Consider the following 115343-nt stretch of genomic DNA (forward strand, 5'->3'; position numbering starts at 1 on the left):
GTAGGCGGACCTGTTCCAGTTGATCCTTGAGCACCTGACGTAGATGCGGGTGCGCGTCGAGTTGTTCGCTGGAGGCCAGGCTCAACAACACAGCCAACGGGGTTTTCAGGGCATGGCCGAGGTTGCCCAGGGCATTGCGTGAACGCTTGAGGCTGTCTTCGGTGTGGGCCAGCAAGTGGTTGATCTGGGTCACCAGCGGTTCCAGTTCGATCGGCACCTGGTCGTCGAGTTGCGAGCGCTGGCCCTGTTGCAGTTGCGCGATCTGCTCACGGGCTTTTTCCAGCGGACGCAAGGCGCGCCGCACTGTGATCCGTTGCAGCAGCAGGATCAGCAGCAGGCCCGCCAGTCCCAACCCGAGGCCGATCTGCTGCATGCGCTGAAAGCTTTCGCGCACCGGGGTGTAGTCCTGCGCCACGCTGATGGAAATCGACTGGCCCAAGCGCCGATAGTCCGAACGCAGCACCAGCAACTGCTGGCCTTCCGGGCCCAGTTGCAGGTTGCTCTCAAGGCCCGGGCGGTCGAGGTGTGGCAGTTCCTGATCCCAGAGCGAGCGGGAACGCCAATGACTGTCGGCGAAATCGATGCGGAAATAGTGCCCGGAAAACGGTCGCTGATAAGCTGGTGATAACAGCCGCTCGTCCAGTTGCAAGCCCTGGGGGCCGCGCACCAGCGCTATCAACAGGTTTTCGCTGTCGTTGCGCAACCCGGCTTCGAGGTAGCGCTGCAAACCCACTTCGAACAGCCACAGGCTGGTTTGCGCCAACACCAGGCCGACGATCACCATCACACTGATCAGGCCCAGGCTCAAACGGCGCTGGATCGACCTCACCGGGCTTGCCCACCCAACAGGTAACCCTGACCGCGACGGGTTTCGATCACGCTGCGCCCGAGTTTGCGCCGCAGGTGATTGACGTGGACTTCCAGCACATTCGAATCGCGCTCGGTTTCACCGTCGTAGAGGTGTTCGGCCAGGTGGCTTTTGGAAAGGATCTGTTCCGGGTGCAGCATGAAGTAACGCAACAGGCGAAACTCGGCGGCGGTGAGCTGGATGTCGGCGCCATCGCGGGTCACGCACTGGCGCCCCTCATCCAGTTGCAGCCCGGCCGCCTTTAGGGTCGGTTGGTTGACCTGGCCATGGGAGCGGCGCAACAGCGCCTGGATGCGCAGGTGCAGTTCTTCAGGGTGGAAAGGCTTGGTCAGGTAATCGTCGGCGCCGGCCTTTAGGCCTTCGATGCGCTCGGCCCAGGAGCCGCGGGCAGTGAGGATCAGCACCGGCGTCGCCAGGCCACCAGCACGCCACTGGGTCAACACCTCAAGTCCTGGCAACCCCGGCAGGCCGAGGTCGAGGATGATCAGGTCATAGGGTTCGGTGCTGCCCTGGTACACCGCGTCGCGACCGTCGGCCAGCCAGTCCACGGCATACCCTTGGCGATTGAGGCCGGCCACCAGTTCGTCGGCCAGCGGCACGTGGTCTTCCACCAGGAGCAAACGCATCGGTCAATCTTCCTTGTCTTTGAGTAAATGGCCTGTGGTGGCATCGATGTCCAGTTCGCGGACCACGCCTTCGGTGGTCAGCAATTCGACTTCATAAATGTAGACGTCGTGCTTCTCTTCGAGCTCGGCTTCCAGCAGTTTGGCCCCCGGATAACGATCCAGCGCTTTTTGCAGAAGCTGCTCGAGCGGCAGGATCACACCCTGTTGGCGCAGGCGTAGGGCTTCGTCCTGGTCGAGGTCGCGGGCCACGACCACCGAGCAAAAAACCAGCAGCGCCAGCGCCAGGCGGCCGCTGACGCGTCGATGGGAAAAGGATTGCAGCGTCATTACGTGTCCTGATGATCCTTGAGAATCTGCCCGCTGACTGCGTCCATTTCCAGGTCCCACTCGACGCCCTGCGGGTCGCGCAGTTCAACCTGGTAGATGTACTTGCCGTACTCTTCTTCCAGTTCGGTTTCGGTGACGGTGGAACCGGGGTGCTTGGCCAGCGCGGTGGCATTGAGCTTCTCGAAAGACACAATGGTACCAGCGTCGCGCAGTCTCAGGGCTTCGTCGGGGCCGAGGTCGCGCGCATGGGCGAGGCTGGCGGTCAGGCCGATGAGGGATGCGACGGACAGGGCAGTGAAGGATTTCATGGGGTGTCTCCGTATCTTTTATGTGTTGCCTACGGAGGTCACCTTAGCGAAACGAACTTAATTGAAACTGAATTGCCATCATGCACAACTATTGCGCCAGCACCTCATCCGCCCTGCCGCCCTCGCGCTGGATCACCAGGTGGATGAAGTGCAGTTTGGCGATCACCGCTGGCGGCAGCACGAAGGGGTAGAAATCCGGCTGGCCCATGCTGCGCGACAGTTCATTGAGCATGCCGGCCAGTTCGATCCACGCATTGACGAATGACAGGAACGCGGTGCCGCCGGGGTGCTGTGGATCGTAAAGGGTGCTGGGAGCAAAGGGCTGATAGTCCAGGTCCATTTCCCGTGCGCTCATGCCAAAACCGAGCGCGGTGTCGACGGCGTCCATCATGTGCAGGTAGTGAGCCCAGGTTTCGGCCCAGTCTTCCCAGGGGTGCATGGTGGCGTAGGCGCTGACGTACTGCTGCTGCCAGTCGAGCGGCGCACCTTGCTGATAATGCCGATCCAGGGCCTCGGCGTAGCTGGCGCGTTCATCGCCGAACAGCCCGCGAAAGGGCTCCAGCCAGTCGCTGTTGGCGATCAAGCGGTCCCAATAGTAATGCCCGACTTCGTGACGAAAATGCCCGAGCAAGGTGCGATAGGGTTCGTGCATTTGCACCCGCACCTGTTCGCGGTGGGCGTCGTCGGCTTCCTTGATGTCGAGGGTGATCAGGCCGTTGGCGTGGCCGGTGGTCGGTGCCTTGCCTTCGAGATCGACGCCGATGAAATCGAAGGCCAGGCCGGTTTCTTCGTCCAGGGTCTTGGGGATGACCGGCAACCCGAGGCTGAGCAACTGCGCGATCAGTCGGCGCTTGGCGGTTTCCATCTTGCGCCAGCGCTCGTGGTTTTCGGCGATGGATAAATCGGGGATGGTGCGGTTCAGGCTGCAGGCGATGCACAAGGCATCGTGGTCGTTGGCGGGCAGCAACCAGTTGCATGCGGCCGGGGAATCGAGGTTGGCGCAGCGACGGAACACGCCGGCAGATGGATCGACATCGAGCAGCCAGGTGTCGGGCTGCTCGCCCGGTTGCAGCGAGGACAAGCGACTCTGCTGCGGTTGATAACCCAAGGCCGCCGAACAGGCCAGGCACTGGCTGTTGCGGAAGAACAGCGACTGCCCGCAACGACAGGACCAGATCTTGCTGTTGCGCGAGCTTTCGCCGATGAAGGGGGCAGCGATGCGCGAAGTGAGCTGTTCGAAGAAGCGGTACATGAGCGATCTCTCCCTGAGGCTTGCCAAGACTAGATCATCCTCCGGAGAAGATCGTTCCCACGCTCTGCGTGGGAATGTCTCAAGGGACGCTCCGCGTTCCAGCTCTCGAATGGGACGCGGAGCGTCCCGGGCTGCATTCCCACGCAGAGCGTGGGAACGATCAACTAAACCGCAATACCGTGCGTATTCAGGAACTCGACGAACGCTTCTTCATCCAGCACCTTCAACCCCAGCTCATTGGCCTTGGTCAATTTCGACCCCGCTCCCGGCCCCGCGACCACGCAGTGGGTCTTGGCCGATACGGAGCCGGCTACTTTGGCGCCGAGGCTTTCGAGTTTGTCCTTGGCTATGTCGCGGCTCATCAGTTCCAGCGAACCGGTGAGCACCCAGGTCTGGCCGGCCAGCGGCAGGCCTTCGACGACTTTCTTCTCGCTGTGCCAGTGCATGCCGAAATCGGCCAGTTGCTTCTCGGCTGCCTCGGCCAGTTGGCGATTGGCCTCGACGGCAAAAAACTCGCGAACCGAGTTGGCCTGCTTCTCCGGCAGCGCCTGGCGCATGTCCAGCCAGTCGGCGCTGATCACCGCTTGCAGTGAGCCGAACTTGTCGGCCAGTTTCTGCGCCCCGCCCGGCCCTACCGAAGGGATGTGCAGCTTGTCGAGAAAACCGCCCAAGGTGGTGCTGGCGGTAAACTCGGCGCCCAGCCCGCCCTGATCCTGTATCTGCAAGCCGTGGTTGAGCAGCTCGGTAATCACCTGCTGGTTGTGCGCGTCTTCGAAGAAGCTGTGGATTTCGTGGGCCACTTCCAGGCCGACGTCCGGCAGGTAGGTCAGTACTTGCGGCAAGGCCTGTTGGACCCGCTCCAGCGAACCCAGGGAGCGCGCCAGTACCTTGGCCGTCTCTTCGCCGACATCGGGAATTCCCAGGGCGTAGATGAAGCGTGCCAGGCCCGGCTTCTTGCTGTCGGCGATGGCACTGAGCAGCTTGTTGCTCGACAGCTCGGCAAAGCCTTCCAGGTCGACAATGTCCTCGAACTTCAGGGCGTACAGGTCGGCCGGCGAACTCACCAGCCCTTCATCTACCAGCTGTTCTACGCTCTTGTCGCCCAGGCCTTCGATGTCCATGGCGCGGCGGGAGACGAAGTGAATGATCGCCTGTTTGAGTTGTGCGCCGCAGGCCAGGCGACCGACACAGCGATACACCGCGCCTTCGCTGACGGTCTCGCGACCCTTGCTGCGCTTGACCAGTTGCGTGCGTTCGACGTGGGAGCCGCACACCGGGCACTGCTCCGGGATCTGCACCGGCCGGGCGTTTTCCGGGCGACGCTCGGTGACCACCTGCACCACTTGCGGAATCACGTCGCCAGCGCGGCGAATGATCACCGTGTCGCCGATCATCAGGCCCAGGCGCGCTACTTCGTCCATGTTGTGCAGCGTCGCGTTGGCCACGGTGACCCCGGCGACCTTGACCGGCTTCAGACGCGCCACCGGCGTCACCGCGCCGGTGCGACCGACCTGGAATTCCACGTCGAGCAGCTCGGTGAGTTCTTCCATGGCCGGGAATTTATGGGCGATGGCCCAGCGCGGTTCGCGGGCGCGGAAGCCCAGTTCACGCTGCGACGCGATGCTGTTGACCTTGAACACCACACCGTCGATTTCATAGGGCAACGCATTGCGGCGTTCGCCGATGTCACGGTAGTAATCCAGGCACTCATCGATGCCGTTCGCTAGCTTCAGTTCATGGCTGATCGGCATGCCCCAGGCCTTGAGCTGCTGCAGATTGCCAATGTGCGTATCGGCGATGTCCGCAGACACCTGGCCGATGCCATAGCAGCAGAACTCCAGCGGACGGTTGGCGGTAATCTTCGAATCCAGCTGGCGCAAGCTGCCTGCCGCGGCGTTGCGCGGGTTGGCGAAGGTCTTGCCGCCGACTTCCAGTTGCGTGGCGTTGAGCCGTTCGAAGCCGGCCTTGGACATGAACACTTCGCCGCGCACTTCCAGGGTCGCCGGCCAGCCGGTGCCGTGCAGCTTGAGCGGGATGTTGCGCACCGTGCGCACGTTGACGCTGATGTCTTCACCGGTGGTGCCGTCGCCACGTGTGGCACCGCGCACCAGCATGCCGTCCTGATAGAGCAGGCTGACCGCCAGGCCATCGAGCTTGGGTTCGCAGCTGTATTCCACCGCCACGCCAGCGCCGAACAGATCACCGGCCGGCAGGTCCAGGCCTTCGGTCACCCGACGGTCGAACTCGCGCATGTCGGTTTCCTCGAAGGCGTTGCCCAGGCTGAGCATCGGCACTTCGTGGCGCACCTGAGTGAACGCCGACAGCGCCGCGCTACCGACCCGCTGGGTTGGCGAATCGCTGGTGACCAGTTCGGGATGGGCCGCTTCGAGGGCCTTGAGCTCGTTGAACAACCGGTCGTACTCGGCGTCCGGGATGCTCGGCTCGTCCAGCACGTGGTAGCGATAGTTGTGCAGATCCAGCTCGGCACGTAGCTCTAGAATGCGGTCTTGGGCGGCAGTCATGGGTGGTCTCTCATAAAGCAAAAGAGCAGCCGAGGCTGCTCTATCTCATTTCATCAAGATCAAGAGATCGCAGCCTCGTTGCACTCGACAGCTCCTACAGAGTGAAACGATGCTGCGATCTTTTGACTTTAGCGCTTCTGGGTCAGTGCGCGACGTTCGAATTCGACGATGCGTTGACGATAGTGCTCGATTGTCTGGGCGGTCAGTACGCTGCGCTGGTCGTCCTTCAGTTCGCCGTTCAGCTCTTGCGACAATTTGCGCGCCGCCGCCACCATCACGTCGAAAGCCTGCTTGGGATGACGCGGGCCAGGCAAGCCGAGGAAGAAGCTCACCGCCGGGGTGCTGAAGTGGTCGATGTCGTCCAGGTCGAAAACGCCAGGCTTGACCGCGTTGGCCATGGAGAACAGCACTTCGCCATTGCCCGCCATGCTTTCATGACGGTGGAAGATGTCCATTTCGCCAAAACGCAGGCCGCTTTCGAGAATGTTCTGCAGCAGCGCCGGACCTTTGAAGCCGGCAGGGTCGCGGCAAATCACGCTGATGACCAGCACTTCTTCGGCTTGCGGCTGTTCCTTTTCGCTGGCCGATGGCGCTGCCTTGGTGTCATCCGGGAAATCGTCGTCACGGCTGCTGAAGCTCGGGCCGTCCAGATCCAGGCTGAGGTTCATGTCGCCTTGGGAAGGCTCGCCATGCCCACGCTTGCCGCGCTTGGAACCCGATTCGCGGGCCGGCATGCTCACCGACGGCAGGTCGTGCTCGTCCAGTTGCGGTTCCTTGTGCGTATCCAGGACGCGAGACGGGCCCAACAGCTCGGGGCTGGTGTCCTCTTCCGGCAGGTTGGACAGGCTCCGGTCAAGACGGAATTTCAGTTTTCCCTTGCCGCCGCGCATACGGCGCCAGCCATCAAAAAGAATACCGGCAATGACAATAATGCCGATGACGATCAGCCACTCGCGCAGACCGATTTCCATGTAATCCCGTGCCTCTATAAAAAATGCTGAAAAATAAGGGGCTTACAATCTGTAAACCGCTTTAAAACGTGGCGCCAACTCTATGTTCTGACAGGCGTTTTACCCACGTATACGAAAAATTGACATTAAACTAGCACGACCAAAGGCAACTTTACACCGTCTGGCACCTTGGTCCCGCGAATATGTCGATTGGCCAGCAAGTCGGCATGGCTAATTGTGCCCCACAATTAAAAAATCCCCCCTGAAAGCCACGCCTCAGGCGTCCACCATCGCCATGGCCTCCTCGACATCCACCGCCACCAGACGCGAGCAACCCGGCTCGTGCATCGTCACCCCCATCAGTTGATCGGCCATTTCCATGGCGATCTTGTTGTGGGTGATATAGATGAACTGCACCGTCTGCGACATCTCCTTGACCAGTCGCGCATAGCGTCCAACGTTAGCGTCATCCAATGGCGCGTCCACTTCATCGAGCATGCAGAACGGCGCCGGGTTCAACTTGAAGATCGCAAAAACCAGGGCCAATGCCGTCAGGGCCTTTTCGCCACCGGAGAGCAAATGGATGGTGCTGTTCTTCTTTCCGGGCGGCTGCGCCATGATCGTCACCCCTGTATCGAGTAAATCTTCGCCCGTCAGTTCCAAATACGCGCGGCCGCCACCGAAAACTTTTGGGAAAAGTGCCTGTAAACCGCCATTGATCTGATCAAAGGTATCTTTGAAACGGTTACGGGTTTCCTTGTCGATCTTGCGAATCACGTTCTCGAGCGTATCGAGCGCCTCGACCAGATCGTCGTTCTGGGCGTCCAGATAACGTTTACGCTCCGATTGTTGCTGGTATTCATCGATGGCCGCGAGGTTGATCGCGCCCAGGCGCTGGATTCGCGCGGCAATTCGCTCGAGTTCTTCCTCGGCGGCTTTCTCGCTGGCCTCGGCGGTCAGCGTGGCCAGCACACCGTGCAGGTCGTAACCGTCTTCGAGCAACTGGTCCTGCAACGCCTTGCGCCGCACGGTCAGGGCTTGCCATTCCATGCGCTGGGTTTCGAGCTGACTGCGAATCAGCTGCGACTGTTGTTCGGCCTGGTTGCGGCGCTTCTCGGCCTCACGCAGTTCGCGGTCGGCGTCTTCCAGGGCGATCTGCGCGGTCTTGAGTTCTTCGTCGACGGTCATGCGCTTGTCGAGCAGTTCTTCGAGTTTCAGGCGCAACTCTTCCAGCGGCGCCTCGCCCTCTTCCAGGTTGAGGCTTAGTTGCCCGCTTTTTTCCGTCAGGCGCTCAGCCTGCATTTCCAAGCGCTCCAGGGCCTGGCGCGTCGAATCATGCTGGGCCCGCAGCGAACCCAGGCGCACCGCCAGTTGATGGGCGTGATCCTTGTGCTGGCGGGCTTCCTGACGCACCCGGTCAAGCCGTTCGCGCAAGCTGTCGCGCTGGGCCAGCAGCAGCTCGCGCTGCTCGGTGTCCAGCGCCATGCTGTCGAGCGCTTCCTGCAATTGCAGGCGTGCTTCGCCGATGTGTTCATGTTCCAGGGCACGCTGTTCGGCCAACTCCTGGAGTTCTTCATCGAGGCGCGTGCGCCGCAGGTTCAACTGCTCGGCCTTGGCTTTGCCGGCCGACAATTGAGCTTTCAACTCACCTTGCTGCCGGGCTTCGTCTTGCAGCAGACGGCGCAAATGTTCGCGGCCGTTTTCCTGCTGGCGCTGTTGCGCCCGCAGGTTTTGCAATTCGGTTTCCAGGGTTTCGACGGCCGCTTCACGTTCTTCGCGTTCAAGGCCCAGTTGCTGGATTTCCTGACCACGGGCGAGCATCCCGCTTTCCGCTTCGCTGGCGCGGCGCACGCGTAAAAAGTGCCGACCAACCCAATAGCCGTCGCGGCTGATCAGGCTCTGGCCCGCTGCCAACTGTCCGCGCAACGCCAGCGCTTGTTCGAGGCTTTCGACGGGTTTGACCTGCCCCAGCCATGGCGACAGATCGATCTGCGCCTCGACTTTGTCGAGCAGACTGCCGGGCACGCGCGCGCCGTCGGTAGCGGGGCTGAGCAAGCGCAAATCGCCTTGGGTAAACCCGGATAAATCGAAATCGCTGAAATCATCCACCAGCACCGCTTGCAGATCGGCGCCCAATACGGTTTCTACCGCCAGTTCCCAACCGGCTTCGACTTTCAGGCCTTCGGCCAGACGCGGGCGGTCCGCAAGGTGCTGCTCGCGCAGCCATTGAGCGGTGCCGGTGCCCGGGTCGAGCGCGGCTTGCTGCAACGCTTCAAGCGAAGCCAAGCGACCATTGAGCCGCTGCAGATCGCCCTGGGCCTGTTGTTGCGCCGACAGTGCGTGCTGCAATTGCTGGCGCAGTTGCTCGAGCTTTTCGACCTGAGCTTCTTCACTGGTCTGCAAATCCTCGAGGGTCGCCTCGGATTCAGCGAGCTGCTCGTTGAGCGCCATGATCGCCGCATCTTCCGGGTCCGCCGACAACAGCGCGCGCTCTTCACCCAGGCGTCTGTGCCGATCGGCCAGGCGCTCCAGGCTGGTTTCCAGCTGCTGGATCCGTGATTGCTGAACTTCCGACTGACGCCGTGGTTCGGCAGCGCTGAGGTTGAACGTGTCCCACTGCTCCTGCCAGCCGTGCATGGTGGTTTCGGACTCTTCCAGCGCGGCGGCGGCCTCTTCGGCGGCGGCGCTGGTGACTTCCTGCTCCGGCGTGAGCATGTCCAGTTCTTCGCCGAGGGTCAGCAGCAGCGTGCGGTCGTGGCCCAGGTGCGACTCGGTTTCCAGGCGCGCACGCTCGGCTTCCTTCAGATCATCCTGCAACTGGCGCAACCGCTGTTGCCCGTGCTGGATGCTCTGTTCGACTCGGGCGATGTCGCCGCCGACCGAATAGAAGCGCCCCTGCACCAGATTGAAGCGCTCGGACAGGTCGTGATGACCATCGCGCAAGCGTTCGATGCTGGCGTCGGCGTTGCGCTGTTCGGCCACCAGGGCTTCGAAACTGATTTCCTGGGTGCCGATGATCGCTTCGCGCTGGCCGACCTGTTCGTTCAGGTCCTGCCAGCGCAGGGCCGACAGTTGTGCCTTGAGCTGACGCTCCTCGCCCTTGTATTCCTGATACTTCTTAGCCGCTTCGGCCTGGCGGTGCAAGCGTTCGAGCTGACGTTCGAGCTCTTCGCGCAGGTCGGTCAGACGCTCGAGGTTTTCGTGGGTGCGGCGGATGCGGTTTTCGGTTTCGCGCCGACGCTCCTTGTACTTGGAGATCCCCGCCGCTTCTTCAATGAAGTTGCGCAAGTCTTCAGGCTTGGACTCGATCAGCTTGGAGATCATCCCCTGTTCGATGATCGAGTAGCTGCGCGGGCCGAGGCCGGTGCCGAGAAAGATATCGGTGATATCGCGGCGACGGCATTTAGTGCCATTGAGGTAATAAGTGGTCTGGCTGTCGCGGGTCACTTTGCGGCGAATGGAAATTTCCGCATAAGCGGCGTACTCACCGAGCAGTGTGCCGTCGGAGTTATCGAACACCAGCTCGATGCTCGCCTGGCTCACCGGTTTGCGGCTGGTCGAACCGTTGAAGATGACGTCGGTCATCGACTCGCCGCGCAGGTTCTTGGCCGAGCTCTCGCCCATCACCCAGCGCACGGCGTCGATGATGTTCGACTTGCCGCAACCATTGGGCCCGACCACCGCCGCCATGTTGCTGGGGAAGTTCACCGTGGTCGGGTCGACGAAGGATTTGAACCCCGCCAGCTTGATGCACTTTAGCCGCACGCTTATGCGTCCGTCAGGGCAGAGATCACCAGATCGCAGCTGCGCTGGCCGTAAGCGGTCAGCACTTCGCGGATCTGTGGAAAGTCACGGGCAATCACGGCGGCGAGCAGGCGCTCGAACAACGCCAGGTATTCGCTCATCGAGGCCTTGCGCTGGTCCAGGGCGAGGAAATACGCACGGCTCATGGCCGGCTGCAAGTTCTCCACCGTTTCCTGCAAGTACGGGTTATCGGCGAACGGATACGTGGCGCGCATCACATTGAAGCTGTCGTCGACGAAGGTATGGATGTCCTGACGCTCGTAGCTGGCCGTGAGGCGCTGCTGAATCTGCAGGAACGGCGCCAGGTCGGCCTGGACTTTCCAGCCGCTGGCCACGGCGTTGGCGAGCAGGATGTACATCTCGCCCATCAGCGTGCACAGGCTCTTGACCTTGTGCGCGGTGAGTTCGGTGACGTGGGCACCACGTCGCGGCAGGATGGCGATCAGGTGCCGGCGCTCGAGAATCAGTAAGGCCTCGCGGACCGAGCCGCGGCTGACGTCGAGAGCCTGCGTGACCTTCTGTTCCTGGATGCGCTCCCCGGGCTTCATTTCGCCGCGAATGATACGTTCGGCGAGGTGATGCGCGATTTGCTCGGCGAGGCTGTCCGGCGCCTTGAACGTCATGGTTGTCCTTCAAACTCTTCGATTTGCACAAGCGGCGCAGTGTAGCGCAATTGATACGTCATGGCGCAGGGCCTGCCCGGTGGTTTTTGGCACGATTCAAGCAAAAAGCAGGCTGTCCCGCGAGGGTCAATACTGTAGGAACGTGGCGTTAATCGACAAAATGCACTTTCCTGACCTTTAGGTCAGAAAATCATTGACCGAAAAGTCAGACCTGCTAAATTCGGTTCATGGCGGTTAACAACAATAATGAGTCTGCGAGGCCTTCCGTGATCCAGTTTTTACTAAACCAGGAACTCCGTAGCGAGCACGCCCTGGACCCGAACCTGACCGTGCTCAATTATCTGCGCGACCATGTGGGCAAACCCGGCACCAAAGAAGGCTGCGCCAGCGGTGACTGTGGCGCGTGCACCGTGGTCGTCGGCGAGTTGCAGACCGATGACAAAGGCCGCGAACACATTCGCTATCGCAGCCTCAACTCGTGCCTGACGTTTGTCTCGTCCTTGCACGGCAAGCAACTGATCAGCGTTGAAGACCTTAAGCACAAGGGCGAGCTGCATAGCGTGCAGAAGGCCATGGTCGAGTGCCACGGCTCGCAATGCGGGTTCTGCACCCCTGGTTTCGTGATGTCGTTGTTTGCCCTGCAAAAGAACAGCGACGCACCGGATCAGCACAAGGCCCACGAAGCCCTGGCCGGCAACCTCTGCCGCTGCACCGGCTATCGGCCGATCCTCGAAGCCGCCGAGCAGTCCTGCTGCGCTAAAAAACCGGATCAGTTCGATGCCAATGAAGCCCAGACCATTGCCCGGCTCAAAGCCATCGCGCCGACTGATATCGGCGAACTCAACAGCGGCGACAAGCGCTGCCTGGTGCCCTTGACCGTGGCCGACCTGGCCGACCTGTACGACGCCTATCCACAGGCCCGCCTGCTGGCCGGCGGCACCGACCTGGCGCTGGAAGTGACCCAGTTCCACCGCACCCTGCCGGTGATGATCTATGTCGGCAACGTCGCCGAGATGAAGCGCATCGAACGCTTCGACGACCGCCTGGAAATCGGCGCGGCCACCGCCCTCTCCGATTGCTACGAGGCGCTGAAGGCCGAGTACCCTGACTTCGGCGAACTGCTGCAGCGTTTCGCCTCCTTGCAGATTCGCAACCAGGGCACCCTGGGCGGCAACATCGGCAACGCCTCGCCCATCGGTGACTCACCGCCCCTGCTGATTGCCTTGGGCGCACAGATTGTCCTGTGCAAGGGCGATACCCGCCGCACCCTGGCCCTGGAAGATTACTTCATCGATTACCGCGTCACGGCGCGCCAGGAAAGCGAGTTCATCGAGAAGATCATCGTGCCTCGCGCCAGTGTCGAACAGCTGTTCCGCGCCTACAAGGTGTCCAAGCGTCTGGACGATGACATTTCCGCCGTGTGCGCAGCGTTCAACCTGCGCCTGGAAAACGGTGTGATCGCCGATGCCCGCGTGGCGTTCGGTGGCATGGCGGCCATTCCAAAACGCGCCAACAGTTGCGAAACCGCGTTGCTCGGTTCGCCCTTCAACAGCGCCACCGTTGAACGCGCCTGCGCCGCCTTGGCCGAAGATTTCACGCCGCTGTCGGACTTCCGCGCCAGCAAGGAATATCGCCTGCTCAGCGCGCAGAATCTGCTGCGCAAATACTTCATCGAACTGCAAACGCCGCACATCGAGACTCGGGTGACCGCTTATGTCTAATCATCACGCCGTAGAGAAGACCCAGGCCGAACTGGCTGAACTGTTCGCCAAGGACCTGACCACCGGTGTCGGCCGCAGCGTCAAGCACGACAGCGCCGCCAAGCATGTGTCCGGTGAAGCGCAGTACATCGACGATCGCCTGGAGTTTCCGAACCAGCTGCACGTGTACGCCCGCTTGTCCGACCGCGCCCACGCCAGGATCATCAGCATCGATACCAAGCCGTGCTACGCCTTCGAGGGCGTGCGCATCGCCATCACCCACGAAGACGTGCCGGGGCTGAAGGACATCGGCCCGCTGATGCCCGGTGATCCGTTGCTGGCCATCGACACGGTGCAGTTCGTCGGTCAGGTGGTGCTGGCCGTGGCCGCCCGTGACCTGGAGACCGCACGTAAAGCCGCCATGGCCGCGGTGATCGAATACGAAGACCTGGAACCGGTGCTGGACGTGGTCGAGGCCTTTCGCAAAAAGCATTTCGTGCTGGACAGCCACACCCATGAACGCGGTGATTCGGTGGGTGCATTGGCGACAGCGAAAAATCGTATCCAGGGCACGCTGCACATCGGCGGCCAGGAGCACTTCTACCTCGAAACCCAGATTTCTTCGGTAATGCCCACCGAAGATGGCGGCATGATCGTGTACTGCTCGACGCAGAATCCCACCGAAGTGCAGAAACTGGTGGCGGAAGTACTGGACGTGTCGATGAACAAGATCGTCGTCGACATGCGTCGCATGGGCGGTGGTTTCGGCGGCAAGGAAACCCAGGCCGCGAGCCCGGCCTGCCTGTGTGCAGTGATCGCGCGCCTGACCGGCCAACCGACCAAGATGCGCCTGCCACGGGTCGAAGACATGTTGATGACCGGCAAGCGCCACCCCTTCTATATCGAATACGACGTAGGCTTTGACGACAGCGGGCGTCTGCACGGCATCCAGCTGGAACTGGCGGGTAACTGCGGCTGCTCGCCGGACCTGTCGAACTCGATCGTCGACCGGGCAATGTTCCACTCCGACAACTCGTACTACCTGGGCGACGCGACCATCAATGGTCATCGCTGCAAGACCAACACCGCCTCGAACACCGCTTACCGCGGGTTCGGCGGCCCGCAGGGCATGGTCGCCATCGAAGAAGTGATGGACGCGATCGCCCGGCATCTGGCCCTCGACCCGCTGGCGGTGCGCAAGGCCAACTACTATGGCAAGACCGAGCGCAACGTCACCCATTACTACCAGACCGTCGAGCACAACATGCTCGAGGAAATGACCGCCGAACTGGAAGAAAGCAGCCAGTACGCCGAGCGCCGCGAAGCGATCCGTCGCTACAACGCCAACAGCCCAATCCTGAAAAAAGGCCTGGCGCTGACCCCGGTGAAATTCGGTATTTCCTTCACCGCCAGCTTCCTCAACCAGGCCGGTGCCCTGGTGCACGTCTACACCGACGGCAGCATCCACCTGAACCATGGCGGCACCGAGATGGGCCAGGGCCTGAACACCAAGGTCGCGCAAGTCGTGGCCGAGGTGTTCCAGGTAGAAATGGACCGCGTGCAGATCACTGCGACCAACACCGACAAGGTGCCAAACACCTCGCCGACCGCCGCCTCCAGCGGTGCCGACCTGAACGGTAAAGCCGCGCAGAACGCCGCGGAGATCATCAAGAAGCGCCTGGTGGAATTTGCTGCGCGCCAGTACAAGGTCAGCGAAGAAGACGTGGAATTCCACAACGGCCACGTTCGGGTCCGCGATCACATCCTGACCTTCGAAGCGCTGATCCAGCAGGCGTATTTCGCCCAGGTTTCTCTGTCGAGCACCGGCTTCTACAAGACCCCGAAAATCTTCTACGACCGCAGCCAGGCCCGGGGACGTCCGTTCTATTACTTCGCCTTCGGTGCAGCCTGCTGCGAGGTGATCATCGACACCCTGACCGGCGAGTACAAAATGCTGCGCACCGACATCCTCCACGACGTCGGCGCCTCGCTGAACCCGGCCATCGACATCGGCCAGGTCGAGGGTGGTTTCATCCAGGGCATGGGCTGGCTGACCATGGAAGAGCTGGTGTGGAACAACAAGGGCAAGCTGATGACCAACGGCCCGGCCAGCTACAAGATCCCGGCCGTGGCGGACATGCCGCTGGACCTGCGGGTCAAGCTGGTGGAAAACCGCAAGAACCCGGAAGACACGGTGTTTCATTCCAAGGCCGTGGGCGAGCCGCCGTTCATGCTCGGCATCGCCGCCTGGTGTGCGATCAAGGACGCCGTGGCGAGCCTGGGCGACTACAGGCATCAACCGAAAATCGACGCACCGGCGACGCCGGAGCGGGTGTTGTGGGGCTGTGAGCAGATGCGCCAGTTGAAGGTGGCGAAGGCCGTTGAGACCGAAACCGAGTTGGCTTCGCTCTAAGACCGAGGCGCTGCCTTCGCGAGCAGGCTCGCTCCCACAGGGGAATGCATTCCAAATGTGGGAGCGAGCCTGCTCGCGAAGAGGCCCGAACAGACAACAGAGATGTTGAGGTGAGACATGTACAACTGGATCGACGCCCTCGCCGACCTGCAAAACCAGGGTGAACCCTGCGTGTTGGTGACCATCATCGAAGAGCTCGGCTCGACGCCGCGCAATGCCGGCTCGAAGATGGTTATCAGTGCCCACCAGACCTTCGACACCATCGGTGGCGGACACCTGGAATACAAAGCCATGCAGATCGCCCGCGAGATGCTCGCCAGCGGCAAGCAGGATACCCATCTTGAGCGCTTCAGCCTCGGCGCCAGTCTGGGCCAGTGCTGCGGCGGCGCGACCGTGCTGCTGTTCGAACCGATGGGTCAAGTCCAGGCGCAGATCGCCGTATTTGGCGCCGGCCACGTCGGCCGTGCGCTGGTGCCGCTGCTGGCCAGCCTGCCCTGCCGGGTACGCTGGATCGATTCGCGGGAAGACGAATTCCCGGAGCAGATTCCCCATGGCGTGCGCAAGATCGTCAGCGAAGAACCGGTGGACGAAATCGACGACCTGCCCGCCGGCAGCTACTGCATCGTCATGACTCACAATCATCAGCTCGATCTCGAACTTACCGCCGCGATTCTCAAGCGCAACGACTTCGCCTACTTCGGCCTGATCGGTTCGAAGACCAAACGGGTGAAGTTCGAACACCGCCTGCGCGACCGCGGCTTCGACAGCAGCGTCGTGCAACGCATGCGCTGCCCGATGGGCATCGGCGAAGTCAAAGGCAAGCTACCTGTGGAAATCGCCATCTCCATCGCCGGTGAGATCATCGCCACCTATAACGCCAATTTCGGCCAGCAAACGTCCAGCGCCGAACCGATTGCCAAACTGCTGCCCGTTTCACGCCGCAGCCAGGCCGCAAACCTGAAAGCCTCGAACTGAGAACGACCATGCCTCTGACTCGCAAAGCCTACCGTGCCGCCATCCTGCACAGCATCGCCGACCCTGCCGAAGTCGGCATCGAAGCCTCCTACGAATACTTTGAAGACGGCTTGCTGGTGGTCGACAACGGCCAGATCAGCGCCTTGGGTCATGCCAGCGAACTGCTGCCAACCCTGCCGGCCGATATCGAGATCACCCATTACCAGGATGCGCTGATCACCCCCGGCTTCATCGACACCCACATCCACCTGCCGCAAACCGGCATGGTCGGCGCCTACGGCGAGCAACTGCTGGACTGGCTCAACACCTACACCTTCCCCTGTGAAAGCCAGTTCGCCGACAAGGCCCACGCTGACCAGGTGGCGGACATTTTCATCAAGGAACTGCTGCGCAACGGCACCACCACCGCGCTGGTGTTCGGCAGCGTGCATCCGCAATCGGTGAACTCGTTCTTCGAAGCCGCCGAGCAGCTGGATCTGCGCATGATCGCCGGCAAGGTGATGATGGACCGCAACGCCCCGGACTACCTGACCGACACCGCCGAATCCAGCTACGTGGAAAGCAAGGCGCTGATCGAGCGATGGCACGGCAAGGGTCGCCTGCACTATGCCGTCACCCCGCGCTTTGCACCGACCAGCACGCCGGAACAGCTGACCCTGGCCGGCCAATTGCTGACCGAATACCCGGATCTGTACATGCAGACCCACATCAGCGAAAACCTCAAGGAAATCGAGTGGGTCAAGGAGTTGTTCCCGGAGCGCAAGGGCTACCTGGACGTCTACGACCACTACCAGTTGCTCGGCGAGCGCTCGGTCTTCGCCCACGGTGTGCACCTGTGCGATGACGAGTGCGCGCGACTGGCAGAAACCGGTTCGGCCATCTCGTTCTGCCCGACTTCGAACTTCTTCCTTGGTAGCGGCCTGTTCAACCTGCCGATGGCCGAGAAGCACAAACTCAATGTCGGCATCGGCACCGATGTGGGCGGCGGCACCAGTTTCTCGCTGCTGCAAACGCTGAACGAAGCGTACAAGGTGATGCAACTGCAAGGCGCGCGCCTGAGCCCGTTCAAATCGCTGTACCTGGCAACCCTCGGTGGCGCCCGTGCGCTGCGCCTGGAAGACAAGATCGGCAACCTGCAGCCGGGCACCGATGCCGACTTCCTGGTGCTGGACTACAACGCCACGCCGTTGCTGGGCTATCGCCTGCAGCAGGCCAATAACATTGCCGAGACGTTGTTTGTATTGATGACCCTGGGGGATGACCGGACTGTGTTGCAGACCTATGCGGCGGGGAATCTGGTGCATCAGCGGTAAACTTCTCCGGACATAAAAAATCCCCCGTCGCTGTACAGCCCGGGGGATTTTTATTGCCTGTCCGTCCGTCATCGCGAGCAAGCTCGCTCCCACAGGTTTTGGGTCGGGTTCCGATCCTGCGAGCACCACAGATCACTGTGGGAGCGAGCTTGCTCGCGATGGGCGCGACTCGGTCTTATTTAGAGCTTGGCGGTCGGCCGCCCTGGCTTCTTGGTCTGCAGCAAATGCGAGAACACCGCATGCAAATCATCCGACGCACTTTCTTCATCGAGATTCAGTTTGCTGTCGATGTGATCCATGTGATGCATCATCAGGTTCACCGCCAGTTCAGCGTCGCGCTTTTCAATGGCGTCGATCAACTGGGTGTGCTCGTCGTAGGAGCAGTGGGAACGGTTACCGCTTTCGTACTGGGCGATGATCAGCGAAGTCTGGGACACCAGGCTGCGCTGGAAGCTGATCAGCGGGGCGTTTTTCGCCGCTTCGGCCAGTTTCAGGTGAAACTCGCCCGACAGGCGGATGCCGGCACCGCGGTCGCCACGGGAGAAACTGTCGCGCTCGTCGTTGACCATTTGCCGCAATTCGGCAATCTGTTCGGCGGTGGCGTGCTGAACCGCAAGCTCAGTGATCGCACGTTCCACCAGACGCCGGGCCATGAACACCTGGCGCGCCTCTTCGACACTCGGGCTGGCAACCACGGCGCCGCGATTCGGACGCAGCAATACCACGCCTTCATGGGCCAGGCGCGACAGCGCGCGGCGAATGATGGTGCGGCTGACCCCGAAAATTTCCCCCAGCGCTTCTTCGCTCAACTTGGTGCCGGGCGCCAGGCGCTGTTCGAGGATGGCCTCGAAGATATGCGCGTAGACAATATCGTCCTGGGTTCCGCTGCGGCCGGCTTTGCCTGCTCGCGGCTGTTTCTTTAGGGGTTGCAACTGTTCGTTCATGGGCACTCGAGTCGGGAGAACTGCGGCGAATTGACGGTGACTGTAATACGGCACAGTGGGTCGCTGGCAAGTATCGCTTAAAAAACAGGACGATTGTACACAATGCTCAGTGGCAACACGACTGTACGGCTGTTTGTCACATCCGCTGTATCGCAACGATCCATTACGTTTGAGTTTAGGCTTTAAAGCAGAATCCGCCGCCTGAACAAGGAACACCACTGTCATGACAGACGCCACGCACACGCAGCTCCGCCCTCTGGCCGACACGTCGCCTTCGGCCATCGTCGCCGGGTTCATCGCCATGATGACCGGCTACACCAGTTCCCTGGTGCTGATGTTCCAGGCCGGGCAAGCGGCCGGGCTGACCAGCGGGCAGATTTCGTCGTGGATCTGGGCGATCTCCATCGGCATGGCGGTGTGCTCGATCGGCCTGTCCTTGCGCTATCGCACGCCCATCACCATTGCCTGGTCCACCCCGGGCGCGGCCTTGCTGATCACAAGCCTTGGTGGCGTGACCTACGGCGAAGCCATCGGTGCCTATATTACCTGCGCGGTGCTGGTGACGATCTGCGGGCTGACCGGCAGTTTCGAACGCCTGGTGAAAAAGATTCCAGCATCACTGGCGGCGGCATTGCTGGCGGGGATTCTGTTCAAGATCGGCAGCGAGATTTTCGTCGCGGCCCAGCATCGCACAGCGCTGGTGCTGGGTATGTTCTTTACCTACCTGGTGGTCAAGCGCCTGTCGCCGCGCTATGCCGTGCTGGGCGCATTGCTGATCGGCACGGCCTTGTCCGGCCTGATGGGCCTGCTGGACTTCAGCGCGTTCCACCTGGAAGTGGCCACGCCTGTGTGGACAACACCGCATTTCTCCCTCGCCGCGACCATCAGTATCGGCATCCCGTTGTTCGTGGTCGCGATGACCTCGCAAAACATGCCGGGCATCGCCGTGCTACGAGCCGACGGCTACAACGTGCCGGCTTCGCCGCTGATCACCACCACGGGCATCGCCTCGTTGCTGCTGGCGCCATTCGGTTCCCACGGGATCAACCTGGCAGCCATCAGCGCGGCGATCTGCACCGGGCCGCATGCCCATGAGGATCGCAACAAACGCTACACGGCGGCGGTCTGGTGCGGGATTTTCTATGGCATCGCCGGTGTGTTCGGCGCGACGCTGGCAGCGTTGTTTGCCGCGCTGCCCAAGGAGCTGGTGCTGTCGATTGCCGCACTGGCGTTGTTCGGCTCGATCATAAACGGCTTGAGCATCGCCATGAGCGAAGCGAAGGAGCGTGAAGCGGCGCTGATCACCTTCATGGTCACGGCATCGGGGCTGACGCTGTTTTCCATCGGTTCGGCGTTCTGGGGGATTGTGGCGGGGGTGGTGACGCTGGTGATTCTGAACTGTGGGAGCGAGCCTGCTCGCGATGGTCGTCAACGATAACGCTGGAAACCTGACACCCCGCGGAGCCCTCAGGTTCATCGTCGGAACGCCGCCCGGAGCCGGGCTCGCTCCTATAAAAAAAACGGCGACCCTCGGGTCGCCGTTTTTTAGAACATCATGCTACCGGATTGATCGGCTTTTCCGGGTACCAGACGTCCAGCAGCGGGCTGACTTCAACGCTGGTCAGCTCGGTGCGGCCTTTGAGCCAGGCTTCAACGGCAGCGCGTTGTTCAGCGCTGACCGAACCACGCTTGATCAGGCACACCAGACCGTAGTCATCACCGCCGACATAGCCCAGACCGTTGGCTTCCATGGCATCTTTGAGGAACGCCTCGAGGAAGGCATCAATGGCTTCTTCGGACAGATCTTCCTTGAAATCCAGGTTCAGTTCGAAACCCAGCTCTTGAAATTCATCGACGCACAGTTTTTTGCGCAGACGCTGGGAACGGTTAGTCGCCATTGGAACAATCCTCTTAAGTAATAACGGGCCGCACTTTAGCAGTTTAAGCCGCCAATTGCCCGACTCTCTGGGCCGCGACGCCTACCGTCGGTAAAAAATAGCCCATTAGTAGGCCCCGGCACGGCACAAGCCGTTACACCTTGGGGCATAATGCCGACACTTTCATGACCACTGAGGGAATTTATCTTCATGCCCTCGTCTTTTTCCCCTCGGCTGTAGGGTTTTATTTACATGATCAAATCGTTGCGTCCATTGCTGCTGGCCGGCCTCCTCCTTCCGCTGGCCCTCCCCGTTTCCGCTGACCCGATCAATACCAGCCTGTCGCCCAATGTCGAAAAAGCCCTCAAGGCCAGCAAGTTGCAGGACAACGCCCTGTCGCTGGTGATGATTCCACTGAACGGCCCCGGCACCCCGACCATTTTCAACGCCGACGTCTCGGTCAACCCGGCGTCGACCATGAAGCTGGTCACCACTTACGCGGCCCTGGAAATGCTCGGCCCCAATCACCAGTGGAAAACCGAGTTCTATACCGATGGCACCCTGAGCGGCGGCATCCTCAACGGTAACCTCTACCTCAAGGGTGGCGGCGATCCGAAGCTGAACATGGAAAAACTCTGGCTGCTAATGCGCGACCTGCGCGCCAACGGCGTGACCCAGGTGACCGGCGACCTGGTCCTGGACAAGAACTTCTTCGTGCAACCGCAACTGCCCGTGTTCAACGACGACGGCAACGACGACAACAAGCCCTTCCTGGTCAAGCCCGATGCGTTGCTGGTCAACCTCAAGGCCCTGCGTTTCGTCGCGCGCAATGACTCAGGCAGAGTGCTGGTCTCGGTGGAACCGCCGATCGCCAGCATCCGCATCGAAAACCAGGTCAAGGCCATCAATTCCAAGCAATGCACCGGTGGCGTGCGCTACAACCCGGTGCCCCAGGCCGATGGTAGCGTGACCGTTACAGTCGGCGGCCAGTTGGGTGAAGGCTGCAGCTCGCAGACTTACCTGTCGTTGCTGGACCACGCCACCTACACCGCCGGCGCCGTACGCGCGATCTGGAAAGAACTGGGCGGCAGCATCCAGGGCAAGGATGTGCTGGCGCCAACGCCCAAGGACGCCAAGGTACTGGCGCGGGCGTTCTCGCCGGATCTGGCGGAAATCATCCGCGACATCAACAAATACAGTAACAACACCATGGCCCAACAGCTGTTCCTGAGCCTGGGCCAGAAATTCCGCACCGATGCCGACGCCGACGACGCCAAGGCCGCCCAGCGCGTGGTGCGTCAGTGGCTGGCGAAGAAAGGCATCACCGCGCCGCACCTGGTGATGGAGAACGGCTCCGGCCTGTCCCGTGCCGAACGCGTCAGCGCCCGGGAAATGGCCTCGATGCTGCAGGCCGCCTGGCGCAGCCCTTACGCCGCCGAGTACATCAGCTCGATGCCGATTGCAGGCACCGACGGCACCATGCGCAAACGCCTGAAGACTACGGCAATGCGCGGTGAAGCCCACGTCAAGACCGGCACCTTGAACACCGTGCGAGCGATTGCCGGCTTCAGCCGCGACGTCAACGGCAACACCTGGGCGGTGGTGGCGATCCTCAACGACAAGGCACCGTTTGGCGCGTCGTCGGTGCTCGACCAGGTGCTGCTGGACCTGTATCGCCAGCCGAAACTGGCGCAGACGGCTTCGGTCCTCTAAGCACACCTCAATCAACTGTGGGAGCGAGCCTGCTCGCGAAGACGGCAGCACATTCAACATCGATGTGACTGGTAGACCGCTTTCGCGAGCAGGCTCGCTCCCACAGTGATCGTGTTCAGACCTGGATCAATTCATCTCCCCCTGCACCCGATCCCTGCCCTCCTGCTTCGCCACATAAACCCCCGAGTCCGCCCGCAACAACAGCGCATCCGCGCCCTCGTCGGGCCGCCAGCTGGCAATGCCAAAACTGGCGGTGACGACGCCTACTTCGTCGATCGGTGCACTGCGCAAGCTTTGCCACAACTCCACCGCCAGCAGATGGGCCTGCTCGCCGCCGATGTCCGGGCAGAGGACCATGAACTCCTCGCCACCCAGGCGGCAGAACACATCCGTGCGCCGCAGCCGAAGGCCGATGCGCTCGCACACTGCCTGCAACACCCGATCGCCCACGGCATGACCGTACTGGTCATTGATGCGTTTGAAGTGGTCGATGTCGAGCATGATCACCGACAGTTCGCCACCACCGCGCTCCACTCGGGCCATTTCGGTGGTCAGGCGCTCCTGGAAATAGCGGCGGTTGTGGATGCCGGTCAGGGAGTCGGTGACCGACTGCGCCCGCAGTTCTTCTTCCACCCGCTTGGTTTCGGTAATGTCGGAGATGTAGCCATGCCAGAGCACGCCGCCACCGGGCAGCTCTTCCGGGGTCGCCTCGCCGCGGACCCAGCGCAGGCCGCGCTGGGGCAATTGCACGCGGTATTCCTCGCGCCAGTGGCAGAGCGTGTCGGCCGAGGCACGGATCGAGGCGCGCACCCGGGTGGTGTCCTGAGGATGAATCCGGGTGAAAATCGCTTCGGCGTTGAGCAGCAGCACGTCCGGCTCCAGCTCATAGATTTCGCGAATGCCGTCGCTGGCGTAGATCACGCTGAAGCGCCCGTCGAACTCCATCTTGAATTGGTAGATCCCGCCGGGCACATGGGCACTGAGTTTCTTCAACAGCAGGTCCCGTGCGGCCAGGGCCTCATGCACGCGCTTGCGTTCGGTGATGTCGATGCAGATCGCCAGGTGCCCGACCCACAGGCCCTGCTCGTCGAGGACCGGGGTCGCCAGCATGTTGACGATCAGGTGACTGCCATCGCCACGCACCAGCGTCCATTCGCGCGCCTCATGGCCGCCCTCCACGCCGCCCTCGACCAGCATCGCATGACAGGCCGGTACCGGCTTGCCGTAACGCGCACTCAACTCTGCCGAGCGTGCCGCGAGCTCGCGGGGCAAGTGCAGGTTTTCCAGGGTCATGCGCCCGACCACTTCGGCGACGGTATAACCGAGCATCTGCTCGGCACCGGCATTGAAGGTACTGATCACCCCGCGCAGGTCCGTGGCAATGATCGCAACCTGGGTCGCGGCATTCAGCACCCCGCGCAACTGGCCATGGGTGCCGCGCAATTCCTGTTCGCGGGCGCGTAGTTCCTCGGTCCTTTGCTCGACCATTTTCAGCGCCCGTTGCCGCTGACTGACCAGTACATAGAGCAAAGCGCTGAGCAACACACTGAGCAAGCCGCCGAGCACGACCAGCGTGGTCACTGAAGAGTGGTTGGCCTTGAGGAAAGCCTCGCTGGGCTGGATGTCGACCTGATATTCGTGGTCGGCAAGACGTAACAACCGCGTCGCCGACAAGTCACTGAGCGCCGCCGCGTTGGGCGATTGAAACAGCACTTCATGCTGCTCATCGGTGGACAGGTCGAGGATGCGTACCGAGAGATAATCACGACCCGCCTCCGGCAACCCGTCCGCCAGCAACTGGCGCATGCTGATCACCGCCATGACATAACCGAACGGTTTGCTGGTTGCACCACCGACGTTGCTGCGCAGCATGACCGGCGCGACCAACAGTACGCCTCGCGCATAAGCCGGCTCGATATTGACCAGGTGCATCGGTTGCGACACGGCCATGCCCTGGTGCTGGTCGGCCCGTTCCAGCGTCGCGCGACGCAAGGGCTGAGCCAGCAAGTCATAGCCCAGTGGCGCACCGAGCTTGCTTTGCGTCTGGCTATACAGCACCGCCACGTACTCATCCCGCTCGCCGGCCAATTGCAGTTGGCCGTCGGCATTCAGCTCGCGCAGGGTGAACTCGCTCAGGCCCTCCTCGCGCGCCCGGCGCTCGAAGGCTGGCCGCTGCTCCCGTGTGACCCGTTCGGCGAACGAATAGGCCTGGGTCCGGTGCAACAGGGGTTGGGTGTAGCCGTTGAATTCCGCGCGGGAGACCGTATCGGAGTTGGCAAAGAACCGGCGCAAGCCATCGAGGCGCTGCTCCTGATCCTGGAAACGTTCTTCGATACGGCTGTAGCGTTCGCTGGCCAGCAACTGGAAGCGCTGGCGCAATTGATGTTGAAACAGGTTCAGCGTCGACCAGGCGAGCAATGCCGTGAGAATCCCGCCGACGAGCAAGACCATGAGCGCGACCAGCCCGGCCGAGACATCTTCGCTGATAAAACCCAGGATCTTGGGGCGCACGGCGTACAACGACATAGACGCAACTCAAAACGCCATGTGCGGGAAAGCCCATTGGCCATGAGTTGAGTTATAGCTATTAGCCACTAATTTGACCAGTACTGCCTGTTGGAGCGAGCGGTGCGGCGATCCGACTTGCCCGCGAAGAACGATGACGCGGTGCGGCAGGTACACCGCAGCGTCTGGTTCGCCTGTAGGAGCGAGGCTTGCCCACGAAGAACGGTGACGCGGTGCGGCAGGTACACCGCGGCGTCTGGTTCGCCGGCAGCCTGGCTCCTACAAAGCGAAGAACGATGAGGCGGTGCAACAGATGCCCCGCAGCGTCCGCTTCGCCTGTAGGAGCGAGGCTTGCCCGCGAAGAACGGTGACGCGGTGCGGCAGGTACACCGCGGCGTCTGGTTCGCCGGCAAGCCTGGCTCCTACAAAGCGAAGAACGATGACGCAGTGCAACAGATGCCCCGCAGCGTCCGGTTCGCCTATCAGCGAGCGGTGATTTTCCACGCGCGATGGATCTTGGCGTTACGGGAAAAATCCGCATCGATGGTCTGGGCGGTGATCTCTTCGATCGCGTAGCGCTCGCTGAGGTTGGGCTCGAGCTCGAACTTGCGGAAGTTGTTGGAGAAGTACAACACCCCACCCGGTGCCAGCCGCGCCATGGCCAGGTCGATCAGTTGCACCTGGTCACGTTGCACGTCGAAGATCCCTTCCATGCGCTTGGAGTTGGAGAAAGTCGGCGGGTCGATGAAGATCAGGTCGTACTCTTCACGGCAGGCTTCCAGCCAGACCATCACATCACTCTGCTCCAGGCGGTTCTTGTCGGAGAAACCGTTCAGCGACAGGTTGCGACGCGCCCAGTCCAGGTAGGTTTTCGACAGGTCGACGCTGGTGGTACTGCGCGCGCCGCCCTTGGCCGCGTGGACACTGGCGGTGGCGGTGTAGCAATACAGATTGAGGAAGCGCTTGCCGGCGGCCTCTTTCTGGATGCGCATGCGCATCGGCCGGTGGTCGAGGAACAACCCGGTGTCGAGGTAATCGGTGAGGTTGACCAGCAGCTTCACCCCGCCTTCGTTGACCTCGACGAACTTACCCTGGGCTGCCTGGCGCTCGTACTGCTTGGTTCCGCTCTGACGCTCACGGCGCTTGACCACCACGCGGTTCTTGTCGATGTTCAGGGCCTGCGGGATCGCCGCCAAAGCGTCGAACATGCGCTCCGAAGCCTTCTGCGGATCAATGGATTTCGGTGCGGCGTATTCCTGGACGTGGACCCAATCGTGGTACAGGTCGATAGCCATGGAGTATTCCGGCATGTCGGCATCGTAGACGCGATAGCAGTCGATGCCTTCACGCTTGACCCACTTGCCCAGCGCCTTGAGGTTTTTCTGCAGGCGGTTGGCAAACATCTGCCCGCCTTCGCTCAGGCGCGGCTGCTCGATCACCGGTGCCGGTGCTGGCGTCGGTTTGATCGGGTTGCCGTTCTTGTTGTACTGGCGCTCTTGCGGCTCGCTCGGCGCCTGATCGTAGACCGCCTGTTCACGCTCGGCCTGACGCTGCTCTGGGGTACGACGCTCGCCGGTGACGAACTGATCTGGCAACACCTTGATCAGCAACAGCTTGCACGGCAAGGCGCCGTTCCAGAACGAATACTGCTTGTGGCTGCGGATACCCATGCGCTTGCCCAGGTCCGGGGCGCCGGTAAACACCGCGGCTTCCCAGTTGAGGCAAGCCTGACGCAGGCGTTCGCCAAGGTTCTGATAGAGGTAGAGCAGGCTCGCCTCGTCGCCCAGACGCTCGCCGTACGGTGGGTTGCAGATCACCAGGCCTTTCTGGTTCTGGTCCGGACGCGGCTCGAAGGTCGCGACTTCGCCCTGGTAGATCTTGATCCACTCGCTCAGGCCGGCACGTTCGACGTTGTTGCGCCCTGGTTGAATCAGGCGCGGATCAGCTTCGTAACCGCGAATCCACAACGGTGGCTTGGCCATACCGGCTGCGGCGCGCTCGCTGGCTTCTTCATGGAGTTTTTTCCACAGCGCCGGTACGTGACCGAGCCAGGCGGTGAAACCCCATTGCTCGCGGCGCAGGTTCGGCGCGATGTCGGCAGCGATCATCGCCGCTTCGACCAGGAAGGTGCCGACACCGCACATTGGGTCAGCCAGAGCTCCGCCTTCAGCCGCAATGCGTGGCCAGCCGGAGCGGATCAGGATCGCCGCCGCGAGGTTTTCCTTCAGCGGCGCCGCGCCTTGCTGCAGGCGATAGCCGCGCTGGTGCAGGCTATGGCCGGACAGATCGAGCGAGAGGATCGCTTCACCGCGATCCAGGCGCAGATGGATGCGCAGGTCCGGGTTGAGCTTGTCGATGGACGGACGGTCACCCTGCGGGGTGCGCAGTTTGTCGACGATGGCGTCCTTGACCTTCAAGGCGCCGAAGTGGGTGTTGTCGATGCCCGAGCCGTGACCGCTGAATTCGACGGCCAGGGTGCCGTCATTGAGCATGTGGTCTTGCCACTCGATGTCCAGCACACCGTGGTAGAGGTCTTCGGCGTCTTTCATCGGGAAACGCTTGAGCACCAGCAGCACCCGGTTGGCCAGGCGCGACCACAGGCACAGGCGATAAGCGGTTTCCATGGTAGCCATGCCACGCACGGCAGAAGTGTGCTCACGTGCTTCCTCAAGGCCAAGCCCGACGGCTTCCTCGATGAGCAGGCCTTCAAGGCCTTTAGGGCAAGTGAGGAAGAGTTCGAAACGATCGGACATGAGGATTCGGAGCCTTTGCTGAGTGGACCGGCAACGCATTGCCGGCCCGGTTTTCAATCAGGCGCTTTTCTCGAAGAGCGCCCGCGTGGCACGAAGGTGTGCCGTTCCACCCTTGCTGCCCGGGTTAAATGAGCTTAGATGCAAGGACAGATAAAAAAGTTGATGCAACAAAATGACATAAGTCGACCCTTCGTCGAATAGTCCGTCCTGGCAACGGGAGGCATTCTCAGCAAGGGATGAACCTGATCATCTAACGCAGGGCCGATCATACCGGGGTTTGATCAATAAATTCGCCACAAACATCATGTTACTTAGTGCCATAGCACATTAACGGTTACGTCCTTATGACAAAACGATCATTCCCTCGATGTGACGCATTGGTTAGAACTCAATACAGGTTGGCGGCGCAATGACGCCAACACCTTGGCTCGTCACGCCGGCAACGAGCCCCCAACGGCAGAGTTTTTCTGCCAGACCTCGATTGAGGTCGACGCGATACATACAGTCAACAAGTGAGGGCAACACCCTATGAGAAGACTTAAGCGTGATCCGTTGGAAAGAGCATTTTTGCGCGGATATCAATATGGCGTTGGTGGCAAATCCCGTGAGCTTTGCCCATTTACTCTACCGTCGGTACGCCAAGCCTGGATTAACGGCTGGCGCGAAGGACGCGGCGACAATTGGGACGGTATGACCGGCACTGCGGGAATCCACAGACTCAACGAACTTCACGCCGTCGGCTAACACAGGGCACACACTCCGACACACAATCTGATTATGTAGCGAATTAACCACGCACGTCCCATCCGGACGGCGGGCTACGGCCCAAGGGCTCCTTTGAAGGGGCCCTTTTTTATGCCTACTGTATGGCCAGACACGATCCCTGTAGGAGCACGGCTTGCCGGCGATGGCGTCCTTGAGACCGCTATCGCCGGCAAGCCGTGCTCCTACAAGGGATCAGCGCAAGGCTGCTATGGCGTCTACGGACTCACGGATGAGCGCCGGGCCCTTGTAGATGAAGCCCGAGTAGATCTGCACCAGGCTCGCGCCCGCGCTGATTTTCTCCGCCGCGTGCCGGCCTTCGGTGATGCCGCCCGCCGCGATGATCGGCAAGCGACCGCCCAGTTCCGAGGCCAGCACCTTCACGGTGTTCGTGCTCTTGTCACGCACCGGCGCGCCGGACAGACCGCCTGCCTCGTCACCATGCTCCATGCCTTCGACACCCACGCGGCTCAAGGTGGTGTTGGTGGCGATGACAGCGTCCATTCCGGTTTCGATCAACGCCTGCGCGACCTGCGCGGTTTCTTCGTCGGTCATGTCCGGCGCGATCTTGATCGCCAGCGGCACGTGTCTGCCGTGACGCAGCGCCAGTTCTGCTCGACGCGTGGCGAGGTCGGCCAGCAGCTGCTTGAGCGAGTCACCGAATTGCAGGCTGCGCAGGCCCGGGGTATTGGGCGAGCTGACGTTGACCGTCACATAGCTGGCGTGGGCGTAGACCTTGTCCAGGCAGATCAGGTAGTCGTCCACCGCGCGTTCGACCGGGGTGTCGAAGTTCTTGCCGATATTGATGCCCAGCACGCCCTTGTACTTGGCGGCCGCCACGCGGGCCAGCAGGTGATCGACGCCAAGGTTGTTGAACCCCATGCGGTTGATGATCGCCTCGGCCTCCGGCAGACGGAACAACCGGGGTTTCGGATTGCCCGGTTGCGCACGCGGGGTAATGGTGCCGATTTCGACAAAACCAAAACCCAGTTGCGCAAAGCCGTCGATGGCGGCGCCGTTCTTGTCCAGGCCGGCGGCCAGGCCCACCGGGTTCGGGAAGTCCAGGCCCATGACATTCACCGGCAGTTTTGCCGGGGCCTTGCACAGCAAACCGTTGAGCCCCAGACGTCCGCCCGCGCCGATCAGGTCCAAGGACAGATCGTGGGAGGTTTCCGGGGAAAGTTTGAACAACAGCTGACGGGCCAGGGTGTACATGGGCGGGTTTGACTCGATTGGCGGCGAAATGAGGCGGCGATTATACCCGCGCATCGGGGTCGCAAGCGAGGCGCGCGGCAAAATCAGCGGGCGATGGCATATGCCTTGCACCAGCATAGGCATCAGCACGCAGGCCAAAGGCGGAATGCGTGCCAGGACAATGGCGTCGTCAGCCGGCCCTGCTTATACGGGGTCAGGGACGACGTTTTTTTTGGAAGGTGCGAAATCGATGAACGAACCCTCAACCGGCCCCTTGGCCTGGGTCAATGGCAGCGATGCCCCGGAAAAGACCGAAATCAACCTCGGCTTCATGGCACTGAGCGACTGCGCTTCGGTGGTGGTCGCCGCCACCCAGGGCTTCGCCCAGCCCTACGGACTGACCTTGAACCTAAAGCGCCAGTCGTCCTGGGCCAACCTGCGGGACAAACTGGTCAGCGGCGAACTCGACGCTGCCCACAGCCTGTACGGCTTGATCTACGCCGTGCACCTGGGCATCGGCGGTGTGGCTCCCACCGACATGGCGGTGCTCATGGGCCTGAACCAGAACGGCCAGAGCATCAATCTCTCCCACGGCTTGCAGGCCGTCGGCGTGACCAGTCCTGAAGCACTGGACCGTCACGTGCACCAAACTCGCCCAAAACTGACCTTCGCCCAGACCTTTCCCACCGGCACCCATGCCATGTGGTTGTACTACTGGCTGGCGAGCCAGGGCATTCATCCGCTGCACGACGTCGACAGCGTTGTGGTGCCGCCACCGCAAATGGTGGCGCACCTGCAAGCCGGGCGTATCGACGGCTTTTGCGTCGGCGAGCCCTGGGCCGACAGCGCGGTGAAGCAAGACCTCGGTTTTACCCTGGCCACGTCCCAGGCCATCTGGCCCGATCACCCGGAAAAAGTCCTCGGCTGTACGCGCGCCTTCGTCGAGCAATACCCCAACACCGCCCGTGCGCTGGTGATGGCGATCCTCGAAGCCAGCCGCTTCATCGACGACAGCAGCGAGAATCGCCGCAGTACCGCGCAATTGCTCAGCGCACCGCAGTACCTCGATGCGCCGCTGTCGTGCATCGAACCGCGGCTGCTGGGTGAATACGCCGACGGCCTTGGTAACGAATGGCAAGACCCGCACCCGCTGCGCTTCCATGGGCAAGGGGCGGTCAACCTGCCCTACCTGTCCGATGGCATGTGGTTCATGACCCAGTTTCGTCGCTGGGGCCTGTTGCGCGACGACCCCGATTACCTCGCCGTAGCCCGTCAGGTGCAACAACTAGACTTATACCGTGAGGCCGCCTGCGCCGTCGGTGTCGCCGCCCCCGGCAATGAGATGCGCAGCAGCCAGTTGATCGACGGCATGGTCTGGGATGGTTCGGACCCGGCCGGTTATGCCCGCAGCTTCAAGCTGCACGCCATGAGCGACAGCTCGCCACTTCTCGCCAGCCGCTGACAGGAGACTGCAGACATGTTGCGTATCCTGCTGATCAACGACACCGCGAAAAAAGTCGGCCGCTTGAAGGCAGCCCTGACCGAGGCCGGTTTCGAGGTCATCGACGAATCCGGGCTGACCATCGACCTGCCCGAACGCGTCGAAACGGTGCGCCCGGACGTAATCCTGATCGATACCGAGTCACCAAGCCGCGATGTCATGGAGCAAGTGGTACTGGTCAGCCGCGACCAGCCACGGCCGATCGTGATGTTTACCGACGAACACGACCCCGATGTGATGCGTCAGGCGATCAAGTCCGGGGTGAGTGCCTACATCGTTGAGGGCATTCACGCACAGCGCCTGCAACCGATTCTCGACGTGGCCATGGCGCGCTTCGAGAGCGACCAGGCCCTGCGCGCCCAACTGCACGCCCGTGACCAGCAATTGGCCGAGCGCAAGCGCATCGAGCTGGCCAAGGGGCTGCTGATGAAGATGAAGGACTGCAACGAAGAAGAGGCCTACACCCTGATGCGTCGCCAGGCGATGAGCCGCCAGCAGAAGCTGATCCAGGTGGCGGAGCAGATTATTGCCATGAGTGAATTGTTGGGCTGAGGTTTTTGGTGCCTTTGCAGGCCTCTTCGCGAGCAGGTCGAATCGTCGCACCGTCGCTCCCACAATTGAAATGCATTCCCCCTGTGGGAGCGAGCCTGCTCGCGAATGGCCGCGACTCGGTCCCGACTGTTGGCACAAATCTGGCTAGGTAATCCCTACAGGTAACCAACGGCGGTTGCCCCACCTACGACAAAGACGTCGCTCACCTCGTTTGCCCCATGGCGAATCAGGTGGCGGCGTTTTTTTTGTTTTGGCTCCCGTTCGAGACTCCTATCAGCTGAGGTGCGCGATGAATTCAAGCTTCTGGAAATCCGGCCATACCCCGACACTGTTCGCGGCCTTCCTCTATTTCGACCTGAGTTTCATGGTGTGGTACCTGCTCGGCCCGCTGGCCGTACAGATCGCCGGCGACCTGCACCTGACCACCCAACAACGCGGCCTGGTGGTGGCCACGCCGATTCTGGCCGGGGCGGTACTGCGCTTTGCGATGGGGATGCTGGCTGATCGCCTGTCACCCAAGACCGCCGGCCTGATCGGCCAAGTGATCGTCATCTGTGCGTTGTTCGGTGCCTGGAAACTCGGTATCCACAGCTACGAGCAAGCCTTGCTGCTGGGACTGTTCCTCGGCATGGCCGGCGCCTCCTTCGCCGTCGCCCTGCCCCTGGCATCGCAGTGGTATCCACCTCAGCACCAGGGCAAAGCCATGGGCATCGCCGGGGCCGGCAACTCCGGCACCGTGCTCGCGGCGCTGATTGCACCGGTCCTGGCCGGCGCCTTTGGTTGGAGCAACGTGTTCGGCTTCGCGCTGATCCCGTTGATCCTGACCCTGATCGTCTTCGCCTGGCTGGCAAAAAACGCGCCTGAGCGGCCGAAAGCCAAGTCGATGGCCGACTACTTCAAGGCCTTGGGCGACCGCGACAGCTGGTGGTTCATGTTTTTCTACAGCGTGACCTTCGGTGGGTTCATCGGCCTGGCCAGCGCCCTGCCCGGTTACTTCAACGACCAGTACGGCCTGAGCCCGGTCACCGCCGGTTACTACACGGCGGCCTGTGTGTTCGGTGGCAGCCTGATGCGTCCGCTGGGCGGCGCCCTGGCCGATCGTTTCGGTGGCATTCGCACCCTGCTCGGTATGTACACCGTGGCGGCCATCTGCATCGCTGCCGTCGGTTTCAACTTGCCTAGCTCCTATGCCGCGCTGGCCCTGTTCGTGTGCACCATGCTCGGTTTGGGTGCAGGCAACGGTGCGGTGTTCCAGTTGGTGCCACAGCGTTTCCGTCGCGAGATCGGCGTTATGACCGGCCTGATCGGCATGGCCGGCGGTATCGGTGGATTTGCCCTGGCGGCAGGTATGGGTGCGATCAAGCAGAGCACCGGCAGCTACCAGATGGCATTGTGGTTGTTCGCCAGCCTGGGGGTTCTCGCCTGGTTCGGCCTGCACGGCGTAAAACGCCGCTGGAGGACCACCTGGGGTTCGGCCGCCGTGACGGCTGCACGGGTCTAACGCCGCCATGAGCCTGCAACTGAGTTTCGCGCAAGCCAGCGCCATCGGCCCGCGCGATGAGAACCAGGATGCCTTGCGCCTCGTCACGCCGGCCCCGGCGCTGGCAGCCAGCAAGGGCTACCTGTTCGCCATCGCCGATGGCGTCAGCCAGTGCGCCGACGGTGGCCTGGCGGCACGCTCGACCTTGCAGGCCCTGGCGCTGGATTACTACGCCACTCCGGAAACCTGGGGGGTTGCCCAAGCGCTGGATCGCTTGCTGCTGGCGCAAAACCGCTGGCTGCAGGCCAACGGCGCAGGCCAACCGCTGCTGACCACCGTCAGCGCCCTGGTCTTGCGTGGCCGGCGCTTTACCTTGGCCCATGTCGGCGATTGCCGGGTGTATCGCTGGCACGCCGAGCAGTTGCAGCGGGTCAGCGAAGATCACGTCTGGGACCAACCGGGCATGCAGCATGTGCTCAAGCGCGCACTGGGTCTGGATCAGCACCTGGTGCTGGATTTTCTCGACGGCGAATTGCGCATCGATGAAAGCTTTGTTTTGCTCAGCGACGGTGTCTGGGCGGTCCTGGGCGACACCGCCATCGCGGCGATCCTGCGTGATCAACCGGACCTGGAAAGCGCCGCGCAAACCCTGGTCAATGCCGCACACCTGGCCGGCAGCCAGGATAACGCCAGCGCACTGCTGGTGCGGGTCGATGCCTTGGGTGAAGCGAATATCGGCGATGCATTGATCCATCTGCAGCAATGGCCGCTGCCCCCGGCCCTGAAACCGGGCCAGGTTTTCGAGGGCTGGCAGATTGAAGGGATTCTCGGCCAGAGCCAGCAATCGTTGCTCTATCGGGTGCGCGACAGCCAGCAGCAACCCTGGCTACTGAAAACCCTGCCCGCGCACTTGCATGACGATCATCAGGCCGGGCAAGCGTTGCTGTCCGAAGAATGGTTCCTCAAGCGCGTGGCCGGTCGGCATTTTCCTGAAGTGCATGCGGCCAGCCAGCGTCAACATTTGTACTACGTGATGCGTGAGTATTCGGGCTCGACATTGGCGCAACTGCAGGAACAGATCGGGCCCATGCCCCTGGCTCAATGGCAGGACGTGGCTGAACGCCTGCTACGAGCGGTCGGCATGCTGCATCGACGGCAGATCCTCCATCGCGATATCAAGCCGCAGAACCTGCTGTCAGGGGACGACGGCGAGCTGCGCCTGCTGGATTTCGGCCTCGCCTACTGCCCCGGCCTGTCTGAAGATCAACCCAGTACCCTGCCTGGAACCCCCAGCTATATCGCCCCGGAAGCCTTCCGCGGCGATGCACCGACGCCGCAACAAGACCTGTATGCGGTGGGGGTGACTTTGTATTTTCTGCTCACCGGGCATTTTCCCTACGGGGAAATCGAAGCCTTTCAGCGCCCCCGGTTCGGCGTTCCGGTCAGTGCCAGTCGCTACCGCCCCGACCTGCCGGAATGGCTGGCGCAAAGCCTGGAACGCGCGGTTGCCGCAGACCCTACTCAGCGCTTTGAAACTGCAGAGGAATGGTTGCGGCTGCTGGAACAGGGTGAGCGACGCAGCTTAAGCGTACGCCCCAGGCCTTTGCTGGAGCGCGAACCACTGAAGGTTTGGCGGACATTGGCCCTGCTGTCACTGGTGGCGAACCTGGCGTTGCTGTTCCTGGTGTTCCATGGCTGAGCTGGCATTGCCTTTAAAACCGATCATCGTCATTTCGTGAGGAAAAAAACCATGAACGCAAAAGTCTGGCTGGTGGGTGCGGGACCCGGTGATCCTGAATTGCTGACCCTCAAGGCGGTGCGCGCATTGAAAGAAGCGGATGTGGTGCTGATCGATGACCTGGTCAATGGCGCGATTCTCGAACACTGCCCTGAAGCCCGGGTCATTGCGGTGGGCAAACGCGGTGGTTGCCGCTCCACGCCGCAAGCGTTCATCCATCGCCTGATGCTGCGTTACGCCCGGCAGGGCAAATGTGTGGTGCGGCTCAAAGGGGGTGACCCGTGCATTTTCGGGCGTGGTGGCGAAGAGGCCCAGTGGTTGCGCGAGCGCGGGGTTGAGGTCGAGCTGGTCAATGGCATCACTGCCGGGCTCGCGGGCGCCACGCAATGCGATATTCCGCTGACCCTGCGCGGTGTGGCGCGCGGCGTGACACTGGTCACCGCCCATACCCAGGACGGCAGCAGCCTGAATTGGCAGGCACTGGCCCAGGGCGGCACGACCCTGGTGATCTACATGGGTGTAGCCAAGCTCAGCGAGATCCGCGAGCAGCTGTTGGCCGGAGGAATGGCGGCGGACACGCCGGTGGCGATGATCGAAAACGCTTCATTGCCCCATCAGAGGGAATGCAGGAGCGATCTGACGGCCATGGAGGAAGATGCCTACGCCTTTGAGCTGAAAAGCCCGGCCATATTGGTGATCGGTGCGGTTGCGGTTAGCGAACAGATCAAAAGGTCGACGCTTTTACAGAGTTCTGCGGAAACTGCGGCTTAGGACACCGCGGTGTCCGGTTCGCCTGTAGGAGCCAGGCTTGCCGGCGAAGAACGATGACGCGGTGCAGCAGATATACCGCTGCGTCTGGTTCGCGGGCAAGCCTCGCTCCTACAGAAACCCAAATCGCAGACAAAGAAAAGCCCGGCCTGAGCCGGGCTTTTCTCGGAGCTGCGGGGTAATTACTTACCTTGAGCTTCAACCTGCGCTTCTACGCGACGGTTTACAGCACGGCCAGCGTCAGTAGCGTTGTCAGCAACTGGGCGGGATTCGCCGTAGCCAACAGACTGAACGCGGGACGATTCAACACCGTACTGGTTGGTCAGAACCTGCTTAACGGCGTTTGCACGACGCTCGGACAGTTTCTGGTTGTAAGCGTCAGGACCGACGGAGTCAGTGTGACCTTCAACAGTGGTGCTGGTGGATGGGTACTGCTTCATGAAGTCAGCGAGGTTTTTGATGTCGCCGTAGCTGTTAGGCTTGACTACCGACTTGTCGAAGTCGAATTTCACGTCCAGCTCTACACGAACAACTTCAGCAACTGCTGGGCATCCATCAGCGTCAACGGTAACGTTGGCTGGGGTGTCCGGGCACTTGTCAACGTTGTCGCACACGCCATCGTTATCGCTGTCGGAGCAGACTTCTGGTGCTGCAACTGGAGCAGGAGCAGGCTTGGAGCCGCCACCGAAGTTCACACCGATACCGACGCTAGGAGCCCACTCAGTGTTGCCCTGGTCGATGTTGTATTGAGCTTCAACGCCGGCACGGGCGTAGAAGTTGTCGGTGAAGTACAGCTTGGCGCCGCCGCCAACGTTGGCGAAGGTGGAACGGTTACGACCGTTCGAACCGTTCTGGTCGATGCTCTGGTCGGAGAAACCGGCCGAGACATACGGACGCAGCATGTCGCCTGGGTTGTTGAAGTGGTACAGAGCATCCAGGGCGGTATCCGCGCCTTTGATGTTCTGGCCAGAGTCGGAACGTACGTTGTGCACTTCGTCGTAAGCCAGACGCAGTTCAACGTCGTCGGTCAGGAAGTAACCAACAGAACCACCGAACAGATTGCCGTCGTTTTTGAAGTTACGGTCGCTGTCATAGTACTCTTTCTTTGCGAAGCCTTCGATTTCAACTGCGCCTTGGCCCTGTGCCAGAGCGCCGATCGAAGTGGCGGCAATAAGAGAACCAATGGCCAAGCCCAAGGTGTTTTTCAGTTTCATCCGTTAAATCCCCATCTGGTGATTGTGAAGCAGTCCCGCAAACCGGGGGACAACTCGGCGGCAAGTCTATCAGAACTTGCCTACACGTAAGAGATATTTGCGCCGAACTAAGTTTCAGCAATGCCTGCAAATTTCTCACGCAATTTATCTAGAGCGCGCTTGTACCGCATTTTTGTTGCGCTCAAGCCCATGTGCATGATGTCTGCGATCTCCTGAAACTCCAGCTCTGCGACAAATCGTAGCACCAGAATTTCGCGGTCAATCGGGTTCACATACACTAACCAGCGATCAAGTCCACCCTTCTCTTCAGGTTTCGGCGCCTTTTCTTCGGACGCTTCCTCGAGAGGGTCAAGACTCAATGCGTCCATCAAGCGACGCTTTCGCCGTTCCTTCCGATACTGCGTAATGCACTCGTTGTACGTGATGCTATATAGCCATGTCTTGAACTTCGATTTACCCTCGAAGTTCTTCAGGCCGTACAGCACCTTCAACATGACCTCCTGACAGACATCATCAGCATCGCGATCGTTCCCGAGATACCGTGCACAGACGTTAAATAATGTTCGTTGGTAACGCCGCATCAGTTCTTCATAGGCGCGCGTTACGTGGAACAGCTCGGTATGCGAGCGCGCGACCAACTCCTCATCAGAGAGCTCGCGGGGGTCGTAGCGCATGGATAGCGATTGGGCTTTATTCAAAACAAGTCGTGCCGACAGTCAGGTCAATGTCCGCCGCAGCCAGTATCAGGCGGCATTTTGCGGCGGCATACATTAGCAGGGTTTGCCGGGTTAGCGGCTACTCACATGCTGCTCCAGGAGGATCCGATTGGAAAGAGAGACTAGCTCACCCTCATCGGTCAGCAATGTGGTTTTAACCGTGCCGATCTCTTCGATCTGCCCTTCGACCTCTCCAACTCGCACTTGTTGCCCAACCTGGTACAACTCACGCACATAGATTCCCGCAAGAATCTGACCGGCAATTTCCCGGCTTCCAAGCCCCATTGCCAGCGCAACCGCCAGACCAACGGTAATCAAAACGATCACGATCACGTGGTTGAGCAGGTCAGTTTTGACCTCCAACTGACTGATCGCGACCGAGATACTGATGATGATTACCAGGCCTTGGGCAATTCTCCCAAGCCCCGAAGCGTAGTCCAGGCCTACGCCTTCTGCCGCACCGCGCACCAGCCCATTGGCCAATTGCGCCAGCAAGACACCCACCAACAGCACCAGCGCCGCGCCGAATACTTTCGGCAAATACAACGCAAGCATATCCAGCGTAGCGGAAACTCGCTCAAGTCCAAGGGATTCTGCGGCAGAAACCAGAAAAATCAGCAGAACGAACCAATAGACGATTTTACCGATCAGCGTCGAAATGGGCACTTGAAGCCCGGCGCGGGACAACAATTTGGTCAAACCGGTACCGCCCATCAGGCGATCCAGACCCAGTTTGGCGAGCAATTTGGACAGCAGGGTGTCCAGCAGCTTGGCCACGACAAATCCGAGCAGGAGCACAACCAGTGCACCGAACAAGTTCGGAATGAAGTTCGCAACCTTGGTCCATAACGCAGTCATTGCAGTGACGAGGCTCTGTGTCCAGAGATCAAGTTCCATATTCAATCAGCCTTATCAGCAGTGCGAGCGGTAGGTTTACGTAGACGGGAGACCGGCGTGACATGGGCCGAGCCGTTATTGAGGGCGATCATCAGGGCGGGCAACCAGCGGCCCAGCAGGCTGAACAAATCACCGGCGCCGACCTGGCGATTGGCGGTTTTCAGGACACGCCCCAGGCACGCATCGTCGTCCCGGGTGGACGGTGATGCCTTGAGCATGTCGCGCAAAGACTGTTCAAACGGATCGTGCATACGCACCTCTCGTGATGTCTGTGAAAGACGCGGTCAAATTTGCCCGGGTCACATGGCGCACGTTCAGACCCAGCGCAAACGTCGGAATAACCACCACTGCCCGAGCGCCACCGAGAGCATCAGCAGGCAGGCGACGAGGAAGCCATAGGGGCTTTCCGAAAATGGAATGCCTCCGACGTTGATCCCCAAAAGACCGGTCAGAAAACTCATCGGTAAAAAAATCCCGGTGACGATCCCGAAGCGATACATCGTGCGGTTCATGCGCACGCTCAATCGTCGGTCTTCAGTCTCCAGGACCAGCCCCACGCGCTCTCGGGTCAACTCCAGCTCCTCAAGATAACGGGTCAGGCTGTTGTTCAATTCGTTCCAGTAATCCCCGTCGTCCTCGACAAACCAGGGCAATTTGATCCGTGTCAGTTGACCAAAAATGTCCCGCTGCGGAGCGAGAAACCGCTTCAACGCAGCAGCCCGGCGACGGATCTGCAATACAGCACCGTGCTCGGGTGTATACCGTTCGTCTGAATCCAGCTTTTCTTCTTCCTCATCGACCACTTCCGAGAGGCAACTGACCAGATCCTGCACCTTGTTGGTGAGGTACTGAGCCATATAGAGAATGAGTTCGGAGGCGGTTTTCGGCCCCTTGCCTTCCTCAAGCTGCACCAGCAGTTCTTCGGTGGCGCGCAACGGACGCAGACGCAGGGAAATCACCCGCTGGGCGGAACCGAAGATGCGCACCGAGACCATGTCTTCGGGCTCGGCCCCCGGATTGAGATTTACCCCACGCAAAAATAGCAGCAGTTCGCTGTCGGAAAGCTGTAGAAGACGCGGACGGGTGTTCTCTTCAAGCAAGAGGTCGCAGCTGAACTCACTCAGCCCACTGGATTTACGCAACCAGGTCTGGGTTTGCGGGTGACTGCGATCCCAGTGCAGCCACAGGCTTTCGTGAGCCTGCAGCTGCAAATCGTCGAGTTCTGTCCGGGCTATCGAACGCGCACCGCCTTTACCATCCAGCACCAGGGCATGTACCAGCCCCCATTGCGCGTTTTCTTCCTCGAACATCCGCATTCCATTCTTCAAAAAGTCGGCTGAATCTTATTCAGGCATTTTCAGCGGGCTTGGCGAGACGATCACGCCGTTGTTGTCCGCATAGATGTAGTGGCCAGGATGAAAGGTCACGCCGGCGAAGGTCACGGCAACATTCAGGTCGCCAATACCGCGCTTGTCGGTTTTCATCGGGTGGCTGGCCAATGCCTGCACCCCCAGGTCGGTTTGCGCGATGACGTCGACATCCCGGATGCAACCGTAGATCACCAGCCCTTCCCAACCGTTTTTAGCGGCCTTCTCGGCGATCATATCGCCCAGCAACGCACGGCGCAGGGAGCCACCACCATCGACTACCAACACTTTGCCATTACCCTTGAGCTCGGCTTGCTCCTTTACCAGCGAGTTGTCTTCGAAGCATTTGATGGTCACGATCTCGCCGCCGAAGGAATCCCGGCCGCCGAAATTGCTGAACATCGGTTCCAGCACCTGCACCAGCTCCGGGTAGGCGTCGCACAGGTCAGGCGTGAGGTAATGGTTCATCGAGAAACTCCTGTAAAGAGGAAGAAAGCACGAACATCACTACTGATTCAGTCATAGAAAATGACCAGAACAGCTCAATGCGTCATATCTTAGCCGCAAGCCGACCAGAGCGAAATGCCCTTGGTAGAGCGTCCAGCTTAGATCGCCTTGGCCAAATCCGCCTTATCACCGAGCAACGGCGTGTGCTGATCCGCCAGCCAGCGAGCGACCAAGGGCCAGACTTCAGCCTGGGCGGCTTTGCTGACCAACATTTCCACATGACCGAAATTATCGGCAAAGCCCTGCTCGCGTCCCAGGTTAATAAATTGCTTGTGCTCGGAACCCACTTGATCAAACAACTTGCGGCAAGCCCAGGCCGGGTCCTGATGATCGCCTGCGGCGCTCACCGCCAGCACCGGCATCCTGACCTCGGCCAAGCCCGCCCACCAGTCCTTGTCGGCATCGCCAAAGCGCCCGAACAGGCCGTACCAGCGCATGCTTTCCAGGGCCAGGCCGATCGGCTCGTCCTCCGGACCACGCTTGAGCCGTGAACCGGACAGTTGGGCAAAGCGCTTGAGGATGAAACGACCGCTCCATTCCACCGGTGGAATCTTCAGCGGCCAGTAGGTGCGACTTACCTGCGTGCCAAAGAACGCCGCGGACGCGACCACGGGTTCGCCAATGTATTCGCCACCCAGCGCGGCCGCCAGGGTAATGCCGCCCAGCGAGTGGCCGATCCAGTGCGGGACCTGGCCGCTTTGCTCGCGCACGAACGCGCCAATGGCTGGCAGATCGTAACGCGCGTAGTCGGCAACACGGTTCTTGCGATAGTTCTGGTTGCGCTGGGACAGGCCGTGACCGCGCATTTCGGCAATCCAGACATCGAACCCCAGGCGCGTCAGATAGGCACCCAGGCCCAGCCCCTTGGGGGAGAACCAGAAACGTCGATTGGAAAAACTGCCGTGCAACAGGATCACCGGCACGCCACGGGATGCCGATTCATCAGCCATGCCGAGCCGCGTCACCGCCAGTTCTACGGTGCCGTCGGGGCTGTTACCGGGTTTCAACCGGTAGACATCTTCGCTCAGATCGCCGCGCCGCTCGGCGCTGATCAGGGCGACAGGAAACAGGTTGCTGCTGCTTTGCATAATCTCTTTGCACAAAAAAGGGCGGCATCCGGAGGAGCCCGCCCTACTTGAATCTCAAAACGGGCCGCTCCATCCCTGTAGGAGCGAGCATGCTCGCGAAAAACTTCAAGACACCACGTTCATCCAGGACAAACGCGTTATCGTTGACGTCCATCGCGAGCATGCTCGCTCCTACAAAGGCATGTGAGCTGCCCGTTCACACACCATCAAGCCGAAGCCTGACCCTCAGCCAGGAAGAACCAGGTTTCCAGTACGGAATCGGGGTTCAACGAAACGCTTTCGATGCCCTGCTCCATCAACCACTTGGCCAGGTCCGGGTGGTCCGAAGGGCCCTGACCGCAGATGCCGATGTACTTGCCAGCCTTGTTGCAGGCGGCAATGGCGTTGGCCAGCAGCTTCTTGACCGCCGGGTTACGCTCGTCGAACAGGTGCGCAATGATCCCGGAGTCACGGTCCAGGCCCAGGGTGAGCTGGGTCAGGTCGTTGGAGCCAATGGAGAAACCGTCGAAGAATTCGAGGAACTCTTCAGCCAGGATCGCGTTGGACGGCAGTTCGCACATCATGATGATGCGCAGGCCGTTTTCGCCACGGGCCAGGCCGTTTTCCGCCAGCAGGTCCACCACCTGGCTCGCTTCGCCCAGGGTACGGACGAACGGCACCATGATTTCGACGTTGGTCAGGCCCATCTCGTTGCGCACGCGCTTGAGGGCGCGGCATTCGAGTTCGAAGCAATCACGGAACGATTCGCTGATGTAACGCGAGGCGCCGCGGAAGCCCAGCATCGGGTTCTCTTCTTCCGGCTCATAGAGCTTGCCGCCGATCAGGTTGGCGTATTCGTTGGACTTGAAGTCCGACAGACGCACGATGACCTTTTTCGGCGAGAACGCTGCCGCCAGGGTGCTGATGCCTTCGACCAGTTTCTCGACGTAGAAGCCGACCGGATCGTCGTAACCGGCGATGCGCTTGTCGACGCTTTCCTTGATATCTGCCGGCAGACCGTCGTAGTTCAGCAGTGCCTTGGGGTGCACGCCGATCATGCGGTTGATGATGAACTCCAGGCGGGCCAGGCCCACACCGGCGTTCGGCAGCTGTGCGAAGTCGAAGGCGCGGTCCGGGTTGCCGACGTTCATCATGATCTTGAACGGCAGATCCGGCATGGCGTCAACGGAGTTCTTCTTGATGTCGAAGCCCAGTTCGCCTTCGAAGATGAAACCGGTGTCGCCTTCAGCGCAGGAAACGGTCACGCCCTGGCCGTCTTTCAACAGCTGGGTGGCGTTGCCGCAACCGACCACGGCCGGGATACCCAGCTCACGGGCGATGATCGCCGCGTGGCAGGTACGACCGCCACGGTTGGTGACGATGGCGCTGGCGCGCTTCATGACCGGTTCCCAGTCCGGGTCCGTCATGTCGGACACCAGTACGTCGCCTGGCTGGACCTTGTCCATTTCGGACACGTCCTTGATGATGCGGACCTTGCCGGCGCCGATGCGCTGGCCAATGGCACGGCCTTCGACCAGCACGGTGCCGGTTTCTTTCAACAGGTAACGTTCCATGACGTTGGCCTGGGTGCGGCTCTTAACGGTTTCCGGACGGGCCTGCACGATGTACAGCTTGCCGTCGTCACCGTCCTTGGCCCATTCGATGTCCATCGGGCACTGGTAGTGCTTCTCGATGATCATCGCCTGCTTGGCCAGCTCGCTGACTTCGGCGTCGGTCAGGCAGAAACGCGCGCGCTCGGCCTTGTCGACGTCGACGGTCTTGACCGAACGACCAGCCTTGGCCTCGTCGCCGTAGATCATCTTGATGGCCTTGCTGCCCAGGTTGCGGCGCAAGATCGCCGGGCGACCGGCTTCCAGCGTACCTTTGTGGACATAGAATTCATCCGGGTTCACCGCGCCCTGCACGACGGTTTCACCCAGGCCGTAGGCGCCGGTGATGAACACCACGTCACGGAAGCCCGATTCGGTATCGAGGGTGAACATCACGCCGGCGGTGCCGGTTTCGGAGCGGACCATGCGTTGTACGCCGGCCGACAGGGCTACCAATTTGTGGTCGAAGCCCTGATGCACGCGGTAGGAAATCGCGCGATCGTTGAAAAGGGAGGCAAACACTTCCTTGGCGGCGCGAATGACGTTCTCGACACCACGGATGTTCAGGAAGGTTTCCTGCTGACCGGCGAAGGAAGCGTCCGGCAGGTCTTCGGCGGTGGCGGAAGAACGCACGGCCACGGCCACATCGGGGTTGCCGGCGGACAGCGCGGCGAACGCGGTACGGATTTCGGCGTTGAGCTTCTCGGGGAACTCGGCTTCCATGATCCATTGACGGATCTGGGCACCGGTCTTGGCCAGGGCGTTGACATCGTCGACGTCCAGGGCGTCGAGGGCAGCATGGATCTGATCGTTCAGGCCGCTCAGTTCCAGGAAGTCGCGATAAGCCTGAGCGGTCGTGGCGAAGCCACCGGGCACCGATACACCGGCACCTGCAAGGTTGCTGATCATCTCGCCCAGGGATGCGTTCTTGCCCCCCACATGCTCAACATCGTGTTTGCCGAGCTTATCGAGGGAAACTACGTACTCTACCAAGGTGATCTCTCCACTAACTGTGTTGGAAAAGCTCAGAAACCGGCTGCTCAGGGGAGCGTTTGCCAGTTGTATGGCCTGGACCTGGAAAATAAGTGAGAATGCGGGCCATTGGCGGCCGACAAATCGCGCCTATCATATCCAAGAATGCTCATTAGCTTAAGGCCCAAGGTGCAAATGAAACGATCTGCTTTCTTTATCTCCGATGGCACGGGCATTACCGCCGAAACCCTCGGCCAAAGCCTTTTGGCGCAGTTCGAAAACATTACCTTCAGCAAAGTCACGCGGCCGTACATCGACAGCGTGGACAAAGCGCGGGCCATGGTACAACAAATCAACAAAGCCGCCGAAACCGACGGCTTCCGTCCGATTATCTTCGATACCATCGTCAATCAGGACATTCGTGAGATCCTCGCGACTTCCAATGGTTTCATGATCGACATTTTCTCGACCTTCCTGGCGCCACTTGAACAGGAACTGACCGAGCATTCTTCCTATACCGTGGGCAAATCCCACTCCATTGGTGCCAACACCAATTACATGGAGCGTATCGAGGCGGTGAACTTCGCCCTCGACAATGACGACGGTGCCCGCACACATTATTACGACAAGGCCGACCTGATCCTGGTCGGCGTATCGCGCTGCGGCAAGACCCCGACCTGCCTGTACATGGCCATGCAATTCGGCATCCGCGCAGCCAACTACCCGCTGACAGAGGACGACATGGAGCGCCTGCAACTACCCAGCGCCCTGCGTGCCCACCAGCACAAGCTGTTCGGCCTGACCATCGACCCGGACCGCCTCACCGCGATCCGTAACGAGCGCAAGCCCAACAGCCGCTATTCGAGCTACGCCCAGTGCGAGTTCGAAGTGCGCGAGGTGGAAAACCTGTTCCGCCGCGAGAACATTCCTAATATCAATTCCACGCATTTTTCCGTTGAGGAAATTTCCGCGAAGATTCTGGTGGAGAAAGGCGTCGAGCGGCGGTTCAAGTAAATTTTCTGTGTCTGATCTGCCGTCTTCGCGAGCAGGCTCGCTCCCACAAGGTTCGTCATCGTTTGCAAAATTTGCATTCAGCGCGGATCCACTGTGGGAGCGAGCCTGCTCGCGAAGAACGATAACGCGGTCCTTCAGATTACAAACAAATCTACAAACCGGTTCACCGGTGTTGCCTCAAGCTTTTGCTGATCCTTGCACAGCGCAAATATCTCCTCGCTACGCTGACCGGTAAATCGTGTCATCAGGTTCGCCCTGAACTTGTCCTCCAACAACGGAATGCCCTCGGCACGGCGCCGACGATGGCCGATCGGGTACTCCACCACCACGTTCTCGGTGCTGGACCCGTCCTTGAAAAACACCTGGATTGCATTGGCGATGGAGCGCTTGTCGGCTTCCAGGTATTCACGGGTGTAATCCGGGTTTTCAACGATGACCATCTTGTCGCGCAGCACATCGATGATCGGATGCGCCTTGTGAAAATCATCTTCGTAGTACTCGGCCACCAGATTGCCGAAGGCCAATGGCACCGCTGTCATGTACTGAATGCAGTGATCGCGGTCGGCGGCATTGGCCAGCGGACCGACCTTGGAAATGATGCGGATCGCCGATTGATGGGTGGTGATAACGATTCGGTCGATTTCATGCAGGCGATTGCGCACTTGTGGGTGCAGAGTCACCGCCGCTTCGCAGGCGGTTTGTGCGTGGAATTCAGCGGGAAAACTGATCTTGAACAGCACGTTTTCCATCACATAACTGCCGTATGGCCGCGAGAAACTGAACCCGCGCTTGTCTTCAGGCTTGAGCGCCAGGTCGTTGTTGGTGTGGCTGAACAGCACGTCGTAAAAGCCCCATTGCTTGGCACTCAACACACCGGGAATGCCCATCTCGCCGCGCATGGCGATGTCCGCCAGGCGCACACCACGACTGGACGCATCGCCCGCCGCCCAGGATTTGCGCGAGCCGGCATTCGGGGCATGGCGGTAGGTGCGCAATGCCTGGCCATCAGCAAACGCATGGGACAACGCTGAGAGCAACTGTTCACGATTGGCGCCCATGAGTTTGGCGGTGACCGCGGTCGAGGCGACTTTCACCAGGATGACGTGGTCGAGGCCGACGCGGTTGAACGAGTTTTCCAGCGCGATCACGCCTTGGATCTCATGGGCCATGATCATCGCCTCAAGCACCGTGCGAACGGTCAGCGGCGCCTCGCCATTGGCCAGACGCTTTTGCGACAGGTGGTCAGCCACCGCGAGAATGCCGCCGAGGTTATCCGACGGATGACCCCACTCGGCCGCGAGCCAGGTGTCGTTGTAGTCGAGCCAGCGCACGATGCAACCGATATCCCACGCGGCCTTGACCGGATCGAGTCGATAACTGGTACCTGGTACCCGGGCGCCGAACGGTACGACGGTGCCTTCGACTACAGGTCCCAGATGCTTGGTGCATTCGGGAAAGCGCAGGGCCAGCAGGCCGCAGCCCAAAGTATCGATCAGGCAGTTGCGCGCGGTATCCAGCGCCTCTGCGGATTCGATCTTGTAGTTGAGGACGTAATCGGCAATGTCCTGCAGGATCTGGTCGTAGTCGGGACGATTGTTGAGGTCGACGTTGGCGCTCATGTTCGATTCACTCTGCGGTGGTTCGTTGATGGGACCTCGGTTCAGGACAATCTCAGTCAATGATGACTTTTTTTGAAATGCGATCCCCTGTAGGAGCCCGGCTTGCCGGCGATAGCGATTTCAAGGACGCCATCGCCGGCAAGCCGGGCTCCTACAGGGGCGGTGTCGCTTAGAAGGAGTCGCCCGGCACGCGAACGAAACCTTCCATCAACACCCGCGCACTGCGGCTCATGATGGCTTTGTTCACGGTCCACTCGCCGTTCACCAGACTGGCCTCGGCGCCGACGCGCAAGGTGCCGGACGGGTGACCGAAGCGCACAGCGTTGCGTTCTACACCGCCTGCCGCGAGGTTCACCAGAGTTCCGGAAATCGCCGCTGCCGTGCCGATCGCCACTGCCGCAGTGCCCATCATCGCGTGGTGCAACTTACCCATGGACAGCGCGCGCACCAGCAGGTCGACATCGCCCGCCGCAACCGCTTTACCGCTGGACGATACGTAATCCGCCGGCTTGGCGACGAACGCCACCTTCGGCGTGTGCTGCCGCTTGGCCGCTTCATCGATGTTGGAAATCAGGCCCATGCGCAAGGCGCCGTAGGCACGGATGGTTTCGAACATCAGCAATGCTTTCGGATCGCCGTTGATTGCGCCCTGCAGCTCGGTGCCCTTGTAGCCGATGTCTTCGGCATTGACGAAGATGGTCGGGATGCCGGCGTTGATCATGGTTGCCTTAAAGGTCCCGACACCAGGCACTTCCAGGTCATCCACCAGGTTGCCGGTAGGGAACATCGAACCGCCACCGCCCTCTTCTTCCGCTGCAGGATCGAGGAATTCGACCTGCACTTCCGCCGCCGGGAAGGTCACGCCGTCGAGTTCGAAATCGCCGGTTTCCTGCACTTCGCCATTGGTGATCGGCACATGGGCGATGATGGTCTTGCCGATGTTGGCCTGCCATACGCGCACCACGGCAATGCCGTTGTGCGGGATGCGGCTGGCGTCCACCAGGCCGTTGCTGATGGCGAACGAACCGACTGCCGCCGTCAGGTTGCCGCAGTTGCCGCTCCAGTCGACGAATGGCTTGTCGATCGACACCTGACCGAACAGGTAATCGACGTCGTGATCGGCCTTGATGCTTTTCGACAGGATCACGGTTTTGCTGGTGCTGGACGTCGCGCCGCCCATGCCGTCGATTTGCTTGTCGTACGGGTCGGGGCTGCCGATCACGCGCAGCAGCAAAGCGTCGCGGGCCGGACCTGGAACCTGTGCGGCTTCAGGCAGGTCTTTCAGACTGAAGAACACGCCTTTGCTGGTGCCGCCGCGCATGTATGTAGCGGGGATTTTGATTTGCGGTGCATGAGCCATGGTGTTGCTTACTCCTTGAAAACAGACACGGGACTCGAGGTCCCGTGTCTGTGCAGCATGTTTTAGACGGCAACCGCCGATTCTTCGAGGAAGTCCTGGGCGAAGCGTTGCAGCACGCCCCCCGCTTCGTAGATCGACACTTCTTCAGCGGTGTCGAGGCGGCAGGTCACCGGCACATCGACGCGTTCGCCGTTCTTGCGATGGATCACCAGCGTCAGGTCGGCGCGCGGGGTGCGATCGCCGATCACGTCGTAGGTTTCGCTGCCGTCGATGGCCAGGGTGTGGCGGTTGGTGCCCGGCTTGAACTCCAGCGGCAACACGCCCATGCCCACCAGGTTGGTGCGGTGGATACGCTCGAAACCTTCGGCGGCAATCGCTTCCACACCCGCCAGGCGCACGCCCTTCGCTGCCCAGTCGCGGGACGAACCCTGACCGTAGTCGGCACCTGCGATGATGATCAGCGGCTGCTTGCGATCCATGTAGGTCTCGATGGCTTCCCACATGCGCATAACTTTGCCTTCCGGCTCGACACGGGCCAGGGAGCCCTGCTTGACCTTGCCGTTTTCCAGAACCATTTCGTTGAACAGTTTCGGGTTGGCGAAGGTCGCGCGCTGCGCGGTCAAATGGTCGCCCCTATGAGTCGCGTAGGAGTTGAAGTCCTCTTCCGGCAAGCCCATTTTCGCCAGGTATTCGCCGGCGGCGCTGTCGAGCATGATTGCGTTCGACGGCGACAGGTGATCGGTGGTGATGTTGTCCGGCAGCACTGCCAGCGGGCGCATGCCCTTGAGCGGACGCGCGCCGGCCAGTGCGCCTTCCCAGTAAGGCGGACGGCGGATGTAGGTGCTCATCTCGCGCCAGTCGTACAGCGGCGCGACTTTGGGACCGGTGTCTTCATGGATGGCGAACATCGGGATGTAGACCTGACGGAACTGCTCAGGCTTGACCGAAGCTTTCACCACGGCGTCGATTTCTTCGTCGCTCGGCCAGATGTCTTTCAGGCGGATTTCCTTGCCGTCGACCACGCCCAGCACATCTTTTTCGATGTCGAAACGAATGGTGCCGGCGATGGCGTATGCGACCACCAGTGGCGGCGATGCGAGGAACGCTTGCTTGGCGTACGGGTGAATCCGCCCGTCAAAGTTGCGGTTGCCGGACAACACGGCGGTGGCGTACAGGTCGCGGTCGATGATCTCTTGCTGAATCACTGGGTCCAGCGCGCCGGACATGCCGTTGCAGGTGGTGCAGGCAAAGGCCACGACGCCGAAACCGAGTTGCTCCAGCTCATTGGTCAGGCCGGCTTCGTCGAGGTACAGGGCGACGGTTTTCGAACCCGGTGCCAGGGACGATTTGACCCACGGCTTGCGGGTCAGGCCGAGCTTGTTGGCGTTGCGCGCCAGCAGGCCGGCAGCGATCACGTTGCGCGGGTTGCTGGTGTTGGTGCAGCTGGTGATGGCGGCGATGATCACCGCGCCGTCCGGCATTTGCCCCGGCACATCGTCCCACTGGCCGGAGATGCCTTTGGCGGCCAGATCCGACACCGCCACACGGGCGTGCGGGTTGCTCGGGCCGGCCATGTTGCGCACCACCGAGGACAGATCGAAGGTCAGGCCGCGCTCGTATTGCGCGCCTTTCAAACTGTCGGCCCACAGGCCGGTGGTCTTGGCGTAGCTCTCGACCAGCTGAACCTGCTCGTCTTCACGGCCGGTGAGCTTGAGGTAGTCGATGGTTTGCTGGTCGATATAGAACATCGCCGCGGTGGCGCCGTATTCCGGGGCCATGTTGGAAATGGTCGCGCGATCACCCAGGGTCAGCGCCGCTGCGCCTTCGCCGAAGAACTCCAGCCATGCACCGACGACTTTCTGCTTGCGCAGGAATTCGGTCAGCGCCAGCACCATGTCGGTGGCGGTGATGCCCGGTTGCAGCTTGCCGGTGAGCTCGACGCCGACGCTTTCCGGCAGACGCATCCACGATGCGCGGCCAAGCATCACGCTTTCGGCTTCCAGGCCACCGACACCGATGGCGATCACGCCCAGCGCATCGACGTGCGGGGTGTGGCTGTCAGTGCCGACGCAGGTATCAGGGAACGCCACGCCGTCGCGCACCTGGATCACCGGAGACATTTTCTCCAGGTTGATCTGGTGCATGATGCCGTTGCCTGGCGGGATCACGTCGACGTTCTTGAACGCCTTCTTGGTCCAGTTGATGAAGTGGAAACGGTCTTCGTTGCGACGGTCTTCGATGGCGCGGTTCTTCTCGAACGCCTCCGGATCGAAGCCACCGCGCTCGACGGCCAGGGAGTGGTCGACGATCAATTGGGTCGGCACCACCGGGTTCACTTGCGCCGGGTCGCCGCCTTGCAGGGCGATGGCGTCACGCAGGCCGGCGAGGTCCACCAGCGCGGTCTGGCCAAGAATGTCGTGGCACACCACGCGGGCCGGGAACCAGGGGAAGTCGAGGTCGCGTTTGCGCTCGATGAATTGCTTCAGGGATTCGGTCAGCGTGGCCGGGTCGCAGCGACGCACCAGGTTTTCCGCCAGCACGCGGGAGGTGTACGGCAGGGTGTCATAGGCGCCGGGCTGGATGGCCTCGACCGCCGCGCGGACGTCGAAGTAATCCAGTTGGCTGCCGGGCAGTGATTTACGGAATTCTGTGTTCATCGGTCAGGACTCGGTCACGGTAATTTCAAAAGGTGGGGCCTGGCACCAGTACTTAAGGTCACACCATCCACTGTGGGAGCGAGCCTGCTCGCGAAAGCGGTATATCAGTCAACATCGATGTTGAATGTCAGTCCGTCTTCGCGAGCAGGCTCGCTCCCACAGGTTCTCGGTTCCTTCAGTTGCCTAGGTTCAGGCCCCCACCATTCAGCGTTGTTCGATTGGCACGAACTTGCGCTGTTCGACGCCGGTGTACTCGGCGCTTGGGCGGATGATGCGGTTGTTGGCACGCTGTTCGTACACGTGGGCCGCCCAGCCGGTCAGGCGCGAGCAGACGAAGATCGGTGTGAACAACTTGGTCGGGATGCCCATGAAGTGGTACGCCGAGGCATGGTAGAAGTCGGCGTTCGGGAACAGCTTCTTCTGTTCCCACATGGTCTTGTCGATGGCTTCGGAGACCGGGAACAACACCTTGTCGCCCACTTCGTCGGCGAGTTTTTTCGACCAGCCCTTGATCACCTCGTTGCGCGGATCGTTGTCCTTATAGATCGCGTGGCCGAAGCCCATGATCTTGTCCTTGCGCTCGAGCATGCCGAGGGTGCCTTTGATCGCGTCTTCCGGCGAGCTGAAGCGTTCGATCATTTCCATCGCCGCTTCGTTGGCGCCGCCGTGCAGCGGACCGCGCAGCGAGCCGATGGCCGCGGTGATGCAGGAATACAGGTCGGACAGGGTCGACGCACAAACACGTGCGGTGAAAGTCGAGGCGTTGAATTCGTGCTCCGCGTAGAGGATCAGCGAAACGTTCATCACCTTGACGTGCAGCTCGCTCGGCTTCTTGCCGTGCAGCAGGTGCAGGAAGTGACCGCCGATGGATTGCTCGTCGCTCACGCAATCGATGCGCTTGCCTTCGTGGCTGAAGTGATACCAGTACGTCATGATCGCCGGGAACGCGGCCAGCAGGCGATCGGTCTTGTCGTGCTGCTCGGAGAAGTCGTTCTCCGGTTCCAGGTTACCCAGGAACGAGCAACCGCTGCGCATCACGTCCATCGGGTGGGCGTCGGCGGGGATGCGTTCCAGCACTTCTTTCAGCGCTTGCGGCAGGTCACGCAGCTTGCTCAGTTTGGTGATGTAAGCCGCCAGTTGCGCCTTGGTCGGCAGTTCGCCGTACAGCAGCAGGTAAGCGACTTCTTCGAATTGTGCGTCAGCCGCCAGTTCGCGGACGTCGTAGCCACGATAGGTCAGACCTGCGCCCGACTGGCCCACGGTGGACAGTGCGGTTTGCCCGGCAACCTGGCCACGGAGCCCGGCGCCACTGAGTACTTTTGCTTCGGCCATTTCTGCCTCCAATTTTTAATTTTGTTAGGGAATCGGCAAATTGTGCTTCATCAGGTTATTCGGGTGATGCCGAAAAGATCGCAGCCTCGTTTCACTCGACAGCTCCTACAGAGGATCACGGCCGAGTAGGAGCTGCCGAAGGCTGCGATCTTTTGATCCTCATTTTTTCGCGGCAAACAACGCATCGAGCTTCTGCTCGAAGGTGTGGTAGTCGATGCGATCGTAAAGCTCCATGCGCGTCTGCATGGTGTCGATGACGTTCTGTTGCGTGCCGTCGCGGCGGATCGCGGTGTAGACATTTTCCGCGGCCTTGTTCATGGCGCGGAAGGCCGACAGCGGGTACAGCACCAGCGACACGTCGGCAGCGGCGAGTTGCTCGGTGGTGTACAACGGCGTCGCGCCGAATTCGGTGATGTTGGCCAGGATCGGCGCTTTCACGCGGTTGGCGAACAGTTTGTACATCTCGAGTTCAGTGATGGCTTCCGGGAACACCATGTCGGCGCCGGCCTCGATGCATGCCGCAGCACGATCCAGTGCCGATTCCAGGCCTTCCACCGCCAGGGCGTCGGTACGGGCCATGATCACGAAGCTGTCATCGGTACGGGCATCGACCGCCGCCTTGATGCGATCGACCATTTCCTGCTGGGTCACGATTTCCTTATTAGGACGGTGACCGCAACGCTTGGCGCCGACCTGGTCTTCGATGTGAATCGCCGCCGCGCCGAACTTGATCATCGACTTCACGGTACGGGCGACGTTGAAGGCCGAGGAACCGAAACCGGTGTCCACGTCCACCAGCAGCGGCAGGTCGCAGACATCGGTGATGCGGCGCACGTCGGTCAGCACGTCATCCAGGCCGGTGATGCCCAGGTCCGGTACGCCGAGGGAGCCAGCAGCCACCCCGCCACCGGACAGGTAGATCGCCTTGAAACCGGCGCGCTTGGCCAGCAATGCGTGGTTGGCGTTGATCGCGCCGACCACTTGCAATGGATGCTCGCTGGCGACCGCATCGCGGAAACGCTGGCCTGGTGTGCTCTTGTTCAAACTCATGACTCACCTCGTTTGGCTGTCGGGTTAGCGCCGTCCTGGTAATGACGGGCGATGTTGCGTTTGGAGGCGCCGATGTGACGGCGCATCAACAACTCGGCCAGTTCACCGTCACGGTCGGCGATGGCATCGAGAATTCGGTGGTGCTCGGCAAAAGCCTGGTGCGGGCGATTGGGCGTGGTGGAAAACTGGATGCGATACATGCGCACCAATTGATAGAGCTCGCCGCAGAGCATTTGCGTCAGGGTGCGGTTGCCGCTGCCCTGGATTATCCGGTAGTGGAAGTCGAAATCGCCTTCCTGCTGGTAGTAGCCTCGACCAGCCTGGAAAGCCTCGTCGCGCTCGTGGGTTTCAAGGACTCGGCGCAGCTCGTCGATTTCCTCGACGCTCATGCGCTCGGCGGCCAGGCGACAGGCCATGCCTTCGAGGGATTCGCGGATCTCGTAGAGTTCCAGCAGCTCGGCATGGTTGAGCGACACCACCCGCGCACCGACGTGCGGCACGCGCACCAGCAGGCGCTGGCCTTCCAGACGGTGGATGGCTTCGCGCAGCGGGCCCCGGCTGATGCCGTAGGTACGGGCCAGCTCCGGCTCGGAGATTTTGCTGCCCGGGGCAATCTCACCCTTGACGATGGCCGCCTGAATGCGCCGGAAGACGTTTTCGGAAAGCGTTTCCGAGTCATCCTGAACGGTAAGCGGGGGATCCAGTTGATCCAGCATATTGTCGACACCTTGAAAGCCAGTGCGGCAAAAACTAACCAAAACAGCCGCTCACGTCAAAGGATAATTAGATATTGTCGACAATCGTCTAATAACCGCCTGCACCATAACTAAGCAGGACCCTTTGCTTATAGCCGCCCGGCAGCGCTGGCGCCATCAACCCACCGTGCTAGAATGCCGCCCGCATTTGTTTGTCACATCTGCACTGTCTGTCATAAATAACTGATAGGCATACGAGGAGCTTGCGCAGCGATGCCAGGGTCTTGAATCAAAGAACAGACCGCTGCGCACCAGGATTTATGAGACTCAAGCCCTTCCCGATTGTCCTTTTTCTTCTTTGCCTGCCCGGTTTCGCCGCCGCAGGGGAAAAGACCGTGTACGGCCTCAATGAATACGCATCGCTGGGTGGCATCGACCTCGAAGTGGCCGCCAAACTCGATACCGGGGCGAAAACCGCGTCCCTGAGTGCCCGCGATATCAAGCGTTTCAAACGCAATGGCGAGTCGTGGGTGCGCTTCTACCTGGCCATCGACGCCGCCCATTCGCACCCGATCGAACGACCGCTGGCCCGCGTCAGCAAGATCAAGCGCCGGGCCGGTGACTACGACCCGGAAGAGGGCAAGAAGTACACCGCCCGTCCGGTGATCGAGCTGGATATCTGCATGGGTTCGGCTTTACGCAGCATCGAAGTGAACCTGACCGACCGTAGCGCGTTCCAATACCCGCTCTTGATCGGCTCCGAAGCGCTCAAACGCTTCGATGCGCTGGTCGACCCCAGTCTTAAATACGCTGCCGGCAAACCCGCCTGCGCCGCCGACGCTCATACCGCCGAGTAATTTAAATGCGCTCTCTTACCCTTCATCTGAAAATGCTGATCGCCATCCTGGTGGTGTTGGGCATTTCAGTCACGGCCTACCAGATCTTCGTACTCGGCATTCCCGTGACGGAAGACGCCACCGACGACTTGTGGAACATCGACGCCAAGGTCGAGTTCGTCGCCAGTGCCAAGGATCCGGTCAAGATCCAGATGTTCGTGCCACCGTTGAGCCGCGATTACGTGAGCCTCAACGAAAGCTTCATCTCCAATAACTACGGCGTGGCCGTGAACCGTGTCGACGGCAACCGCAAGGTCACCTGGTCGGCGCGCCGGGCCAAAGGCAACCAGACCCTTTATTACCGCCTGGTGCTGACCAAGCGCTACACCGCCGAAAAGGCCAAGATCAAGGGTCCGACCTTCCGCGACAGCATTGCCGTCGAAGGCCCTGAGAAACTCGCTGCCGAAGCGCTGCTGGCGCCGATTCGCCAGCACTCGGCCGACGTCGAGACCTTCATCAGCGAAGCGATCAAGCGGGTCAACAACAGCAACGACGAGAATGCCAAGATGCTCCTGGCCGGCGACCCGACACCGGCCCACAAGGCGAAGATCGTCGAACTGCTGCTGTCCATCGCCCACGTGCCGGTGGAAAAGGTCCATACCATTCGCCTGGTGGCCGACCAGCCGCAAACCCCGGAACTCTGGCTGCGCAGCTTCAATGGCACCGACTGGCTGTACTTCAACCCGGAAACCGGCGAACAGGGCCTGCCGACCGACCGCCTGCTGTGGTGGACCGGTGATGAAAACCTGATCACCGTCGATGGCGGCAAGAAGGCCACCGTGACCTTCAGCATGAACAACAGCGAAATGAACGCCATTCGCCTGGCCAAGCTGACCGATGAAAACACCGACGCCAACTTCCTCGAATACTCGCTGTACGGCCTGCCGCTGCAAACCCAGCAGACCTTCATGATCATGGTGATGATCCCGATCGGCGTGCTGGTGATCCTGATCCTGCGCAACCTGATCGGCCTGCAGACCCTCGGCACCTTTACCCCGGTACTGATCGCCCTGGCCTTCCGCGAGACCCAGCTCGGCTTCGGCATCGTGCTGTTTACCATCATCACGGCGCTGGGACTGTCGCTGCGCTCCTACCTTGAACACCTGAAACTGCAGATGCTGCCGAGGCTGTCGGTGGTGCTGACGTTCGTGGTGGTGTTGATCGCGGCCATCAGCCTGTTCAGTCATAAGCTCGGCCTGGAGCGCGGACTGTCGGTGGCGTTGTTCCCGATGGTGATCCTGACCATGACCATCGAACGCCTGTCGATCACCTGGGAAGAACGCGGTGCCAGCCATGCCATGAAAGTGGCGATCGGCACCTTGTTCGCGGCCTCCCTGGCACACCTGATCATGAGCGTGCCGGAACTGGTGTACTTCGTGTTCACCTTCCCGGCGATCCTGCTGATCCTGGTGGGCTTCATGCTGGCCATGGGTCGCTATCGCGGCTACCGCCTGACCGAGCTGGTGCGTTTCAAGGCCTTCCTGAAGAAGGCTGACGCCTGATGTTCGGCTTCTGGAAGACCTGGAAAGCCCTGGAGGCCCGGGGCATCATGGGCATCAACCGGCGTAACGCGGACTACGTGCTCAAGTACAACAAGCGCAGCCTGTACCCGATCGTCGATGACAAGATCATCACCAAGGAACGCGCGATTACCGCCGGCATCCATGTGCCGCAGCTGTATGGGGTGATCTCCACCGAAAAGGAAATCGACAAGCTCGGCGAGATCATCGACGGGCACAACGACTTCGTGATCAAGCCGGCCCAGGGCGCTGGCGGCGACGGCATCATTGTCATCGCCGACCGCTTCGAGGGCCGCTATCGCACGGTGTCCGGCAAGATCATCGGCCACGAAGAGCTCGAACACCATATCTCCAGCATCCTGACCGGCCTGTATTCCCTCGGTGGGCATCGCGACCGTGCCCTGATCGAGTACCGGGTGATCCCGGACCAGATCTTCAAGAGCATCAGCTACGAAGGTGTGCCGGACATCCGCATCATCGTGTTGATGGGGTATCCAGTCATGGCCATGCTGCGCTTGCCCACCCGTCAGTCCGGTGGCAAGGCCAACCTGCACCAGGGCGCCATCGGCGTCGGTGTCGACCTGGCCACCGGCCTGACCCTGCGCGGCACCTGGCTCAACAACATCATCACCAAGCACCCGGACACCACCAACGCGGTGGATGGCGTGCAACTGCCCTACTGGGACGGCTTCATGAAACTCGCCGCGGGTTGCTACGAGCTGTGCGGGTTGGGCTACATTGGTGTCGACATGGTGCTGGACCAGGAGAAAGGCCCACTGATCCTCGAGCTCAACGCCCGACCCGGCTTGAACATCCAGATTGCCAATGATTGCGGGCTGACCTTACGCACCCATGCGGTCGAGGCTCGGCTGGCAGATTTGAAGGCCCGCGGCGTGACTGAAACCGTCGAAGAACGCATGGCGTTTGTCCAGGAGATGTTTGGGCATATTCCGCCGGTCGAGGGTTGATCCAGAACCAAGGTGTCTCTTTCGCGAGCAGGCTCGCTCCCACAAGGACTGCGCTGAACCCTGTGGGAGCGAGCCTGCTCGCGAAGACGATCTGCCAGATTCCACAGTACTCATGCCTGCCTCCAATCTCCCAATCCCCGACATCCCCTCTAGGAGCAACTCCCCGAGAGGACTACAATCGCCACCCCGCCTCGATGGCTGATCGCCCCCGCCCATGCTGACCTGTTCCGTACACCCGCTGCCCTATCGCGCCAACCCCGCCGACTACTTTGCGGCCATTCGTCATGCCCCCGGTGCCGTGCTGCTCGACAGCGGCCGCCCCAGTGCCGAGCGCGGGCGCTTTGACCTGCTCAGCGCATGGCCGCTGGAACTACTGACGGTAGCGCCTGACGAACGTGGCAGCGATTTCCTGCAACGCCTTCGGGACAATCTGACGCGACTGGGCGAAGCCTCGCTTGCCCATGACCTGCCGTTCGCTGGCGGCTTGATCGGCTACCTGAGCTACGACTTCGGCCGCCACCTGGAACACCTGCCGAGCCAGGCCGTGGACGACCTGCAGTTGCCGGATGCGCGTTTCGGCCTGTACGACTGGGCGCTGATCAGCGATCACCACCAGGCCACCAGCCAATTGGTGTTCCACCCGACACTGACCGACAGCGAACGTCAGCGCCTGATCCAGCTGTTCAGCCAGTCAGCCGTCGAAGCGCTTGAGCCGTTCACGTTGCAGGCGCCGATGCATGCCGATCTGAACGCTGATCAGTATCGCCAGGCGATCGAGCGAATCCACCAATACATTCAGGCCGGTGATTGCTATCAGGTCAACTTCGCCCAACGCTTCCGCGCGCCCTGCCAGGGTGATCCATGGACGGCGTACTGCGCGTTGCGACTGGCGTGCCCAACGCCGTTTTCCGGCTTCCAGAGCCTGCCCGACGGCGGCGCGGTGCTGAGTCTGTCACCAGAACGCTTCGTCAAAGTGACCGAGCGCTGTGTTGAGACCCGCCCGATCAAAGGCACGCGCCCACGGGGCCTCACGGCTGCTGAAGACGCGGCGAACGCCGCCGAATTGCTGGCCAGCCCCAAGGATCGCGCGGAAAACCTGATGATCGTCGACCTGTTGCGCAACGACCTCGGTCGCACCTGCCGCACCGGTTCGGTTCGTGTGCCTGAGTTGTTCAGCCTGGAAAGCTATCCGAATGTGCATCACCTGGTGAGCAGCGTGACCGGCGAACTGGCGGATGATCGGGATGCGCTGGACTTGATCGCCGGCAGCTTCCCGGGCGGCTCGATCACCGGCGCGCCGAAAATTCGCTCAATGCAGATCATCGACGAGCTGGAACCCACCCGACGCGGCCTGTACTGCGGTTCATTGCTGTATCTGGACGTGCGCGGCGAGATGGACAGCTCCATCGCCATCCGCAGCTTGCTGGTCAAGGATGGCCAGGTGTGCTGCTGGGGCGGTGGCGGAATCGTCGCCGATTCCGAGTGGCAGGCCGAGTATCAGGAATCGATCACCAAGGTGAAGGTGCTGCTCGATACCTTGCAAAACCTGTAGGAGCGAGCCTGCTCGCGATGGTCGTTAACGATAACGTTGGAAACCTGACACCCCGCGGCGCTCTCAGGTTCATCGCGAGCAGGCTCGCTCCCACAAGGATCAGGCTTACAAACTCAACACCCGGTTCGAAGCCTTGATGAACTCCTGCTTCAACGCCTCGAAATCGTGCACCGCTGGAAACTGCGGGAACTCGCGAATCACATTGTCCGGCGCATGGAACAGAATCCCGGCATCCGCCTCACCCAGCATCGTGGTGTCGTTGTAGGAATCCCCCGCTGCAATCACCCGGTAGTAGAGGCTCTTGAAGGCCAATACCGACTGGCGCTTGGGATCTTTCTGACGCAGCTGATAGCCCGTGACGCGCCCGGTATCGTCAGTAATCAGACGATGGCAAAGCAAGGTCGGGAAGCCCAATTGACGCATCAGCGGCTGGGAAAACTCGTAGAAGGTGTCCGACAGAATCACCACCTGGAAGCGCTCACGCAGCCAGTCGACGAACTCGACAGCACCGTCCAGCGGCTTGAGCGTAGCGATCACTTCCTGGATGTCGGCGAGCTTCAGGCCGTGTTCGTCGAGAATCCGCAAGCGCTGCTTCATCAGCACGTCATAGTCGGGAATGTCCCGGGTGGTGGCCCTGAGGGATTCGATCCCGGTTTTTTCCGCGAAGGCGATCCAGATTTCCGGGACCAGCACACCTTCAAGATCCAGACAGGCAATTTCCACAAGACACTCCCATTGGTATTGTTTATTGAGTCGAGCGAGCCCGAACTCTAGCGACTCCTCCTCCACCGCGCAACGCAGAGGACGCCCCGGCCGGCGCAGCTTTTTGTTAACATCGGCCCCATATAGAGCGCCCAGCGCCACCGACCTGTAGGAAGCCGCCCTGATGAGCCCAACGTTCGACGTCGTGGAACTCGCCACGACCTATGCCAACAAATCCGCCCAGGACATCCTGAAACTCGCCTTTGCCGAATTCGGCGATGAACTGTGGATATCTTTCAGCGGCGCCGAAGACGTGGTGCTGGTGGACATGGCCTGGAAGCTGAACAAGAACGTCAAAGTGTTCAGCCTCGACACTGGCCGCTTGCATCCCGAGACCTACCGCTTCATCGATCAAGTGCGCGAGCACTACAAGATCGACATCGAACTGGTGTCGCCCGACTACACCAAGCTCGAACCGTTCGTGAAGGAAAAAGGCCTGTTCAGTTTCTACAAAGATGGTCATGGCGAATGCTGCGGCATCCGCAAGATCGAACCACTGCGCCGCAAGTTGTCTGGCGTGAAGGCCTGGGCCACCGGCCAGCGCCGTGACCAGAGCCCCGGCACGCGCAGCGCGGTGGCCGTGATGGAAATCGACACCGCGTTCTCCACCCCGGATCACACCCTGTACAAGTTCAACCCGCTGGCACAGATGACCAGCGAGGAAATCTGGGGCTACATCCGCATGCTGGAACTGCCCTACAACAGCCTGCACGAACGCGGGTTCATCAGCATCGGCTGTGAGCCGTGCACGCGCCCGGTATTGCCGAACCAGCACGAGCGTGAAGGTCGCTGGTGGTGGGAAGAAGCCACGCAGAAGGAATGCGGGCTGCATGCCGGGAACATCATCAGCAAGTCCAAAGCCTGATCCCACGTCTGGCTCCTACAAAATGTGTACACACGAATGTCACCTTAGGTGCCAATTGTGTGTGCACTTTTAGTTTCAACGCCCCAAAAAGTTACACGCTCCTTTCCTGACTTCCCCAGTCGACCGACCTCAAAAAACCCGCTGAAAAACAAATACCTGTTCAAACGCTCAATTTTTATTGCCGGTTTGTCAGTCAGTTAACTTCAGTTAATAACAAAACGAAATCAGCAAACGACTTTATAGATTCTCGACTGGCACAGATTTCGCTTTATTGCATACATATTTTGTATACAAGTCTGGCAACTGAACCACCCGTCATAAGGACTTCCCATGCGTATTCTCGTGGTCAACGTCAACACCACCGAATCCATCACTCAGGCCATCGCCCGCTCGGCCCAGGCAGTGGCCGCGCCCGGCACGGAGATCGTTGGCCTGACGCCCTTCTTCGGTGCCGACTCGATCGAAGGCAACTTCGAAAGCTACCTGGCCGCGATTGCGGTGATGGATCGGGTCATGGCCTACGACCAGCCCTTCGATGCCGTGATTCAAGCCGGCTACGGCGAACACGGTCGCGAAGGCCTGCAGGAATTGCTCAACGTACCCGTGGTAGACATCACCGATGCGGCAGCGAGCACCGCGATGTTTCTCGGCCATGCGTACTCGGTCGTCACCACCCTCGATCGCACTGTTCCGCTGATCGAAGATCGACTGAAATTGTCCGGGCTCTGGGACCGCTGTGCCTCGGTGCGGGCCAGTGGCTTGGCGGTGCTGGAACTGGAACACGAGCCGCAACGCGCGCTGGAGGCCATCGTGCATCAGGCTGAACTGGCGGTGACCCAGGACAAGGCCGAAGTGATTTGCCTTGGCTGCGGCGGCATGGCCGGTCTGGATGAGCAGATTCGTCAGCGCACCGGCGTGCCGGTGATCGATGGCGTGACGGCGGCGGTGACCATCGCCGAATCGTTGGTGAGGCTGGGGTTGTCGACTTCGAAGGTGCGGACCTATGCGACACCGCGGCCGAAGAACATCATCGGCTGGCCAGGGCGATTTTCCCGATAGACCGCGTTATCGTTCTTCGCGAGCAGGCTCGCTCCCACATTGGTTCTTCGGCGTACAAAAATCCCCTGTGGGAGCGAGCCTGCTCGCGAATGGGGACGACTCGGTCCCGAGTAAACTCACACAGCACTGAACCGCCGCCCCAACCCCTGCTCAACAAACTGCTCGATAATGAAATCCACAAACGCCCGGGTCTTGCCCGGCAGCAGCTTATGTTCAGCGTAATAGATAGAAATATTGCCATCATCGACATACCAATCCGGCAACACCCGCTGTAACGTCCCCGCCTCCAGATAGCCCACGGCAAACGGCATGCTCACCAGCGCAATGCCCAAACCCTGGACCGCCGTGGCACAAGCCGCTTCCGAATCGCTCATGGTCATCCGCGCCTTGAGCGTCAGCGGGCTGTGTTGTCGGGTGTGACTGGTCAACTGCCAGGAACGCACGCGGCCGGTCTGCGGCGAGCGAATGAGGATGCCGTCGTGAAGCTTGAGCTCATCAGGCTCGAGGATCGCTCCGTGCACCGCCAGATAACCGGCAGAGGCCACCAACACGCGATGGGCCGGGGTCAGCTTGCGCGCCACCACCCCTTGGGGCAGCTCGAATCCGCCACCAATCGCGGCGTCGAAACCCTGGGCTATCAGGTCGACCTGACGGTTATCGAAATGCCAGTCCGGATTAATCGCCGGAAAGCGCCGCAAAAACTCTCCGAGTAGCGGCACGATGTATAAACGCCCGAACACTGTGCCCATGCTGACCTTCAAGGTGCCCGCCGGACGACCTTCGGCGCTGGCGAGATTGGCCACGGCATTTTGGATCGTGTGCAGGCTGGCACTGACCTCACTCAGAAACAGTTGCCCAGCCTCGGTCAGCGTGAGGCTGCGGGTGCTGCGCTGAAACAACCGGACCCCCAGCCGCGCTTCCAGTTTGGCCACGCTCTTGCCCACTGCCGCCGGGGTTAGGCTCAAGCGTCGCGCGGCCTCGGCAAAGCTGCCTACCTCGGCGCTGCGCACAAAGCATTCGATACTGCTGAAGGTTTCCATGAGCACCATTATAAACTTATGGTTTACACAGACTATCGCAATTGCCGTCTACACAGCTTGTAATCCTGAATCGATACTAGGCTCCATCAACCGGGACATCTCGCCTCGGGACTTTGGAGATCGATATGACTACTCAGAACCTCAGCGGCAAAGTGGCTTTGATCCAGGGCGGCTCCCGGGGCATCGGCGCTGCCATCGTCAAACGCCTGGCCGCTGAAGGCGCGACGGTCGCCTTTACCTACGTCAGCTCCACGGCCAAGGCCGAAGAATTGCAAAACAGCATCACCCATGCTGGCGGCAAAGCCCTGGCTATCAAGGCTGACAGCGCTGACGCCGAGGCCATCCGCGACGCCGTAACGGCTACTGTAGAAGCATTTGGTCAGCTGGATATCCTGGTCAACAACGCTGGCGTGCTGGCCGTTGCACCGCTGGAAGACTTCAAACTCGAAGACTTCGACCAGACCCTGGCGATTAACGTACGCAGCGTGTTCATCGCCACCCAGGCTGCCGCCAGGCACATGACCGAAGGTGGTCGAATCATCAATATCGGCAGCACCAACGCCGACCGCATGCCCTTCGCCGGTGGCGGTCCGTACGCCATGAGCAAGTCGGCGCTGGTTGGCCTGACCAAGGGCCTGGCCCGCGACCTCGGGCCGAAAGGCATCACCATCAACAACGTGCAGCCGGGTCCGGTCGATACCGACATGAACCCTGCCCACGGCGACTTCGCCGACAGCCTGATTCCGTTGATGGCAGTGGGGCGTTACGGCACAGCTGAAGAGATCGCCAGTTTCGTCGCCTATCTGGTCGGCCCCGAAGCGGGCTACATCACCGGCGCGAGCCTGACCATCGATGGTGGTTTCGGCGCCTGATGAATTGAACGCAATCCAAATGTGGGAGCAAACCTGCTCCCACATTGTCGTCAGGACCAATCGAGCGCTGGCAAGCCACAGGCACTTGGTTTGAACGCCTTCAGCGTACGAAGAATGCCGTCGGCGTGTGCGTACTTTTCGTCAGCCATCGCCGCATCCGGAATCGCAATTGCCGTCATCCCCGCCGCTTTGGCCGCCGTGACCCCGAACGGTGAATCCTCGAACACCAGGCAATCCTGCGGCTCGACACCCAGGCGTCGCGCCGCCGTCAGGAAGATATCCGGCGCCGGTTTGGCCGCACCGACTTCAGGATCATCGGCCGTGACGATAAAATCGAACAAGGCGAACCAGTCGCGATGCAAGGTGGTTTTCTGGCCGAACGACTGACTCGAGGAACTGGTACCCACCGCAATGGGAATGTCATGCGCCTTCAAGTGCCGAACCAGCTCTTCTGCACCCGGCATCGCCTGCGCCGCAGGAAAACGCTCGCGCATAAGCGGCTCGCGAATCACCAAAAACTCTTCGGCGCTGATCGGCAAGTCCAGCGCCTGCACTACATAACGCGCCAGATCACTCGCACCACGGCCGATGATGTTCTGTTTGACGCTCCAGTCGAACGTCCGTCCATAGCGCGCGGCAATCGTGGCCGTGACTTCGGTGTAAATCCCCTCTGTGTCCAGCAGCAAGCCGTCCATATCGAAAATCACGGCCTTGATGGGGCCGAACTCTTTGAGCGGTGAATTCATCGCATCTGATCCGTTTTCATGACATTCCAGGCGGCCCAGGCACAGCCGGCTCCGAGACAGATTAAAGGTTTCAGCAGCATAGCGAGCAGCCATGGCCAAGAGCAACCGGGGGATGACGCAAAAAGCCCGGCAAATCGCCGGGCCCGTCAGTCACTGCTGCTGATCCTCTATCAGGCTAACCGCCCGCTTTACCTGTCCCGCTACCCGCAGGTGCTGTACTCCCGCCACTGCCGGTAGAATTACCTGATCCTCCAGACCCACTCCCAGAACCGCTCCCCATCGAACTGCCACCGGTCGAACCGCTTCCCGTCTCCGGGCGGGTGCTGCTCCCATTGGCATCGCCTGCATTGCCATCCTTGATGGCGCCAGGCGGCAACGTATTCTCCGATCCAGAGCCTGCATTCATTTCGGTAGACGGTGGCATTCCACCCTTATCGATCGGGGCATCGTTGCCACAGGACTGTGAAAAGGCCGTGCCTGAACCAAGCGACAACAGACTGGCCACCGTCAGGGCCGACCATCTTGACCTGATCATGTGCGTCTCCTTTACGAGTTGCATACCTTATGTCTGGCAGCAGTGCGTGGGCATGGTTGCCACTCATTCGACGGGCGGTCTTGCACTAAACGTTTATCAGCTGGGCTCGCCTGAGGCGTCTTCCCCGGCGATGTCCGGATCGTTCGGGTCCGCTTCGACATCAGTGCGCTTGACGTCTTCGTTGGGAACCTGCTCTACACCGGCCTCGTCATCGGGCCGACGTTGATCCCGACTCAGGGAATCGGTGGGTGAAGGCAGGGGGTATTCGGGAGTTTCGTCGATGTCGGAGTCTTTGGGATCAGCGTTCATGTGACACCTCTCAACGGACCTGAAAGGCAGGTCCTGACCGTTGGAGGGATAGTCGATCGTCAGGTTCGATCAGGGAGACCACCGGTTGCGCAGATCGATATCAGTCAGTGATGTTTGTTTTTATGTTTGTTCTTATGTTTATGGCCACCACCGGAATGGGATCGGTCATTGTCGCTTCCCAGATTGTTGCCGACCGCACCACCGGCTGCGCCACCCAGGCCTGCGCCAATGGTCGAACCGGTTCTGCCACCCAGGCTGTTTCCGATTATGGAACCGCCCGCCGAACCCAATCCACCACCCACCGCCGCTTCGGTGCGACTGCCCTTGGGTGCACCGACCGCACTACCGGCGGCGCCACCGACACCGGCACCAATCGCGGCGCCTGTGCTGCCGCCCATTTGTCCGCCAACCACGTTGCCCAATGCACCGCCAATACCGCCGCCAACGGCGGCAGTACCGTCTCCTGCCGCCAGCACGAACGGTGTAAGCAATATTCCAAAAACAAGCACCGGCAACGTCAAGCGGGTTTTCAGTTCCATGGCACGCCTCGCATTCTATCGGGGGTATGGAGGATTTGAGGCGCGAAAGCCAGAAACGTTCAAAAACGCAAAAGCCCGGCATCAAGCCGGGCTTTTGGTGGATCCCTCTGGATCAGTGACGCTTGTGACCTTTGGCCAGGTTGCTGCCTACGCCGCCACCCAAGGCGCCACCCAAGCCAGCGCCGATTGTCGAACCGGTCTTGCCGCCCAGGCTGTTGCCGATTACCGAACCACCAGCAGCGCCAACGCCACCACCGATGGCCGCGCTGGTACGGTGGCCTTTCTTGGCGGCAACCGCACTGCCCGCTGCACCAGCGACACCCGCACCAATTGCTGCACCGGTGCTGCCGCCCATGCTCTGGCCAACGACGTTACCCAGCGCACCACCCAAGCCGCCACCAAGGGCGGCAGTGCCGTCGCCGGCCATTGCACCTTGAGCAACCAGAAGACCCAGAACCAGAGCAGGCAGTGTGAAACGCATGACAGAAACCTCAAAAATAGGGGATGAAATTCAAAGGGTCGAGATTGAATGCTTTAGAGGAGGCAAAGTCCAGACATGCGCGCGCTCAACCTCGTGGTAGGCGACGGTTGGACAGCAATTTTGGAAAAGGTTTTATCGCGGGCAAAAAAAAGCCCGCTGGGGAACGGGCAGGGTGTTGCTTCTAACGGATGAGCTGAGCCTACGTAGGGCCTTGTGAAAAGTTTGTGAAAACTTTCCAGATTAAATATTCGTTCACACACCGGGCACAAAAAACCCCGTTCGATGACGGGGTTTGCTCGCGGGTACATTTTACTTGCTGGCCGGTTCCGTAAGCTTGGGTAGGAATTTCCCCTTCAGTACTCGACAAGCCTTGGTCTTGATCTTGAGGACCTTGGCCTGGTCTTCGCCAAAGCTGGCCACATACTCTGTCTGGCCGCACTGAACGTAGTTGTTGATCGGAAATTCTGCGCCGTCGTCTTCGATATACGGTTCAGTCATCGCTTCACCCCTCTCAAATGCGGGATCGACACCGGCAAGCCCTTTGCACGAAAAATATCGATCACCAAGGATTTTGAGACTAGTCGGTCATTACCGGACTTGTTATTCATAAACCCGAATGCCCGACGAATGGGCGACGCAGTGTCACCTCAGTTTGACCGCCGTTCCGGACACAAACACCACCACCATGCCGCCCTTTCCTGTTGGCATGCTGATCTGGTAATCGAGCCCCACTAGCGCATCCGCCTGCAGTGCCCGCGCTCGCTCCTTGATCTCGTCGGTGGCCTGGATTCGCGCTTCCTGCAACGCCCGCTCCAATGTCTGGGAGCGCCCACCGAAAAAATCCCGCATCCCGGCGAAAACGTCGCGGACAACGTTGACGCCCTGTACCGACTCGGCGCTGACGATGTCCAGGTAGGCGGTGATTTGTCGGCCTTCGACAGTGTGGGTGGTTGTCGTGATCATTGAATGTCCTTCTTGTTCAGGTATTGAGCCAGCGCATCGAACGCCGACAACGTCACCGGGTCGTTGGCCGAGTTGTTGGCAACCGGATGCGAGGCGTAGCGAACGATCACCATCTCGGCCGCGGGGTCAACATAGATTCGCTGACCATGGACCCCGCGCGCCATGAATGCCCCGCCCTCCTTGTCCGTGACCCACCACATCGATCGGTAGCTCCAGCCTTTGAGCAAGGCATAACCGGCCTTTGCAAAAGCCTGCTTGTCACCCCCGCGACGTATATCGTCGACCACCGCCTTGGGTACGATTTGCTCACCGTTGAATTGACCCTCATTGCGCAGCATCTCGCCAAACCGGGCAAGGTCGCGCAAGCCTGTGTTCAAACCACCACCAGCAAAGGGTGTGCCAATGGAATCCACGGTGAAGTAGGCATCCTGCTCGGCCCCCAGCCGACTCCAGATCCGCTCCGACAACAACTGCGCGACGTTGCGCCCGGTGGCGCGGGCGATGATCCAGCCCAGCACGTCGGTGTTGACGGTCTTGTAGGCGAACGCGGCGCCATGTTCACCTTGCGCCTGCACCGTCTGTAAAAATTCGTAGTAACTGCGCGGACCGCTGTAGTCCTTGGGCTTTGGCAGCGGGCTACCGGCTTGTGCATGAGCCCAGACCTCGGCGTTCGGGTCCGCGTAGTCCTCGCTGTATTTTAGACCCGTGGTCATGTCGAGCACTTGCCGCACCGTCGCGTTGCCGAATGCGGACGTCGCCAGTTCCGGTACATATTCGGCAACACGCTTGTGCGCATCGATACGCCCCTCCGCCACCAGCATGGCCGCCAGGGTGCCAATCACCGACTTGGTCACCGACATTGCCGCGTGCTGCCCTTGCGGATTCAGTACACCGAAGTAACGCTCGTAGACAATTTTCCCGCGATGCAGCACCACAATGCCGTCGGTATAGGTCGCTGCCAGGGATTGTTCCCACGTCATCGCGGCCTGCGAACCGAGCGGGAGAAAACTGATGGCGTCGATACCCTTGCGCAGCGCTGACCCCAGCGGCACGGGTGCGCCCAGACCACGTGAAACATTGATGGTTGGCATCAGTTGCCGGAAGTTCGAGACACTCCAGCGCATCGCCGGGAACCGGAAATAACTGCCGTCTTCAAACCGCACAGTGCGGTCGGCAGGTGGCGGAGAACCGACCATCCAGCCAAGCCTGGCCGGGTCGCTGGCGGCTGCGTCGGGAAAAGCCGTGGGGGTGGATGCGAAGGCGAATGATGGGGCGAAGCCCAGCACTACAGTGGCGATGGATATCGGGACACCGCAAAAAGCAGCGCGAAAAGGGTGCATGGTGTCGATTCCATTCGAAGGGTTCGGGAAGTTTAACAGGTGAACGGATGTGGTCGTGCGCCCTGGAAAGACCGATCGAATGGCGTCAGAGCAATTTCACCAGCACCGCAGTGACGGTGGCTACTGTGCCAATAAGCCCGGTGGCCACCGCCACCGGATACCAGAACGTTTCACGGGTCATCTTGCCTGCTTCGGCGTTCAGCTTGCGCTGCTCAGTCATCAGCTTGACGATTTCCACATGAACCTTTTCGAGTTCGGCCTGCTTCATGGTGAATTCCTGCAAAGCGGGTGCCTTTCCATCCTGGAGTGGGTCGCGGTGGGTGCCTTCGGCGTTTATGTGTGAGGCGACACATTGGAGGGGCAGTGGTCAGAGTAGGATAAGATGCCTGCAAATCAGGCTCGCTGTGAGTAGCCCCGCATGACAGAAAACAGTCGGAACACCACCCGTCTGATCAAGAAGTACCCGAATCGCCGTCTGTATGACACGCACACCAGCAGTCATCTGACCCTGGCGGATATACGCCAATTGGTCGTCGATAGAATTCCGTTCGAGGTGGTCGACGCCAAGACTGGCGAGAATCTGACCCGAAGTATTTTGCTGCAGGTCATTCTGGAAGCCGAAAGTGGCGGTGAGCCGATATTCTCCAGCGAGATGCTGATGGGGATTATCCAGTTCTACGGTCCCTACCAGAGCGTCCTCGGCAGCTATCTGGATAAAAGCATCCAGACGGTCATCGACATCCAGTCCCAGACCGGTGCCCAGTCCTCCGAAACCTGGAGCGCGTTCATGCACCAGCAGGCACCGGTCATGCAGGACTTGATGCGCCAGTATGTCGACCAGTCAAAAGCCCTCTACCTGAACACTCAGAACCTCTTCGGCCTGTTCGGCGGCATGCCACCAGCCAAACCAGGTGCCGGTGACGGGCCGAAAAAAAATGGCGATGGGGAGTAAACCCATCGCCATCATGCAACCACGCTAATCAGACTTACTTGGTATCAGCCTTGGCACCAGAAGCGGTTTTAGCGGCTGCGGCGGTCGCTGCGTCAAAACCGGTCTGGGCAACGTCAGCAGCCTGTTTTACGGCTTTCTGTGCACTTTCAAAAACGGTACCGGCATTGGCCAGCGACGATTTGAACCCGGCCACAACGGGTTCGGAGCCGGCCGGTGCATTCTTGCTGATCACTTCAACGAACTCTTGCACCTGCTGGGTGCCCGCCTCGAACTGACGCGAGGTCAGTTTGGCGATTTCGGAGTGAGTATCGACAATCAACGCCTGCACTTGGCGATTGAAATTGGCCAGTCGTTCGGCTTGCACATTAGGCTGGGTGAAAGAAGCCTGGAGCTCAGCGAACCCTTGTGGATCACGTACTGCAAGCAGCTTGCGAAAGCCGTCGAACTGCTCCTCGGTGGAGGCCTGCAGGGTCTTGAACTGCAACTGGCTCAGTTGTTCAACACTGGAGAAGATTTTGCCGCTGATTTGCTGCAGGAGGTCGAGGTTGGCTTTCTGAGCGTCTTGCAATTTTTCCGAGTTGAAAAAAGACATGCTTGAATCTCCTGGTACTGGAAGGCCGACTCTGGCCTGAGGACGCGATAGCGATCCTGCCGGTCATCGCGTTAGACTTTATATTGCAGCGCACAATTTTTTTTGGCAACGATTTTTTGTGCGGCGCACAAAAGCCTTTCCCTTCCTACCCATATTCGCTATAAACTCCCTACATCGAAAGGATAGCTAAAGCCCTGTTTGTTAACGAGCCGCATGCCCCCGGCTCCTCATGCCTATCGTCAGGAGATCATTATGGGCCAGGAAGACATTATTGCATCGCAATATTAAAGGCATTAGCGGTGCATCCGTTCGACGTAGTCGCTGGCGAAGCCTGCGATCTTGTGATCTCTGCGTAGACCGAAGGGGTTCATGGGTCGGACCGGCGCGACTTCCTTGGGCACAAGCAACAACTCGTGCGCTCGATATTGACCGGGTGTCATACCGAACCAACGGGTGCATGCCTTATGGAAGCTGCTGTGATCATGAAAGCCGAGCAGGTGAGTCACATGCTTCAGGTTGAAATGAGAATGACGCAAATAGAAGTCGGCCATCTGCCGGCGCACATCGTTCAGGACATCCTTGAATTGCGTGCCATCCTTCTCAAGGCCTCGTTGAAGCGTTCGCTTGCTGATGTTCAGTGCTGCCGCAATCGATTCCATATCACATTGCCCTTGGCCTTGCCCCTGACTCAAGCGCTCGGTCACCAGCCCGCGAATCCTGCCAACAATGGAGTAACCGGACAACAAGTCCAGTTGAGCCACGGCAAAACTGTCATGGAGAGTGGCCAACGCCTCGTTGGCCATACTCAACGGACTCAGAAGCTCTTGGCTATCGAACAAAATGCTGTCATAGGCCGCCCCGAAACTCAGCGGACAGCCAAAAAGTCGCTGATGCTCCGACGTGTCTTCGGGTTCGGGATAAGTGAACTCCACACTCAACGGTTGGGGTGACTTGCCACCTGCCAGCCAACGACAGAAACCCAGCAGCGAAGCCAAGGATGCATCCGTGTATTGCCGGGGTTTGACCGAGCCATGTTGCTGATGATCGAGACTGGCCAATCGGAAATGCTGCTGCTCCTGGACAAGGAAAAGGCTGAATCCGGTACCGATCAACGGGCTGAAACGAACCAGTCGTTCAAGCGCCCTTTTCAGATTCGAACTGGACATCATCGTGTAGCCCACGATCTGAAAACTGCTGGGATGGAATTCCCCGTAGGCTTTCAAGCCGATATTCGGGTCATTCGAAGCTTGAGCCGCCAGATCCCAAAGACGATAGATAACGCTTCGCTCGCAGAATGCTCCTGGTTTATTCACGAACTCGACATCCAGTCCCGCCTCCTGGCAGAGACCGGCAAGGTCAAGTCCTTGGGCCAAAAACGTATTCGCCAGCACGCTGGCATAACCTGAACTCATTCTATACATGGCGTCCTCAATGACCAGTGGAACCGAACGTCCTGTCCGGAGCCGATGCTGACACGTGTTGAACATATTTCAACTCTGTTGCAGAAATATTAACTACCCATTCAGTTCTAAGAATTGATCCCAGTATAGGTACTCCTCCTTTTTTGCCATCCCCCTCCCTCCCCGCGTGGCACCGAAGGACAGGAGAACGTCACCTTCAAACACTTCCGCATGGCCCGCCGATAACCAACAATCTTCTCTCCTGCAGCGCAAAAAAAAAACGGAGTAGATGTATGGAATCGCGTAGTCGTATTGCTTTGGTAACGGGTGGTATGGGCGGTATCGGTACGGCAATCAGCCAACGTCTATACAAGGAAGGATTCAAGGTAATCGTCGGCTGCAGCTCTGATTCCAGCCGCAAGAACGACTGGGCTGCCAGCCAGCGTGAAGCGGGTTATGAGTTCGAGTTCGTCTATGGCGACGTCACCGATTGGGAGACCACCCGCAAGGCTTTCGAGATGGCTCGTGAACAATTCGGCCCGATCGACGTGCTGGTCAACAACGCCGGCATCACTCGCGACGCCTCTTTTCGCAAGCTCACCCCGGAAGACTGGAACAGCGTGATCGGGACCAACCTGACGGGCTTGTTCAACACCACCAAGCAGGTCATTGAAGGGATGTTGTCCAAAGGTTGGGGGCGGATCATCAACATCTCCTCCATCAACGGTCAGCGTGGCCAGTTCGGTCAGACCAACTACTCCGCCGCCAAGGCTGGCATCCATGGTTTCACCATGGCACTGGCCCGCGAAGTCTCCGGTAAGGGCGTGACCGTCAATACCGTATCCCCAGGTTACATCCAGACCTCCATGACCGCGGCCATTCGCCCGGACATTCTCGAAGGCATGATCGCGGGAATTCCGGTTGGTCGCCTTGGCCTACCCGAAGAAATCGCCTCAATCGTGGCATGGCTGGCGTCCGATGAATCCGCTTACAGCACCGGTGCCGACTTCTCGGTAAACGGCGGCATGAACATGCAATAACCCCGAACAGGGCAGGAATGCCCTGGTTTGCTCGACGAATTTTGTCTTTTCGATGAGGTCTCGCATGAACGAAGTCGTAATCGTTGCCGCTACTCGTACCGCCATTGGCAGTTTCCAGGGTGCCTTGTCTGCAATTCCCGCGACCGAACTGGGTGCCGCAGTGATTCGCCGCTTGCTGGAGCAGACGGGTATCGATGCTGCGCAAATTGATGAAGTGATCCTCGGCCAGGTACTCACTGCCGGCGCAGGGCAAAACCCGGCACGCCAGACAGCGATCAAGGCTGGCTTGCCACACACCACCCCTGCCCTGACCTTGAACAAGGTCTGCGGCTCCGGTCTCAAGGCGGTCCATCTCGCCGTCCAGGCCATCCGTTGCGGCGACGCGGAACTGATCATCGCTGGCGGTCAGGAAAATATGAGCCTGGCCCCCTATGTTCTGCCCAAGGCACGCACCGGCCTGCGTATGGGCCATGCGCAACTGCAAGACAGCATGATCCAGGATGGTCTGTGGGACGCCTTCAACGACTACCACATGGGTATCACCGCCGAGAACCTGGCGCAGAAGTACGAGATCTCTCGTGAAGCTCAGGATGCCTTCGCTGCCGCCTCGCAACAGAAGGCCGCTGCAGCCATTGAGGGCGGGCGTTTCCAGAGCGAAATCACGCCGATCCTGATTCCTCAGCGCAAGGGCGAACCACTGGCCTTCGACACCGACGAACAGCCGCGTGTCGACAGTACTGCGCAAGCCTTGGCAAAACTCAAACCGGCATTCCAGAAAGACGGCAGCGTGACCGCCGGCAACGCTTCGACCCTCAACGACGGTGCGGCCGTGTTGTTGCTGGCCAGCGCCGCTAAAGCCCAAGCCCTGGGCCTTCCGGTGCTGGCCAAGATCAAAGCCTATGCCAGTGCCGGTGTGGACCCGTCGATCATGGGCATCGGCCCGGTCCCGGCTACACGCCTGACCCTGCAAAAGGCCGGCTGGAACGTCGAGGACCTGGACCTGATCGAAGCCAATGAAGCCTTCGCCGCCCAGGCGCTGGCGGTTGGCAAAGAGATGGGCTGGGACACCAGCAAAGTCAACGTCAACGGCGGTGCGATCGCCCTTGGTCATCCGATCGGCGCGTCGGGGGCACGGATTCTGGTGTCGCTGGTGCACGAACTGATCCGTCGCGATGGCAAAAAGGGACTGGCCACTTTGTGCATCGGTGGCGGACAAGGCGTCGGCCTGGCTATCGAGCGTTAACCAACGTCGTCCGATTAGCCCATGCGCGGACTTGGGACCCTTGCTCCGCGCATCAGGCTGGCATCAGACAACGTTGCCCGCATACCTGCCGTCGCTACGCCGTAATCCGGCATAGCGCGGCTTTTTTCTGCCCGGCTCATCGGCATGGGCAAGGAATTTTATGGACAACAACGCGCATACATTCAAAACCTATTGGTCAGGCCAGGTTCCGTTCATCGCGTCCTTTGCAGTGCAGCAATTGCGCCTTTGGGTCAGCAGTAACCCTTGGTTTTCCGGGCATGAGCACGGCAGCTGGTTTGACCTGCCTCGCGAAACCCTGGACAGCCTTCAAGCGGACTACCAGGTTCAATGGGGCCAACTCGGCCAAAAACTGCTGACCGGCCAACCCTTCAGTTTCGATGACCGACGTTTCGCCAGCGGCAACTGGAGCGCGCCACTGTTCGGCTCCCTCGCTGCGTTTTACCTGCTCAACTCCAGCTTTCTCCTGAAACTGCTCGACAAACTGCTGATCGACGAAAAGAAAGCACGGCAGCGTCTGCGCTATCTGGTGGAGCAGGCCATTGCCGCCGGTGCACCGAGCAATTTTCTGGTCAGCAACCCTGATGCGCTCCAGCGTGCCGTCGAGACTCAAGGAGCCAGCCTACTCACAGGTATGCAGCATCTGGCCAGCGACATGAACGAAGGCAAAATGCGCCAGTGTGATAGCGGCGCCTTCAAGGTTGGCGTCGACCTGGCCAATACCCCCGGCGAAGTCGTCTTCGAGAATCACATCTTCCAACTCATTCAGTACTACCCGCAAAGCGAAACCCAGTACAAACACCCGGTTCTCGTCGTACCTCCGTCGATCAACAAGTACTACATCCTTGATCTGCGTCCGGACAACTCGATGGTCCGCCACCTGCTGGAAAAGGGACATCCCGTATTCCTGGTCTCCTGGCGCAACTTTGACCAGGAACACGCGGGCACCACCTGGGATGACCTGATCGAGCACGGGGTGATCAACGCCCTGCAAGTGACCCGCGAGATCAGTGGCCAGCAGCGACTCAATTGCGTGGGTTTCTGCATTGGCGGTACCCTGTTGAGCACTGCGCTGGCCGTACTGGCTGCTCGTGGCGACCGCGAGATCGCCAGCCTGAGCCTGTTCGCCACGTTCCTTGATTATCTGGATACCGGACCCATCGACATCTTCGTCGACGAAGAACTGGTGTCCCACCGCGAGCGCACCATTGGTGGTGTGAACGGCCCCATCGGTCTGTTTCGTGGCGAGGACATGGGCAATACCTTTTCCCTGCTGCGCCCCAACGATCTGTGGTGGAACTACAACGTCGACAAATACCTCAAGGGGCAAAAACCGATCCCGCTTGATCTGCTGTTCTGGAACAACGACAGCACCAACCTTCCGGGACCGATGTACTGCTGGTACCTGCGCCACACCTATCTGCAGAACGATCTGAAATCAGGCGAGCTGGAGTGCTGTGGGGTCAAGCTGGATTTGCGTGCAATTGACGCTCCCGCTTACATCCTTGCCACCCATGACGATCATATCGTGCCCTGGAAGAGCGCCTACGCCAGCACCAACCTGCTCTCCGGGCCCAAGCGTTTCGTATTGGGCGCTTCAGGGCATATCGCCGGCGTCGTCAATCCACCGGCCAAGCAGAAGCGCCATTACTGGACCAACAATCGGGTCACGAAAAACCCGGAGACATGGTTCAAGAATGCCGAGCAGCAGCCCGGTAGCTGGTGGAATGATTGGTTCAACTGGCTGGAGGGACACTCCGGCGAACGTCAACCCGCGGTTGCGCACACCGGGAATGACAAATACCCGCCTCTGGAGCCGGCGCCAGGCAGCTATGTAAAGCAATGAAAGACTGCTGTGGACCAGAGCGCGACAGCGCCTGCGACACAGCAGCTTGATTGCACAGACAAAGATCAAAGGAGAGACGCTCCATGAGCACCCCGTTTCGCATCAACGAAGCACTTTTGATTGCCGGTCAAGCATTCGAACCGTTTCAATGCGTCGCTTGGGCTGGGCAAGACGGTAATGGCGAACTGAGCCTGTCCGTCATGGACCGGGCCAGCACGCGTATTTGTCGCAAACAGATTCCAAGCAGTACCTATTCCGACCCGGCGCAGCTGGAAAGCCTGCTGCAAGAAGTGCGCGCCGAGTTGAGCCAGGGAGGCTACACGCTGCAATCCTGGGCAATGCCAGAGTAAACATTCTCGCGGGCTGGAATTTTTTTCAGAAACGCAGAAACGAAAAAGCCCTGAATAATCAGGGCTTTTTCGTATAAATGTGGCGGTGAAGGAGTCCGCCAAATTAAGATCCACCAACAGCTGATACAATTCTCTAGCCCTTTATTTTAAAGGCGCTTCAAGCCTATCATCGTCTCAGGACATCCACTAGAACCCATCATGTTCCGACCGCTAGTGGGGGGACAGATGGGGGAACTTAACGGTACGTAAGGGCATAACTTGGGCAAGCTGACAGCGAAACAAATAGAGAACCTGACGGCCCCCGGCACGTATGAAGACGGGGATGGCCTGCGCCTATTTATTAAACCTAACGGGAAGAAATATTGGGTACTGCGTTTTCAGCTTGCGGGAAAGCGCCGGGAAATGGGTTTAGGCACCTATCCCGCAATCGGCCTCAAGGAGGCTCGACAAAAAAGCAGTGATCAGCGACGACTGCTGCGGGACGGTATTGACCCGTTGCAGGCGCGTGATGATGAGCGCACGGCACAGCAGGCTGCTGATCACCAACGCATAAGGAAATCCGTGACGTTCCAGGACGTGTCAAACGACTACATAGAAGCTCATCGTACCGGCTGGAAAAACGTCAAACATGCTCAGCAGTGGACGAACACACTGGCGACTTACGCTGCACCCGTCATCGGCGACCTCGCGACTAGCCAGATCACCACTGAACATCTTCTCGAAATCCTCAAACCTATTTGGGCCAGCAAAGCCGAGACAGCGAGCCGAGTGCGCAACAGGATCGAACTGGTCCTAGATGCCGCTAAAGCACGGGGATTACGAGACGGTGAAAATCCAGCCCGCTGGCGGGGGCACTTGGACAAGCTGTTACCGCCAAGCGCCAAGGCTAAACGCACCCAAAACCACCCGGCATTGCCCTACTCGGAGTTGTCTCGCTTTATACAGGCACTTAATAGTGTGGAAGGACTCTCTGCCAGCGCCCTCAAAATGACCATCCTCACGGCCTGCCGAACCAGCGAAGTGCTTGAAGCGGACTGGAGTGAAGTCGACTTGAAAGCCAAGCTATGGTCGATTCCAGCGGCGCGTATGAAAGCGGGCAAAGTCCATACAGTGCCGCTCTCCAATGCACTGATAGCCTTGCTGGAAGGGCTCCCACGAATCAAAGGCAGCTCGCTGCTGTTCCCAGGCGCCCGCAAAGGTCGACCGATTAGCAATATGGCCATGCTGATGACGTTGCGCCGCATGGATCAAAAGAACCTAGACGATCAGGGTAAAGGCTGGCGTGATAACAATGACAAAGTCATCACTGCTCACGGCTTTCGCAGTACGTTCAGGGATTGGGCTGCCGAGTGCACTCACTATGCCAGGGAAGTCTGCGAAATGTCTTTGGCTCACGTTGTCGCCACCGGTGCCGAGGCCGCTTATTGGCGCGGCGACATGCTGGAGAAGCGTCGCGCACTGATGACCGACTGGGCTGACTTTGTGAGCCTAAAAGTGAATGTGGCAGGTCTTTAGCCCGCAGTGTTGGGCTATCGAACGGAAACATCTACAAGCATCTCGGCTGCTAAACTTATCAACAGTTGCTGATGCAAGAATCGTAAGCGTCCAGCCAACACACCTTCCGAACTCCAGCATTAAGGGCGATGGTGTCCGCGTATTTTTAAGCGGACGCTATAGCCCTTAATGTCAGGATTTCCATGCGCCAACGAAGCTCTTATCCCAAACCGTTCAAAGCCCAAGTTGTTCAGGAATGCCTGCAACCCGGTGCGACCATCTCCAGCGTTGCCATCACCCACGGCATCAACGCCAACGTCATTCGCAAGTGGCTGCCGCTTTACCGGGATCAGTCAGCAGCGGCGCTGCCGGCGTTTGTTCCTTTGAGGACTTCGCCTAAACGGCCGGCTGAGGCGTTGGCGATCATTGAGCTGTCCGTTGGTGAGCAATCAATCACGGTGAAATGGCCAACTTCCGATCCTGAAGGATGCGCACGCTTTGTCCGTGAGCTTGCCCAGTGATCCGTAACTTCCTCGGCCCGTGGAATGGCAAGCTGGTGTGCGACGATTTTGCTGGCTACAAAGCCGGGTTCGAGAAAGGCATTACCGAAATTGGCTGCATGGCCCATGCCCGCCGCAAGTTTTTCGATCTGCACGTGGCGAACAAAAGCCAGTTGGCCGAACAGGCGCTGCACTCGATTGGCGGCTTGTACGAAGTCGAACGGCAAGCGCGGAACATGAGCGATCAGGATCGCTGGCGAATACGGCAGGAAAAGGCAGCACCGATCATCGAAACGCTGCATGAGTGGATGCTGGCCCAGCGTGATCTTGTGCCCAACGGATCAGCCACGGCCAAAGCTCTGGATTACAGCCTTAAACGCTGGGTAGCGCTGACGCGCTACTTGGAAGATGGGGCTGTGCCCATCGACAACAACCAAGTGGAGAACCAGATCCGGCCGTGGGCACTTGGACGCTCGAATTGGTTGTTTGCTGGGTCGCTGCGCAGCGGAAAACGGGCGGCGGCGATCATGAGCCTGATCCAGTCGACACGCATGAACGGGCACGACCCGTATGCCTATCTCAAAGATGTACTTATGCGGCTGCCGACGCAGCGAGCGAGTGAGATCGGGGAACTGCTGCCGCATCAATGGGTGCCTGCCTAGCTTACGCAAGGTGACTTCGGTAGACGCTGACGGAGAACAAGCTTCGAGCAGTCGCAACCGTTGGCTCGCAGTGTGGGAGTTGCAGCCCTATGTGTTGCTGAGCGTGGTCACGGCGTTTGCCGCACCCTTGCTTGGGCTATGGCTGCTGCGCCGATCTGGCCATTTCAGGATCTGGCCAGTCAAGCGCTGGGGATATCTGTTTTATCCGGGACATCTGCTTGTCTTGCAAATCATTCGGATTGTGGCTTAGCTTCACTCAGCGCGGGGCATTGAAGGCCAACGGAAATGACAGTTGATCTGTACTCAACACGTCAACTTTCAAGAAATGGGAGATTCTCGTCTCGAATGAGTCGAGCAGCTTCATCGTACAGAAACGGGAGGAACATATAGCGGCGACCTTTGGTTACAGGAGTGGCTTCGTGCAAAAGAGAACACGAAAATACCACAGCCCCTCCAGTTGGGGCGCTGTACAGGGCTTTCCCAAACTCTGGAAAATGCAGGAAACCTCCTTCGTACTCTCCCGAATTAAGGAACAAGGAAACGGCAAAGCGACGGTGAACCGTTCCCTTGGTGGTGTTATCCCGATGGGGCCGAAAATGCCCGCCTTCCTCGCTGTTGTAGCAGGCCACCAGATAGCGCTCCATCCATGTGGCATTGAACTGGAACGCTTTGTGTATCTCCGGAACCAGACGGTTGGTTATACGCAATGAGCATGCTTTGGACAGAGCCTTGTTCTCAATCGTGCAGTCGCGACGCTGTTTGTGACTGTGGTCGGCGATTTGGACGGTTTTGCCCGACCTCTCCACCATAAACCCGGACTCCTCCCCGCCACGTTCGTCGTAATAACTTATTAGCGCCTTACATAACGCAGGCTCAAATACACGGGGTATCACGAGGACGGGTGCGTGTGGAGTGACCACATGTGTGGGAGCCAGTGCGGGCAATCTATCCAGAAAGCGCATTAGCGAGGGCACGTGGTTATCAGCCGGCTCCTCTATCGGGACGATGGCCATGACTCGTAGCGCAGGGTCTAGCACGTAGGTCATTGGCCTGATGCTGCCGTCTAGCTGTAATGTGTCGTAGAGCGCACTAACTAACCGATCAAAATCCCAGATGAAGCGCATGCCAGGTATCGAGTCTTCTACCCGTTTCAGCTTTTCATCATCTGGATCTATGGAAACACCAAAGAAGCAGACTTGATCATCATCGAACCGCTGGCGATGAGCCCGAACACCTTCCAAAACTTTAATGGATGCAGGATCAGCCGCAGAGCCAAAGAATGAAATCACTACATACCGACCGGCAACACTGTCGAAACAAAAGCGCTCTCTTAGTTGAGTGCGGCAGTTGAACCAAGGAGCAGGTTCACCGACTGAAAATGCCGTGGCGCGCATAACAACTCCTTGCCGGTGAGCAGTGGATCATTTTTGGAGTAAATCCAAGAGGCACATGCTGAGCACTGTCTCTTCCCTCAAGGTGTCGCGTACAAATGGGCTTATGGCCGCCGCCAGGTGCGATGCCGAAGCAGAGAGACCTCACAGCTCTAGAAGCTAGTAGATAAAGCTAGTAGATAAGTATGCGTCCGGCAAAGCCATTTGTAAGCGTCCGGCAAACACGCCATCCCTATCGCGACCCTCATGATCTGCTTCATGGATCTAGTGACTGCATGCAGCGGCGGCGAAAAAGAAGCCGCACCAAGAGCGCTGTCCTCGGGCATTCGCACGAGTAATACCCTGAAAACAAACAAGGCCGCAAATGCGGCCTTGTTTTCTATTCTCACTCTTTACGCAACCGCACCCTCGTCACACGCCGCTCTTCGACCTCGACAACGGTCATGCTCCACTCCTGCCAATTGAGCTTGTCTCCAATGATCGGCAGACGATCCAGCAGGCTCATGACCAACCCTGCGAGCGTTTGGTAGTCATCGGTCGCTTTCGCCTGGAAACCGATGTGTTCGCGAATCTGGCTGAGATTCAGTGCACCGCTGACGAGGAAACCTCCATCCTCAGCAACGATATTCGGGCCTTCGATTTCACTGGCATCCGGCAGTTCACCTGCAATGGATTCTAGAATGTCGGTCATGGTGAGAAGACCAATGAAGTCACCGAATTCGTTCACCACAAAAGCGATGTGGGTCGATTCCTTACGCATCTGTTCCAGCGCGTTCAGGATCGTGAAACTGTCCAGCAAGTTGATTGCCTTGCGGGCCATGGCTTCCAGATTGGGTTGGTTACCTGCCAACAGCTCCTTGAGCAACTCCTTCTTGTGGATGAACCCCAACGGCTCATCAACGCGCCCCTCCCGGATCAACGGCAACCTGGAGTACGACGAGTGCATCAGCCTTGTGCGGATTTCTTCTGGAGAGTCGGCCAAGTCAATGTGGTCGATTTCTGCACGAGGGGTCATAACACCGCGTATCGGGCGTTCCGCTAACTGAAGCACGCCACTGATCATGACGCGTTCCCGTCGGTGGAAAACGTGATCAGCATCTCCGCCTGACAGCATATCAGCGATTTCCTCGCCGACTTCATCTGCCCCCAACTTGTGACCACCCAGCAAACGCATCACGGCATGCGCGGTACGCTCACGCATGGGGCGAAGACCATGCAGGCTCTTCTTGCGACGTGAGCGAGCCAACTGGTTGAACAGTTCGATCAGGATCGAGAAACCAATCGCCGCGTACAAATAGCCTTTCGGAATGTGGAAGCCCAGGCCCTCAGCGGTGAGGCTGAAGCCGATCATCATCAAAAAGCCCAAGCAGAGCATGATGACGGTCGGGTGCCCGTTGACGAAGTTAGTCAGCGGCTTACTTGCGATGATCATCAGACCAATGGAAAAAATCACAGCGATCATCATGACCGACAGGTGTTCCACCATGCCCACAGCAGTGATCACAGCGTCCAGCGAGAAGACTGCATCCAGCACCACAATCTGCGCAACGATAGGCCAGAACATCGCATAGGCCGCATTACCTGAACGTTCTGTCACATGTCCTTCGAGTCGCTCATGCAATTCCATGGTTGCCTTGAACAACAGGAACACACCACCGAACAGCATGATCAAGTCTCGGCCCGAGAACGTCTTGTCAAAGACCTCGAACAAAGGTTCGGTAAGGGTGACCATCCAGGAGATGCTGGCCAGCAAGCCAAGACGCATCAACAACGCAAGGGATAGGCCGATGACACGCGCACGATCTCGCTGCTCTGGCGGTAGCTTGTCAGCCAGGATGGCAATGAACACAAGGTTATCGATGCCGAGCACCAGCTCCAGCACGATCAGGGTCAGCAGGCCAAGCCATGCCGTGGGGTCAGCAATCCATTCCATAGGGATTATTCAATCTCTCGAAGAGTTAGGGCGAATGAGTAAATTGCACGAAAACACGGACTCCTGCTCGACGGAGCGGATTTGATGTTCAGGGCGAAAGGCGCAAGAGAGAAAGGCTTCCCCAAGCGTATGCAAGGAGGTAAAGCGTTGGAGATGACACAGTTCGTCTTGAGGAAGGTAATCGCTGAGAAATCTCCAGTCGAGATTTCGAGGTTAAGCGATCTTAAAAAACGAGATCTACGCCTAATAGCGGAGAGCGAACTGATACAAGGTGTGGATTGAAAAAAGCTACTGGGAGGCTCCAGGAGGGTGCTCATATAGACCTGAAAAAAATTGGGGATGAAATCCTACAATGTTTCGGAACGCCTCATACGAGACGAATTATTACAGAATCTGACAGAGCGGCAGTAGATGTTGGGTATGGCTGTGCACCGAGTTTGTCCCCCAGTGACTCGTAACACCATTCGGCCAACACATCTTCCTGGCCCCATCGCTTCAATAATCTGCGTCAGGAAGATGTGTTGGCCGGACGGTTACCAAGAATCAGCAATCCGCCTTGGGTAAATTTTCCATCAGTGCCAACAGTTGGATCTGCCATGGCTAAATCCTAGGGGTTGTATCAGCGACCTTTCCGCGGAGCTCGGGACTCAGTCCCGCAATCTTCATGGGGGCCAGGGGGCGTGACAGTAGGCCTGAAGACTGGCGTGTGGAGAGAAAGAGCTATCAGATGAGGCTCCGAACTGGTGATGGGGAACTGGTGGTCCAGCAGGCATACTTGAGTGAGTCGTTGCAAATCTTGGATGCCTGCAATGGGCATCCAGTTTTAGAGATTTGCGCCCTGCCTCTTGGGCTCAAGCCAGTTCCGGCGTTGTATCAAACTCCAGGCATTCGGAAAGTGTGGTGAACTCTGGACGCCGGCACAACCAAACGGTGAGTGCCGTATATGCCGCAGACAAGGCAGTGATCTGTGCCATCGTTTGCTTCTTCTCTCTGCGATTTCGGGCCTCAGCACGCGCTTGGGACTCGCCCTTGCGTCTGGCAGTGTTCGAAAAGAGCGACGCAATCAACATGCCGATCACAGCGTAGAACACCGAAATTATGGTGAGTTTGGTGAGCACAACGAGTACCACGTTCAGCACTCCCTGGTTCGCTCTGAGGGTCGCGTAAACGGCGTAGGTAATGCCCAGTAGTATCCCGATTGCCATAGCAATGCCTTGAACCAGGCCAGGCATTTCAAGCCACCGCAGAAGGAGGGCAGCTACCACTCCGCTGGCTGGCAGTAAATTGGTGATTGCTGCGTCTGTGTAATCGGTATAGATCGTTGCCGTCTCTGTGTGGTGCCGCCAGACAGTCCAGCAGGTGATCAAAAAACCTACCAACAGGGTGTACTTCCAGGCCGGACCGGACCAGAACGCCTGCCATGCTCTTTGAAAGAATGGTTTTTCCGCGGCAGCCTGAACTGCAGGTCGAGCTTGCTGCTGTGGTGTCACATAAGCAGGCGCTTGATAGGACGGCACCTCTGGCGCGATTTGCGGCTGCGTCTGAACTGTCTGTACTTGCCGTTGCTGGGCGGCCTGCTGTCTTTGCTGGCGAGCTAATTCTTGCGCGGTGTTGTATTGCTCGGTCCGTTTTGGGGTAGCAATCTCCTCGGCGTGGCGCTCAGCAGCTCGCTGCTCTTCTCGAATCTTTTCCTCTGCAGCGTAGGCCTTGCTCTTTTCAGCGCTTGCATAGTTGTCGAGGAAGGTGACGCGGGCACCTAGAGTCTTATCAAGACATGTCTGTGTCGTGCATTGATTACGCGCAGTCAGCCATTCGCGCTGCAACTCACGAAGCGCGTCTGGATTCTCAGCCTTAGCTAGCGCTTTTTTATAAGAGCGGGCCAGTATGCTGTCGACGCCACTGAGGTAACCGTCCTTACAAATAGTGACCTCTGCGAAACCTGCTGCTTTCGAACAGTCAAAGCTTGCTGCCACTGAGCTGCCAGCCGCCAATGCCAACAATAGCGCTACCGCACTGCGAATCATCATCCTGTATATCCCTATCCCATTAACAAAATGCCCATAGTTGGCGTTACTGTTATCGGCTGGATATCCTTAGACACGAGATCCTTTAAAAGAAATCACGCATGGTGAACTTGATTGGTAGCCGGGAGGGATTCGCACCCACTGATCTCATACGCCTTGTCTGGTGCGAAATTGCGACTCATTTGACCATGCGTTTGCATTCGACCTGACCAGTCATTTGCATTGGACTTGACCACCGATTGAAGAGGACTTGTCCTACCTGAGTGGCTCACAACGACCCGAAGAAGCCGTTCAGGTTACTCACCCTAGACCCTATGAAACTAGTGAGCAGCTTCAATTCGTGGTCAGCCGCATAGAGTTGTGAGCTTGATCAGCAAACGAAGTTCAGCTGAAAACTGTCTTTCCCAAGCAAGGTGTAACTGCCAAATAGTTACGGGGAAACTCTCAGCATTTATACGTGCGGACGCTAGGCATTAGAGGCAGCAGGGAGTACTCGTTTGAGGATGTCGGCCAGCGTTACAACGCCCAGCAAGCGATCCGCGCTCACGACTAAAGCAAGCTGAATGCTCGATTTACGCATGCGCGCAAGCGCTTCATAGACGGGGGTTTTCGCGTCAAGCACAAAAGCTTCTCGTGCAAGCTCATGCGCAAACCGAGTATCTGGCTCAAGCAAGGTGTCGCGTACGTGAACCACCGAGGGTTGTATGCCCTCGGTTCCCAGCACGAGAATGCGCAGGTGCCCGGACTGGATGGCCGCAGTGCGGACATCCGCCACCGTCGCATCCCGCGTAACGTGAACCAGCGCCTCCCCCTCGATTAGCAGAGCTTCGACGGGTAGCGTGCCCAGGTCGATCAGGCCTGAAATCTGCTGCTGCATCTGCGGCTGTAGCGTGCCGACCTTCGCCGAATGCTCAACGAGCTGCCTTATGGTCTCAATATCCTGACCACCAACTGCGGCGCTTTCAACTGGCTCAACACCTGAGGCTTTTACGAGACGGTTGGCGATTCGATTCACCCAGCGCAACAGCGGACGTAGCGGCCAGGTATAGATGCGCGAGACGATGCCAATTGCCAGAGCGGATCTTTCCGGGTGTGCAATGGCCCAGGACTTGGGCGCCATCTCACCGACAACCAAGTGTAAGAACGTCACCAGGAAAAGCGCGAAGCCGAAAGCTGCGCCACCAGCAGCCCACTCAGGCAAGCCCCACGCGATGAACACTGGGCCGAGCCATAAGTCGACCGCAGGTTTCGTCACCGCACCTAGGGCAAAGGTACACAGCGTGATACCCAACTGAGCACCGGCAAGCATCAACGTCAAATCATTCATGCCGCGCAGCGCAGCACGAGCGGACGGACTGTTGACGGCCAGCTCTTCAAGGCGGTGCCGGCGAGCGCCGAGCAACGCGAACTCGATGACAACAAACAAGCCACTCAGCGCGATGAGCGCGACTGTTGCTATCGTGACTATCAGCGGATCATTCACTGGCCTTCCTCCGCCATAGACACTTTGACCAGCCGTACGCGAACTTCAGTCGGAACATGTCGTTCAATACGCAGTACATCAACTTCGAGTCGATATCTCACCGGCTCGTCGGAGACCAGCTCGGCAGCATCGATAGGTAGATCAACGGTGACTGTGTCGCCTTCTCCAGGCAGTGCGCCAAGCTCAGCGATCAGCATACCTGCCACCGTCTCAACATCAACGCGCGGCAGGTCGTGACCAATAATGCGCCTGACCTCGTCGAGGTGAACGTCGCCTTCCATTGTCCAGGTGTTTTCCCCTTCAGACACGATGGCATCGCCGACTTCTGCGTCATGCTCATCGGTAATTTCACCGACGATTTCCATGGCGAGATCTTCAATCGTGAGCACCCCAGCGAAACCACCATACTCGTCGATAACACAAGCTAACTGATCGGTTGTTTGAACCAACTGATCAAGAGCATCTGGCAGCAGCATCAGCGTCGGCAGCACCTTGGCAGGTCTCATCAGCGACGCAACGGTCTCATTACTGTTTCCCGTGGAGAGACGTGCAAGCACGTCGGCGAGATGTACAACGCCCACAGGGGCATCATCGTCATCAATCACCGGGTATCGGGTGTGAGCACGCGCCATCAGCCCTCGCAGCTCTTCGAGCGTCGTATCTGGCTCAACCCAGTCAACTTGTGATCTGGGCACCATAGCGTGCTCGACGTTGCGTTGCGGGAAGTCGAGGATGCGATCCATCATGAGTGAAAGCTCACGTGGTAGGTCGCCACTGTCGCGCGAGTCAGCGATTATGTGCGGCAGATCGGTAGCTGAGGCGCTCACGTCGAGGTCATGAATCGGCTCGATACGCAGTAACTTCAGGAGAAGGTTGGCAGATTTGTCGAAGAAACTGATTAGCCAGCCGAAGGCCGACATATAAAAGAGCGTGGAGCGGGCAAGCCCGAGCGACAGGGGCTCAGGGTTCGCAATGGCAAGGTTTTTCGGATAAAGCTCACCCACGATCATTTGGATAATCGTAGCCGCAACTAGGGCTAGACCTGTACCGACGGCCACCCTAGCTTCAATCGGAATACCGGTTCCTGCGAGCAGAACGCCTAATGACTCACCCACCAAGGGCTCCGCGACATAACCAACAAGTAAGCCTGTGACGGTAATGCCAAGCTGGGCACCCGACAGCATAAAGCTTGTGCGGTTCGTGACGGCTAATGCGCGCTTTGCCGACGTATCACCGGCAGCAGCCAATGCTGAGAGCCTGGTACGGTCAACCGCCATGTAGGCAAATTCTTGCGCAACAAAATAGCCATTCACAGCGATGATCGCCAGGATGACCAGGATGCCAAGAATGAGGGTAAGGGTAGTTTCGATCATTTGGCGGCACGACCAAATTCAGAATCTGGACAGAGGCTGTGTGTTGCGGGGCTGGGGTCCACGAAGGAGTCCATGCAGATAAGGAATCGAGAGCATACGGGCGTTTGCTCCGTGTCGTCTAGCTAGAGAACCTTTTCCGTTTGTGAATGCCGACTCCAATCGACCTATGGCCTAGAAACTGGAAAAGCGCAGCTGGCTGCCACCAGCACAATCGCATTCATATCACGCAAACATCGTCATGAAATTGAGCTGTGACCCTCTACTCGAAGTCGGGTTTCAGCGCATTGAAACTATTTAACCATTCTCGCCAAATTGTTAGTTCTCTTTTAGCAAATGATATTAGCCACAGCTAGATAATAGATACTTCTGGCCGTTTTCTGACGATCACGCGATGAAGCTTACTGGTCAATTCCGATGTCATCCGTGGTCAGCACGCATGCAACTGACCGCTCTTGGCCGATCTCTGCCTGACGTCAATACGTCGTGTGCTGGTCAAGTCGATTGCAATTGACTGGTCAACGGCAATGCAAATGCATGGTCAAGTCCATGCAATTACGCAATCAGGGCGTACATGAACACTCAACGGGCCTCGCTTTAACCCAACGCGCTCATATCGAACGGTTCGATTTCCTTGAACCGTGCCGAGCGATCAAGACTTGCCCTCGCCCAGCACCCATTGAGCATCGAAGCAGGATCTATGTCATCCAGCTTATCGAAGTCCAACGCACTCCATTGATCGCGCGAAAGCAGTGCGGAGATGATGTAGGGCTTCTCCTCCCTCCCCGTTGCGGGATCGGGGCGCTGAACGTAGCCGGACACCAAGCACTTGTCGATCGCCGGTAGCAGTGCGAAAACCTCCCCCACCACCCGGAACAGAGACCCGTAGCACAAACCCACGAAGTCTCGGCGTACCTGGGCGTCCGATCGGGACTTGAAGGTTAGTTTGCCATTGCCTTTAGCTTCCGCAGTCCGGCGCGGAATATCGCTCTCATCTGGAAGGTCGACGTCGAGTGCCACACCAGTGGCATCATGTGAAAACTCATAAGCAACGAGCGTCTCCTTTGGCCAAGCAATGCCGCTGAGAACATAGTCCAGCGCCCTTTCCATCTGAGCGCTATAGCCTTTTGCTGCCAGCCTGAACGCTTTCTGGATTTCGGCTCGCTCAAGCTCGTGAGCGTCCCTGGCTGCAGTCCACTCAGTTAAATCCTGCTGGTACCGGTCCTCGGCGCTTTGTCGCTCACTCTCCATCCTTCCCGATCTCAACAGCATTCTATCCATCAGCCCTGGGGCTTGGAGCAATGGCAGTGCCGGAGGATCCACCTCAAACGCTGGCGGAATCAACGGGGATGAGCCTGGCCGGGGCGTGGACAAGTGCACACCGAGGCAGGCGTCGAGATCCTGATTGACCTTCTCTGCTGCTTTCTCCAGGAGCTCCTGGATTGCCTCAAACTGCTCGGCCTTCGCCCGTTTAACTACAGAAGGGGGAAGATCATTGTCATCAGTGTCTGTTATCAGCACTGTTCCGTCGTTGTCGACCTTGATCTTGATCGAACCTGGATCAAAGGCAGGCGCACGTGGCGCGCGTTGAGGGCCGTCCATGCGCTGCCTGTACGACAGGCCTGTGCCTGGGAGGCCTGCATTGAGAAAGGTGCCGTTGCGGCCCATCGTCATGCTCAGCCCACGCGGACCTACTGAGGTGCTGATACCGCTGCCGCTGATGTTTAGGCGCACGCCCGGGATGATCGTAATCCGCTTACTGAATCTAAAACCCATTTAATCCTCCTTTTGAAACCCAAAGGCCGGGATCAAAGCTCCGGCCGTGCTGTTGGACGTGCTCAGGTACGGCCACCAAGATAATCGTCAATGTGCGAAAAGCTTCGAGTCCTGGTCATCCAACCTGTCAGCAAAGCGAACAATACGCTGCCACCCAGCACTAGATTCCGTTGCCTGCGTCGCTGAGCGGCCGTCTTGGCACTACCGAATATGAGAACGGCCATGGACAGAAAGTAGATGGTGAACAGGAGCAGCTTGGCGTAGAGAGCGAGGATAAAGAAGATCGAAAACCCGTTGTGGCGGAACGTCTGGATGATCACCTGCAAAAGCATGAGACCGAATACCACTGCAGCGGTGATCTGAGCAGTCTGCGTTGGAAGCTCCAGCCAAGATCCAAGCAAGTACGCGGCGCCGGTAAGGAAAGGAGTCATTGTCGTCCAAAGCGCGTCGGTGTAGCAGGAGTAGATAACCATCGACCCGCGACTGTGCAGCCAGATGCAGATGATCAACAACACCCCCATAACTAAGAGTGCAAGTTTGAATGGGCGCAGCACATGTGGATCATCTGCAGTTGGACGCTGAGAGTTTGAGCTCGATGTCTGAGCCTGGCTCACGCTGTCACTGGGCTTAGTCACCGACTGCTGAGGATTCTGCCCTGAAACGTCCTGTGTAAGGTCATAGCGAGTTGCAAGCGCAGGTTTTACTTGGAGTGAAGACGCCACTGTTGGTGCCGTTGGCTTCTGTTGTACGCGTGATGGCTCCGCGGGAATCGCCGAGTTTTTGATCGCTTTGGTTCGACTGTCCATGGCCTGCGAAACACATTCTACGGTGGAGCACGCATCACGTTGTTTCAACCATGACCGTTGCACAGCACGTAACCTCGCCTTGTCCTGGGCGAAGGAAAGCGCCTCGACATAGGTGGAGTTCAGAAGCTCATCTTGCTGTTGAAGCTGAGGGCTTTTACAGATCTGTATCTCTGCGAAGGTTGAGGCCTTGACGCAGTCAAAACTCGTGGCGTGTGAAAACGTGCTGAGCAGGGCAAACACCACACATGAAAGACCCAATAGTCCGGTGCGCAAACACATCATGAGGTGATTCCTTAGCAGTCCATTACCGAGTCTGGCGTATCGGCCAGTATCCGGCGCACTTGTGCCCAAACGCATCACAGCGTCCGGGTACAGATCCCATGCCTACTTGGCAGGTTGAACGGTCTCTACAAACTGATTTCCAACCCACTTGTATTGCTGGGGGACTTCTACCGATGGACAGCAATCGGTATTGTCTGGCCCCAAAGTCAGAGCAGTCAGGTTGACAAGATTTGGCCCCGCCTGGCTTAGCCCTGCAGCGGAGCCTTTCACAAAGGTTTTACCCTGAAACTTCCAGCCACCCTGCTCGTGATAAAGCGCCGCCAGGGTCTGGTAGCCTCTCTGTGCACCGCCCTCACCCTCTATGGTGAACATCACCAAAGCGTCTTGCTGCCCATCTCCATTCAGATGTCGTTGGTATCGCTCCCAAAGCACTCTTGCCGAAGCTGGCCGCGCTCATACGTGAGCCTCGCGTCTGTCGCAGACTGACCACAACCTGCAAGCACCGTTACAGCTGTAATGCCCAATAAAACAATACGCAGATTCATTACTTCACTCCATGAACCACCGACTACAGGAGGGTTTCAGCGTCCGGATATTCTGAGGCCCTGCGGCTGGCATATTCGTGCGATGACAATAAAAAAGCCCCTGAACCATCGGTAGGGGCTTTTTTGAACAGCAGTCGGTTAACCGATGCTCACGCCGTGGGATTCAGCCAGAGGCTTCAGGCCGCCAGCGAAACCCTGGCCGATTGCCTTGAACTTGAACTCTTCACCGCTGCGATACAGCTCGCCAAAAATCATGGCGGTCTCGGTAGAGGCGTCTTCACTCAGGTCGTAGCGAGCCAGCTCTTTGCCGTCAGCCTTGTTCAACACACGGATGTAAGCGTTGGCAACCTGACCGAAGCTCTGTTTACGCTCTACCGAATCGTGGATGGTCACAGCGAAGACGAGTTTCTTCACTGCAGCGGCCAAGCCATTCAACTTGACGGTGGCTTGTTCGTCGTCGCCTTCGCCATCGCCCGATTGGTTGTCACCCATGTGCTCGACCGAACCGTCGGCAGATTTCTTGTTGTTGTAGAAGATGAAGCTTGCGTCGTCGAGCACCTTGCCATTTTCGCCAACGATAAAGATCGAAGCGTCGAGGTCGAACTTGGAGCCATCCGTAACGCGTGGGTCCCAGCCCAGTCCAACGATTACTTCAGTCAGGCCCGGGGCCTCTTTCGACAGCGAGACGTTACCGCCTTTAGACAGACTTACAGCCATTTTCAGATTCCTTGTTCCGTGGGTTCGATCAAGCTTTAATGCCGGTGATCTCGCCAGCGACTCTAGGCCGCTTGCGAAATCTTGTCCAACGGCACTGATTCAGAAATTCATGCCAAACGAATTCGCAAGCGCCTTCAGGCCGCCAGCAAAGCCTTGGCCAACGGCGCGGAATTTCCACTCGCCATTGTTGCGGTACAACTCTGCGAAAATCATCGCAGTTTCGGTCGAGGCATCTTCGGCCAAGTCATAGCGAACGACTTCAGCGCCGGTCACTTCGTTGGCGATGCGGATGAACGAGCCGCCCACTTGGCCGAAGTTCTGCTTGCGACCTTCTGCATCGTGAATGGTAACGATGAATGCGATCTTGTCTACGTCAGCCGGAACGCGGCTCAAGTCGACCTTCAACACTTCATCGTCGCCATCACCAGCACCGGTACGGTTGTCGCCAGCATGCTCAACCGAGCCGTCGGTGCTCTTCAGCTGGTTGTAGAAGACGAAGTCAGCTTCGCTGCGTACCTTGCCGTTCGCACCCAGCAGGAAGGCGCTGGCGTCCAGGTCAAACTCAACGCCGTCAGTGGCGCGAGGATCCCAACCCAGACCGATCAGAAGCTTGTTCAAGCTCGCATCGGTTTTCGTGAGAGACAGGTTGCCGCCTTTTTGAAGAGTCAGTGCCATGGGTGTATCTCCTTTTGGTTAATGCTGCTGCTCAGTTGTTTTCGGGTTGAGCTTCTTCCTTTTGAGGGAAGATCCAACTAGCGACTACGCCGATAACTAGGACAACCATAACGATCATTAAACTGGTGTTCGCGTCAATGTTATAGCCGTGGTGGAACATGTGGTCGGTCGCATTCAAGCCGAGCTTGACTGCGATGAAGAACAGCAGTGCGACGACCGCTTTCTCCAAGTGGACCAGGTAGCGTTTTGACGCTTCAAGGACGAAGTACATGGTCCGCAAGCCCAGGATTGCGAACAGCATGGCGGAATAGACGATCAGGGGTTCACGGCTCACCGCGATGATCGCCGGAACGGAGTCAAATGCGAAGAGGATATCAGACACTTCAGCAACCACCAGGCAGAGGAATAGCGGCGTAGCGAAGATGGTGCCTTTTGCCGCCAGAGTCATGCCTTTGTTTTCTGGCTTCTTGAGCTCTACCTCCAGGGCCTTGCGAGTCACGAAGAAGTTATGGCCGTACAGCTTTGGCCATACTGGGAACAGCTTCTGTGCGAAGCGATAAGCCATGTGCTTGGAGTAGTCTTCTTCCTCTTCGCCATCACCTTTGGCGCGCAGCATCATGACTGCAGTCCACGCAACGATCAGCGCAAATACGATCTCGACCCAGGGTCCGAAGGCCAAGAGGCCAGTACCGATGGCAACGAAAATGCCGCGGAACACGATAGCGCCGATGATGCCCCAGTACAAAACGCGATGGCGCAGGCCATCCGGCACTTTGAACCAAGCGAAGATCGCCATGAATACGAACAGGTTGTCCACACTCAGGACTTTCTCCAGGGCGTAGCCGGTTACGAAAAGACTTGCGACTTCCGGACCATGCTGAACGTACAGAAAACCTGCAAACACCATCGAAATGGCGATCCAGAACACCGACCATACCGAGGCTTTAGCCAACGAAATTGGCTTGTCGCTGCGGTGCGTGACCATATCCAGCAGAAGCGCGCCAAGCGCGATCCCGACGAATACAGCCATGGTCAGCGGAGGGAATCCGATTTGAGTAGCTTCCACGGTACCGCCCCTTAGAGTTCGAAATCAGCTGGGTTGAGGCCCAGCTCAAGGCAGATCAAGCGACAGGCCGCTTTTTCCTTGTCGTCAAAGTTGCCATCCGACGCACCGACAGCACAGACGACCCGTATCAACAGGCGAGCAGCGCCATCGTTGCCTTTAAGCTTGCCAACCACTTTCAGCGCTTCAGCCCGACCGATCTGTAGGTCGAACTCGAACTTCGTGCAGTGGTCGTTAAAGGAATTGATCACGTCCTTAAGGTCGAAGACTTTCAGTTCAGGCGAGTTGGTGATAAATCCAACCATCTTCGACTTCTCAGCCGCAGAGATGTCGCCATCAGCCGCAGCGACAAGTGCGCAACCCGCAGTGGTGGCATCCATGAACTTTTGGTTCTTGAATTTCGCGACCTCAGTGGTCAGCGTGTCGCGAGCTTTCGCCGCGTTCGTTTTAAGCCATGCAAGCATTTGAGTTCCCCTCAAAAGACAGGGTCAGAGGACCCTGCCAAGATTTCTATTTCGAGCCAGCTTTCCAGCTCATTCCCCAGCCGTAGGCTTTGTCCACCGCGGAATGCCCTCGGTGGAAGTCCACTCGCCGAGAGACCTTGACGGCACCGTCGACGTTTTCAAGCATGGCGATCGCGCACATGCCTTCACGCCCGCCTTCCTCGTTGAGACGTACCTCAATGTCTGGCTGACCAGGAATGTAGATGGTCACAACCCCATCGGTCGCTTTCCAGTCAGGCGCCCCTTCGTAGATGAAGGCGTAGACCAGGATGCGCCGCACCTCGCTCCACTTCGTCCCATTGATGTGCAGCCACTCCCCTCCCGCAACAGAGCCGGTCCGGTCATCGCCCATCAATTGGATGTAAGGCTCATGCGTCAGACTACCGAATGATTCACCCAGGGCTTGAACCACTCCCTTGTGGCCATCCTGAAGTTCGAAGAGACAGCCGACGTCGAGGTCTATGGATTTGTCACGGCTGAAGAAACCGCCACTGGTGCCCTTGTTCCAGTTCAAGTTCACTTTGATTTCGCCGAAACCAGCAGCGGTTTTCTCAAGGCTGATCGAGGACCGTGTCTTATCGAGGGTAACCTTGCTCAGGCTGACCGAAGACTTCGCTGCGGCCGGCGGAACCGGCGCAGGTTGGGGAGCGGCTTGAGCGGGGGCCGGAGTCGGGGCAGCGACTTCCACACCAAAATGCTTTGCCAGGGGTTCCAGCCCCCCGGCAAAGCCCTGGGCCACGCAACGGAACTTCCACTCGCCCTGGCGGCGATAGAACTCGCCGAGGATGAGTGCGGTTTCCTTCATGCCACTTGTGGGAAGCTGAGCTTCAATCCCGCCTGACACCGCTACCGAGAGCTGCGAGACACGGTCGAAGCTGGCCTTGTTTTCGTAGATCGTGGCGGTCAAGGCCACTTTCTCAACAGCCGCTTCCAGTCGGCTCAGATCCAGGGTAAACACTGCGCGACCGGAAGACGATTCGGTCATCTGCACCGCGCCACCCAGCACACTGGTTTGCCCGTAGAAACACATATCACCGTCGCCGCGGACTTTGCCTGCAGCGCCCAGCGCGAAGGCCGAGACATCAATGTCAGCCCCGGGAATCGGCGAGTAGTTGATATCGACGCGAAGTTGGCCGGTGGCAACCGGCGCATTACCGCCCGGTGTAAGAGTCGCCATTAACGCACCGCCTGAACAGCCAGACTCACCAGATCATCCGCAGTACGGCCATTGGTAACCTTGCCGATTGCCTTGAACTCCCAACCGCCACTTTCGCGTGCCAGGCTCGCCATGACGATGCCAGTGTGACCGCCACGCTCGGACAGGTTGAAGCGCGCCAGCTCCGACTTATTGCCAGCGTTCACGATCCGGCAGTAGGCATTTTCTACTTTCTCGAATGTCTGCCCGGTGAAGCTGTTTACGGTGAACACCAGGTATTTAACCGTCGCAGGCAGGCGCTGCAGGTCAACGTGAATGGTTTCGTCATCACCATTACCGTCACCGGTACGGTTGTCGCCCGAGTGCTGGATCGAACCATCCTGGGACTTCAGTTGGCGGAACCAGACCAGATCAATAGGTTTCAGATCGCTGTCGAGGAGGATGCAAGAAGCGTCAAGGTCGACCGCGCCGCCGTTCCCCATCAGCTTGCCAAGGAAGCCAGCTTTCACAGGATCCCAACCGAGGCCGAGGCTGATACTGGTCAGTCCGCCGCCAGCGGTTTTTTCCAGGGAGATGGATTGGTTTTTGCTCAGGGTAAGTGCCATCTTTACGCTCCGTGATGAACTTCAGTGTTAGCGAGGTGATCAGGTTTGACCGATATTCGCGGGTGGGTGAGCGCAACATCGCTCACACCTTAGTTGCCGATTTTGGTTCCATACGGGCGCCCACGACGCCACGCAGGATGAAAATGTCGCCAGTGGGCTTGTTGCGCCGCGGCCAACAATTCATGGTCGCCACGGGTGTCACCCCATGCTTTGAGCTGGTATTGACCCAGCGGTCCATAGACAGCCTCAAGCCTGAGCACCTTGTTTTCGCACCTACAGTTGTTACCGGTGATGCGCCCAGTCAGCAAACCATCGACAACCTCGAGCTCAGTGCCGATCAGCTTGACGCCCAGGCGATCAGCGAAAGGCTGAAGCACCAAGGAGGGAGATGCAGAGCACAGAGTTACCACTGCACCGGCCTTCACCTCGGCGGCGAGGGATAGTAAACCTGAAGGGCGCATCAGTCGGGTCCAAAACACCGTACAAAATATTTCTGCCTGCTGTTGCACCCATTTCGCTTCGACGTTAGTCAGAAACGTGCTGATCAAGTGTGCTTTGAGTTGGTCCCGGTTGATCCGCCGTGCGAGGAAACGAATGCCGGGTAGCGCGAGCATCAGAATGCGCCGACTAAACTCTCGCGTTCCGAAGGCAAACTTAAGGAATAAGACAAAGCTGTCATGCCGGGTCAGCGTGCCGTCGAAGTCAAAAACCGCCAGTACCTGCTTTCCTTGTACATCAGCCACGAGCGATTCCTGTGTCATCGAGCTGCCTCGGCCAGGCGGATCGGCGGCTCACCGCTGCCCACTTCTGCTTGCTTAACGCCGTGCCACTGTGCACGTTCGAGGATCTTGACTGCCCACCTGTAATGGGTCGCGGGCTCACACATCACATCGTTGTGCCTGAAAACGGCTGGGGCAACGTCACTCACGATTAACTTCGCGCTGTTCAGGTCTTCGATGCTAACGCGCAGCGTGTCCTGGATGATGCTGATCTGGCTTGGATGAATCGCTGTCTTGCCTACCAGGCCATGCGCGATATCCAGCTCCAGCTCTTCTTTTAGCAAGTCCGGTGTAGCCAGCTGCTCAAATACAGGGGCGGTCAGGGCGAAGCCCTGCGAGCCCATAATCCCGGCCAACATCGGTATGACGAAGCTCATCGGAGTCTGGTACAGCGTCGTGGTCGGGTTGCGCCGAAGGCCTAGGCACCCCATCAAATCGTTCCCGCCAATGCGCAGGGCAATGATTCGCTGGTCCAGATTTGCCTTGAGCGCCTGGCCCAATTCGACCATCGCCCCCGGATTGAATACGTCGTGAGTTTCCAGCGTCGGCATGAGGAACAAGTCAGGGTTGGTTACCGCCTGCTCCCATGCGACCAAGTTACGAAGCGTCAGTTTTGGGACGACGAACCCATCAACATGCCGCATAAGCGGCCATTCATTCAGTACGGCCGCCATTTCCGAATCTCGGGGACGGACGAACAACAGTGGACCATCAGCCGGACGGCCTCCACGCTGGTGAATCGCCGTCAGCAGGCTATGCAGATTGCACAGCGCAGTGTCGACATCAATGTCCGCCACTGCGTCTTCCAGGCAAACCACCAACGAACGAAGCTCTGGCAGCTTCATGCAAAAAACGACGTCAAGCAGATCCACTCGCGTGGCCGGCATATAGAGCGTGGCCCCAAGGGCGTATGGAGAACATCTCTTCATCAGCTCAAGCTCCGAATGATAGTCACCGCCCTGTAAGGCCCCAGATCGGAACCGACCTCCTCCACGGTAACGCCCGCCCCCTCAGTGAGGTGCAGTAGCAGCTGAACGTCACTATCACTGCGGTCCCGGACCAGGACCTGGTCAGGTACGCGGCGCAGTACAGCACGCGTGGCCTCGGCGATCCCCGGTTTCACCCGGTTCAAATTCGTGATGTCAAAACGTGTGGCCAACGACTCGACCACATCTGAGGCCGCTCCCTGGAGTTTCAGTCTTTGACTGTCTGCCCACGGCGATGCTTGGGCTACCGGCCCTAATGCCTGGCGCTTCGTCTCAATCTGCTCGATGAAATCACGGGTCACATCGTGTTCATGCAGGTGGTCGTAGACCACGCAACCATGCAGTCCGCCATCGACAGGCCAGATAGAGCGCGATACGAGGCCGGAAACAGTGGCCCCTAAAATGCCGGACGGAATGACCCAGTCCTCTGCCGAAGCCGACAGCCAAGCCCGGCCGCAAGGGTCGGCCAGCACCACTAACCGTGGCTCTATTGGGAAGCGCGAGTCGCCGCTCAGGCTTCGCTTGATCTCACCAGAGATCGCACCTTTGCCGGTCCAGCCGTCGACAAACACGATGTTCTCGGCACCATGTTCCTGAATGATCGCTTCCAGCGCAACGGTGTCGATCCCGCGGTCCCGGACGATGCTGATCCCATAATGGTAGGTGTTTCGGCCCATTTCGATGAGAGAGCGGCGCAGCAGTACACCAATCGGGAGACCTGCACGGACGAAGGAAACCAACACAATGGAAGCGCCGGCGTAGGCGTCATTTAACGCCAGAGCCAGGGACTGAACGTCCGTAGCCATGCGCGTGCCATTCTGCGCAAGTGCCCGCTCGTATAGCGCCTTGTGAACGGCAGTCGGAGCGTTCTCCAGACTGATCATCTCGGAGTAGTGCTTCTGTTTCGTTTGAATCAGTCGCTCTTTCTCTTCGACATCCGTTACTTCCATCCGCACTGGCTGGAGCAGGAAGTGAACGTCGTCAGGTGCATAGCTACCGCTTCCCACGGTTTTGAAGTCGCAAATAGGATTAACCATGGATTACGCGCCCTACGAGCTTGGCCAGTTGGCTACGCGCCGGGGTGGCCCACATATGGCACTCATCCATGAAGCCCAGGTCGGTGATGCTGTCGCCAAAGCCCAGCACCGGACGTTCGCCATTGACCTCGCGATCACGGCGCAGCCATTCCAGTACAGCCACGCGCTTCGACAAACCAGCCGGCAGGAACGCCAGATTGTTGCTGTTGCCGTGGATGTGCATACCATCCAACAGCCCCCGGGCTTGGACTTCAGCCAGTACCGTGTTCAGCACATCGTCATTAGATTCGTTGTGTTTGGTCACCACGTAGTTGCGCAAACCTTCCTCTTCGACAACCCACCCGCGCAGCGAGATGCCAAGCTCCTTGCCGATTGCGAGCGTTGCTTCGCTCAGGGCCGGTAGCCGATTCTGGAAGCCGTCGAGAATTTTACGCATGTGCGTTTGCCAGTCCTGATCGAGCTTGCCATCTGGGCCAAGAATCACTCCGCCGTGTGAGCATATGGCCCCAAGGCTAAAGGGCAGTTTCACGCGACTATAGGCTTCGACGCTGCGAGCAGTGACCGGCACAACGTCGGCGGTCGCCAGCAACCATTCGGCAAAAGACTTCTGAACGGTGCTCATGTAGCCGTTCGGTTGCCCCTCCACATCGAGGGTCGCTGGGTGGCGTGGCGCACCTTCTGGCATCTTGCGAGCGGTTTGAAACAGCGTGTCATCGAGATCGATCAACACCAGGGGGCGATTAATGCTCATCGACGATTACCTCCGCGTTCAGGGCTGCAACCAATTCAGCGGGGACAGCCTGGGCCGGGGTCTCCGAACAGATCAGCACACGGTCAAACTGACTGGGGCTAACGTTGTAGAGGAAGTTGGGGATACCGAGACCATAGTTGTCCGAAAACGACAGTGCGTGCTCGATGGCATGGCCAAGCGCGATGGGAGAGCGGCTCGTGGAGCTGAAATGCACGTCGGCGCCGGCACGCTCCAGCCGCTCAGCGAGGAGGAATGGACGCCAGACGAACTCACTGGTGCCAACCACAAGGATTCGCTCACCGGCGTTGACCTGCAGCTCGGGTGCCAGGGTGTCCTCGACATTGCGAACACCGAGACGGCCCCAGTCGTTTCGCGGCGACAGCGGCCACTCGCCAGCGGCGATAGTTCCTACGGACGGCATTTCCGGTAAGGGGGCGTCGGTATCTTCGATGAAGCGGTATGAGCCCTGCAACAGGGAAACCTGATGTGCGGATGCGCCAATAGTGTTGCGGACGGCGCCGCCGGACCAATCGGTCAGAACACAGGTTACGACACGCTCGACCTTGGTCAGGCCGGCATCGACCAGAGCGCGATGCAGATTGATGAAGGTCTTACCGGTGGATGCTTCGTCGTCGACCAGAACCAGCGAACGGGTGTTCAACATCATTTCCCGAACATCGGGATCAACGGGCAAGTGGATCAGGTGCGCACTGGCGTGACTGTGCTCCTCTTCGAATCGAGCGAACAGTTCGGTGCCCGTCGGATGGCGCGTACTGACCATATAGACGGTATCAGGGCGGGTGGCGCTGAAGGCGCGATGAACACCGGCCCCGAGGCCAACTGCCGTCTCGGCCATGCCAATAACGAGGACAGGGCCTGGTAAGTCAGCAGGAATTTCCGCAGCCAGGTTTTCAAAGCTTGCGTTCATCACCGACGGTCGTACGGGGATGTGACGTCCCAATACTTTGGACACGAACAGGAACGCACGCTTCGGGTTACGGCGCTCAGCAAATCCGAACAGTGCGTCGGGGGCGATTACAGAATCATCGACGTTTACGTCGAGTCGTCCGCGCATCAGTTGCGCGCTAAGCATTTTAGTAGCTGCGTTACGTACCATGAACAACATTCCTAGGTTGGCGGGAGGTCGATAACCTGACGCCTCTTCCGTGGGTTTCAAGTCAAAATGGGGTTACGGATTTCTGGCCTCGATTCGCCACAGAGAAGGCTGGGCTTCACGAGCCATTTCAGCAGTGGTGAAAGTCCGGCCGATAGGCGTTGTGATTGCCTCAACACGACAGGCATCCAGGAAAGACAGGACAAGTGCGCCCTTAACCGCGAAGTTCATATTCTGGGTATCGGGGCAAGTCGAGGTCACCATCCCGACCACGGCACCAGAGGAATCAAAAAGCGGGCTACCGCTCGACCCAGGTTGAATGGGGGCAGTAAATTGCAGCAGGCTTGAATCGTTGTGCAGACCAAACAAAGCCGACACACCGCCCTGAGTGACGTGGACACCTCCGCCAGCGAGGCCAGAGAGCGGGAAGCCCAATGCAACCACAGGTGCGCCAAGGTCACAGCCGGACCCATCTTGGAATGACACCGCCTTGAGTGTCGGAGAGTCCAGCACCCTGAGCAGGGCAATGTCATTGCGGCGGTCGACCATAACGGGCTCGGCACGATACCGCCCCTCGAACGAGGAGATGTGAATCTCCTGCATGTCTTCGACTACATGGGCGCAGGTCAAGATATGGTTTTTGGAAACAGCGAAGCCGGTACCGGTAGCCCCGCTACCAGCCCGACCAGACTCCGAGAGATTTGGGCGGCCCTTGGGATGCGCATCATCAATATTGAGTCCTATCCGCCGGCCCATCGCCGCCAGGCCATAGGCAGAGCCTTCAGCCAAAGCACGGAACTTCCATTGCTGATTACGGTTGTAGTACTCGCCGATGATGATCGCAGACTCTCCGTTGCCGCGAAGGTCAAGGCTGTATTCGATCTGGCCATCCACCTGTAAACGAAGAGTCCGTAGTTCACTGACCGGACCGGCTGCGGAATAGGTGTAGACGACTAAAAGCACCCGTTCACTACCACCCGGGAGCTCAGACAGGCTCAGGGTGCATCCAATCTTTTCCTGAGTCCCGCTCCACTCCATCCATTCGCGTGTCGTTTGGAACAAAGCCGGATCGCCTTTCGGGCGGCGTGTCTCATCTACCGGCAATATCGCAACCGCCGCGTACTCCCCAAAAGCAGAAGAGTTGCCGCATACCAGAGTCCATTCACTCCGTGTTCCCGATACGGCGGTGTTTGCGCCAGGCGCTAGCACCATCATTCCCTGACCTCTTCTTGGCTGCTCACCGCTACAAACGCAGCAGGGCTACATAGTAGCAAATTATTGATATCGATTTAATATCAAGACAATATTGGAATTGCAACGGTAATGGCCTTCACACGGACATCCGGGCGCCAGACGGTCGCCGGTTCCTTTAGCCCCAGCCGGCGAGTGGCAAAGATACCTGGCAGGTTTGTTCCTGTAGCACGGGTGTAACCGACCCCGCCCGAGTAGCGAGGATTGATTTCTAGAAGGTAAGGCTTGCCGCTGACGTCATCGCGCGTCTGAACATTGACGATACCGTCACAGTTGAAGTGCTGTGCGGCCACAAGTGCAAGCTCCACCGCTGCGCCGTCACGCTCAAATGTCTGATGTAGGCCTTCTTTGCGCCGACCGACAAAGGCCACCGGACGACCAGCCTCACAAACCATGTCAACCGAGCATTCGCTACCGGCCATGTATGGCATTACGAGCATCGATGGTCGGGTGGTGCCCGCGCAGTAAGCCTGCAGGTAGGTCTCAAAGTTCACTTCACGCGCATCTGGGTTGGCAAAGCAACGGAAAGGATCGGCGTCTTCGTTGAACCGCCAGAAGCCCTGGCCATAGATTCCAACTGCAGGCTTGATGCAAACCTCTCCCAGCGCCGAAAGGGCTTCATAGGCCTTTTTCAGTTCCTTCGCGCTAGTCACAGTGATTGCAGGTATACAGTCCAAGCCTGCTCGCTCTGCCTCAGCTGTAAACAGACTCTTGTCATCGACCATGTTGAAGGTATCAATCGATAGTCCACCGGTAACAAGGACCAGGCCCGCTGCTTCGAACCGCGGCCGAGCAAGTTCAAAGACACTGCCCTCGCGCCCGGCCAGTATTAACTTGATGTTGTTCGCCTGAGCGGTTTGAATCACCCATTCGATGCGTTCCTGGTTGTCCTTCGGCTCCATGAGGCCGACGTCGGCAAGCCCCGTGATTTCAGGGCGATCTTGACGGTGGGACGCGAAAATCTTCACACCTGCCGGCAACGCCTCGCGTGCGCCAATGATAATGTCGCGCTGACTGGATTGCCCTTCGAGTAACCAGATCATGTGGAGCTCCTATAAAATTTGCACGTCCGCAGTAGCTGGCCTCCTCTGAGTTAGCAGTTGCTGGACTTCAATGAAAGGAAGGGACGATAACGGTCCGTTCTGTGAATTCAAGACAATGCGTGGCGCCGGTGCCGGCTTGTGACGATAACTGCGACGCCCAGTTGATTAGGCGCTACAGCTAGAAGCTGAATCGTCCGAAACCATCCTCGAACTCAGATTCGCGAAGTGGCTTGGGGTGTTCATGAACTGGTAAAACAGACACGTCCCCGTGCACAGGTGTCCGTTTGACTAATTATTCTGGCCAATAATATCAGTTTGCCCCTTGGCAACACGGCCAGAAAAACCTTGTATCAATTGTCTACTCTTAGTAGCCCTGACACGAGTAACGCAGACTGAATTCCGCGGCCCAAACTCAAATCGGAAGGCCAATAGACTACGCAACAACACCCACCAATTTCCCCCTGGTTCGATTTGATGCATCCACACTCAGTCAATTCGTGTCGGGTTTTCTGAGTGCTCCCGGCCCTGCCGGAGGGAAAATCGTTTCAACGGATGTCTATGGCCAGATATCTAGCCCAGTCAGAACCAAACACCTGCCCTTGATCGGCAGAATTGGGGCAGAATTCCGCTAATTACAAACGGAGTGTGTACATGAAGTGGTTAAAGGGGTTGGTACTGGGTGCGCTTTTCCTGGTGGTCGGTGCTTCCGCACTAGGGCTTTACTATGTGCTACCTCAACACGAGGTGGTGCTGATCACCGGCGTCGAAGTTAAGCGCGTCGACAACGACGGAGTCATCAATGCCGAGAACCCCGCGGACGGCCCAACCCGGGATGTCTACTTTATCAATACCGAGGATCCAGACACGAAGAAGGTCGTTGTCTACCGCAACGAGGATACCGGCTGGAGCTTCCCTTGGTACTTCAAGTTTGGCTCGGCCGATGTGCAGGCGAAGGCCCAGGGCTATTCGCGTGATGCTCAGCAGCTGGCGCTCATCCGCTACTACGGCTGGCGGATTCAGATCCTGTCGGTCTTCCCCAACATTACGCACATCGAAGCAACGACCAGCCGTGATCAGCCGTTCCCGTGGTTCAACACAATTTTCTTCGGTGTGACCACACTGTTGGTGCTAGTTGTCGCCATTATCGTACGGCGTCACCTGAAACGCCGTGGCGAAGTTGTGGTGAGCTGATCACCCAGGGCCGGCTCAAAAGACCGAAGCAGTCAGGGGCAAGCTGTATCAAGCTCAGTCGGCGGTGGCCCCCAAAGATCCCGACTTGGACCAACTCCAGAAGGCCTTGCCAAAAACAAAGGCTGCCGAGGGTGCGCACCTCACTACCCAGGATGCCAAAGGGGTGCGTCAGCGATACCAATCCGGTGCGCGTAGTCGACGAACTCGACCTGGCGAATCTAGGTTTGAAGGCGTCATACCGGCAGATACTAGCCGGTCTGCTTATCATCCAGCGACCCTGTTAAAAGTCTACATCTACGGTTATCTCAACCGAATTCAGTCGAGCCGGCGCCGGCCCTGGAGGGCGACCCCCAACGCAACGTCGAGCTGATGTGGTTGTGGGCACGCTCATGTATTTCAAACTCAGTCGGGCAAGTTCGATAAGCCTAACGGGGTCGAGCGTGGATTCACGAAATTGCTGAAAAGCGCGACGCTCAATCATAGTGCCGATTGGTTGTCACTTCGGCGGGCCGTCAAACTCCATCGATGCGGTACAGCCCTTAAAGGCATTCTTTCCCTTTTGGTGGCCTTCGCACTCACTCAACGAAAGCGCAGTGCATGAGCAGTGTGCTGCCAAAAACCCATGGAATAGGCGACTTCAATTGAATCAGTCACTCAAACCCGGCGAGAACACAACAATCACCACTTCCCAAGGGAGGGTGGTGGTCACCCATGCCGCAGGAGACAACCTGGACGTAAATTTGACTGCGTTTCTAGTCACCGAAACCGGCAATGTGGTGGATGACAGCGGCATGGTCTTCTTCAACGCTCCGGAGCATTCTTCTGGCGCTGCCACATTCGCAGCGCCTGTAGTTCAAGGTGGTACAGTTAGCCACAGCATCAGTTTCGATTCATCTCGCCTCCCATCCAATATTACGAAGATCGCAATCACCCTGACTCAAGACGGCTGCGCTAGCGGTTTCGCCGCGGTCCGGGATCTCCGATCTCACGTCATTGCCGGCGACCAGGTTCTGGAGCTGGCACCTGAGCCCTTCTCTCAGGAGACTGGCATCATCGTGCTCGAGTTGTACGTTCGGAATGGCCAGCTAAAGGCTCGTTCTGTATGGCAGGGGTTCGCCTCGGGCCTTGCAGGCCTCTGTAGTTTTTATGGCGTCGACGTTGAGGATGAAGCACCATCTGTGCCGGCTGTCTCACCGACACCGGCCCCGAAGCCTGTCAACATCGCCAAGTCCGTTATTACCCTGGACAAGCCAGGCACCAGCCACAAGGTGTCCCTAGAAAAAGGGCCGTCCGCGCCAAAAATGATCCGGGTCAGCGCAACCTGGGTTGATAACGGTGACGGCTGTGACAATGACGACCTCGATCTCCGGATCGGCATCCTTCGACCTGATGGTCGAATGTCCATCATCCAGGCACCAGACAAGCGTGGCGCATTTGATGCAGATCCCTTCGTCTTCCATACGGGTGACGTTGTGAGTGCCAGTGCTTCTGCGCCTGGTGTAGAAACGGTCGAAATCAACCCAGCGATCTCTCAGCTTATGGGGGGAAAGGTGGCACTGGTCTGCAGCGTTTACTCAGCGGTAGCCAATGGTGCCGTCTCGGTGGCATCCCTAAAACCGAAGATGCGGATGGAATACGGTAACCAGGTAGTTGAGTGCGCTTTTGAGTTCAAGGGTGGGTTCTTCAGCAGCATGATCTACACCTACGTGATCGGCCAAATTGAGATCGACCAAGATCACATTGTACTGAGCCCGTCCGGAACCACCTCCAAGACTGGTAGTGAGGCTACCCCCTGGCTTACTCGGAAGGGGGAAAAACTTGAGCTCACAATGGACGGCCCAAACGTCTTCAAAGGGCACCCACTCGTAAGAAGCGGTAAAAAGCAATACGTCTGAGCCATTTTGCTGGCACGTGGCAGAGACCAGGAGATCCTCGACGTGTGAGGGCATCGAAGCATAAAAAAATGCCCTGATTCTGAAAATATAAACCTCATCCTGCGTTTTTACACACTCTGGGCCGACTGCCGCTGTTTCATCGACAAGTAAGTCGCTCAAATTCAACTCAAAAAAAATACAGCGCTACATCACTGCTATGACATCCCCATCATGGAGCTTCGAACCATGTCATTGCAGTGCCCTCGCTGTAACTCACCCAAAATCGCCTCTCTCCACCAGGCCATGAAAATTGCGGCTGCCATCGGCACGGTCGGCGGTGCAGCACGCGGCGTCAGTGCTGCGCTGGCAGGTGGCCAGTTAGGAGCCACTGTTGGCGCTCTCGCTGGCCCACTCGGAATCACTCTCGGAACTGTTTCTGGCGCCATTCTCGGCGGCCTTGTAGGTGGTGCCGGTGGCTGTGCATTGGGCGCTCAACTCGGCGACAAACTTGACCGCCATGTGCTCGCCCACAATCTCTGCCTGATCTGTGGACATCGTTTCAATCTACCAGCTTAAACCGTCCTCCCCTCCTCTCTTTTAGTACATCCGGACAGTGCCACGCGATGCGTGGCATTTATGCCGGCTTGCACCCTCTTGCACCTTAAGGAATCGTAATCATGGCTCATCAAATCGAACAAATGGCTTACGTTGGCGCGACCCCGTGGCATGGCCTCGGCAGTCAACTGACTCAAAAACAACCTATTGAAATCTGGCAGCGTGAGGCGGGTATGGACTGGAAGATCCAGGAAAGCCCCGTTCACTTCAAAGCCGACGCTATCGGCCATCTGGGTAGCATTCACTCGTTCCCGGAGCAAAAGGTGCTTTACCGCTCTGACACCAAAGCGCCGCTGTCAGTGGTTTCCAACCGCTATCAAATTGTTCAGCCGCGTGAGGTGATGGAGTTCTATCGAGACCTGACTGAAGTGTCCGGCTATGAGCTGGAAACCGCTGGAGTGCTCAAGGGGGGTCGTAAGTTCTGGGCATTAGCGCGAACCGGCCAAAACACCGCGCTGAAGGGCAACGATCAGGTCAACGGCTATTTGCTGCTGGCGACCTCTTGCGACGGCACACTCGCCACCACTGCCACGCCGACCACCGTTCGTGTGGTCTGCAACAACACCTTGACCATTGCACTGGATGGCACCACTCAATCCATCAAAGTGCCGCACAGCACCCGCTTCGACGCTCAGGTCGTCAAAAAGCAATTGGGTGTCGCCGTCTCGCAATGGGACGAATTCATGTATCGCATGCGCATGTTGGCCGAGCGCAAAGTCCAGTGGCCGGAAGCGATGAGCTTCTTCCTCAGCGTGCTGTGCGACACCCCTGCTAACAGCCCCATTCCTGAAGTCATTCCCAACGAACGCGCCCTACGCAAGGTACAGAGCCTGTACGAGGGACGCGGCCGTGGTGCAACGCTTGAGTCGGCGCAAGGCACTGCCTGGGGTCTGCTCAACGCCGTGACCGAGTACGTCGACCACGAGCGCAGAGCCCGCAGCAACGAATACCGCATGGACTCCGCCTGGTTCGGTCAGGGGGCGCAAATCAAGCAGCGCGCGTTGGATGCTGCCCTGCAACTCGTCGCCTGACATGCCCCCGTCCCTTAACCCTAACGCCCGTTCAGCTCTGCGCTCAACGGGCTTTTTTGTGTCTGCAGGAACCCCATATGAAAGCGATCCCCCTAAATGAAAACACCTACAAGAGCCGTCCTGCCCTTCGTCTGATCGGCACTAAGGAACTACCTCGTGAAGATTGGCTCGCCGTGCGTAAGCAAGGTATCGGCAGCTCAGACGCAGGCGCAGCGGTTGGCCTCAACCCCTACAAATCGCAGTTGGAGTTGTGGCTTGAAAAGACTGGCCGGGATGCCACGTTACCGAAAATAGATCCTCAGGATGAGGAAAGCCCAGCCTACTGGGGCAATGTTCTGGAGCCCATCGTGGCCTGGCATTACAACAAGCGCAGCGGCAATCGGGTTCGTCGGATCAATGCGGTACTGCAGCATCCGGATCCTAAACTGCCTTGGATGCTGGCCAATATCGACCGCGAGGTTATCGGTGCAGACGATGTACAAATCCTCGAATGCAAGACTGCCGGCATAAATGGAGCACGCCTCTGGAAAGAAGGCGTGCCCGAGTATGTGCAGTTGCAAGTCATGCACCAGCTCGCCGTCACCGGCAAACAGGCGGCGGATGTGGCGGTACTGCTCGGTGGTCAGTACCTGGAGATCCATCGCATCGAACGCGACGAGTCACTGATTGCTCGGCTGATCGACCTGGAGCGGCTGTTCTGGGATTACGTCGTCAGTGATACCCCGCCGCCCGCCGACGGCTCTGACTCGGCGGAGCAGGCCTTGCGGTGTCTGTATCCACAGGACAGTGGGCAAAGCCTGGACTTTAGCCAGGACACTCTGCTCTGTACGACCTTTACCGAACTGCAGAGCGTGCGCGAATCGATTGCTCTGCAGGAGAAGCAGGAAGCTCAGCTCAAGCAAACGTTGCAACAGGCCATGGGCGATGCCAGTCGGGCAGCCTTCGCAACCGGCTGCATCACGTGGAAGAAAGCCAAAGACAGCGTGGCCCTGGACATCCCCCGTCTGCTGAAAGAAAAGCCCTATCTGCAAGTGCGCTACTCGACCATCAAAACCGGCAGTCGACGTTTTCTGCTGGCCTGAACGCTCGTTCGCTCTTCTCTTATCCCCACGTCCTTTCTCTCCAAAGCCACACCGGTCGTTTGCACGGTCTCGGTGGCGTTTTTATTTCAGACACAGGAGAATTCCCATGCTCAAAGGTTTATCCATCACTCCCCCGATTTTGGGCCGAATTTCCATCGGCAAGGTCGTCGAAAAGAACGGCAAACGTCTGCCGGAGAAAGATGATCAGTTCACCATTACTTCGCAGGTTCAGAGCCGCGACGGCTGGCTGCTGCATCCACTCAATGAGGAGCTGCGCAACGGCCAGGACGGCAAACTACGCAGCGTTCCGATCCGTTTACTGTTCAACGAACCTGACCTCAACTTTCGGGCTGACTACAGCCTGTTCGACCGTAACACCGGCCGGCCGCTGTGCGTCGGCAACGGTGAGACCTGCAAGCGTTTGACCAAGGACGGCATCCAGTCGTTGCCCTGCCCTTCACCGGATGGCTGTTCACTGGCCCAAGGCAACGCCTGCAAGCCTTACGGCCGGCTGAACGTGGTAATTGGCGATGACGATCCGCTGGGCAGTTTTGTCTTTCGCACCACGGGTTACAACAGCATCCGCACCCTGGCAGCACGCTTGCACTACCTGCAAGCCATCTCCGGCAATCGACTGGCGTGTCTGCCGCTGGAGTTGCGTCTGCGCGGCAAGTCCACTCGGCAAAGCCATGGCACGCCGATCTTCTACGTCGACATCACGGTACGCAGTGGCCTGAGCCTAGAAGACGCCTTACTGGAAGCTAAGCAACTGGAGGAAACCCGGCAAGCCGCGGGCTTTGAACAGAGCGCCTTGGATCACGCGGCCCGGCAGGGTTTTAACCATGGGGCCTTTGAAGACAGCGAGGAGGACAGCAGTGCCATCGTCGAAGAGTTCTTCCCCTCCATTGAAAATCAGCGCTGCCCTGTAGAGCCCGAAGGCCAACGGGCAGCGCCTGCCAAATCCTCACTCGCGCAAAAGTTGGAGTCGCAAGTCACGCGGCACAACAGCAAACCCACCGTCCAGTAACCGCTCTTCTCAACCCCCTCCGTTCTCACGCATTCGTACAGGAATACCCGCATGAAATATCACAAGCTCATAGCCGGTGAAACGACCGGTACCTATGTCACGGAATCACCCGTCACCGAAGCTGACATCCTGCAGATGGTGCAACAACTGGCGATGAGTCGTCTGTCTAAAGGACGGGCCTTGACTGAGCCCAAGCACGTCTTCAGCCACCTGCAAACACTGCTGCAATACCACGAGTACGAAGTCTTTGCTCTGCTGCTGCTCGACAGCAAACACCGGGTTACAGGGTTCAGGGAGCTGTTCCGAGGCACCCTGGATGGGGTCAGCGTGTACCCACGGGAAGTAGTCAAGATCGCCCTGGAGTACAACGCTGCAGCCGTAATTCTGGTGCATAACCATCCCTCTGGAGATCCCGAACCCGGCCAACCTGATCGCACCCTGACCACGACCCTCAAGAACGCCCTCAACATGATTGGCACCCAGACGTTGGATCATATCGTTGTGGGCAGCGAAGGCTGCGTATCGATGGCTGAACGGGGCTACCTGTAGCAGTTTCCTTTTCATTCTCCACTTATCCGATGGGCTGCGCCTGACCTTGGTCGGTGCTGCCTTCGGCATGAGTCATCTCTGCAATCTTTTTTTCAGCGTGCTTTACGGAGAAAATACCATGAGTGCTATACGCTTTTTCTTCTTGTTGTTCGTTTTCATTGGCATCGTGGCTGCGTGTGCAGTAGCTGTACTGTTAAGCGTTTTGATGCTGCGCGTCCTGCCGGTACTGATTTTGGTGGTTCTGAGCTGTGTGGTTTTCTGGTGGTTGCTGAAAAAAGCAGGGACTGCACTACCACCAGGCTAGAGACATAAGCAATGAGATGGACTCCTCCTCACTTCGGCATCTTAAGTGCCCGACTGAAAGTGCGAACCACAGTCAACAGTGAGAAGGAGTCCATATACGGACACTTAAGGGCGTCCACTATCAGCTTGTTTTTTTCTTATGCTTGGCACCAAGCAGCTAAGCGCCGATATGAACTTGAATATACTTACCTTCAACCTGAAACGGATCATAAACTCATCGGCGCAACTAGCTCAATGAAAGTGTTAACGGCGTAAAAACCGGACTATTGGCCCATCCAGGGACTTCAAGAGTGGGCGTCCGGCCAACACACCTTCCTGATCCCACACCTCACGGTGTTTCTCCCTGACGATCACACTACTCTTCGTCCCACAGGGTGAGTTACCTCGAAGCCAAAAGAGCGATCCTAACCCGTTCGATGGCCATCCCAAGGTCCTCCGCGCCGCTGGCGGACGCGATAAACGCATGCAAACCCACATACTCTCTATGTACTGCAACCCGTGATAAGCGAGTGGTAAACGTTTGTCGAAGGGCTAGTTTCTCTGGGAGATCGAATCCTCCGCGGACGCAGCTGCTTAACGTGGCGAGCCCTAGGCCGGTAAGCGCCAGCTCTTGTTCAGTGCCTTTTTTGATCGTGCGCACCACCAATAATGGCAGGCTGAAGGCGAATGCAAGTTCAGGAACGAGTCGCAATACAAAGTTTCGCGCCAAGTCGCATTTTCCGAGTTTGGTGGTTTTTGTACCAAACGCGAGTTCGATCTCTACGAGCGTGGAGCCAGCCATCCAACGCTTCAGTGGATCCGTCACGTAACTGAGGATATAAAGCCCACGTTCGGTGTCAGTGCTAAGAGCTTTGTATGGTTTACCGAGCGCGGCATCCAGAGTTGATGGGCGAATGAGGTAGGGAACGAATTGCGGCACGGCCTTCAGCCACTCTAAGTACCAGTCTCGCCATTGCTCCATGGACGCGGTATTGGGAAGCTGTAACTCGCTTACGGCATTGCCAAGGTGCGCGATGAAATCGGTCGAACCCCCTGTGACAGCGGCAAGCCGGTCAACCCAGGTCGAGTTGGTAGGAGACTCGTTGGCCTTTCGCGCGGCGAGCGCGGCGCGTACACGATGCTCGATCCATACGAGATCGTTTTCTCTTCTCTTCCGGAATACAGCAAAAGACTTCTGAAGGAGAGTTCTAGCTGCAGTGTCATTGTCTCCGTCCTCTCCGAACGGTAATCGGCTGAGGAGATATTTAAGCGAAGGTGACTGGCCCTCACCCGGGAGTGCCAGTTGATCAAGAAGGGCCATCATAGGGTCGTCAATTGCAACGCACTGATCGCTCTGCGCGAAAATGGTTTGCAGGTCTGCCCAGTGCTTACTTATCTCATTTTTACCGTCACGAAAGTGAACCACTTTGCTCGGAACGACCAGCACAAAACCGTAGGATGACTCGCCGGCGCGACCGGCCCTGCCTGCTGCGTTTAAGAGCTCATGCGCTTCAAGTCGTTGAACCTTATTCGCGTCCCGATCGAAGCGGCTATCGCCGCCAATGATGACAATCTCGCTTGGAAGATTCATCCCTTGGGCGAGAGTCGACGTCGCCACCATGACGTTAACACCATCTGGGCGCCGAAACAGAGACTCGTGAAGCTGGCGTTCGGCAGGAAGAAGGAGGCTGTGATGGCAGACACTCGCGGAGTTAACACAGCCGACTCCTTCTGTCGAAACGTATGAGTGCAATACATTTCCGAGCTCTTCAATTACCTCAGTAAGTAATACGCTTTCCGCGGCGGTCAGCTCTATTAGCGTGGTGGTCGCGCCACTGTTGACCTCCTTCACCGCCGCATTTGCTAAGGGAATCGTCTGCACGAAAACCAGCGTCTTTAGGTTCTGTCTCGCGGTTGCCACGGCAAATGCGCTTGCCAGCTTGTTGCCGTTGGGCGTCAGATACCAGGTTCTACCATTCGGCGTTTTTCCGGTTCCCAATACGAGCGGATCCTCTAGCAAGGGGAGTAGCGTGTAATGAGCCCTGGATGTCGAGAGCCAGGTCTGCTGTAGCGAAAAGAGACCCAAAGGCTGCGCGATCAGTGTACGGGCTATCGCCGCTGGCACCCCCTTTGTAGTCGCAACGGCACGGGCCTGAGCAAGCTTACTTGTCAGTGTGTCGATGTGGTCGGCCTCATAGACCACGCATCCACGAACCTGGCGAGTTGGCTTCCACGTCAGGTCAAGCGCCAAGCAAGGTCTCCCTGTCATTGAAGCGATCCAATCCGCGATCTCGCTCGTGTTCTTCATCATTGCGGACAGCAAAAGCAGATCAGCTTTAGGTGCAATGATCACAAAGTTCAGAACACAGAGCATGGCATCCACAGCTCGATGACTCGTTTCGATATCTCCAGCATGCAGTAAATGACACTCATCGAACACCATCAAACCAACGTCCGAAAATATCTCAGGTTCTTGCCCAAGAAGCGCAAGGCATCTTTCGGTCGTCATTACCGAGACCGATGGCAGATCCCCGAGGAAGTCATCAAAAGTAAAGGCATCGCTTCTTTCTTGCTGAACCGTCGCTTCTGAGAATGTCGTCTTCAGCGCACTAGAGGTCTGTTCGACCAAAGCCAAGGTGGGGGCCAGAAAAATGACTTTCTTTCCTTGCAACAGCATTGCCGCGATCTTTAACTCCGAGAGCGTCGATTTCCCTGCACCAGTTGGAAAACTCACCGCTGAGGATGTCCCTGTCTCGAGGTAGCCTGAGTCGATGGCCGTCCGGTGATTTCGCCATAAATAGGGTCGACGCTTGGCGATTTTCCGCATCATGGAAAACCACCGCGCATTATCAATTCCTCTTGGAGGTTTGATGTTTACAATTGCCGATGGAGTCAAGTTTTCCGCTACTGACATCAGTAGAGACGAGAGGTGATGTGGGCCGGGGAATGCGCTGAACGCAGCGGTTAACTGTCCGCCCGCCTCTAACCGCTCGACGCACAGATCCTTGATGCTTTTAAATACGGCGACGGACCCCGTAACCGCATCATCAGCTCGTTCGACACCAAGTAGTTCACGAGCAAGCTGGCGTATGCCGCGAAGAAGTAAATAGAGAAGTCCTGCGACGCCCCGGTCACCTAAGTCCCCAGACTGAAGTATATCGACGCTTGGTAAATTAATGTCGGATACGTGCGTCAACTGACCTTTTGAAAGGCTGATAATTGATTGTAGGAGACAGCCTTCTATTAGATTGTCCGTCGGCACTACAATTTCTTTCGCCATTTCAGCTGAGTCAGCTGTTGCTTCAGCAATCATGAAGAGCAAGGTGGCGGAAATCTCCGGAGCGACAGAGTCGAGCGTTACTCGGGTTTGCGGCTTTTCCGATCGCCCAAGTCGTGCGGCCATTAGCGACGCGTGATGAGCTGCGCCGGCAACAAACGCAGCAGATGCTCGATTCTCTCTATTCGGAAGCGCAGAAACGAAGGCTTCATTTACGAATGCGATTCTACGCATCTGCGTGATAATCGCTTCGATGTCTTCAGGGCGCTGCGCATTGGCCGAGAGTTCCCGTAAGCGTACGCGGGCGGTCACGACGGACGCATAGGCATCTGTCAGTTGCTCGGGCAAGGCGGATAAGTCCAGTCCTTCAAGTTCAGGAGCACCCGAAATCAGGGAAACCGTATCGGAGTCAAACATGTGCAGCTCTCAATGCGGCGATGTGAGCCAAACCCTTACTGGCGATGCGGTCCATCCACGCTCGCAGGTCATCGACATAGAAAGTCTCGCCACGACGGCGCTTGACGTCGCCAGGAATTTTTTTGTCGTAGTCCTTAAAAAGACGACCACGCCCTGCGTCTGTGGCGTGACTGTCACCCACAGTGATACTGACTCTGAAATGGCGTGCGTCTTTCCATATCACCCGACGCACCACGTCATCCACGTCAATCCCTTGCCGCTTCTCCAGTAGCCCAATAACCTCTGCAACCAACACGTTGGCGTCACCTCCTCTTTCATACTCCTCAAACTCCGGCCAAACCTCATCGTGAATCGTCTTACGGGGGTTATCGGTTGCCTTGTCTTCGAATATGACCACTGCACTGATGGCACCTGCTGGGTCGAAGTCAAGTTGAACTCCATCGAAACCCTTCTGCGCGAAGATCATTTGCGGCGTATTTATCAGCGAGTCTGTTCCCGCCTTAAGCGCAGACAACCAAGACATGACCTGAAACATCCATCCGTCCCGGTGCCAGGGGTCTGCTCCCACGGGAACGGTGAGCATTTGCTCCGCCGCAGACCATGCTTCATCCATCGACGTAGGAAGAGCGGCCGCACCGATATTCAGTAGAATCTTGCTCACATGGCGCGCTTGGCCGAGTGCCACGTGGGCGATGAGCTCAGCCAGGCGATTTTCGTCCGATACCTTCCACGTATAGCCATGTACGAGAGATTTGTACACGATCGGCGTCAGTTGAACCGGCATAAAAAATATCCATTAGCAGAGCTAAAAAGTCGCGGCCCATTCAGTGCGCGCGCCGGGGAAGACGAATATCGTTGCCATAAATTCAGGGCCGCCAATTGTCTCAAAGCATACCGGAAGACCTTGCCCAGTAACGTCCTTCCCGAAACATTTACAGCACCCATTGACTGACCACTTCCACCACAGCAGACAATCCCCTACCCGATTTGCTATGGCAAAGACGACAAACCGGTTGGAGCTCACTAAAAATAAAAGCACGGAGCCTCCCGTCCCTTTAGTTATTATTTTTCAAGAGAGTCGAAATAACAGACCTAGTCACTCACTCACCGTCTGCGACCAGCCCCCTAAACATCAAGATCACCAGCACTCAGAAGGTCATTAAAAAACGCAGCACCCGATTCCGACAGCACTAAACTTCCTTTCCCATTCCTGTAAGCGATCGAGCGTAACTCCAGCTTCCTGACATGCTCCAGCAACGTGCCTGTCTTCATGCCACAGGCCATTAGCACCTCAATCTTATCTTGGGCTTTTCCAATCTCCTCAATATGTAGGTTCGACAAGCCCGCGGAGTCCTTGAGAAGCACGTCCATGGTGAAACCCAGCTCCATTACTCCACGAAACAGCACGAGCAGTACGCCCTGGATGGTCCGAACCAATTCCTCTCTGACGTCATTGCTGTCAGTGGTGCGGACAAAGGCAAAACCATCGCGCATCACCAACTCGTAGCCGATTAAGTCATAGAGGCTCTGGTAATGATCGTGGTTATTCATGACCTCTTCGAAGAACGGATTGGACTTCAGCTCACCGTCAACGGGAACGTTGCGGTTGACCATCTTGCCGTTCATGAACTGTCCATAGATATCAACCGACATCTTTCGGTTGATCACCTTGGTCTGAACGACCCGTCCCATGTTTTCTTGCTCAATCATGTTCGGTCTCCACTTGCAGCTTGTAATAGCGCAGGGTTTCGCGTTCGGTAGTGAGTTCGCAACGCTCAAACCGTGGGATCAACACCAGCCCTTCTCGCTTGCGCAGCCAACCGATTGACATGAGCAGGTCAGTCAACTCATATCCATTCAGTCGGCCTTTCAGGTGTTCGTGCATAGCAATGTAGGCATCGCAAGTCGACCTGGCCTCCCAGCCATCAACGAGCTTGCCAATCGCCAATAGTCGAGCATCACGCTGGCGCCTAAGTGAGCCTATTTCGTTGGTCTGTCCTATGACCTGATGAATATCCCCGGTGCTGATCTTGATATTGGGCAGCGTAGTACGGAGATGCTCGGTCAGCATCAGGCGGTGGTTTTCATCTGGCCATTCAATCTTTCCGTCGAATCTCCGCACACTGAGCCCAGAAAAGGTATTCCAGCGGAAAAATACAGGGTGATTGCTGGGCAAGACGTTGTCTTTTAGGCTGCCATCGTGAAGGGCTTTAACCTCCCCGTAGAGCTGGTTCCAGGCTTGCTCGATCCTGTCATAGGCCTTGCGGTGCATCTCACTCTGCTGCACATAGCGCATGAGCGATTTGCTGATTATCGAAATATCATGACGGTAGGAGCGGATAGACTCGACGGAGTAGTAAACCGCACTGGCAAGCCGCTCATGCCCATACTGGCCAAGATAGTCGCCTATATTGGTCAGCGCGGTTAGGGCAGGCCTACTGCCCTTCAAGTCGGTGTGCTCACCAAGGAACTGCAAGGACGGTAGGATGTTGCGTAAGTAGATGTTGTGGATCTCCCCGAGGGCTTCCTTCGCCTTAGACACGTCATCAATATCGTCGTCGCGCATCTTATCGACGATCTCGCCGAGATGCGTAAGTCGACCTTGAAGCGCATCAACAC

Annotated in this window: 102 protein-coding genes and 2 pseudogenes (2 of these 104 cut by a window edge); 38 read left to right on the plus strand and 66 right to left on the minus strand. The window is 58.5% G+C overall.

Going from position 1 to position 115343, the window contains the following annotated elements; translation table 11 throughout:
* The 9 genes from ACA054_RS23690 to ACA054_RS23730 all read right to left on the minus strand — a co-directional run.
* Nucleotides 1–829 carry the 5' portion of a sensor histidine kinase gene (locus ACA054_RS23690; protein ID WP_497686424.1) on the minus strand. The gene continues 485 nt to the left of window position 1, outside the view, so only the first 829 of its 1314 coding nucleotides appear in the window; its start codon is at nucleotides 827–829; the stop codon falls past the left edge of the window.
* Complete coding sequence (locus tag ACA054_RS23695) at nucleotides 826–1494, minus strand: response regulator transcription factor (RefSeq protein WP_497686425.1); 669 nt, start codon at nucleotides 1492–1494, stop codon at nucleotides 826–828. The genes ACA054_RS23690 and ACA054_RS23695 overlap by 4 nt, the downstream gene beginning before the upstream one ends.
* A 3-nt stretch (nucleotides 1495–1497) precedes the next feature.
* Nucleotides 1498–1821, minus strand: coding sequence for a PepSY domain-containing protein (locus ACA054_RS23700; protein ID WP_497686426.1), 324 nt, complete (start codon nucleotides 1819–1821; stop codon nucleotides 1498–1500).
* Nucleotides 1821–2129, minus strand: a complete 309-nt coding sequence (locus ACA054_RS23705; protein WP_497686427.1) for a PepSY domain-containing protein — start codon at nucleotides 2127–2129, stop codon at nucleotides 1821–1823. Before ACA054_RS23705 ends, ACA054_RS23700 begins: the two co-directional genes overlap by 1 nt.
* Nucleotides 2130–2217: 88 nt before the next feature.
* On the minus strand, nucleotides 2218–3381 hold the full coding sequence (locus ACA054_RS23710) for a zinc-binding metallopeptidase family protein (RefSeq protein ID WP_497686428.1): 1164 nt from the start codon (nucleotides 3379–3381) through the stop codon (nucleotides 2218–2220).
* A gap of 164 nt (nucleotides 3382–3545) precedes the next feature.
* On the minus strand, nucleotides 3546–5903 hold the full coding sequence (gene ligA / locus ACA054_RS23715) for an NAD-dependent DNA ligase LigA (RefSeq protein ID WP_497686429.1): 2358 nt from the start codon (nucleotides 5901–5903) through the stop codon (nucleotides 3546–3548).
* A 128-nt stretch (nucleotides 5904–6031) separates the two neighbouring features.
* Nucleotides 6032–6874, minus strand: a complete 843-nt coding sequence (gene zipA / locus ACA054_RS23720; protein ID WP_497686430.1) for a cell division protein ZipA — start codon at nucleotides 6872–6874, stop codon at nucleotides 6032–6034.
* 255 nt (nucleotides 6875–7129) lie between these two features.
* Nucleotides 7130–10618 (minus strand): chromosome segregation protein SMC, encoded by a 3489-nt coding sequence (smc, locus tag ACA054_RS23725; RefSeq protein ID WP_497686431.1) that lies wholly within the window; start codon nucleotides 10616–10618, stop codon nucleotides 7130–7132.
* 2 nt (nucleotides 10619–10620) lie between these two features.
* Nucleotides 10621–11280, minus strand: a complete 660-nt coding sequence (locus ACA054_RS23730) for a GntR family transcriptional regulator (protein ID WP_497686432.1) — start codon at nucleotides 11278–11280, stop codon at nucleotides 10621–10623.
* Nucleotides 11281–11546: 266 nt separating this feature from the next.
* On the opposite strand from ACA054_RS23730, the gene xdhA reads away from it, so the two are divergent.
* The 4 genes from xdhA to guaD all read left to right on the plus strand — a co-directional run bounded on the left by xdhA (nucleotide 11547) and on the right by guaD (nucleotide 17681).
* Nucleotides 11547–13001 (plus strand): xanthine dehydrogenase small subunit, encoded by a 1455-nt coding sequence (gene xdhA / locus ACA054_RS23735; protein WP_497686433.1) that lies wholly within the window; start codon nucleotides 11547–11549, stop codon nucleotides 12999–13001.
* On the plus strand, nucleotides 12994–15393 hold the full coding sequence (gene xdhB / locus ACA054_RS23740) for a xanthine dehydrogenase molybdopterin binding subunit (RefSeq protein ID WP_497686434.1): 2400 nt from the start codon (nucleotides 12994–12996) through the stop codon (nucleotides 15391–15393). The genes xdhA and xdhB overlap by 8 nt, the downstream gene beginning before the upstream one ends.
* A 117-nt stretch (nucleotides 15394–15510) precedes the next feature.
* Nucleotides 15511–16368 (plus strand): xanthine dehydrogenase accessory protein XdhC, encoded by an 858-nt coding sequence (xdhC, locus tag ACA054_RS23745; RefSeq protein WP_497686435.1) that lies wholly within the window; start codon nucleotides 15511–15513, stop codon nucleotides 16366–16368.
* An 8-nt stretch (nucleotides 16369–16376) separates the two neighbouring features.
* The gene (gene guaD, locus ACA054_RS23750) at nucleotides 16377–17681 is read left to right on the plus strand and encodes a guanine deaminase (protein ID WP_497686436.1); all 1305 of its coding nucleotides are present in this window, start codon (nucleotides 16377–16379) and stop codon (nucleotides 17679–17681) included.
* A gap of 179 nt (nucleotides 17682–17860) precedes the next feature.
* Here the strand turns inward: guaD and ACA054_RS23755 are convergent, their stop codons facing one another.
* Complete coding sequence (locus ACA054_RS23755; protein WP_497686437.1) at nucleotides 17861–18625, minus strand: GntR family transcriptional regulator; 765 nt, start codon at nucleotides 18623–18625, stop codon at nucleotides 17861–17863.
* A gap of 223 nt (nucleotides 18626–18848) precedes the next feature.
* Between ACA054_RS23755 and ACA054_RS23760 the strand changes: the two genes are divergently transcribed.
* Nucleotides 18849–20063, plus strand: a complete 1215-nt coding sequence (locus ACA054_RS23760) for a benzoate/H(+) symporter BenE family transporter (protein ID WP_497686438.1) — start codon at nucleotides 18849–18851, stop codon at nucleotides 20061–20063.
* Nucleotides 20064–20178: 115 nt separating this feature from the next.
* Here ACA054_RS23760 and ACA054_RS23765 read toward each other — a convergent pair whose 3' ends face one another.
* Nucleotides 20179–20523 carry a YggL family protein gene (locus ACA054_RS23765; RefSeq protein WP_274073188.1) on the minus strand — a complete coding sequence of 115 codons (345 nt, stop codon included), beginning with the start codon at nucleotides 20521–20523 and terminating at the stop codon, nucleotides 20179–20181.
* Between the two features lie 231 nt (nucleotides 20524–20754).
* On the opposite strand from ACA054_RS23765, the gene dacB reads away from it, so the two are divergent.
* Entirely contained in the window at nucleotides 20755–22215 is a 1461-nt protein-coding gene (gene dacB / locus ACA054_RS23770; protein WP_497686439.1) for a D-alanyl-D-alanine carboxypeptidase/D-alanyl-D-alanine endopeptidase, read from the plus strand.
* Between the two features lie 126 nt (nucleotides 22216–22341).
* Here dacB and ACA054_RS23775 read toward each other — a convergent pair whose 3' ends face one another.
* Together ACA054_RS23775 and rlmKL are read right to left on the minus strand one after the other, a co-directional pair.
* The gene (locus ACA054_RS23775; RefSeq protein ID WP_497686440.1) at nucleotides 22342–24741 is read right to left on the minus strand and encodes a sensor domain-containing diguanylate cyclase; all 2400 of its coding nucleotides are present in this window, start codon (nucleotides 24739–24741) and stop codon (nucleotides 22342–22344) included.
* A 461-nt stretch (nucleotides 24742–25202) separates the two neighbouring features.
* Nucleotides 25203–27473 (minus strand): bifunctional 23S rRNA (guanine(2069)-N(7))-methyltransferase RlmK/23S rRNA (guanine(2445)-N(2))-methyltransferase RlmL, encoded by a 2271-nt coding sequence (gene rlmKL / locus ACA054_RS23780; protein ID WP_497686441.1) that lies wholly within the window; start codon nucleotides 27471–27473, stop codon nucleotides 25203–25205.
* A gap of 528 nt (nucleotides 27474–28001) precedes the next feature.
* On the opposite strand from rlmKL, the gene rmf reads away from it, so the two are divergent.
* Entirely contained in the window at nucleotides 28002–28217 is a 216-nt protein-coding gene (gene rmf / locus ACA054_RS23785) for a ribosome modulation factor (protein WP_003223300.1), read from the plus strand.
* Between the two features lie 213 nt (nucleotides 28218–28430).
* On the opposite strand, the gene ACA054_RS23790 is transcribed toward rmf, so the two are convergent.
* Nucleotides 28431–29450, minus strand: a complete 1020-nt coding sequence (locus ACA054_RS23790) for a quinone-dependent dihydroorotate dehydrogenase (protein WP_497686442.1) — start codon at nucleotides 29448–29450, stop codon at nucleotides 28431–28433.
* Between the two features lie 229 nt (nucleotides 29451–29679).
* Between ACA054_RS23790 and ACA054_RS23795 the strand changes: the two genes are divergently transcribed.
* The 5 genes from ACA054_RS23795 to cobA all read left to right on the plus strand — a co-directional run bounded on the left by ACA054_RS23795 (nucleotide 29680) and on the right by cobA (nucleotide 35471).
* Nucleotides 29680–30891, plus strand: coding sequence for a CmpA/NrtA family ABC transporter substrate-binding protein (locus ACA054_RS23795; protein ID WP_497686443.1), 1212 nt, complete (start codon nucleotides 29680–29682; stop codon nucleotides 30889–30891).
* Nucleotides 30892–30906: 15 nt separating this feature from the next.
* The gene (locus tag ACA054_RS23800; RefSeq protein ID WP_008056396.1) at nucleotides 30907–31482 is read left to right on the plus strand and encodes an ANTAR domain-containing response regulator; all 576 of its coding nucleotides are present in this window, start codon (nucleotides 30907–30909) and stop codon (nucleotides 31480–31482) included.
* A gap of 289 nt (nucleotides 31483–31771) precedes the next feature.
* Complete coding sequence (locus tag ACA054_RS23805) at nucleotides 31772–32983, plus strand: nitrate/nitrite transporter (RefSeq protein ID WP_497686444.1); 1212 nt, start codon at nucleotides 31772–31774, stop codon at nucleotides 32981–32983.
* 7 nt (nucleotides 32984–32990) lie between these two features.
* The gene (locus ACA054_RS23810) at nucleotides 32991–34661 is read left to right on the plus strand and encodes a bifunctional protein-serine/threonine kinase/phosphatase (protein ID WP_497686445.1); all 1671 of its coding nucleotides are present in this window, start codon (nucleotides 32991–32993) and stop codon (nucleotides 34659–34661) included.
* 51 nt (nucleotides 34662–34712) lie between these two features.
* Nucleotides 34713–35471, plus strand: a complete 759-nt coding sequence (gene cobA, locus ACA054_RS23815) for a uroporphyrinogen-III C-methyltransferase (RefSeq protein WP_497686446.1) — start codon at nucleotides 34713–34715, stop codon at nucleotides 35469–35471.
* 179 nt (nucleotides 35472–35650) lie between these two features.
* Here the strand turns inward: cobA and ACA054_RS23820 are convergent, their stop codons facing one another.
* The 8 genes from ACA054_RS23820 to ppsA form a co-directional block, all read right to left on the minus strand.
* Nucleotides 35651–36682, minus strand: coding sequence for an OmpA family protein (locus ACA054_RS23820; protein ID WP_497686447.1), 1032 nt, complete (start codon nucleotides 36680–36682; stop codon nucleotides 35651–35653).
* Nucleotides 36683–36789: 107 nt separating this feature from the next.
* The gene (sigX, locus tag ACA054_RS23825; protein WP_075949123.1) at nucleotides 36790–37380 is read right to left on the minus strand and encodes an RNA polymerase sigma factor SigX; all 591 of its coding nucleotides are present in this window, start codon (nucleotides 37378–37380) and stop codon (nucleotides 36790–36792) included.
* Between the two features lie 90 nt (nucleotides 37381–37470).
* Nucleotides 37471–38295, minus strand: a complete 825-nt coding sequence (locus ACA054_RS23830; protein ID WP_008048604.1) for a mechanosensitive ion channel family protein — start codon at nucleotides 38293–38295, stop codon at nucleotides 37471–37473.
* A 2-nt stretch (nucleotides 38296–38297) separates the two neighbouring features.
* On the minus strand, nucleotides 38298–38546 hold the full coding sequence (locus tag ACA054_RS23835; protein ID WP_207263654.1) for a CrfX protein: 249 nt from the start codon (nucleotides 38544–38546) through the stop codon (nucleotides 38298–38300).
* A 63-nt stretch (nucleotides 38547–38609) separates the two neighbouring features.
* Nucleotides 38610–39605: a divalent cation transporter CmaX gene (gene cmaX / locus ACA054_RS23840; protein WP_497686448.1), complete on the minus strand. Its 996-nt coding sequence runs from the start codon at nucleotides 39603–39605 to the stop codon at nucleotides 38610–38612.
* 33 nt (nucleotides 39606–39638) lie between these two features.
* On the minus strand, nucleotides 39639–40130 hold the full coding sequence (gene rraA, locus ACA054_RS23845) for a ribonuclease E activity regulator RraA (RefSeq protein ID WP_008061717.1): 492 nt from the start codon (nucleotides 40128–40130) through the stop codon (nucleotides 39639–39641).
* A 137-nt stretch (nucleotides 40131–40267) separates the two neighbouring features.
* Nucleotides 40268–41257 carry an alpha/beta fold hydrolase gene (locus ACA054_RS23850; RefSeq protein ID WP_497686449.1) on the minus strand — a complete coding sequence of 330 codons (990 nt, stop codon included), beginning with the start codon at nucleotides 41255–41257 and terminating at the stop codon, nucleotides 40268–40270.
* 206 nt (nucleotides 41258–41463) lie between these two features.
* On the minus strand, nucleotides 41464–43839 hold the full coding sequence (gene ppsA, locus ACA054_RS23855; protein ID WP_497686450.1) for a phosphoenolpyruvate synthase: 2376 nt from the start codon (nucleotides 43837–43839) through the stop codon (nucleotides 41464–41466).
* A 174-nt stretch (nucleotides 43840–44013) separates the two neighbouring features.
* On the opposite strand from ppsA, the gene ppsR reads away from it, so the two are divergent.
* The gene (gene ppsR / locus ACA054_RS23860) at nucleotides 44014–44832 is read left to right on the plus strand and encodes a posphoenolpyruvate synthetase regulatory kinase/phosphorylase PpsR (protein ID WP_435428335.1); all 819 of its coding nucleotides are present in this window, start codon (nucleotides 44014–44016) and stop codon (nucleotides 44830–44832) included.
* A gap of 134 nt (nucleotides 44833–44966) precedes the next feature.
* Here ppsR and prpD read toward each other — a convergent pair whose 3' ends face one another.
* The 6 genes from prpD to ACA054_RS23890 all read right to left on the minus strand — a co-directional run bounded on the left by prpD (nucleotide 44967) and on the right by ACA054_RS23890 (nucleotide 53563).
* Nucleotides 44967–46451 (minus strand): 2-methylcitrate dehydratase, encoded by a 1485-nt coding sequence (prpD, locus tag ACA054_RS23865; RefSeq protein ID WP_497686451.1) that lies wholly within the window; start codon nucleotides 46449–46451, stop codon nucleotides 44967–44969.
* 169 nt (nucleotides 46452–46620) lie between these two features.
* A complete protein-coding gene (prpF, locus tag ACA054_RS23870) occupies nucleotides 46621–47811 on the minus strand; it encodes a 2-methylaconitate cis-trans isomerase PrpF (RefSeq protein ID WP_497686452.1) in 1191 nt (396 codons plus the stop codon).
* A 62-nt stretch (nucleotides 47812–47873) separates the two neighbouring features.
* On the minus strand, nucleotides 47874–50468 hold the full coding sequence (gene acnD / locus ACA054_RS23875) for a Fe/S-dependent 2-methylisocitrate dehydratase AcnD (RefSeq protein ID WP_497686453.1): 2595 nt from the start codon (nucleotides 50466–50468) through the stop codon (nucleotides 47874–47876).
* Nucleotides 50469–50672: 204 nt separating this feature from the next.
* Nucleotides 50673–51800, minus strand: coding sequence for a bifunctional 2-methylcitrate synthase/citrate synthase (prpC, locus tag ACA054_RS23880; protein WP_497635938.1), 1128 nt, complete (start codon nucleotides 51798–51800; stop codon nucleotides 50673–50675).
* Nucleotides 51801–51959: 159 nt separating this feature from the next.
* Nucleotides 51960–52850, minus strand: coding sequence for a methylisocitrate lyase (gene prpB / locus ACA054_RS23885; RefSeq protein ID WP_008017616.1), 891 nt, complete (start codon nucleotides 52848–52850; stop codon nucleotides 51960–51962).
* Nucleotides 52847–53563 (minus strand): GntR family transcriptional regulator, encoded by a 717-nt coding sequence (locus ACA054_RS23890; protein WP_171017110.1) that lies wholly within the window; start codon nucleotides 53561–53563, stop codon nucleotides 52847–52849. The genes prpB and ACA054_RS23890 overlap by 4 nt, the downstream gene beginning before the upstream one ends.
* A gap of 302 nt (nucleotides 53564–53865) precedes the next feature.
* On the opposite strand from ACA054_RS23890, the gene rloA reads away from it, so the two are divergent.
* From rloA to pabB, 4 genes are all read left to right on the plus strand, one after another.
* On the plus strand, nucleotides 53866–54402 hold the full coding sequence (gene rloA / locus ACA054_RS23895; protein WP_497686454.1) for a retropepsin-like aspartic peptidase RloA: 537 nt from the start codon (nucleotides 53866–53868) through the stop codon (nucleotides 54400–54402).
* 5 nt (nucleotides 54403–54407) lie between these two features.
* Nucleotides 54408–55943 carry an osmotic stress tolerance membrane protein RloB gene (rloB, locus tag ACA054_RS23900; protein WP_497635940.1) on the plus strand — a complete coding sequence of 512 codons (1536 nt, stop codon included), beginning with the start codon at nucleotides 54408–54410 and terminating at the stop codon, nucleotides 55941–55943.
* On the plus strand, nucleotides 55943–56929 hold the full coding sequence (locus ACA054_RS23905) for an alpha-L-glutamate ligase-like protein (RefSeq protein WP_497686455.1): 987 nt from the start codon (nucleotides 55943–55945) through the stop codon (nucleotides 56927–56929). Before rloB ends, ACA054_RS23905 begins: the two co-directional genes overlap by 1 nt.
* A 214-nt stretch (nucleotides 56930–57143) precedes the next feature.
* On the plus strand, nucleotides 57144–58481 hold the full coding sequence (gene pabB / locus ACA054_RS23910) for an aminodeoxychorismate synthase component I (protein WP_497686456.1): 1338 nt from the start codon (nucleotides 57144–57146) through the stop codon (nucleotides 58479–58481).
* 105 nt (nucleotides 58482–58586) lie between these two features.
* Here pabB and thrH read toward each other — a convergent pair whose 3' ends face one another.
* The gene (gene thrH / locus ACA054_RS23915; protein WP_497686457.1) at nucleotides 58587–59204 is read right to left on the minus strand and encodes a bifunctional phosphoserine phosphatase/homoserine phosphotransferase ThrH; all 618 of its coding nucleotides are present in this window, start codon (nucleotides 59202–59204) and stop codon (nucleotides 58587–58589) included.
* Nucleotides 59205–59367: 163 nt separating this feature from the next.
* Here thrH and ACA054_RS23920 point away from each other — a divergent pair, with 163 nt between their 5' ends.
* Nucleotides 59368–60108, plus strand: a complete 741-nt coding sequence (locus ACA054_RS23920; protein ID WP_497686458.1) for a phosphoadenylyl-sulfate reductase — start codon at nucleotides 59368–59370, stop codon at nucleotides 60106–60108.
* 330 nt (nucleotides 60109–60438) lie between these two features.
* Nucleotides 60439–61167 (plus strand): aspartate/glutamate racemase family protein, encoded by a 729-nt coding sequence (locus ACA054_RS23925; protein ID WP_497686459.1) that lies wholly within the window; start codon nucleotides 60439–60441, stop codon nucleotides 61165–61167.
* 116 nt (nucleotides 61168–61283) lie between these two features.
* On the opposite strand, the gene ACA054_RS23930 is transcribed toward ACA054_RS23925, so the two are convergent.
* Nucleotides 61284–62207 (minus strand): LysR family transcriptional regulator, encoded by a 924-nt coding sequence (locus tag ACA054_RS23930; protein ID WP_497686460.1) that lies wholly within the window; start codon nucleotides 62205–62207, stop codon nucleotides 61284–61286.
* 125 nt (nucleotides 62208–62332) lie between these two features.
* Here ACA054_RS23930 and ACA054_RS23935 point away from each other — a divergent pair, with 125 nt between their 5' ends.
* A complete protein-coding gene (locus ACA054_RS23935) occupies nucleotides 62333–63079 on the plus strand; it encodes a 3-oxoacyl-ACP reductase family protein (protein WP_497686461.1) in 747 nt (248 codons plus the stop codon).
* 50 nt (nucleotides 63080–63129) lie between these two features.
* Here ACA054_RS23935 and ACA054_RS23940 read toward each other — a convergent pair whose 3' ends face one another.
* The 8 genes from ACA054_RS23940 to ACA054_RS23975 all read right to left on the minus strand — a co-directional run bounded on the left by ACA054_RS23940 (nucleotide 63130) and on the right by ACA054_RS23975 (nucleotide 68260).
* Nucleotides 63130–63825: an HAD-IA family hydrolase gene (locus ACA054_RS23940; RefSeq protein WP_497686462.1), complete on the minus strand. Its 696-nt coding sequence runs from the start codon at nucleotides 63823–63825 to the stop codon at nucleotides 63130–63132.
* A 631-nt stretch (nucleotides 63826–64456) separates the two neighbouring features.
* On the minus strand, nucleotides 64457–64669 hold the full coding sequence (locus tag ACA054_RS23945; RefSeq protein ID WP_497686463.1) for a hypothetical protein: 213 nt from the start codon (nucleotides 64667–64669) through the stop codon (nucleotides 64457–64459).
* Between the two features lie 104 nt (nucleotides 64670–64773).
* Complete coding sequence (locus ACA054_RS23950) at nucleotides 64774–65208, minus strand: glycine zipper domain-containing protein (protein WP_497686464.1); 435 nt, start codon at nucleotides 65206–65208, stop codon at nucleotides 64774–64776.
* 112 nt (nucleotides 65209–65320) lie between these two features.
* Nucleotides 65321–65689 carry a bacteriocin gene (locus ACA054_RS23955; RefSeq protein WP_497686465.1) on the minus strand — a complete coding sequence of 123 codons (369 nt, stop codon included), beginning with the start codon at nucleotides 65687–65689 and terminating at the stop codon, nucleotides 65321–65323.
* A gap of 309 nt (nucleotides 65690–65998) precedes the next feature.
* Nucleotides 65999–66187, minus strand: coding sequence for a hypothetical protein (locus ACA054_RS23960; RefSeq protein ID WP_497686466.1), 189 nt, complete (start codon nucleotides 66185–66187; stop codon nucleotides 65999–66001).
* 144 nt (nucleotides 66188–66331) lie between these two features.
* Nucleotides 66332–66652 (minus strand): YbjQ family protein, encoded by a 321-nt coding sequence (locus tag ACA054_RS23965; RefSeq protein WP_497686467.1) that lies wholly within the window; start codon nucleotides 66650–66652, stop codon nucleotides 66332–66334.
* Complete coding sequence (locus ACA054_RS23970; protein WP_497686468.1) at nucleotides 66649–67992, minus strand: serine hydrolase domain-containing protein; 1344 nt, start codon at nucleotides 67990–67992, stop codon at nucleotides 66649–66651. Before ACA054_RS23970 ends, ACA054_RS23965 begins: the two co-directional genes overlap by 4 nt.
* Before the next feature lie 85 nt (nucleotides 67993–68077).
* Nucleotides 68078–68260: a hypothetical protein gene (locus tag ACA054_RS23975; protein ID WP_497686469.1), complete on the minus strand. Its 183-nt coding sequence runs from the start codon at nucleotides 68258–68260 to the stop codon at nucleotides 68078–68080.
* A gap of 150 nt (nucleotides 68261–68410) precedes the next feature.
* On the opposite strand from ACA054_RS23975, the gene phaR reads away from it, so the two are divergent.
* Nucleotides 68411–68944: a polyhydroxyalkanoate synthesis repressor PhaR gene (gene phaR, locus ACA054_RS23980; RefSeq protein ID WP_497686470.1), complete on the plus strand. Its 534-nt coding sequence runs from the start codon at nucleotides 68411–68413 to the stop codon at nucleotides 68942–68944.
* Between the two features lie 34 nt (nucleotides 68945–68978).
* On the opposite strand, the gene phaP is transcribed toward phaR, so the two are convergent.
* Both phaP and ACA054_RS23990 read right to left on the minus strand, forming a co-directional pair.
* Nucleotides 68979–69536 (minus strand): TIGR01841 family phasin, encoded by a 558-nt coding sequence (phaP, locus tag ACA054_RS23985; protein ID WP_497686471.1) that lies wholly within the window; start codon nucleotides 69534–69536, stop codon nucleotides 68979–68981.
* Between the two features lie 293 nt (nucleotides 69537–69829).
* Nucleotides 69830–70957: an AraC family transcriptional regulator gene (locus ACA054_RS23990; protein ID WP_497686472.1), complete on the minus strand. Its 1128-nt coding sequence runs from the start codon at nucleotides 70955–70957 to the stop codon at nucleotides 69830–69832.
* Nucleotides 70958–71229: 272 nt separating this feature from the next.
* Between ACA054_RS23990 and phbB the strand changes: the two genes are divergently transcribed.
* The 8 genes and pseudogenes from phbB (at nucleotide 71230) to ACA054_RS24030 (ending at nucleotide 78339) form a co-directional block, all read left to right on the plus strand.
* Nucleotides 71230–71976, plus strand: coding sequence for an acetoacetyl-CoA reductase (phbB, locus tag ACA054_RS23995; RefSeq protein WP_497686473.1), 747 nt, complete (start codon nucleotides 71230–71232; stop codon nucleotides 71974–71976).
* A 64-nt stretch (nucleotides 71977–72040) separates the two neighbouring features.
* Nucleotides 72041–73219: an acetyl-CoA C-acetyltransferase gene (locus ACA054_RS24000; RefSeq protein WP_497686474.1), complete on the plus strand. Its 1179-nt coding sequence runs from the start codon at nucleotides 72041–72043 to the stop codon at nucleotides 73217–73219.
* A 160-nt stretch (nucleotides 73220–73379) separates the two neighbouring features.
* Nucleotides 73380–75083 carry a class I poly(R)-hydroxyalkanoic acid synthase gene (phaC, locus tag ACA054_RS24005; protein ID WP_497686475.1) on the plus strand — a complete coding sequence of 568 codons (1704 nt, stop codon included), beginning with the start codon at nucleotides 73380–73382 and terminating at the stop codon, nucleotides 75081–75083.
* An 83-nt stretch (nucleotides 75084–75166) separates the two neighbouring features.
* Nucleotides 75167–75433, plus strand: coding sequence for a DUF1652 domain-containing protein (locus ACA054_RS24010; RefSeq protein ID WP_497686476.1), 267 nt, complete (start codon nucleotides 75167–75169; stop codon nucleotides 75431–75433).
* 258 nt (nucleotides 75434–75691) lie between these two features.
* Complete coding sequence (locus ACA054_RS24015; protein ID WP_497686477.1) at nucleotides 75692–76948, plus strand: tyrosine-type recombinase/integrase; 1257 nt, start codon at nucleotides 75692–75694, stop codon at nucleotides 76946–76948.
* A 182-nt stretch (nucleotides 76949–77130) separates the two neighbouring features.
* Nucleotides 77131–77448 carry an IS66-like element accessory protein TnpA gene (tnpA, locus tag ACA054_RS24020; RefSeq protein WP_497686478.1) on the plus strand — a complete coding sequence of 106 codons (318 nt, stop codon included), beginning with the start codon at nucleotides 77131–77133 and terminating at the stop codon, nucleotides 77446–77448.
* 2 nt (nucleotides 77449–77450) lie between these two features.
* Nucleotides 77451–78089 (plus strand): annotated as a pseudogene (gene tnpC / locus ACA054_RS24025) (IS66 family transposase); the annotation flags it as partial.
* Nucleotides 78013–78339, plus strand: coding sequence for a TraX family protein (locus ACA054_RS24030; RefSeq protein ID WP_497690362.1), 327 nt, complete (start codon nucleotides 78013–78015; stop codon nucleotides 78337–78339). The pseudogene tnpC and the gene ACA054_RS24030, both read left to right, overlap by 77 nt.
* 61 nt (nucleotides 78340–78400) lie before the next feature.
* On the opposite strand, the gene ACA054_RS24035 is transcribed toward ACA054_RS24030, so the two are convergent.
* The 22 genes from ACA054_RS24035 to ACA054_RS24140 form a co-directional block, all read right to left on the minus strand.
* Nucleotides 78401–79483 carry a 2OG-Fe(II) oxygenase gene (locus ACA054_RS24035; RefSeq protein WP_497686479.1) on the minus strand — a complete coding sequence of 361 codons (1083 nt, stop codon included), beginning with the start codon at nucleotides 79481–79483 and terminating at the stop codon, nucleotides 78401–78403.
* 382 nt (nucleotides 79484–79865) lie between these two features.
* Nucleotides 79866–81413: a TerC family protein gene (locus tag ACA054_RS24040; RefSeq protein WP_497686480.1), complete on the minus strand. Its 1548-nt coding sequence runs from the start codon at nucleotides 81411–81413 to the stop codon at nucleotides 79866–79868.
* An 851-nt stretch (nucleotides 81414–82264) separates the two neighbouring features.
* Nucleotides 82265–83440, minus strand: coding sequence for a lysozyme inhibitor LprI family protein (locus tag ACA054_RS24045; protein ID WP_497686481.1), 1176 nt, complete (start codon nucleotides 83438–83440; stop codon nucleotides 82265–82267).
* A gap of 463 nt (nucleotides 83441–83903) precedes the next feature.
* Nucleotides 83904–84920, minus strand: a complete 1017-nt coding sequence (locus ACA054_RS24050) for a CNNM domain-containing protein (protein ID WP_497686482.1) — start codon at nucleotides 84918–84920, stop codon at nucleotides 83904–83906.
* Nucleotides 84917–86293 carry a hemolysin family protein gene (locus tag ACA054_RS24055; protein ID WP_497686483.1) on the minus strand — a complete coding sequence of 459 codons (1377 nt, stop codon included), beginning with the start codon at nucleotides 86291–86293 and terminating at the stop codon, nucleotides 84917–84919. Before ACA054_RS24055 ends, ACA054_RS24050 begins: the two co-directional genes overlap by 4 nt.
* Nucleotides 86294–86887: 594 nt before the next feature.
* Complete coding sequence (locus ACA054_RS24060; protein ID WP_497686484.1) at nucleotides 86888–88066, minus strand: DUF4236 domain-containing protein; 1179 nt, start codon at nucleotides 88064–88066, stop codon at nucleotides 86888–86890.
* Between the two features lie 62 nt (nucleotides 88067–88128).
* Nucleotides 88129–89154 (minus strand): lysozyme inhibitor LprI family protein, encoded by a 1026-nt coding sequence (locus tag ACA054_RS24065; protein WP_497686485.1) that lies wholly within the window; start codon nucleotides 89152–89154, stop codon nucleotides 88129–88131.
* A gap of 102 nt (nucleotides 89155–89256) precedes the next feature.
* Entirely contained in the window at nucleotides 89257–89526 is a 270-nt protein-coding gene (locus ACA054_RS24070; RefSeq protein WP_497686486.1) for a hypothetical protein, read from the minus strand.
* A gap of 29 nt (nucleotides 89527–89555) precedes the next feature.
* Nucleotides 89556–89699, minus strand: coding sequence for a hypothetical protein (locus ACA054_RS24075; protein ID WP_497686487.1), 144 nt, complete (start codon nucleotides 89697–89699; stop codon nucleotides 89556–89558).
* A gap of 138 nt (nucleotides 89700–89837) precedes the next feature.
* The gene (locus ACA054_RS24080; RefSeq protein WP_497686488.1) at nucleotides 89838–90416 is read right to left on the minus strand and encodes a TerD family protein; all 579 of its coding nucleotides are present in this window, start codon (nucleotides 90414–90416) and stop codon (nucleotides 89838–89840) included.
* Nucleotides 90417–90515: 99 nt separating this feature from the next.
* Nucleotides 90516–91091 (minus strand): TerD family protein, encoded by a 576-nt coding sequence (locus ACA054_RS24085; RefSeq protein ID WP_150805224.1) that lies wholly within the window; start codon nucleotides 91089–91091, stop codon nucleotides 90516–90518.
* A gap of 31 nt (nucleotides 91092–91122) precedes the next feature.
* Nucleotides 91123–92157 (minus strand): TerC/Alx family metal homeostasis membrane protein, encoded by a 1035-nt coding sequence (locus ACA054_RS24090; protein ID WP_497686489.1) that lies wholly within the window; start codon nucleotides 92155–92157, stop codon nucleotides 91123–91125.
* 11 nt (nucleotides 92158–92168) lie between these two features.
* Nucleotides 92169–92618 carry a tellurite resistance TerB family protein gene (locus tag ACA054_RS24095; RefSeq protein WP_497686490.1) on the minus strand — a complete coding sequence of 150 codons (450 nt, stop codon included), beginning with the start codon at nucleotides 92616–92618 and terminating at the stop codon, nucleotides 92169–92171.
* Between the two features lie 46 nt (nucleotides 92619–92664).
* Nucleotides 92665–93834 (minus strand): TerD family protein, encoded by a 1170-nt coding sequence (locus ACA054_RS24100; protein WP_497686491.1) that lies wholly within the window; start codon nucleotides 93832–93834, stop codon nucleotides 92665–92667.
* Nucleotides 93834–94418: a TerD family protein gene (locus tag ACA054_RS24105; RefSeq protein ID WP_497686492.1), complete on the minus strand. Its 585-nt coding sequence runs from the start codon at nucleotides 94416–94418 to the stop codon at nucleotides 93834–93836. The genes ACA054_RS24100 and ACA054_RS24105 overlap by 1 nt, the downstream gene beginning before the upstream one ends.
* 89 nt (nucleotides 94419–94507) lie before the next feature.
* Nucleotides 94508–95179 carry an HAD family hydrolase gene (locus ACA054_RS24110; RefSeq protein WP_497686493.1) on the minus strand — a complete coding sequence of 224 codons (672 nt, stop codon included), beginning with the start codon at nucleotides 95177–95179 and terminating at the stop codon, nucleotides 94508–94510.
* A complete protein-coding gene (locus ACA054_RS24115) occupies nucleotides 95176–96126 on the minus strand; it encodes an HpcH/HpaI aldolase/citrate lyase family protein (protein ID WP_497686494.1) in 951 nt (316 codons plus the stop codon). Before ACA054_RS24115 ends, ACA054_RS24110 begins: the two co-directional genes overlap by 4 nt.
* Nucleotides 96126–97220, minus strand: coding sequence for a cysteine protease StiP family protein (locus ACA054_RS24120; protein ID WP_497686495.1), 1095 nt, complete (start codon nucleotides 97218–97220; stop codon nucleotides 96126–96128). Before ACA054_RS24120 ends, ACA054_RS24115 begins: the two co-directional genes overlap by 1 nt.
* Complete coding sequence (locus tag ACA054_RS24125; RefSeq protein WP_497686496.1) at nucleotides 97213–97971, minus strand: HAD family hydrolase; 759 nt, start codon at nucleotides 97969–97971, stop codon at nucleotides 97213–97215. Before ACA054_RS24125 ends, ACA054_RS24120 begins: the two co-directional genes overlap by 8 nt.
* Nucleotides 97961–99088 carry a phosphoribosyltransferase domain-containing protein gene (locus tag ACA054_RS24130; protein WP_497686497.1) on the minus strand — a complete coding sequence of 376 codons (1128 nt, stop codon included), beginning with the start codon at nucleotides 99086–99088 and terminating at the stop codon, nucleotides 97961–97963. Before ACA054_RS24130 ends, ACA054_RS24125 begins: the two co-directional genes overlap by 11 nt.
* Nucleotides 99089–99160: 72 nt before the next feature.
* Complete coding sequence (locus ACA054_RS24135) at nucleotides 99161–100300, minus strand: trypsin-like peptidase domain-containing protein (protein ID WP_497686498.1); 1140 nt, start codon at nucleotides 100298–100300, stop codon at nucleotides 99161–99163.
* Nucleotides 100301–100380: 80 nt separating this feature from the next.
* Nucleotides 100381–101379, minus strand: a complete 999-nt coding sequence (locus ACA054_RS24140) for an ATP-grasp domain-containing protein (RefSeq protein ID WP_497686499.1) — start codon at nucleotides 101377–101379, stop codon at nucleotides 100381–100383.
* Between the two features lie 651 nt (nucleotides 101380–102030).
* On the opposite strand from ACA054_RS24140, the gene ACA054_RS24145 reads away from it, so the two are divergent.
* The 9 genes and pseudogenes from ACA054_RS24145 to ACA054_RS24185 all read left to right on the plus strand — a co-directional run bounded on the left by ACA054_RS24145 (nucleotide 102031) and on the right by ACA054_RS24185 (nucleotide 109052).
* The gene (locus tag ACA054_RS24145) at nucleotides 102031–102570 is read left to right on the plus strand and encodes a DUF1523 family protein (RefSeq protein ID WP_497686500.1); all 540 of its coding nucleotides are present in this window, start codon (nucleotides 102031–102033) and stop codon (nucleotides 102568–102570) included.
* Between the two features lie 152 nt (nucleotides 102571–102722).
* Nucleotides 102723–102957: pseudogene (locus tag ACA054_RS24150) on the plus strand (transposase); the annotation flags it as partial.
* Between the two features lie 254 nt (nucleotides 102958–103211).
* A complete protein-coding gene (locus ACA054_RS24155; protein WP_497686501.1) occupies nucleotides 103212–104465 on the plus strand; it encodes a TerD family protein in 1254 nt (417 codons plus the stop codon).
* A 225-nt stretch (nucleotides 104466–104690) separates the two neighbouring features.
* Entirely contained in the window at nucleotides 104691–105020 is a 330-nt protein-coding gene (locus tag ACA054_RS24160) for a hypothetical protein (RefSeq protein WP_497686502.1), read from the plus strand.
* A 101-nt stretch (nucleotides 105021–105121) separates the two neighbouring features.
* A complete protein-coding gene (locus tag ACA054_RS24165; RefSeq protein ID WP_497686503.1) occupies nucleotides 105122–106090 on the plus strand; it encodes a DUF932 domain-containing protein in 969 nt (322 codons plus the stop codon).
* A 77-nt stretch (nucleotides 106091–106167) separates the two neighbouring features.
* The gene (locus tag ACA054_RS24170; protein ID WP_497686504.1) at nucleotides 106168–107172 is read left to right on the plus strand and encodes a YqaJ viral recombinase family nuclease; all 1005 of its coding nucleotides are present in this window, start codon (nucleotides 106168–106170) and stop codon (nucleotides 107170–107172) included.
* Between the two features lie 106 nt (nucleotides 107173–107278).
* Nucleotides 107279–108199: a recombination directionality factor gene (locus ACA054_RS24175; RefSeq protein WP_497686505.1), complete on the plus strand. Its 921-nt coding sequence runs from the start codon at nucleotides 107279–107281 to the stop codon at nucleotides 108197–108199.
* A gap of 51 nt (nucleotides 108200–108250) precedes the next feature.
* Complete coding sequence (locus ACA054_RS24180; protein WP_497686506.1) at nucleotides 108251–108748, plus strand: JAB domain-containing protein; 498 nt, start codon at nucleotides 108251–108253, stop codon at nucleotides 108746–108748.
* A 118-nt stretch (nucleotides 108749–108866) separates the two neighbouring features.
* Nucleotides 108867–109052: a hypothetical protein gene (locus ACA054_RS24185; RefSeq protein WP_497686507.1), complete on the plus strand. Its 186-nt coding sequence runs from the start codon at nucleotides 108867–108869 to the stop codon at nucleotides 109050–109052.
* Between the two features lie 378 nt (nucleotides 109053–109430).
* Here ACA054_RS24185 and ACA054_RS24190 read toward each other — a convergent pair whose 3' ends face one another.
* The 4 genes from ACA054_RS24190 to ACA054_RS24205 form a co-directional block, all read right to left on the minus strand.
* Nucleotides 109431–112724, minus strand: a complete 3294-nt coding sequence (locus tag ACA054_RS24190) for a DEAD/DEAH box helicase (RefSeq protein ID WP_497686508.1) — start codon at nucleotides 112722–112724, stop codon at nucleotides 109431–109433.
* The gene (locus ACA054_RS24195; protein WP_497686509.1) at nucleotides 112717–113508 is read right to left on the minus strand and encodes a hypothetical protein; all 792 of its coding nucleotides are present in this window, start codon (nucleotides 113506–113508) and stop codon (nucleotides 112717–112719) included. The genes ACA054_RS24190 and ACA054_RS24195 overlap by 8 nt, the downstream gene beginning before the upstream one ends.
* 341 nt (nucleotides 113509–113849) lie before the next feature.
* On the minus strand, nucleotides 113850–114434 hold the full coding sequence (locus ACA054_RS24200; protein ID WP_497686510.1) for a condensin complex protein MksE: 585 nt from the start codon (nucleotides 114432–114434) through the stop codon (nucleotides 113850–113852).
* On the minus strand, nucleotides 114427–115343 hold the 3' portion of the coding sequence (locus ACA054_RS24205; protein ID WP_497686511.1) for a hypothetical protein. It continues 502 nt past the right edge of the window; the window shows 917 of its 1419 coding nt (coding positions 503–1419); its start codon lies beyond the right edge, outside the window; its stop codon occupies nucleotides 114427–114429. Before ACA054_RS24205 ends, ACA054_RS24200 begins: the two co-directional genes overlap by 8 nt.

The sequence above is a fragment of the Pseudomonas sp. LBUM1653 genome (assembly GCF_059716115.1).

Bases quoted from the DNA above. Each gene is read 5' to 3' on its own strand.
- ACA054_RS23695 (WP_497686425.1), bottom strand. From the start codon at position 1,494: ATGCGTTTGCTCCTGGTGGAAGACCACGTGCCGCTGGCCGACGAACTG.
- ACA054_RS23700 (WP_497686426.1), bottom strand. From the start codon at position 1,821: ATGACGCTGCAATCCTTTTCCCATCGACGCGTCAGCGGCCGCCTGGCG.
- ACA054_RS23705 (WP_497686427.1), bottom strand. From the start codon at position 2,129: ATGAAATCCTTCACTGCCCTGTCCGTCGCATCCCTCATCGGCCTGACC.
- ACA054_RS23710 (WP_497686428.1), bottom strand. From the start codon at position 3,381: ATGTACCGCTTCTTCGAACAGCTCACTTCGCGCATCGCTGCCCCCTTC.
- ligA (WP_497686429.1), bottom strand. From the start codon at position 5,903: ATGACTGCCGCCCAAGACCGCATTCTAGAGCTACGTGCCGAGCTGGAT.
- zipA (WP_497686430.1), bottom strand. From the start codon at position 6,874: ATGGAAATCGGTCTGCGCGAGTGGCTGATCGTCATCGGCATTATTGTC.
- ACA054_RS23730 (WP_497686432.1), bottom strand. From the start codon at position 11,280: ATGACGTTCAAGGCGCCGGACAGCCTCGCCGAGCAAATCGCGCATCAC.
- xdhB (WP_497686434.1), top strand. From the start codon at position 12,994: ATGTCTAATCATCACGCCGTAGAGAAGACCCAGGCCGAACTGGCTGAA.
- xdhC (WP_497686435.1), top strand. From the start codon at position 15,511: ATGTACAACTGGATCGACGCCCTCGCCGACCTGCAAAACCAGGGTGAA.
- guaD (WP_497686436.1), top strand. From the start codon at position 16,377: ATGCCTCTGACTCGCAAAGCCTACCGTGCCGCCATCCTGCACAGCATC.
- ACA054_RS23755 (WP_497686437.1), bottom strand. From the start codon at position 18,625: ATGAACGAACAGTTGCAACCCCTAAAGAAACAGCCGCGAGCAGGCAAA.
- ACA054_RS23760 (WP_497686438.1), top strand. From the start codon at position 18,849: ATGACAGACGCCACGCACACGCAGCTCCGCCCTCTGGCCGACACGTCG.
- ACA054_RS23765 (WP_274073188.1), bottom strand. From the start codon at position 20,523: ATGGCGACTAACCGTTCCCAGCGTCTGCGCAAAAAACTGTGCGTCGAT.
- dacB (WP_497686439.1), top strand. From the start codon at position 20,755: ATGATCAAATCGTTGCGTCCATTGCTGCTGGCCGGCCTCCTCCTTCCG.
- ACA054_RS23775 (WP_497686440.1), bottom strand. From the start codon at position 24,741: ATGTCGTTGTACGCCGTGCGCCCCAAGATCCTGGGTTTTATCAGCGAA.
- rlmKL (WP_497686441.1), bottom strand. From the start codon at position 27,473: ATGTCCGATCGTTTCGAACTCTTCCTCACTTGCCCTAAAGGCCTTGAA.
- rmf (WP_003223300.1), top strand. From the start codon at position 28,002: ATGAGAAGACTTAAGCGTGATCCGTTGGAAAGAGCATTTTTGCGCGGA.
- ACA054_RS23790 (WP_497686442.1), bottom strand. From the start codon at position 29,450: ATGTACACCCTGGCCCGTCAGCTGTTGTTCAAACTTTCCCCGGAAACC.
- ACA054_RS23795 (WP_497686443.1), top strand. From the start codon at position 29,680: ATGAACGAACCCTCAACCGGCCCCTTGGCCTGGGTCAATGGCAGCGAT.
- ACA054_RS23800 (WP_008056396.1), top strand. From the start codon at position 30,907: ATGTTGCGTATCCTGCTGATCAACGACACCGCGAAAAAAGTCGGCCGC.
- ACA054_RS23805 (WP_497686444.1), top strand. From the start codon at position 31,772: ATGAATTCAAGCTTCTGGAAATCCGGCCATACCCCGACACTGTTCGCG.
- ACA054_RS23810 (WP_497686445.1), top strand. From the start codon at position 32,991: ATGAGCCTGCAACTGAGTTTCGCGCAAGCCAGCGCCATCGGCCCGCGC.
- cobA (WP_497686446.1), top strand. From the start codon at position 34,713: ATGAACGCAAAAGTCTGGCTGGTGGGTGCGGGACCCGGTGATCCTGAA.
- ACA054_RS23820 (WP_497686447.1), bottom strand. From the start codon at position 36,682: ATGAAACTGAAAAACACCTTGGGCTTGGCCATTGGTTCTCTTATTGCC.
- ACA054_RS23830 (WP_008048604.1), bottom strand. From the start codon at position 38,295: ATGGAACTTGATCTCTGGACACAGAGCCTCGTCACTGCAATGACTGCG.
- ACA054_RS23835 (WP_207263654.1), bottom strand. From the start codon at position 38,546: ATGCACGATCCGTTTGAACAGTCTTTGCGCGACATGCTCAAGGCATCA.
- cmaX (WP_497686448.1), bottom strand. From the start codon at position 39,605: ATGTTCGAGGAAGAAAACGCGCAATGGGGGCTGGTACATGCCCTGGTG.
- rraA (WP_008061717.1), bottom strand. From the start codon at position 40,130: ATGAACCATTACCTCACGCCTGACCTGTGCGACGCCTACCCGGAGCTG.
- ACA054_RS23850 (WP_497686449.1), bottom strand. From the start codon at position 41,257: ATGCAAAGCAGCAGCAACCTGTTTCCTGTCGCCCTGATCAGCGCCGAG.
- ppsR (WP_435428335.1), top strand. From the start codon at position 44,014: ATGAAACGATCTGCTTTCTTTATCTCCGATGGCACGGGCATTACCGCC.
- prpD (WP_497686451.1), bottom strand. From the start codon at position 46,451: ATGAGCGCCAACGTCGACCTCAACAATCGTCCCGACTACGACCAGATC.
- prpF (WP_497686452.1), bottom strand. From the start codon at position 47,811: ATGGCTCATGCACCGCAAATCAAAATCCCCGCTACATACATGCGCGGC.
- acnD (WP_497686453.1), bottom strand. From the start codon at position 50,468: ATGAACACAGAATTCCGTAAATCACTGCCCGGCAGCCAACTGGATTAC.
- prpC (WP_497635938.1), bottom strand. From the start codon at position 51,800: ATGGCCGAAGCAAAAGTACTCAGTGGCGCCGGGCTCCGTGGCCAGGTT.
- prpB (WP_008017616.1), bottom strand. From the start codon at position 52,850: ATGAGTTTGAACAAGAGCACACCAGGCCAGCGTTTCCGCGATGCGGTC.
- rloA (WP_497686454.1), top strand. From the start codon at position 53,866: ATGAGACTCAAGCCCTTCCCGATTGTCCTTTTTCTTCTTTGCCTGCCC.
- rloB (WP_497635940.1), top strand. From the start codon at position 54,408: ATGCGCTCTCTTACCCTTCATCTGAAAATGCTGATCGCCATCCTGGTG.
- ACA054_RS23905 (WP_497686455.1), top strand. From the start codon at position 55,943: ATGTTCGGCTTCTGGAAGACCTGGAAAGCCCTGGAGGCCCGGGGCATC.
- pabB (WP_497686456.1), top strand. From the start codon at position 57,144: ATGCTGACCTGTTCCGTACACCCGCTGCCCTATCGCGCCAACCCCGCC.
- ACA054_RS23920 (WP_497686458.1), top strand. From the start codon at position 59,368: ATGAGCCCAACGTTCGACGTCGTGGAACTCGCCACGACCTATGCCAAC.
- ACA054_RS23925 (WP_497686459.1), top strand. From the start codon at position 60,439: ATGCGTATTCTCGTGGTCAACGTCAACACCACCGAATCCATCACTCAG.
- ACA054_RS23930 (WP_497686460.1), bottom strand. From the start codon at position 62,207: ATGGAAACCTTCAGCAGTATCGAATGCTTTGTGCGCAGCGCCGAGGTA.
- ACA054_RS23935 (WP_497686461.1), top strand. From the start codon at position 62,333: ATGACTACTCAGAACCTCAGCGGCAAAGTGGCTTTGATCCAGGGCGGC.
- ACA054_RS23940 (WP_497686462.1), bottom strand. From the start codon at position 63,825: ATGAATTCACCGCTCAAAGAGTTCGGCCCCATCAAGGCCGTGATTTTC.
- ACA054_RS23945 (WP_497686463.1), bottom strand. From the start codon at position 64,669: ATGAACGCTGATCCCAAAGACTCCGACATCGACGAAACTCCCGAATAC.
- ACA054_RS23950 (WP_497686464.1), bottom strand. From the start codon at position 65,208: ATGGAACTGAAAACCCGCTTGACGTTGCCGGTGCTTGTTTTTGGAATA.
- ACA054_RS23955 (WP_497686465.1), bottom strand. From the start codon at position 65,689: ATGCGTTTCACACTGCCTGCTCTGGTTCTGGGTCTTCTGGTTGCTCAA.
- ACA054_RS23960 (WP_497686466.1), bottom strand. From the start codon at position 66,187: ATGACTGAACCGTATATCGAAGACGACGGCGCAGAATTTCCGATCAAC.
- ACA054_RS23965 (WP_497686467.1), bottom strand. From the start codon at position 66,652: ATGATCACGACAACCACCCACACTGTCGAAGGCCGACAAATCACCGCC.
- ACA054_RS23970 (WP_497686468.1), bottom strand. From the start codon at position 67,992: ATGCACCCTTTTCGCGCTGCTTTTTGCGGTGTCCCGATATCCATCGCC.
- ACA054_RS23975 (WP_497686469.1), bottom strand. From the start codon at position 68,260: ATGAAGCAGGCCGAACTCGAAAAGGTTCATGTGGAAATCGTCAAGCTG.
- phaR (WP_497686470.1), top strand. From the start codon at position 68,411: ATGACAGAAAACAGTCGGAACACCACCCGTCTGATCAAGAAGTACCCG.
- phaP (WP_497686471.1), bottom strand. From the start codon at position 69,536: ATGTCTTTTTTCAACTCGGAAAAATTGCAAGACGCTCAGAAAGCCAAC.
- ACA054_RS23990 (WP_497686472.1), bottom strand. From the start codon at position 70,957: ATGTATAGAATGAGTTCAGGTTATGCCAGCGTGCTGGCGAATACGTTT.
- phbB (WP_497686473.1), top strand. From the start codon at position 71,230: ATGGAATCGCGTAGTCGTATTGCTTTGGTAACGGGTGGTATGGGCGGT.
- ACA054_RS24000 (WP_497686474.1), top strand. From the start codon at position 72,041: ATGAACGAAGTCGTAATCGTTGCCGCTACTCGTACCGCCATTGGCAGT.
- phaC (WP_497686475.1), top strand. From the start codon at position 73,380: ATGGACAACAACGCGCATACATTCAAAACCTATTGGTCAGGCCAGGTT.
- ACA054_RS24010 (WP_497686476.1), top strand. From the start codon at position 75,167: ATGAGCACCCCGTTTCGCATCAACGAAGCACTTTTGATTGCCGGTCAA.
- tnpA (WP_497686478.1), top strand. From the start codon at position 77,131: ATGCGCCAACGAAGCTCTTATCCCAAACCGTTCAAAGCCCAAGTTGTT.
- ACA054_RS24030 (WP_497690362.1), top strand. From the start codon at position 78,013: ATGTACTTATGCGGCTGCCGACGCAGCGAGCGAGTGAGATCGGGGAAC.
- ACA054_RS24035 (WP_497686479.1), bottom strand. From the start codon at position 79,483: ATGCGCGCCACGGCATTTTCAGTCGGTGAACCTGCTCCTTGGTTCAAC.
- ACA054_RS24040 (WP_497686480.1), bottom strand. From the start codon at position 81,413: ATGGAATGGATTGCTGACCCCACGGCATGGCTTGGCCTGCTGACCCTG.
- ACA054_RS24045 (WP_497686481.1), bottom strand. From the start codon at position 83,440: ATGATGATTCGCAGTGCGGTAGCGCTATTGTTGGCATTGGCGGCTGGC.
- ACA054_RS24055 (WP_497686483.1), bottom strand. From the start codon at position 86,293: ATGATCGAAACTACCCTTACCCTCATTCTTGGCATCCTGGTCATCCTG.
- ACA054_RS24060 (WP_497686484.1), bottom strand. From the start codon at position 88,066: ATGGGTTTTAGATTCAGTAAGCGGATTACGATCATCCCGGGCGTGCGC.
- ACA054_RS24065 (WP_497686485.1), bottom strand. From the start codon at position 89,154: ATGATGTGTTTGCGCACCGGACTATTGGGTCTTTCATGTGTGGTGTTT.
- ACA054_RS24070 (WP_497686486.1), bottom strand. From the start codon at position 89,526: ATGTTCACCATAGAGGGTGAGGGCGGTGCACAGAGAGGCTACCAGACC.
- ACA054_RS24075 (WP_497686487.1), bottom strand. From the start codon at position 89,699: ATGAATCTGCGTATTGTTTTATTGGGCATTACAGCTGTAACGGTGCTT.
- ACA054_RS24080 (WP_497686488.1), bottom strand. From the start codon at position 90,416: ATGGCTGTAAGTCTGTCTAAAGGCGGTAACGTCTCGCTGTCGAAAGAG.
- ACA054_RS24085 (WP_150805224.1), bottom strand. From the start codon at position 91,091: ATGGCACTGACTCTTCAAAAAGGCGGCAACCTGTCTCTCACGAAAACC.
- ACA054_RS24095 (WP_497686490.1), bottom strand. From the start codon at position 92,618: ATGCTTGCATGGCTTAAAACGAACGCGGCGAAAGCTCGCGACACGCTG.
- ACA054_RS24100 (WP_497686491.1), bottom strand. From the start codon at position 93,834: ATGGCGACTCTTACACCGGGCGGTAATGCGCCGGTTGCCACCGGCCAA.
- ACA054_RS24105 (WP_497686492.1), bottom strand. From the start codon at position 94,418: ATGGCACTTACCCTGAGCAAAAACCAATCCATCTCCCTGGAAAAAACC.
- ACA054_RS24110 (WP_497686493.1), bottom strand. From the start codon at position 95,179: ATGACACAGGAATCGCTCGTGGCTGATGTACAAGGAAAGCAGGTACTG.
- ACA054_RS24115 (WP_497686494.1), bottom strand. From the start codon at position 96,126: ATGAAGAGATGTTCTCCATACGCCCTTGGGGCCACGCTCTATATGCCG.
- ACA054_RS24120 (WP_497686495.1), bottom strand. From the start codon at position 97,220: ATGGTTAATCCTATTTGCGACTTCAAAACCGTGGGAAGCGGTAGCTAT.
- ACA054_RS24125 (WP_497686496.1), bottom strand. From the start codon at position 97,971: ATGAGCATTAATCGCCCCCTGGTGTTGATCGATCTCGATGACACGCTG.
- ACA054_RS24130 (WP_497686497.1), bottom strand. From the start codon at position 99,088: ATGGTACGTAACGCAGCTACTAAAATGCTTAGCGCGCAACTGATGCGC.
- ACA054_RS24135 (WP_497686498.1), bottom strand. From the start codon at position 100,300: ATGATGGTGCTAGCGCCTGGCGCAAACACCGCCGTATCGGGAACACGG.
- ACA054_RS24140 (WP_497686499.1), bottom strand. From the start codon at position 101,379: ATGATCTGGTTACTCGAAGGGCAATCCAGTCAGCGCGACATTATCATT.
- ACA054_RS24145 (WP_497686500.1), top strand. From the start codon at position 102,031: ATGAAGTGGTTAAAGGGGTTGGTACTGGGTGCGCTTTTCCTGGTGGTC.
- ACA054_RS24160 (WP_497686502.1), top strand. From the start codon at position 104,691: ATGTCATTGCAGTGCCCTCGCTGTAACTCACCCAAAATCGCCTCTCTC.
- ACA054_RS24165 (WP_497686503.1), top strand. From the start codon at position 105,122: ATGGCTCATCAAATCGAACAAATGGCTTACGTTGGCGCGACCCCGTGG.
- ACA054_RS24170 (WP_497686504.1), top strand. From the start codon at position 106,168: ATGAAAGCGATCCCCCTAAATGAAAACACCTACAAGAGCCGTCCTGCC.
- ACA054_RS24175 (WP_497686505.1), top strand. From the start codon at position 107,279: ATGCTCAAAGGTTTATCCATCACTCCCCCGATTTTGGGCCGAATTTCC.
- ACA054_RS24180 (WP_497686506.1), top strand. From the start codon at position 108,251: ATGAAATATCACAAGCTCATAGCCGGTGAAACGACCGGTACCTATGTC.
- ACA054_RS24185 (WP_497686507.1), top strand. From the start codon at position 108,867: ATGAGTGCTATACGCTTTTTCTTCTTGTTGTTCGTTTTCATTGGCATC.
- ACA054_RS24190 (WP_497686508.1), bottom strand. From the start codon at position 112,724: ATGTTTGACTCCGATACGGTTTCCCTGATTTCGGGTGCTCCTGAACTT.
- ACA054_RS24195 (WP_497686509.1), bottom strand. From the start codon at position 113,508: ATGCCGGTTCAACTGACGCCGATCGTGTACAAATCTCTCGTACATGGC.
- ACA054_RS24200 (WP_497686510.1), bottom strand. From the start codon at position 114,434: ATGATTGAGCAAGAAAACATGGGACGGGTCGTTCAGACCAAGGTGATC.